At 55.0% G+C, this 114,701-nt stretch carries 112 protein-coding genes, 2 pseudogenes and 1 riboswitch (2 of these 115 only partly in view); of the genes and pseudogenes, 80 read left to right on the top strand and 34 right to left on the bottom strand.

What is annotated here, in order from left to right:
* The 4 genes from O1721_RS17340 to O1721_RS17325 all read left to right on the top strand — a co-directional run.
* A protein-coding gene (locus O1721_RS17340) for a phage holin family protein (RefSeq protein ID WP_122008274.1) crosses the window boundary here: on the top strand, positions 1–189 show its 3' portion. 117 nt of this gene lie to the left of the window's left edge; 189 of the gene's 306 nt are visible here — the last part of the coding sequence; the start codon falls outside the window, past its left edge; it ends in the stop codon at positions 187–189.
* Positions 176–616, top strand: coding sequence for a lysozyme (locus O1721_RS17335; RefSeq protein ID WP_032648647.1), 441 nt, complete (start codon positions 176–178; stop codon positions 614–616). The genes O1721_RS17340 and O1721_RS17335 overlap by 14 nt, the downstream gene beginning before the upstream one ends.
* 41 nt (positions 617–657) lie before the next feature.
* Positions 658–1,095: a lysis protein gene (locus tag O1721_RS17330; RefSeq protein ID WP_072258132.1), complete on the top strand. Its 438-nt coding sequence runs from the start codon at positions 658–660 to the stop codon at positions 1,093–1,095.
* Positions 1,096–1,158: 63 nt separating this feature from the next.
* A complete protein-coding gene (locus O1721_RS17325; protein WP_032648644.1) occupies positions 1,159–1,566 on the top strand; it encodes a hypothetical protein in 408 nt (135 codons plus the stop codon).
* Between the two features lie 103 nt (positions 1,567–1,669).
* On the opposite strand, the gene O1721_RS17320 is transcribed toward O1721_RS17325, so the two are convergent.
* A complete protein-coding gene (locus O1721_RS17320; RefSeq protein WP_123912597.1) occupies positions 1,670–2,191 on the bottom strand; it encodes a hypothetical protein in 522 nt (173 codons plus the stop codon).
* A 21-nt stretch (positions 2,192–2,212) separates the two neighbouring features.
* Between O1721_RS17320 and O1721_RS17315 the strand changes: the two genes are divergently transcribed.
* From O1721_RS17315 to O1721_RS17295, 5 genes are all read left to right on the top strand, one after another.
* The gene (locus O1721_RS17315; protein ID WP_032648641.1) at positions 2,213–2,773 is read left to right on the top strand and encodes a terminase small subunit; all 561 of its coding nucleotides are present in this window, start codon (positions 2,213–2,215) and stop codon (positions 2,771–2,773) included.
* Positions 2,760–4,232: a phage terminase large subunit family protein gene (locus O1721_RS17310; RefSeq protein ID WP_032668795.1), complete on the top strand. Its 1,473-nt coding sequence runs from the start codon at positions 2,760–2,762 to the stop codon at positions 4,230–4,232. Before O1721_RS17315 ends, O1721_RS17310 begins: the two co-directional genes overlap by 14 nt.
* Positions 4,233–4,243: 11 nt before the next feature.
* Complete coding sequence (locus tag O1721_RS17305) at positions 4,244–5,695, top strand: anti-CBASS protein Acb1 family protein (protein ID WP_032668796.1); 1,452 nt, start codon at positions 4,244–4,246, stop codon at positions 5,693–5,695.
* Positions 5,696–5,726: 31 nt separating this feature from the next.
* A complete protein-coding gene (locus tag O1721_RS17300; RefSeq protein WP_032650051.1) occupies positions 5,727–6,620 on the top strand; it encodes a phage minor head protein in 894 nt (297 codons plus the stop codon).
* Positions 6,621–6,687: 67 nt separating this feature from the next.
* Positions 6,688–7,335, top strand: coding sequence for a hypothetical protein (locus O1721_RS17295; protein ID WP_050594995.1), 648 nt, complete (start codon positions 6,688–6,690; stop codon positions 7,333–7,335).
* Positions 7,336–7,522: 187 nt separating this feature from the next.
* On the opposite strand, the gene O1721_RS17290 is transcribed toward O1721_RS17295, so the two are convergent.
* Positions 7,523–7,879 (bottom strand): Rap1a/Tai family immunity protein, encoded by a 357-nt coding sequence (locus O1721_RS17290; RefSeq protein WP_032648637.1) that lies wholly within the window; start codon positions 7,877–7,879, stop codon positions 7,523–7,525.
* Between the two features lie 45 nt (positions 7,880–7,924).
* On the opposite strand from O1721_RS17290, the gene O1721_RS17285 reads away from it, so the two are divergent.
* From O1721_RS17285 to O1721_RS17195, 19 genes are all read left to right on the top strand, one after another.
* The gene (locus tag O1721_RS17285; RefSeq protein ID WP_032648636.1) at positions 7,925–9,313 is read left to right on the top strand and encodes a DUF2213 domain-containing protein; all 1,389 of its coding nucleotides are present in this window, start codon (positions 7,925–7,927) and stop codon (positions 9,311–9,313) included.
* A 3-nt stretch (positions 9,314–9,316) separates the two neighbouring features.
* Entirely contained in the window at positions 9,317–9,751 is a 435-nt protein-coding gene (locus O1721_RS17280; protein WP_032648633.1) for a hypothetical protein, read from the top strand.
* Between the two features lie 9 nt (positions 9,752–9,760).
* On the top strand, positions 9,761–10,858 hold the full coding sequence (locus tag O1721_RS17275) for a major capsid protein (RefSeq protein ID WP_014884000.1): 1,098 nt from the start codon (positions 9,761–9,763) through the stop codon (positions 10,856–10,858).
* Positions 10,859–10,867: 9 nt separating this feature from the next.
* Positions 10,868–11,233 (top strand): hypothetical protein, encoded by a 366-nt coding sequence (locus O1721_RS17270; RefSeq protein WP_032648630.1) that lies wholly within the window; start codon positions 10,868–10,870, stop codon positions 11,231–11,233.
* A gap of 2 nt (positions 11,234–11,235) precedes the next feature.
* Positions 11,236–11,616: a DUF7370 family protein gene (locus O1721_RS17265; protein ID WP_032648628.1), complete on the top strand. Its 381-nt coding sequence runs from the start codon at positions 11,236–11,238 to the stop codon at positions 11,614–11,616.
* Entirely contained in the window at positions 11,616–11,789 is a 174-nt protein-coding gene (locus O1721_RS17260; protein ID WP_023300380.1) for a hypothetical protein, read from the top strand. Before O1721_RS17265 ends, O1721_RS17260 begins: the two co-directional genes overlap by 1 nt.
* Positions 11,789–12,145: a hypothetical protein gene (locus O1721_RS17255; protein WP_032648626.1), complete on the top strand. Its 357-nt coding sequence runs from the start codon at positions 11,789–11,791 to the stop codon at positions 12,143–12,145. The genes O1721_RS17260 and O1721_RS17255 overlap by 1 nt, the downstream gene beginning before the upstream one ends.
* Positions 12,146–12,147: 2 nt before the next feature.
* A complete protein-coding gene (locus tag O1721_RS17250; protein ID WP_032648622.1) occupies positions 12,148–12,612 on the top strand; it encodes a hypothetical protein in 465 nt (154 codons plus the stop codon).
* Entirely contained in the window at positions 12,609–12,992 is a 384-nt protein-coding gene (locus tag O1721_RS17245; protein WP_032648620.1) for a phage tail termination protein, read from the top strand. The genes O1721_RS17250 and O1721_RS17245 overlap by 4 nt, the downstream gene beginning before the upstream one ends.
* A 63-nt stretch (positions 12,993–13,055) precedes the next feature.
* Complete coding sequence (locus tag O1721_RS17240) at positions 13,056–13,799, top strand: phage tail tube protein (RefSeq protein WP_045324988.1); 744 nt, start codon at positions 13,056–13,058, stop codon at positions 13,797–13,799.
* Between the two features lie 57 nt (positions 13,800–13,856).
* Entirely contained in the window at positions 13,857–14,549 is a 693-nt protein-coding gene (locus tag O1721_RS17235) for a DUF6246 family protein (RefSeq protein ID WP_032648617.1), read from the top strand.
* Positions 14,550–14,596: 47 nt separating this feature from the next.
* Positions 14,597–14,977: a hypothetical protein gene (locus O1721_RS17230; RefSeq protein WP_032648615.1), complete on the top strand. Its 381-nt coding sequence runs from the start codon at positions 14,597–14,599 to the stop codon at positions 14,975–14,977.
* Positions 14,977–15,333, top strand: coding sequence for a hypothetical protein (locus O1721_RS17225; RefSeq protein ID WP_048983890.1), 357 nt, complete (start codon positions 14,977–14,979; stop codon positions 15,331–15,333). Before O1721_RS17230 ends, O1721_RS17225 begins: the two co-directional genes overlap by 1 nt.
* 54 nt (positions 15,334–15,387) lie before the next feature.
* Positions 15,388–18,318: a coiled-coil domain-containing protein gene (locus O1721_RS17220; RefSeq protein ID WP_032648612.1), complete on the top strand. Its 2,931-nt coding sequence runs from the start codon at positions 15,388–15,390 to the stop codon at positions 18,316–18,318.
* Positions 18,318–18,815 (top strand): hypothetical protein, encoded by a 498-nt coding sequence (locus tag O1721_RS17215; protein WP_032648610.1) that lies wholly within the window; start codon positions 18,318–18,320, stop codon positions 18,813–18,815. Before O1721_RS17220 ends, O1721_RS17215 begins: the two co-directional genes overlap by 1 nt.
* On the top strand, positions 18,815–19,285 hold the full coding sequence (locus O1721_RS17210) for a hypothetical protein (protein WP_032648609.1): 471 nt from the start codon (positions 18,815–18,817) through the stop codon (positions 19,283–19,285). Before O1721_RS17215 ends, O1721_RS17210 begins: the two co-directional genes overlap by 1 nt.
* 9 nt (positions 19,286–19,294) lie before the next feature.
* Entirely contained in the window at positions 19,295–19,687 is a 393-nt protein-coding gene (locus O1721_RS17205) for an NlpC/P60 family protein (protein WP_032648608.1), read from the top strand.
* Positions 19,674–22,151 carry a host specificity factor TipJ family phage tail protein gene (locus O1721_RS17200; RefSeq protein WP_032668806.1) on the top strand — a complete coding sequence of 826 codons (2,478 nt, stop codon included), beginning with the start codon at positions 19,674–19,676 and terminating at the stop codon, positions 22,149–22,151. The genes O1721_RS17205 and O1721_RS17200 overlap by 14 nt, the downstream gene beginning before the upstream one ends.
* 58 nt (positions 22,152–22,209) lie before the next feature.
* A complete protein-coding gene (locus tag O1721_RS17195; RefSeq protein WP_032668808.1) occupies positions 22,210–24,225 on the top strand; it encodes a tail fiber/spike domain-containing protein in 2,016 nt (671 codons plus the stop codon).
* Positions 24,226–24,254: 29 nt separating this feature from the next.
* Here O1721_RS17195 and O1721_RS17190 read toward each other — a convergent pair whose 3' ends face one another.
* From O1721_RS17190 to O1721_RS17180, 3 genes are read right to left on the bottom strand one after another with little or no spacing between them, the layout of a single operon-like run.
* Positions 24,255–25,736 carry a hypothetical protein gene (locus O1721_RS17190; protein WP_032648605.1) on the bottom strand — a complete coding sequence of 494 codons (1,482 nt, stop codon included), beginning with the start codon at positions 25,734–25,736 and terminating at the stop codon, positions 24,255–24,257.
* Positions 25,733–26,674 (bottom strand): glycosyltransferase family 2 protein, encoded by a 942-nt coding sequence (locus O1721_RS17185; RefSeq protein WP_032648604.1) that lies wholly within the window; start codon positions 26,672–26,674, stop codon positions 25,733–25,735. Before O1721_RS17185 ends, O1721_RS17190 begins: the two co-directional genes overlap by 4 nt.
* On the bottom strand, positions 26,671–27,033 hold the full coding sequence (locus O1721_RS17180) for a GtrA family protein (protein WP_032648602.1): 363 nt from the start codon (positions 27,031–27,033) through the stop codon (positions 26,671–26,673). The genes O1721_RS17185 and O1721_RS17180 overlap by 4 nt, the downstream gene beginning before the upstream one ends.
* Before the next feature lie 112 nt (positions 27,034–27,145).
* On the opposite strand from O1721_RS17180, the gene O1721_RS17175 reads away from it, so the two are divergent.
* Entirely contained in the window at positions 27,146–27,451 is a 306-nt protein-coding gene (locus tag O1721_RS17175) for a hypothetical protein (RefSeq protein ID WP_032648600.1), read from the top strand.
* On the top strand, positions 27,451–28,719 hold the full coding sequence (locus O1721_RS17170) for a Y-family DNA polymerase (RefSeq protein ID WP_032648598.1): 1,269 nt from the start codon (positions 27,451–27,453) through the stop codon (positions 28,717–28,719). The genes O1721_RS17175 and O1721_RS17170 overlap by 1 nt, the downstream gene beginning before the upstream one ends.
* 429 nt (positions 28,720–29,148) lie before the next feature.
* On the opposite strand, the gene O1721_RS17165 is transcribed toward O1721_RS17170, so the two are convergent.
* Positions 29,149–30,129 carry a VirK/YbjX family protein gene (locus tag O1721_RS17165; RefSeq protein ID WP_032648596.1) on the bottom strand — a complete coding sequence of 327 codons (981 nt, stop codon included), beginning with the start codon at positions 30,127–30,129 and terminating at the stop codon, positions 29,149–29,151.
* Positions 30,130–30,296: 167 nt separating this feature from the next.
* On the opposite strand from O1721_RS17165, the gene pphA reads away from it, so the two are divergent.
* Positions 30,297–30,941 carry a protein-serine/threonine phosphatase gene (gene pphA, locus O1721_RS17160; protein ID WP_032648594.1) on the top strand — a complete coding sequence of 215 codons (645 nt, stop codon included), beginning with the start codon at positions 30,297–30,299 and terminating at the stop codon, positions 30,939–30,941.
* Positions 30,942–30,975: 34 nt separating this feature from the next.
* Here the strand turns inward: pphA and O1721_RS17155 are convergent, their stop codons facing one another.
* The 4 genes from O1721_RS17155 to yebS form a co-directional block, all read right to left on the bottom strand.
* On the bottom strand, positions 30,976–31,215 hold the full coding sequence (locus O1721_RS17155) for a YebV family protein (protein ID WP_003859885.1): 240 nt from the start codon (positions 31,213–31,215) through the stop codon (positions 30,976–30,978).
* 106 nt (positions 31,216–31,321) lie between these two features.
* Positions 31,322–32,785 carry a 16S rRNA (cytosine(1407)-C(5))-methyltransferase RsmF gene (gene rsmF, locus O1721_RS17150; RefSeq protein WP_017693253.1) on the bottom strand — a complete coding sequence of 488 codons (1,464 nt, stop codon included), beginning with the start codon at positions 32,783–32,785 and terminating at the stop codon, positions 31,322–31,324.
* A 56-nt stretch (positions 32,786–32,841) separates the two neighbouring features.
* A complete protein-coding gene (locus O1721_RS17145; RefSeq protein ID WP_017693254.1) occupies positions 32,842–35,475 on the bottom strand; it encodes a PqiB family protein in 2,634 nt (877 codons plus the stop codon).
* On the bottom strand, positions 35,444–36,727 hold the full coding sequence (gene yebS, locus O1721_RS17140) for a membrane integrity lipid transport subunit YebS (protein ID WP_020480541.1): 1,284 nt from the start codon (positions 36,725–36,727) through the stop codon (positions 35,444–35,446). Before yebS ends, O1721_RS17145 begins: the two co-directional genes overlap by 32 nt.
* A 132-nt stretch (positions 36,728–36,859) precedes the next feature.
* Here yebS and O1721_RS17135 point away from each other — a divergent pair, with 132 nt between their 5' ends.
* The 4 genes from O1721_RS17135 to htpX all read left to right on the top strand — a co-directional run bounded on the left by O1721_RS17135 (position 36,860) and on the right by htpX (position 41,283).
* Positions 36,860–37,357 (top strand): GAF domain-containing protein, encoded by a 498-nt coding sequence (locus O1721_RS17135; RefSeq protein WP_006811006.1) that lies wholly within the window; start codon positions 36,860–36,862, stop codon positions 37,355–37,357.
* A 96-nt stretch (positions 37,358–37,453) separates the two neighbouring features.
* Positions 37,454–38,140 carry an RNA chaperone ProQ gene (gene proQ / locus O1721_RS17130; protein ID WP_003859895.1) on the top strand — a complete coding sequence of 229 codons (687 nt, stop codon included), beginning with the start codon at positions 37,454–37,456 and terminating at the stop codon, positions 38,138–38,140.
* A gap of 19 nt (positions 38,141–38,159) precedes the next feature.
* On the top strand, positions 38,160–40,208 hold the full coding sequence (gene prc / locus O1721_RS17125) for a carboxy terminal-processing peptidase (protein WP_015570296.1): 2,049 nt from the start codon (positions 38,160–38,162) through the stop codon (positions 40,206–40,208).
* 193 nt (positions 40,209–40,401) lie between these two features.
* Complete coding sequence (gene htpX, locus O1721_RS17120; protein ID WP_003859899.1) at positions 40,402–41,283, top strand: protease HtpX; 882 nt, start codon at positions 40,402–40,404, stop codon at positions 41,281–41,283.
* Positions 41,284–41,334: 51 nt separating this feature from the next.
* Here the strand turns inward: htpX and O1721_RS17115 are convergent, their stop codons facing one another.
* The gene (locus O1721_RS17115) at positions 41,335–42,708 is read right to left on the bottom strand and encodes an MFS transporter (RefSeq protein WP_032648592.1); all 1,374 of its coding nucleotides are present in this window, start codon (positions 42,706–42,708) and stop codon (positions 41,335–41,337) included.
* Positions 42,709–42,886: 178 nt separating this feature from the next.
* On the opposite strand from O1721_RS17115, the gene kdgR reads away from it, so the two are divergent.
* Positions 42,887–43,678, top strand: coding sequence for a DNA-binding transcriptional regulator KdgR (kdgR, locus tag O1721_RS17110; RefSeq protein WP_015570299.1), 792 nt, complete (start codon positions 42,887–42,889; stop codon positions 43,676–43,678).
* Between the two features lie 63 nt (positions 43,679–43,741).
* Here kdgR and O1721_RS17105 read toward each other — a convergent pair whose 3' ends face one another.
* On the bottom strand, positions 43,742–43,981 hold the full coding sequence (locus O1721_RS17105) for a YobH family protein (protein ID WP_017384332.1): 240 nt from the start codon (positions 43,979–43,981) through the stop codon (positions 43,742–43,744).
* A gap of 160 nt (positions 43,982–44,141) precedes the next feature.
* Here O1721_RS17105 and mgrB point away from each other — a divergent pair, with 160 nt between their 5' ends.
* From mgrB to rlmA, 6 genes and pseudogenes are all read left to right on the top strand, one after another.
* Positions 44,142–44,285, top strand: coding sequence for a PhoP/PhoQ regulatory lipoprotein MgrB (gene mgrB, locus O1721_RS17100; protein WP_003859906.1), 144 nt, complete (start codon positions 44,142–44,144; stop codon positions 44,283–44,285).
* A 74-nt stretch (positions 44,286–44,359) separates the two neighbouring features.
* Positions 44,360–44,647: a YebO family protein gene (locus tag O1721_RS17095; protein ID WP_032648590.1), complete on the top strand. Its 288-nt coding sequence runs from the start codon at positions 44,360–44,362 to the stop codon at positions 44,645–44,647.
* Between the two features lie 669 nt (positions 44,648–45,316).
* Positions 45,317–45,461: pseudogene (locus O1721_RS17090) on the top strand (DUF2627 domain-containing protein).
* A 12-nt stretch (positions 45,462–45,473) separates the two neighbouring features.
* Entirely contained in the window at positions 45,474–45,683 is a 210-nt protein-coding gene (gene cspE, locus O1721_RS17085) for a transcription antiterminator/RNA stability regulator CspE (RefSeq protein WP_001062678.1), read from the top strand.
* A gap of 217 nt (positions 45,684–45,900) precedes the next feature.
* Positions 45,901–47,646 (top strand): peptidoglycan glycosyltransferase FtsI, encoded by a 1,746-nt coding sequence (ftsI, locus tag O1721_RS17080; protein ID WP_032648589.1) that lies wholly within the window; start codon positions 45,901–45,903, stop codon positions 47,644–47,646.
* A 38-nt stretch (positions 47,647–47,684) separates the two neighbouring features.
* Positions 47,685–48,500 carry a 23S rRNA (guanine(745)-N(1))-methyltransferase gene (gene rlmA / locus O1721_RS17075; RefSeq protein WP_015570301.1) on the top strand — a complete coding sequence of 272 codons (816 nt, stop codon included), beginning with the start codon at positions 47,685–47,687 and terminating at the stop codon, positions 48,498–48,500.
* Here rlmA and mntP read toward each other — a convergent pair.
* From mntP to manX, 5 genes are all read right to left on the bottom strand, one after another.
* Positions 48,497–49,063 (bottom strand): manganese efflux pump MntP, encoded by a 567-nt coding sequence (gene mntP / locus O1721_RS17070; RefSeq protein WP_023296797.1) that lies wholly within the window; start codon positions 49,061–49,063, stop codon positions 48,497–48,499. The two genes, rlmA and mntP, sit on opposite strands and share 4 nt — an antisense overlap.
* Before the next feature lies 1 nt (position 49,064).
* A riboswitch (yybP-ykoY riboswitch) is annotated at positions 49,065–49,265 on the bottom strand.
* A 198-nt stretch (positions 49,266–49,463) separates the two neighbouring features.
* Positions 49,464–49,922 (bottom strand): DUF986 family protein, encoded by a 459-nt coding sequence (locus O1721_RS17065; protein ID WP_015570303.1) that lies wholly within the window; start codon positions 49,920–49,922, stop codon positions 49,464–49,466.
* Positions 49,923–49,976: 54 nt separating this feature from the next.
* Positions 49,977–50,828 carry a PTS mannose transporter subunit IID gene (locus O1721_RS17060; protein ID WP_006810994.1) on the bottom strand — a complete coding sequence of 284 codons (852 nt, stop codon included), beginning with the start codon at positions 50,826–50,828 and terminating at the stop codon, positions 49,977–49,979.
* Between the two features lie 12 nt (positions 50,829–50,840).
* Entirely contained in the window at positions 50,841–51,641 is an 801-nt protein-coding gene (gene manY / locus O1721_RS17055; RefSeq protein ID WP_003859914.1) for a PTS mannose transporter subunit IIC, read from the bottom strand.
* A gap of 47 nt (positions 51,642–51,688) precedes the next feature.
* A complete protein-coding gene (gene manX, locus O1721_RS17050; RefSeq protein ID WP_032648586.1) occupies positions 51,689–52,651 on the bottom strand; it encodes a PTS mannose transporter subunit IIAB in 963 nt (320 codons plus the stop codon).
* A 462-nt stretch (positions 52,652–53,113) separates the two neighbouring features.
* On the opposite strand from manX, the gene yoaE reads away from it, so the two are divergent.
* The gene (gene yoaE / locus O1721_RS17045) at positions 53,114–54,673 is read left to right on the top strand and encodes a CNNM family cation transport protein YoaE (protein WP_006810992.1); all 1,560 of its coding nucleotides are present in this window, start codon (positions 53,114–53,116) and stop codon (positions 54,671–54,673) included.
* A gap of 6 nt (positions 54,674–54,679) precedes the next feature.
* On the opposite strand, the gene O1721_RS17040 is transcribed toward yoaE, so the two are convergent.
* The 4 genes from O1721_RS17040 to pabB all read right to left on the bottom strand — a co-directional run bounded on the left by O1721_RS17040 (position 54,680) and on the right by pabB (position 59,866).
* A complete protein-coding gene (locus O1721_RS17040; RefSeq protein ID WP_015570305.1) occupies positions 54,680–56,278 on the bottom strand; it encodes an EAL domain-containing protein in 1,599 nt (532 codons plus the stop codon).
* Positions 56,279–56,407: 129 nt separating this feature from the next.
* Positions 56,408–57,772 carry an L-serine ammonia-lyase gene (gene sdaA, locus O1721_RS17035; protein ID WP_003859920.1) on the bottom strand — a complete coding sequence of 455 codons (1,365 nt, stop codon included), beginning with the start codon at positions 57,770–57,772 and terminating at the stop codon, positions 56,408–56,410.
* 184 nt (positions 57,773–57,956) lie between these two features.
* Positions 57,957–58,535 (bottom strand): CoA pyrophosphatase, encoded by a 579-nt coding sequence (locus O1721_RS17030; protein WP_017384324.1) that lies wholly within the window; start codon positions 58,533–58,535, stop codon positions 57,957–57,959.
* Entirely contained in the window at positions 58,532–59,866 is a 1,335-nt protein-coding gene (gene pabB, locus O1721_RS17025) for an aminodeoxychorismate synthase component 1 (RefSeq protein ID WP_032648585.1), read from the bottom strand. The genes O1721_RS17030 and pabB overlap by 4 nt, the downstream gene beginning before the upstream one ends.
* Positions 59,867–59,927: 61 nt before the next feature.
* Between pabB and O1721_RS17020 the strand changes: the two genes are divergently transcribed.
* Entirely contained in the window at positions 59,928–60,110 is a 183-nt protein-coding gene (locus O1721_RS17020) for a YoaH family protein (protein WP_003859925.1), read from the top strand.
* 5 nt (positions 60,111–60,115) lie between these two features.
* Here the strand turns inward: O1721_RS17020 and O1721_RS17015 are convergent, their stop codons facing one another.
* Positions 60,116–60,460: a RidA family protein gene (locus tag O1721_RS17015; protein ID WP_003859927.1), complete on the bottom strand. Its 345-nt coding sequence runs from the start codon at positions 60,458–60,460 to the stop codon at positions 60,116–60,118.
* A gap of 133 nt (positions 60,461–60,593) precedes the next feature.
* Between O1721_RS17015 and yoaA the strand changes: the two genes are divergently transcribed.
* The 5 genes from yoaA to rnd all read left to right on the top strand — a co-directional run bounded on the left by yoaA (position 60,594) and on the right by rnd (position 66,973).
* Entirely contained in the window at positions 60,594–62,504 is a 1,911-nt protein-coding gene (gene yoaA / locus O1721_RS17010; protein ID WP_032648583.1) for a DNA repair helicase YoaA, read from the top strand.
* A 66-nt stretch (positions 62,505–62,570) separates the two neighbouring features.
* Entirely contained in the window at positions 62,571–63,266 is a 696-nt protein-coding gene (gene tsaB / locus O1721_RS17005) for a tRNA (adenosine(37)-N6)-threonylcarbamoyltransferase complex dimerization subunit type 1 TsaB (RefSeq protein ID WP_015570308.1), read from the top strand.
* Positions 63,267–63,303: 37 nt separating this feature from the next.
* The gene (locus O1721_RS17000) at positions 63,304–63,885 is read left to right on the top strand and encodes a Slp family lipoprotein (protein ID WP_023303883.1); all 582 of its coding nucleotides are present in this window, start codon (positions 63,304–63,306) and stop codon (positions 63,883–63,885) included.
* A 203-nt stretch (positions 63,886–64,088) separates the two neighbouring features.
* A complete protein-coding gene (fadD, locus tag O1721_RS16995; RefSeq protein ID WP_017693264.1) occupies positions 64,089–65,774 on the top strand; it encodes a long-chain-fatty-acid--CoA ligase FadD in 1,686 nt (561 codons plus the stop codon).
* A gap of 83 nt (positions 65,775–65,857) precedes the next feature.
* Complete coding sequence (gene rnd / locus O1721_RS16990; protein ID WP_160863030.1) at positions 65,858–66,973, top strand: ribonuclease D; 1,116 nt, start codon at positions 65,858–65,860, stop codon at positions 66,971–66,973.
* Between the two features lie 86 nt (positions 66,974–67,059).
* On the opposite strand, the gene minE is transcribed toward rnd, so the two are convergent.
* Genes minE through minC form a run of 3 tightly spaced genes read right to left on the bottom strand, consistent with a single transcriptional unit; the run spans position 67,060 to position 68,872 of the window.
* Positions 67,060–67,326 (bottom strand): cell division topological specificity factor MinE, encoded by a 267-nt coding sequence (minE, locus tag O1721_RS16985; RefSeq protein ID WP_003859937.1) that lies wholly within the window; start codon positions 67,324–67,326, stop codon positions 67,060–67,062.
* Between the two features lie 3 nt (positions 67,327–67,329).
* On the bottom strand, positions 67,330–68,142 hold the full coding sequence (minD, locus tag O1721_RS16980) for a septum site-determining protein MinD (RefSeq protein ID WP_003859938.1): 813 nt from the start codon (positions 68,140–68,142) through the stop codon (positions 67,330–67,332).
* A gap of 22 nt (positions 68,143–68,164) precedes the next feature.
* Positions 68,165–68,872, bottom strand: a complete 708-nt coding sequence (gene minC, locus O1721_RS16975; protein ID WP_015570311.1) for a septum site-determining protein MinC — start codon at positions 68,870–68,872, stop codon at positions 68,165–68,167.
* Positions 68,873–68,995: 123 nt separating this feature from the next.
* Here minC and O1721_RS16970 point away from each other — a divergent pair, with 123 nt between their 5' ends.
* From O1721_RS16970 to O1721_RS16960, 3 genes are all read left to right on the top strand, one after another.
* On the top strand, positions 68,996–69,271 hold the full coding sequence (locus O1721_RS16970) for a YcgL domain-containing protein (protein WP_032648581.1): 276 nt from the start codon (positions 68,996–68,998) through the stop codon (positions 69,269–69,271).
* A gap of 47 nt (positions 69,272–69,318) precedes the next feature.
* Entirely contained in the window at positions 69,319–69,978 is a 660-nt protein-coding gene (locus tag O1721_RS16965; RefSeq protein WP_032668814.1) for a fumarylacetoacetate hydrolase family protein, read from the top strand.
* A 93-nt stretch (positions 69,979–70,071) separates the two neighbouring features.
* Positions 70,072–70,512, top strand: coding sequence for a YcgN family cysteine cluster protein (locus O1721_RS16960; protein WP_015570314.1), 441 nt, complete (start codon positions 70,072–70,074; stop codon positions 70,510–70,512).
* A 99-nt stretch (positions 70,513–70,611) separates the two neighbouring features.
* Here the strand turns inward: O1721_RS16960 and dsbB are convergent, their stop codons facing one another.
* On the bottom strand, positions 70,612–71,142 hold the full coding sequence (gene dsbB / locus O1721_RS16955; RefSeq protein ID WP_017693268.1) for a disulfide bond formation protein DsbB: 531 nt from the start codon (positions 71,140–71,142) through the stop codon (positions 70,612–70,614).
* Positions 71,143–71,188: 46 nt separating this feature from the next.
* Complete coding sequence (gene nhaB, locus O1721_RS16950; RefSeq protein WP_017693269.1) at positions 71,189–72,727, bottom strand: Na(+)/H(+) antiporter NhaB; 1,539 nt, start codon at positions 72,725–72,727, stop codon at positions 71,189–71,191.
* Between the two features lie 201 nt (positions 72,728–72,928).
* Here nhaB and fadR point away from each other — a divergent pair, with 201 nt between their 5' ends.
* A complete protein-coding gene (gene fadR, locus O1721_RS16945) occupies positions 72,929–73,648 on the top strand; it encodes a fatty acid metabolism transcriptional regulator FadR (RefSeq protein ID WP_015570315.1) in 720 nt (239 codons plus the stop codon).
* A 109-nt stretch (positions 73,649–73,757) separates the two neighbouring features.
* On the opposite strand, the gene O1721_RS16940 is transcribed toward fadR, so the two are convergent.
* On the bottom strand, positions 73,758–75,290 hold the full coding sequence (locus tag O1721_RS16940; protein ID WP_032619532.1) for a SpoVR family protein: 1,533 nt from the start codon (positions 75,288–75,290) through the stop codon (positions 73,758–73,760).
* A 321-nt stretch (positions 75,291–75,611) separates the two neighbouring features.
* Here O1721_RS16940 and O1721_RS16935 point away from each other — a divergent pair, with 321 nt between their 5' ends.
* Positions 75,612–76,910, top strand: coding sequence for a D-amino acid dehydrogenase (locus O1721_RS16935; protein WP_032619534.1), 1,299 nt, complete (start codon positions 75,612–75,614; stop codon positions 76,908–76,910).
* Between the two features lie 9 nt (positions 76,911–76,919).
* Positions 76,920–77,990, top strand: a complete 1,071-nt coding sequence (dadX, locus tag O1721_RS16930; RefSeq protein WP_023296789.1) for a catabolic alanine racemase DadX — start codon at positions 76,920–76,922, stop codon at positions 77,988–77,990.
* A gap of 159 nt (positions 77,991–78,149) precedes the next feature.
* Here dadX and O1721_RS16925 read toward each other — a convergent pair.
* Both O1721_RS16925 and ldcA read right to left on the bottom strand, forming a co-directional pair.
* Positions 78,150–79,817, bottom strand: a pseudogene (locus tag O1721_RS16925) (potassium/proton antiporter); the annotation flags it as partial.
* A 97-nt stretch (positions 79,818–79,914) separates the two neighbouring features.
* Positions 79,915–80,829, bottom strand: a complete 915-nt coding sequence (gene ldcA, locus O1721_RS16920; protein WP_032648575.1) for a muramoyltetrapeptide carboxypeptidase — start codon at positions 80,827–80,829, stop codon at positions 79,915–79,917.
* Positions 80,830–80,936: 107 nt separating this feature from the next.
* On the opposite strand from ldcA, the gene emtA reads away from it, so the two are divergent.
* Positions 80,937–81,548, top strand: a complete 612-nt coding sequence (gene emtA, locus O1721_RS16915; RefSeq protein WP_032648573.1) for a membrane-bound lytic murein transglycosylase EmtA — start codon at positions 80,937–80,939, stop codon at positions 81,546–81,548.
* Between the two features lie 37 nt (positions 81,549–81,585).
* On the opposite strand, the gene ycgR is transcribed toward emtA, so the two are convergent.
* Positions 81,586–82,317, bottom strand: a complete 732-nt coding sequence (gene ycgR / locus O1721_RS16910) for a flagellar brake protein YcgR (protein WP_017384309.1) — start codon at positions 82,315–82,317, stop codon at positions 81,586–81,588.
* Between the two features lie 160 nt (positions 82,318–82,477).
* Here ycgR and O1721_RS16905 point away from each other — a divergent pair, with 160 nt between their 5' ends.
* On the top strand, positions 82,478–84,580 hold the full coding sequence (locus tag O1721_RS16905; protein WP_032648570.1) for a TonB-dependent siderophore receptor: 2,103 nt from the start codon (positions 82,478–82,480) through the stop codon (positions 84,578–84,580).
* A 90-nt stretch (positions 84,581–84,670) separates the two neighbouring features.
* Here O1721_RS16905 and O1721_RS16900 read toward each other — a convergent pair whose 3' ends face one another.
* Positions 84,671–86,353, bottom strand: a complete 1,683-nt coding sequence (locus tag O1721_RS16900) for an alpha,alpha-trehalase (RefSeq protein WP_032648568.1) — start codon at positions 86,351–86,353, stop codon at positions 84,671–84,673.
* A 437-nt stretch (positions 86,354–86,790) separates the two neighbouring features.
* Between O1721_RS16900 and O1721_RS16895 the strand changes: the two genes are divergently transcribed.
* Positions 86,791–88,128, top strand: coding sequence for a carbohydrate porin (locus O1721_RS16895; RefSeq protein ID WP_023303875.1), 1,338 nt, complete (start codon positions 86,791–86,793; stop codon positions 88,126–88,128).
* Positions 88,129–88,215: 87 nt separating this feature from the next.
* On the opposite strand, the gene gap is transcribed toward O1721_RS16895, so the two are convergent.
* Both gap and O1721_RS16885 read right to left on the bottom strand, forming a co-directional pair.
* Positions 88,216–89,226: a type I glyceraldehyde-3-phosphate dehydrogenase gene (gene gap / locus O1721_RS16890; protein ID WP_015570325.1), complete on the bottom strand. Its 1,011-nt coding sequence runs from the start codon at positions 89,224–89,226 to the stop codon at positions 88,216–88,218.
* Between the two features lie 78 nt (positions 89,227–89,304).
* Positions 89,305–90,285, bottom strand: coding sequence for a GlxA family transcriptional regulator (locus tag O1721_RS16885; protein WP_032648564.1), 981 nt, complete (start codon positions 90,283–90,285; stop codon positions 89,305–89,307).
* An 848-nt stretch (positions 90,286–91,133) separates the two neighbouring features.
* Here O1721_RS16885 and O1721_RS16880 point away from each other — a divergent pair.
* From O1721_RS16880 to tssH, 22 genes are all read left to right on the top strand, one after another.
* Positions 91,134–91,628 (top strand): hypothetical protein, encoded by a 495-nt coding sequence (locus O1721_RS16880; RefSeq protein WP_006810964.1) that lies wholly within the window; start codon positions 91,134–91,136, stop codon positions 91,626–91,628.
* Positions 91,629–91,651: 23 nt separating this feature from the next.
* Positions 91,652–92,155: a type VI secretion system lipoprotein TssJ gene (gene tssJ / locus O1721_RS16875; protein ID WP_022648418.1), complete on the top strand. Its 504-nt coding sequence runs from the start codon at positions 91,652–91,654 to the stop codon at positions 92,153–92,155.
* A 28-nt stretch (positions 92,156–92,183) separates the two neighbouring features.
* Entirely contained in the window at positions 92,184–93,527 is a 1,344-nt protein-coding gene (gene tssK, locus O1721_RS16870) for a type VI secretion system baseplate subunit TssK (RefSeq protein WP_015570328.1), read from the top strand.
* 17 nt (positions 93,528–93,544) lie between these two features.
* Entirely contained in the window at positions 93,545–94,783 is a 1,239-nt protein-coding gene (locus O1721_RS16865; RefSeq protein WP_003859963.1) for a DotU family type VI secretion system protein, read from the top strand.
* 2 nt (positions 94,784–94,785) lie between these two features.
* Positions 94,786–98,406, top strand: coding sequence for a type VI secretion system membrane subunit TssM (tssM, locus tag O1721_RS16860; RefSeq protein ID WP_032648562.1), 3,621 nt, complete (start codon positions 94,786–94,788; stop codon positions 98,404–98,406).
* A 16-nt stretch (positions 98,407–98,422) separates the two neighbouring features.
* A complete protein-coding gene (tagF, locus tag O1721_RS16855; protein WP_015570330.1) occupies positions 98,423–99,139 on the top strand; it encodes a type VI secretion system-associated protein TagF in 717 nt (238 codons plus the stop codon).
* Between the two features lie 11 nt (positions 99,140–99,150).
* Positions 99,151–100,167 carry a type VI secretion system protein TssA gene (gene tssA, locus O1721_RS16850; protein WP_015570331.1) on the top strand — a complete coding sequence of 339 codons (1,017 nt, stop codon included), beginning with the start codon at positions 99,151–99,153 and terminating at the stop codon, positions 100,165–100,167.
* 75 nt (positions 100,168–100,242) lie between these two features.
* Positions 100,243–100,767, top strand: a complete 525-nt coding sequence (gene tssB, locus O1721_RS16845; protein ID WP_008502644.1) for a type VI secretion system contractile sheath small subunit — start codon at positions 100,243–100,245, stop codon at positions 100,765–100,767.
* A gap of 3 nt (positions 100,768–100,770) precedes the next feature.
* Positions 100,771–102,270: a type VI secretion system contractile sheath large subunit gene (gene tssC / locus O1721_RS16840; protein WP_006810956.1), complete on the top strand. Its 1,500-nt coding sequence runs from the start codon at positions 100,771–100,773 to the stop codon at positions 102,268–102,270.
* 65 nt (positions 102,271–102,335) lie between these two features.
* The gene (locus O1721_RS16835; RefSeq protein ID WP_017384301.1) at positions 102,336–102,842 is read left to right on the top strand and encodes a type VI secretion system amidase effector protein Tae4; all 507 of its coding nucleotides are present in this window, start codon (positions 102,336–102,338) and stop codon (positions 102,840–102,842) included.
* Complete coding sequence (locus tag O1721_RS16830) at positions 102,839–103,264, top strand: T6SS amidase immunity protein Tai4 family protein (protein WP_017693279.1); 426 nt, start codon at positions 102,839–102,841, stop codon at positions 103,262–103,264. The genes O1721_RS16835 and O1721_RS16830 overlap by 4 nt, the downstream gene beginning before the upstream one ends.
* Before the next feature lie 180 nt (positions 103,265–103,444).
* Positions 103,445–103,927 (top strand): Hcp family type VI secretion system effector, encoded by a 483-nt coding sequence (locus O1721_RS16825; RefSeq protein WP_014884229.1) that lies wholly within the window; start codon positions 103,445–103,447, stop codon positions 103,925–103,927.
* A gap of 75 nt (positions 103,928–104,002) precedes the next feature.
* Positions 104,003–104,992: a hypothetical protein gene (locus O1721_RS16820; protein ID WP_015570333.1), complete on the top strand. Its 990-nt coding sequence runs from the start codon at positions 104,003–104,005 to the stop codon at positions 104,990–104,992.
* Positions 104,986–105,402, top strand: a complete 417-nt coding sequence (locus O1721_RS16815; RefSeq protein ID WP_015570334.1) for a hypothetical protein — start codon at positions 104,986–104,988, stop codon at positions 105,400–105,402. The genes O1721_RS16820 and O1721_RS16815 overlap by 7 nt, the downstream gene beginning before the upstream one ends.
* A 90-nt stretch (positions 105,403–105,492) precedes the next feature.
* Complete coding sequence (gene tagH / locus O1721_RS16810; RefSeq protein ID WP_032648559.1) at positions 105,493–107,268, top strand: type VI secretion system-associated FHA domain protein TagH; 1,776 nt, start codon at positions 105,493–105,495, stop codon at positions 107,266–107,268.
* A complete protein-coding gene (locus O1721_RS16805; protein ID WP_003859969.1) occupies positions 107,265–108,062 on the top strand; it encodes a PP2C family protein-serine/threonine phosphatase in 798 nt (265 codons plus the stop codon). The genes tagH and O1721_RS16805 overlap by 4 nt, the downstream gene beginning before the upstream one ends.
* Before the next feature lie 16 nt (positions 108,063–108,078).
* Positions 108,079–109,065 (top strand): hypothetical protein, encoded by a 987-nt coding sequence (locus tag O1721_RS16800; RefSeq protein WP_032648557.1) that lies wholly within the window; start codon positions 108,079–108,081, stop codon positions 109,063–109,065.
* 9 nt (positions 109,066–109,074) lie between these two features.
* On the top strand, positions 109,075–109,887 hold the full coding sequence (locus tag O1721_RS16795) for a type VI secretion system accessory protein TagJ (RefSeq protein ID WP_032648555.1): 813 nt from the start codon (positions 109,075–109,077) through the stop codon (positions 109,885–109,887).
* Positions 109,880–110,443 (top strand): type VI secretion system baseplate subunit TssE, encoded by a 564-nt coding sequence (tssE, locus tag O1721_RS16790; RefSeq protein ID WP_015570336.1) that lies wholly within the window; start codon positions 109,880–109,882, stop codon positions 110,441–110,443. Before O1721_RS16795 ends, tssE begins: the two co-directional genes overlap by 8 nt.
* A gap of 2 nt (positions 110,444–110,445) precedes the next feature.
* Positions 110,446–112,317, top strand: a complete 1,872-nt coding sequence (tssF, locus tag O1721_RS16785) for a type VI secretion system baseplate subunit TssF (RefSeq protein ID WP_023296775.1) — start codon at positions 110,446–110,448, stop codon at positions 112,315–112,317.
* A complete protein-coding gene (gene tssG, locus O1721_RS16780) occupies positions 112,314–113,357 on the top strand; it encodes a type VI secretion system baseplate subunit TssG (protein ID WP_032648553.1) in 1,044 nt (347 codons plus the stop codon). Before tssF ends, tssG begins: the two co-directional genes overlap by 4 nt.
* A 38-nt stretch (positions 113,358–113,395) precedes the next feature.
* Positions 113,396–114,701: the start of a type VI secretion system ATPase TssH gene (gene tssH, locus O1721_RS16775; protein ID WP_032648551.1), read on the top strand. The gene runs 1,310 nt beyond the window's last position; 1,306 of the gene's 2,616 nt are visible here — the first part of the coding sequence; the start codon lies at positions 113,396–113,398; its stop codon lies beyond the right edge, outside the window.

The raw sequence follows: 114,701 nt of genomic DNA, 5'->3' as shown, positions 1-114,701 counted from the left end.
TGGATCAACGCGCTGGCGCAAATTGCAGTGTCCGGCTTTACCGGTCTTATTGGCGGCCTAATTAGCGTTGAAAGCGGGCTGAGCCTTTACATGATTCTGGTTACGTCAGGTATTAGCGGAGCAATGGGCTCCGTGGCACTGACGTATTTCTGGGAACGCCTGACGGGAATGAAGAATGCAAACCAGTGATAAAGGCATTGCCCTGATCAAAGAGTTCGAAGGCTGCAAGCTTACCGCGTACCAGGACAGCGTTGGCGTCTGGACGATCGGTTATGGCTGGACTCAGCCTGTCGACGGGAAACCAATTCGCGCCGGGATGACGATTAAGCAGGAAACGGCAGAGCGTCTGCTGAAGACCGGGCTGATCAGTTATGAAAGCGATGTGTCTCGCCTGGTTAAAGTCGGCCTGACTCAGGGGCAATTCGACGCCCTGGTGTCGTTCACGTACAACCTCGGCGCCAGGTCGCTGTCGACATCGACTCTTCTGCGAAAACTCAACGCCGGTGATTACGCTGGCGCTGCCGATGAGTTTCTGCGCTGGAATAAAGCAGGCGGTAAAGTCCTGAGCGGCCTGACCCGTCGGCGTGAGGCGGAGCGCGCTCTGTTCCTGTCGTGATTGGCGTGCTGTTAAGGCGTTACTGGTTGCAGTTGCTGGTGATGGCGTTAATCGGTGTGCTGGCGTTCTTGGTGAACCACTACCGCGACACCGCCATCACCTACAAAGACCAGCGCGATAAAGCCACTGAACAGCTCAGCCTGGCGAACGCCACCATTAAAGACATGCAGACCCGCCAGCGCGATGTCGCTGCGCTGGATGCCAAATACACGAAGGAATTGTCCGATGCGAAAAAAACCATTGAGCGTCTGCATAGCGATGTCATTGCTGGCCGTAAGCGGCTGCTGCTCAATGCAAAATGTCCCGCGAACGGACCGACCAGCACCGGCGGCATGGGCGATGCTTCCGGCCCCAGACTTACTGACTCCGCTGAACGGGATTATTTCATCCTCAGAGAGCGAATCGTCGCAGTGACGAAGCAGGTCGGGTATCTGCAGGACTATCTCAAGACGCAATGTATTACATATCCATTAAATTGATATGAACGCCACAAAATATTCTCAAAGTTTGGTACATTATTATTTTTGGATAAGGAGATAATAATGCGAACAGATCTTGAATACTTAAAGGGAATGCTCTCTGTATTCCTCAACTCAGATAGCACATTCATTACCACAATTCAGCTTAGCGAAGCTGGATATGACATTGGATCTGAGAAGGGGATGTTTCACTACATGCAATTGATTGAGCAAGGTTTTATAAGTAATAGGAATATGGAAACTCGTGACCCCAGACGTTTGGGGTACATGTATCACTTAGGTGGTATGGCAACAATTGACGTGGACATCAGACTAACTACAGACGGTCAAGATTTTGCTACAGCGCTTGACAGTAAAGATGTTTTTGCACGATTGAAAGAGATAAGTAACGAACCGCTTGCTGTCATGAAGGATGTAGGTGTAGAGCTTTTAAAATCCTACGCAAAAAAGAAATTCGGTCTTTCAGATTAACCGCCTCAGGGCTGTTTTTTATTGCCATCGCAATGGGCAGCCCCACCGTAGTGTCATAATCATAAGCACAAATGAAGACTAGTGAACTAGAGGGGGCACAAAGTTAACTTACTCGCCTTCCAACCGTTACTGGCAGCGGTAAAACATATTCCCAAAGCGGATCATCCCTAAAGGTGGAACTACTCCAGTACAATCTAAGGATATCCGTATAAACAAGGTTGGTCGTGTTATTAGCTAAGATAGACATGTCGCCGCGGTGGATGTTATCGCTTGCGGTTGAAACTTCGTTAATCACACAATTAGGGAACTCAGGTAATAACTTCTCCCTGAAGGCTTGAGCATCTTCGAGATTGTCCCATGCAAAAACAGATTGATACCTTGACGGTTTGGAGGCGAAAAACGAACGTCTGAAGAGCTCAAGAGAAAGGTCTATAGCTACACTTTTATCAGCCGCTAATGCCGATGGGTTGGTGCAATACACCAAGCCATGTGGAGACAACCCGCCTGGCGCCAGCATATTAAGAACCTGAATGAAATCACTGGGGATATCTTCAGGGGATGTTAAGGTAATGGTATCGCCTTCCGAATACGCATTTATTCGATCTACACGAAAATAAGTGGTCATCTTTCGTCCCAAGGAAAAGCAATGGCACTCACAGACAAACAAGAAATGTTCTGTCGCGAGTACCTCATCGATTTAAACGCCACGCAAGCGGCTATTCGGGCGGGGTACAGCGCAAAGACAGCTAACCGTACTGCATCCGAAAACATGTCAAAACCTGACGTCCAGTCCAGAATCGCCGAACTTAAAGCGAAGCGCAACGAGGATGTATCTATCAATGCCCAGTATGTCCTCAATCGCCTTGTGGAAATAGACCAGATGGACGTGCTGGACATCCTGACCTCGACCGGAGAGTTGAAGCCGGTTTCTCAGTGGCCGAAGGTCTGGAGGACAACGCTATCTGGGCTGGATGTCGTCGAGATGTCAGCCGAGGGGAACACAGCCGCGCTTCTTAAAAAGATTAAGTGGCCTGATAAGGTGAAGAACCTTGAGCTTCTCGGGAAGCATATCGATGTGATGGCTTTCAAAGAGCAGGCCACTCATGAACACACAGGTAAGAACGGCGGGCCTATCGAAATGGCGACGCTGACGAAAGAAGAATATAAGTCTGCCCGGCGGGAGATGTTGGAGGATGACGACTGCTGAGCAAAAGGCTTACGCCCGTAAGGTTGAATGCGAAGAGGACGGGCTTTACTACGCTCGCTACTTCTTCAAGCTGCGCACCGGCGGGAAGATGATTGTCGCGCCGCACCACAAGGTGATTCAGCAGACGCTGGACCGCGTCATTGATGGTGAGATTCAGCGCCTGATCATCAACGTCCCGCCTGGATACACGAAAACGGAACTGGCGACCATCAATATGATGGGCCGAGGGCTGGCGCTGAACTGCCGTGCCCGTTTCATGCACCTGTCCTATTCTCATAACCTGGCGCTGCTGAACTCATCCACTGCGCGCGGCATGATTAAGTCGCAAGCATATCAGTCAATGTGGCCGATGGCGCTGCGCGATGATGCTGACAGCAAGGCGATGTGGTGGACTGAGTACGGCGGCGGCGTTTATGCGTCGTCAGCTGCCGGGCAGGTTACCGGCTTTCGTGCCGGACACATGGAACCGGGCTGGCAGGGCGCGCTGATTATCGATGACCCGGTTAAGCCAGATGACGCTTACTCAGAGATCGTCCGCGACGGGGTAAACAACCGCTTTAACGAGACAATCAAATCACGACTGGCGATCGAGACGACGCCGATGATTGTCATCATGCAGCGCATTCACTACCACGACCTGAGCGGCTATCTGCTGCGTGGCGGGAGTGGTGAGAAATGGCATCACCTGAATCTGCCGGTGATTATCGATAGCAGCCGCAGTTACGAAGAAACTTACCCGGAAAACACCCACGCTATCCCGATTGACCACGGCTTGCCTGATGGCTGGCTGTGGCCTTTTAAGCATAACGAATCGCACCGTGTATCGCTGTTTTCTCACCGGCGCACCGCCGAAGCCCAGTACATGCAGAACCCGAAACGCTTCAACGCGGAGGGGGCGCTGTGGAACGAGGAAATGATCAGCGCCGCACACGCGATGCGGATCACTCAGGAATTGGCCCGTACGGTCGTAGCAATCGACCCGCAGGCGACAAACAGCGAAGAGAGCGATGAATCCGGTATCGCTGTTGCGAGTGTTTACGGCAGCGGTGATGAGCGGCAATACAGCCTTGATGCTGATTACAGCGGCAAATACTCGCCTAATGGTTGGGCTACGAAAGCTATCGATGCCTATATACAGCATGAAGCTGATGCGATCGTCATTGAAACCAACCAGGGCGGCGATATGGCAGAGGACACTCTCCGCAACGCCGGGTTTACCGGTCGCGTTATCCGTATGCATGCCAGTAAAGGCAAGTATGCACGCGCAGAACCGATATCTGCTCTGTATGCCCAGGGGCGTGTAGCTCACCGAGGCAGTCTGTACGAGGTCGAAAACCAGTTCATGGAATACGTGCCATCCACTGCGAAAAAATCACCTGATCGCCTCGACGCTGCGGTTTACGCATTGACCGAACTATCAGAACCACAATCACTCGGCATGTTGGTGCGCTCGCGCTGACGGAGGAAACCGTGAACGAAAGCGAAATGAACAAACAATTTGCCGCAAATGCCAGCCTCGATCGTGATCGTATGCGCTACGTTAACGCTCTGTTCAATGGCACCAGTAATACGAAACGCCAGCGACTTTACCAGGAGTTTGGCTATCCACTGAACCTGACGTTCGACGACTTTTTCCGGGCCTACAGCCGTAATGCAATTGCCAATGCTGCGGTCAACCGGATGGTTGATGGTTGCTGGGAGGACTTTCCGGATGTCTACGAAGGTGACCAGACGAAGGATGCCACTAGGCAAACGGAATGGGATAAGCGCGTAAACAAACTGCTCAAGCGTTGCTGGAAACAAATTAAAGGCGCTGACAAGCGCAACCTCGTGGGGCGCTACTCTGCGCTGCTGATCCAGATTAAGGATAACCGGACCTGGGATAAGCCAGTTGATAAAGTCATTACTGCAAGGCAGAAGGAAAAGGCGTTAGTTAAGTTGATCCCGGTGTGGGAGGCACAGATTGAGCCTGTCACTTACAACGAAGATCAGAGCAGCGAGAACTATGGTGACATCACCATGTACTCGTTTACTGAAATTCCGGTACAACAGCAAGCTGGTGGGCAGCCCGGGCGCATCATCAACGTCCATCCTGACCGCGTAATTATCCTTGCTGAAGGTTCAGATGATGGCCGTCTCTACTCTGGCGAATCAATGCTTGCTGCCGGTTTCCATAAAATTATGGACAGCGAGAAGGTCTCCGGCGGTGCCGCCGAGGGGTTCTTCAAAAACGCCAGCCGCCAGCTCAACTTCAACTTCAGCGCCAAAACAAACTTCTCAGCACTGGCTAAGGCTCTCGGGGTTTCTGAATCTCAACTTTCCGAAGCGCTTGATGGGCAGGTGAGACGCCTTAACGACAGTTCAGATAGCGCGGTGATGATGCAGGAGGGCGACGTCAGTGTACTATCGGTTGCAGCGGCGGACCCAGAACCAACGTGGCGAACCATTCTGAATGAGTTTTGCGCCACCGTGCCGATCCCTGTCAAAGTACTGGTCGGCATGCAGACGGGCGAGCGGGCCAGCACCGAGGATGCGAAGGACTGGGCCAAAACCCGCATGAGTCGTCGAACTGGTTTCCTGACAGACCTGATAACGGACATCGTTACCCGATTCTGGGAGTTTGGCTTTATTCCTCCAGCAGCAGGCGAGGAAATCACCGTCGGATGGTCCGATCTACTGGCACCGAGCCAGGCAGAGAAGATTGCCAACATGGATAAACTCGCCGACGTGGCCGTGAAATCCACAAACGCGTTTGGTCGCTCTGCTATCACAGAAAATGAGATACGCGCGGCGGGCGAACTGCAAGCCCTGCCTGAACTTGATGACGAGGTGCCGCCAGATGGCAACAAGCCAAAGCCTGACCCACTGGCCGACCCAGAATCAGAAGCCGAAAAGTCCGGTGATACCGCGGTCGAAAGTTGACCCAACAATGTCGCGCAAGTCCGTCAGCAAGATGGAGCGCGACATTGAGGATCGGTATTACGCGATAAAGGTGGCGCTGAAAGCCCTGTTAGACCAGCGCCTGACCGGGCGAGAGCGTGAGGTAAATAGCCATAACTGGCACTTCCTGTGCCACGACCACGGCGAGGATATGCGGCTCTACCAGGTCAACGCTGGTAAGTTCATCTACGACATGTTGGCGCAGGAACTGGCTGACCTCCTCGAAGCAGTGCAGTCGATTCTCGACGATTACCTTCTGGAGGGGGGCGAGCAAAACTTGTGGGCGATGGATTACGTCGTCGCAGAAGCGCAGCGCGGCACGCTGGAGGCCTTCAATAACCTATCACAGCAGTCGCAGGTATATGCCAGCCATACGACGCTACAGCAGCTTTTAAGCAGTCCCGGTTATCTGAACCAGATATCTGCGGCCAGGCTGACAGCGTTCAGCGACTGGAAGGTTATCAGCGACACTGCCCGCGGCGACCTGACCAACATAATCACCGATACGGTAGCGCGCGGGGTGAATCCACGCGAGACGGCCAGCGTCATCAGTAAGCGCCTCGATGTGTCTATGTCGAAGGCGAAGACCATCGCTCAGACTGAGCAGGTCGGCGCGCTGCGGCAGGCGCAATGGAACGAAACGGATTGGGCCGCCGACCGGCTGGGGCTGAATACCGGACTGCTGTGGCTGTCAGCGCTCAAGTCGACGACGCGCACCTGGCACGCCAGCCGTCACGGCAAGGTCTACACCACCGAAGAGGTGCGGGACTTCTACGCCGAGAACGGTAACCGGTACAACTGCTATTGCAGCCAGATACCGGTGCTGCTCAATGACGACGGCAGCATCTTCAACGAGGGGCTGGCGGATAAGCTGGCGATAGAAAGAAAGCAGTGGAAAGAAGTTTAAATTCCGTGCATAGAAATTAGGATGTCAGTGTTATAAATTACATCCAAACAACTCGTTTGGGTGAGCTATGCGAAGTAAACGAATAGACAGTTCCGGGTATCTTTATCATTGGGTTAGAGCAAATCCCTATATAAAAGGCGAGAAGGAGATCAATTACGATGTTGCATATAAAACATTTCTAAAAATTCTTCGTGATGGATTTCTCAAGCCGGGAAGTGCGAAGATGACAGCTGACGTTGAATCTATCTGTTTTACTGAATCTCCAGAGTATTTTAGTGAGTGGGATCAATCTAGATATCAGCCGTTTGGTTTCAAATTCGTAAAAAAAAGAATTTATGAGTATGGAGGTCGACCGGTAATCTACGGGTCATATGAAGATAAGAAGGAATTACCGCCAAGTTTAAAATGGCGCTTCGCTCCGCATTTACCCATGGATATTAAACCTGGCTGGCCGTTTGGCTTGGACTACACATGGGAGAGAGAATGGCGTTTGCGCACGGGGGCTCTAGACCTTATAGATGCCATCAATGTTATAGTCCCAGACGAGTCCTTTGCTTCAAAACTTGAAACTGATGTGATTAACATCATAAGTGAAAACTCAGCCTACTACTGGGGCGGTAGTGGTGATGCTCGTGATGACGAAGAGTATCGAGATTACTTTTCATCCATATGGGAGCGAGTTGAATATCCCAGTAAATTCCAAGAAATACTTTAAACAAGGTCGCCACGGCGGCCTTTTTTATTGCCTCAAATCCACCAATGAGGACTCAGCATGTCAGTCTATTGGTGCTGCGGGTGCGGTCGAATCGTGCGCTATCAGTGCGTAACTGCGCTGGACTATTTCCCATGGTGCTGTAGAGCGCCTATGTTACGAAAAATCTAAACGAAGGCGCTTGTCGGAACTATTTCTTACAAGGGAACGCCTCACTAAGAGCGTCAACTGCTAAATCAGAAGCGTTTTCAGCCCGGCGTTTAGGGTTTTGCTTCAAGTATTGATATACGACATCAGAAATCTGGTTCAGATTAAGTTGATTGCTAGCACAAAAAAGTACACCGCTACCTAGATCGTAAACTCCTGATACGTATCCATAATACATATTTGCGTCGCTGATATCAGAACCCATTATTCTGTTTTCTCTGACTCTCATCAAGGATTCGCCCCAGGCAAAAAGCTGATTCCCTGTATAAAAATTTGCCTGCGCTTCCTGCGCACCGAACAAACCAATGGCGCCAATTAGCATGGCCTTTTTAATCATCATCTCACCCCTTTTGTTTGAATAAACATAACTTAACGAGGATCCAGCATGAAACGCAACCGCGTTAATGTGCTGACCGTCGTCAACTCCGCTTCAAACATCACCACTGAAACCATTGACGGCAAGCCACATATCGTGGTTCGCGGCATCACGCCTGTCGTGGACGATATCGTGATGAACCGGAAGTTGTACCCGGCAGCAGAAATCGAAAAGGCCTACAACACGCTCGAGCGTAACCCGATGCCGCTGGGCCACCCGAAAGTGGACGGCAAGCATGTGTCTGCGCGCGATGTCCGGGCGGTGAACGAGTACCACGTCGGTGCATGGCTACAGAACGTCAGCCACAAAGACGGCAAAGTGACGGGTGATATGTACGTTAACCGCCAGTACGCCGAATCCAGCGAGAAAGGTAAGCGTCTGATTAACCGCCTGGATGAGATGCTGGCCGGTATCAACTCCGACCCTATCCACATCTCCACAGGCCTGCTCTATTCCGGCATCGCTGCTAATGGTGAATCGAAAGGCAAGAAGTACAACGAGATCGCCACAAACATGATGTTTGACCATGTGGCGGTGTTGCTTGATGAGCCCGGCGCCGGTACGCCGGAGGAGGGTGTGGGCATCTTCGTTAACTCAGAAGGTGATGAGCAGCAGATCGAAGTTGCCCGCCTGGCTGACGGAATCGACTGCACCCGCGATGGCCTGATCAACAAAACCAAATTCTTCTTTACCAATGCCTCCAACTTTTCCTTCGACGACATCCAGCGCGCAATCAGTGAAAAGCTGCGAGAGGGTCGATCTGATGACAACTGGCTTTGGCCAGAGTCGGTATGGCCTGACACCTTCGTATACCGGGATGATTCCCGTTATTTCAAACAGAAGTACATCATCGACGATGACGGCAAGGCCCAATTCGTCGGCGAACCTGTAGAAGTCGTGCGCAAACAACCTGAGTACGAGATTAAAACCAACGGAGAGAATGATCCGATGAAAGAACTGATTATCAATGCGCTGCAAGCCGCTGGTAAGCCGACCGAAGGCAAGTCCGACGCCGAGCTGATGGACGCATACAACCAGATGAAGGCCGACGAAGCCGCCGCCAAGAAAAATGGCGACGGAGAAATCGACCCGGCAACCGGCAAGCCCAAGAAAAAAGAGCAGGCTACCAATAACGAAGAGATGCCAGCCTGGGCCAAGGTGCTTACCGAGCAGGTCACCGCGCTTAACAGCCAGATCAATGCCAACTCTGACAAAGAGAAGGGCGAAAAGCGCGCGGCTGTGAAGCTGGCGATGAACATGAGCGATGAAGAAGTCGCAGATCTGGACGGTAAGGCACTCGACGCCATGTATGCCAAGTGCCAGACATCTTTTGGCCTGAACGGTGCATTCCGCCATCAGGCTACTAACACCCAATCAGTCAGCGAAATGCCGGAGTAAAAAATGGCTAAAGACGGAAAGCATATCATCCACGCCGGCGGCGTGTTCCCTAATCCGCTGCTTAACCGTGAAGGCGCGGCCGCGGCATCTACTCCGCCGGGTACCATTGGCTTCTTCAGTGCAGCGGACAAGTTCACTGCCTCTGTGGATGGCAATGAGGCTGCAATTCTGTATGTGGCCAACAAAGACTATCTGCGCTGCCTGTCAGTGGACGACGCTATCCCTGCTGGCGAGCTTGTCGTAGGTATTCAGCCTCTGCCGGGCATGTTCCTCAACGTTCGTGCCGCAGCCGGCACCTACACCAAGGGACAGGCGCTCTCTATTGCAAACGGTCGAGTCAAGGTGGCTGCTGGCGATGAGTCAGTGCGCTGCTACGTCGAGGAAGACAAATCATACACAGCGGCGGCAGGCGATCTGCTTCGTGTCGTAATCAAATAAGGAGCGGATATGTTTGTATTCTCCAAGTCTATCGGTGAAAAGACCGGTAACCTCGCGGTAAATCAGGCGCAATGGCGCGCTCTTGAAATTGAGCGAAACGCCAGTGCTCAGGCAGCAGCGGATTTCTTGGCGCGCACTCAGTTCCGTGGCGATGCAGAAAACGCTCCTTATCTCGATGCGGTGAACGCAGTTGACGATATTCGTCGCCTGTATCGCGCTTTCGACACAACTGTTCTTCAGCAGTTCGAGCCGAATACCGAGTTCACTCTGCTGAACGATCTAATGCCGCTTTCTCGCTCCGTTCGAATCGAACAGTCTCGTTACGACTACGCTCGTACCGGTGGCCGCGGCTGGGCTCACACTTCCATGTCCGGACAGGTCGGCGCGGCACTCGATGCTCGTAGCTATTCCTTCGATGGCACCATGGTGCCTATCCACGACTCGGGCTTTAAGTTCGAATGGCGTGATCCAATCTTCAACAGCCCGCAGGCATTGCAGTCGCAGGCTGATGCGCAGCGTGGTTCGGTTGAAGACGTTCAGCGTCGTTACGTTGACTACATCTTCAACGGCTTCCGCGACAAAGCTGGCAACTTCGCAGTGTTTGACGGTCTGACCTGGAAAGGGTTGCGTGACGATGAGCGCGTAGCGCAGATCGACCTTGGCGCTTCAGGCCTGAACATCGATTTTACCTCTGGCACAGCAACGTCTCAGGACATCCGCGCTGGCGCAATCGCACTGCGTGATCAGATGCGCCGCGTGAACAACCAGTATGCAGAGCAGACCTGGTACGTATCCGGTGAAATCATCTCCAACCTGGAACGCTATTTCTCCGACAACTTCCAGTCCGGAACGATCATGGATGAAATCCTGAAACTGACCGGTGTAGCGGCGATTAAAGAAGACAGCCAGCTCACAGGTAACGAAATCGTCATCGTTCCACTGAGTGCAGGCGTCATCGCTCCAATCGTCGGCCAGGCTATCGGTACCGTCGCATCTCCGCGTCCGGAGTACAACAGCGACTACATCTGGCGCACCTGGGGTGCAATGGGGTTGATGGTCAAGCAGGACATCAACAACAAATACTCCGTAATTCACGCATCAAGCTAAGGATAAATCATGGCACTGGTAGAAATCGTGGCAAGTAACCTGCACGCCGGTGCCAACCTCCGCAAACTGGAGGTTGGTTCCGTGGTAGAGGTAGACGATGAAACGGCAAAGCGCTGGATCAGCACTGGCAAGGCGAAGGACACTGACAAGAAGAAAGGCGAAAAGTTGGTGTTTGAGGTGGCAACGCCGTCAGCACCCACAGGTGATTTGTCTGACCTGCAAAAGCAACTCGCCGACGCACTGGAGCAGAACCAAAAGCTAATCGCCGATGGTGAAGCTAAAGACAAGGCTCATGCCGACGCGCTGGCAGCAGAAACAAAACGCGCTGACGAAGCCGAAGCAGCACTGGCGGAAGCAATCAAGAAGGCGAAATAACCATGGCTGACCCAATCACAGCGGCAGACGTGCAGGCGTTCCTCGGTGAATTGGGTTACTCCATCCCGGGCGCGCTGCTGGATCCGATCCTCTGCGTGGTGAACAAGATTATTCCGTGCCTCGATGGTGCTGGGTATGACGAGTGCACCGCGAAGCTGATCCTGATGTATGCCGCAGCGCTTATGGCTACGTCCTCCGGCGCGCGCCGTATCAAATCGCAGGGGGCACCGTCTGGCGCGTCCCGTTCTTTTGAATATGGCGACGACAGCATCACATGGCTGCGCGACTCGCTGGCCCGTCTCGATACCAGTGGATGTACCGGTGAGCTACCAATCAGCGCAGGTAACAGCGTCGGCCTGTTCATGGTGGTAGGAGGCTGCTGATGACGTACAAATCAGTTAAGCACGGGCTGCCGCGCTCGTTCACCCGCGTCTGGGTGATGACCGACACCGGGCGGGAGACTACCGGCTACGTGAAATCGGACGGCGAGTGGCATATCAACTGTGAGCGCATCCGGGCGACCGGCGCGAAGGTGCTGCGCTGGAAGGAGGGCTGATGTCGTCTACTGCTTCATGGTCATACAACAAGCCATGCACGATATGGCGTAAGGGTGCTGGTGGAAATGACGAGTGGGGCGATCCTGTCGACCCATATGAACCGCCTGAAACCATCATGTGCGACTACATCGGCGGCCTGTCTGCAAAGCTCGGCTCCATTGGTAAAGAGGTTGTCGTAAAAAACACCTTCTTTACTGCGTATGCGTTAGCTGATGAGGGCGACTACATCCTGATTGGTGTTAGCGCTGAGCCGGACCCGGTCGTGGCAGGTGCCGATGAGGTTCGTCACGTGACGCGCTGGAACGATACTCTCGACGGCTTGGAAGATGACTGGTCGATAATTACGGGAGTGTAGCCATGGGCATCAAAGTGAAGGGCATCAGCCAGGCGAAGAAGCACCTGAACGATGTCATCAACGACGTTAAGGGGCGCAAGGTAATCCGCGCCCTCCAGTCAGCGATGATTCTCATCGGTGTCCGGGCAGCCTATTACACCCCGATCGACAGCTCAACGCTGATTAACAGCCAATTTCGTGAAATCGACGCTGGCGGCGTGCTCATCACCGGGCGCATCGGTTACTCAGCCAACTATGCCGCGTACGTTCACGAAGCGTCCGGAAAGCTGAAAGGCCAGCCGCGCGCGCACTTCGGGGTGACCAGCAACCGGTCTGAGTTCGGCCCGCAGAAACCGAAAGAATTCGGTGGCGGGACAGGAAAGGGCAACTACTGGGATCCGCATGGTGAGCCGCAATTCCTGACCAAAGGCGCAAATGACGAGCGCGATAACGTTGATGCGGTGATGCGCAAGGAGCTTTCGCTATGACACCCATGATGCACGAGCGGGTGCGCAACATGTTCGGCGACGCCGGGCTAACTGCCGGCTTCACGGTGCAGCAGTTGATGTACGACGACCCGGGCGACCTGTCGAAGGCGATCATGGTGTTCAGGCCAAACGGCGGGTCGAACATCCGCACTGACCTCGGTTCTGAGTATCACGTCCTGGTCGACGTTGTCGGCGCAAAGGACAAGCGCAAAGACGCGCTCAACGCCGTGCAGCGCATCGTCGATTACGTCCAGGCCAACCCCATGGCTGACGAGTGCGTCGGCTACATCCAGAACATGGGCGCAATTCCCGCGCCGGTGCTCACAGAAGAAGGGCGAATAGTCTTCCGACTCCAGTTCGCCTGCACTTACGGCGAATAGCCATTCCCAACCAAATAACCCGCCTCGGCGGGTTTTCTTTTATACGTCAAAGAGGAGTTTCACATGGGTAACTGCCCGAACTCGAACGAGCGCCTTTTCGGCGGTGCGGTCGTGCTGGAAGTCGCCGATGGCTGCCCGGACGTCAAGCCACTCGAAGGGGAGTGGATGGCGCTGGCCGCTGGTACGTCGAAAGGCTTCGACTTCAACCCGAACTCGGTTACCTCTGATGCGGATGACGGCGGCGGCTATGTCGAGACCATCATCACCAACAGTGATTTCACCCTGAGCTTTGAAGGTGAAGTGCGCAAGAAGGACAAGTTGGATCAGTACGGTGTCGGCAAATTCATCAAGTATTTCGCTGATGAACTAAAGGCCAAGCGCCAGCCTGGTATCTGGGTGCGCATGGATTACGGTCCGGTCGAATTCGTCGGCTACATGAACATCACGGCGTTGAGCTCTGACGGCGGCACCAACGACATCGTCACGTTCTCTACCGAGTTCAAAGTCGGCGATGCAACTACCATCGAAGTGAACGAACTGACTGCTGTAGCGGTGACTGGCGTAACGGTAACTCCGGCAACCAGCACCGGCACGGCGGGCGGTACCAGCACCTTCACGGTTAACGTCGCACCAACCGGCGCAACCAACAAAGATTTCACTGTAGCGACTACCGATGCGACTAAAGCAACGGCCACCGCCTCCGGCAACACCGTTACCGTGACGCGTGTCGCCACCGGCAGCGCGCAGATCATCATCAACACCGAAGACGGCAACTTTGTGGCCGTGCATACAGTTACCGTTACCTAACGTACATTCCAAAGGGCGGCGTGCTGCCCTTGATAATGACCGTTTACTGGAAGGCCTATGACCGCTTTAACCGATATTGGCGAACTCTCTATCAGCGACAGCCGCGAAGGCGGGAAAGATTACCTGCTGCGACCTTCATTCGAGGCCATGACCAGGATCGGCACTCCGGAAGAGATTGTGCAGGCGTACGCCACCATCCACGGCAATGATGTCGCTCAGCTGATTGAGGTATGCGCTGGCACGCTGGGACGCTTTCCTGAATGGCTATCTCCATCATTCAATCGCTTTGCTGAGAAGCTTTTATCAACGTGCATGCTGGTACTTCAGGCGTGCTGCGATGACGACCTGACACCAATGATCGGCGAGTGGAAGGGGTGGCGGCACTGCGTCGTCTACCGACCGGGAAGATTGCCAAAGAACGACATCATCGTCCTGGCGCAACACCTCATGCAGCACGGCGTTGTCGGTAAGGCCAAGGTGCGAAAGTTGCAGCGCCACGAATCAGGTGAGCGCACGAATGAGTTTAAGGCCTTCGATTACATCAGTTCGGCACGCAGCCACTTCGGCATGAACCGCGTCGAAGCCTCTCAGTTAACGATGACCGAATTTCAGATGCTGCTGGCGGCGAAATACCCTGACCAGAAAGGCTTCACTCGCGAAGAGTACGACAGCATCGCGGATGCTTACATAGCTAAACAAAAGGCCAGAAGATCCCCTGACATTCTCAAGAGTAGTAAGTCTACTACTTAGGATGGTAATATCATCGTAAATGTCATTTAGCTTATCAGTAGGTTAAAATGTTAGTAAAAGCCAGTGCAAATGGGAAAACTCTATTAGAGTCAGGTTGCTTTCATAACATTATCAATCCATTGGGGGCTTCTGAGCCTCTAAAACTTGTTTATGACGGGTTATCCATTTCAATTGAAACGGAAATTTTGCCCGAAAGTGAGTCTAATAAACAGGGGGTTAATGCATACGTTAGGAATGGAGAAGTCTTTTTCGTTCATAAGGTAATTGTACCTATTATGAATGAAGCTGTAGGTCTTGTTATCCCTGCGGAGATTGGTAAAAAATCTAATGGATTGAAATTATTTTTAGCTTGGCATTCTTTAATCAGAAAAATCGGTGATAATCAAATTTCTGTCATTACTAACTTTTCTCTTTATGAGGGGGCGTGATGTCGGAGCCTTTTGTTGCATCTCAACCGGATATACCCAACAACAATACCGAAACTACAACTCCTTCTGTACATCAAGGTGGACTAGGCGGCGTTAGTGTTGCAGGAACGATTGCCAAAGAGATCGGAACTGGTGAGCACGCAAAAGACTCATTCATTTGGACAACTCTAAAATACTGTTTCTATCTAGGTGGGCTGTTTAGTATTTGTTTATTGCTTGTTTTTTTTCATTTTTCATTCGATCTTGATTCGCCTGAAAAATTTGACATTGTGAGCGCCCTTAAAGATGTCTGGTCAATATTTACTCCAATACTTACTTTGGCCTTGGGATATGCATTCGGTAAAAGAGAGGCTTAAATAATTTAGCTTAACAACCCGCTCCGGCGGGTTTTTTTATGCCCGGAGAAAGTTATGGCAAGTGAAAAAAACGCCGGTAGCATCGTTTATGAAATCAGTGCCGACGTCGAGCCGCTGCTGCAGGGCGGTAAACAGGCCATTGATGTTCTGGATAAGCTGGATGCAGCCGCTCAGCAATCTGGCAAGGGAATGGATAACCTCGACGAGAGCACCTCACAAACCGGGGCCGCGTTTACAGAACTGGCTGGATATGCCAACTCCATGGACAACCAGCTGCGCAAGCTGAACACCAACGTGAGTGGCATTGCCCGTGCAATGGAAGAAGCTCGCAGCGGAACTGGTGGTGCTAACAGCGAATTTAATCGCGCTGAATCAATTATCGAGGCTCTTGGTAACCAACTCGCTGTGCTGGACGAAGCACAGGAGAATGGCGCGCGTAGTGCTGCTGTGCTGGCGGCTCAATTACGCGCCGGGTCGAAAGCGACCGATGAAGAGAAGCAGAAGATCGGTGAGCTTACCAGTCGACTCTACGACATGAAAACAGGTGTCGAGAATGGGGCTAAGGGCACTGGTAAGTGGAAGACCAGCATGCAGCAAGCTGGTTATCAGGTTCAGGACTTCATCGTACAGGTGCAGGGTGGGCAGTCTGCGCTGGTGGCTTTCTCTCAGCAGGGTTCGCAACTTGCCGGGGCATTTGGCCCAGGCGGCGCTGTTGCTGGCGCTATAATCGCGCTTGGCTCGGTCCTGGCTGGCGTGCTGATTACTTCGCTGAATGGCGGCAAGAACGCCATGGATGCGCTGAAAGATGCAGCCGAAGCGATGGACAAGGTTATCAACGTCTCTATCAATGGCGTGGCCGCGCTGTCTGACAAATATGCGTACCTGGCGAAGACCAACGCTGAGGTCGCAACGCTGATGCGTAACCAGGCGCTCCTGGAGTACAACGAGGCGATCAACAAAATACCGAAAGCCATCAGTGACGCATCAAGTTCTCTACTGTCTTTCGGTGATAAAGCATTGTCGGCGTTCTCTGGCGGCTATGCATCGGTAGATGGATTTAATGACCGTCTGGCTACTCTGGAAATTACCACCGATAACTATGCCGAGGCAGTTAAGCAGGCATACGGCGCAGGTCAGGCGTTCCAGGCTACTGCGAACAGCATCGGCAATACTGTTGGAGCCGTAGCGGACAAGTTCGGCATCACCGAGCAGAAAGCATTTGAGCTGAGCAAGCAGCTTTCAGATATTGCCAAAAACCCATCGCCAGAGGCTTTACAGCGTTTGGCTACAGAGTTGCAGAACACGCAGAGCTCTACTGAAAAGGGGCAAACTGCGCTCACAGCGTTCGTTGGTAAGTTGGTAGAACTTTCGCGTGAGGCGGTAATCGCCAAAGGCAACGTCGCGGCGCTCAAGCAAGAGACAGACAATCTAACCAGCGGCCAGAAGAACCTTATCAAGCAGTCAGAACGTAATCTGGCACTTTCTAAGCTCCAGGGGGAGGCCCGCGCGCGGTTGCAGGCTAAATACGCTGCCGAAGATGCCGGATTTGCGAAGGATGATCCGCATGCCAAGCAGATGGAGGATGACGCTGCCGCCACTTACAAAAATACAGAGGCGCAGAAGGCCCTCAAATCCGAACAGAAGAAAGGAGCGTCTCAGGCGGAGTCTATCGCTCAGAAGTTGGCTAATCTCAAGCAGCAATCGGAGCTTGCCGCTGACTCAACAAATAAGCTGAGTCGCGAGCAGGCGATTCTGAATGCGCAGCAGTCTCTCGGAAAAGGAGCCACAAAAGACCAGATCGCGCTGGCGGGGCAGTACGCGGCGGCAAAATGGGATACGGCCAATGCGCTCAAAGCACAGGCCGCAGCCGAGAAGCTCCTACCAGAAGCGCGCGAAAACGCAAGCTATAAGCAGGATGTTCAGGATCTGAATACCGCTCTGGCTGCTAAGAAAATAAGCCAGGAGCAGTTCAATCAGACATCTGAGAGACTCGAGGCCACACACCAGGCAAACCTCGCAAAAATCCGCGCGCAGCAGGCGGTGACACCACAGCAAGATGCTGTAGGTGGCATTGATCCGGTTCAGCAACTGGCGAATGAAAACGCCCGAAAACTCGCGCTTATTCAGGCATACGAGCAGCAGGGGCTGATTACTCACCAGAACGCACTTATGCTGCGTGCTAACGCTGACAAGGAGTACGAGCAGGCACGTGTTGCGGCGCAGTGGGAGATATTCCGTAATCAGAGCGCCGGGAACGCAGCGATCGCTGCATCTGTAGACTCACTGGCTGGGAATGCTTCTAACGCCTTTACTGGACTTATCACCAAAAGTATGGACGCCGAAGAGGCGGCTAAATCATTAGGCAGGACTGTATTAAATAGCCTTGTTAATACGTTTGTGCAGATGGGGTCTGAGTGGGTTAAGTCGGCCATAATGGGTTCCACAACCCAGCAGGCTGCAATTGCAGCGACAACGTCAGCTCAGGTTGCTGGCATTGGCGTGCAATCCGCTGCCAGTACCACAGCCGCCGCTGCTTCGACTGCCGCATGGACTCCGGCGGCCATCATGTCCTCCGTGGCTTCATTCGGTGGCGCTGTTGCTATTGGTCTTGGCGCGATGGCTGGCATCCTGGCACTGTCAGGAAAGCGTAAAAACGGCGGCCCTGTATCGGCTGGAGGGATGTATCAGGTCGGCGAAGGCGGTATGCCTGAGATTTACCAGGCCAGTACCGGTAAGCAGTACATGATACCGGGCGATAATGGCAGGGTGATCAGCAACAAGGAGATGACTGCCAGCGGAGGTGGCGGGGTGGTAATCAACATCCAGAACTACACGTCATCCTCGGTCGATGCGCAGGCCGGTACGGATGCTAATGGCGGAGTGACTGTGGATGTAATAGTCGCGGACCTGAACAACGGTGGCCCAATAAGTAACGCCATAACCAGCAACATGAACGTTAAACGCACGCCGAGAGGGCAGGGCTGATGCCAATTATCGACTATCCCGACTGGCTGCCGCTGGCGCAGAAGGCCAGCAAAAACATGACTCTCGATACCGGGTTCCAGACCGATCAGCCAGCGGTCGGCCCGGCTATCTTCGAGAATCAGACCGACGACCTGAAAGTGACCTGGTCGCTGACGTGGATCTTCACTCTGGCGCAGGAGCGCGCTTTCCAGCAGTGGCTACGCAGCCCGAACTATCTCAACCGAGGCCTGAACTGGTTCCGGATGAATATCAATCTGGGCGGTAGCGGCCTGCAATTGCAGGAGCTTCACTTCACGCAGATGCCGGTGCAAACCAGTATCGACGGCGGAGTGGTGACCTGGACGGGAACCGTTATCGCCAATCATCTGTACAACTCTGACGACGAGTTTGACGACATAATTGTTGAACTGCCGCCGCCGTGGGATTCGTGGCTGGATATCGTTGTCACGGGTTATCCGGACGGTCGCGATCCGGAATCACTACCGAGGGTGCCGTAATGCCGAGCTTCAGGGAGTATAAGCAGCAACGCCCGACGCGCGGACTGTACGACACCATTACGTTCTACCATCCATCATTTGGCTATGTCCGCCTTGTCGACAAGCAGTTCTTCCCGAAGACGCTCGGCGGCCAGACGTACACGCCAGCGCGCTTTGAAATCGAAGAGAGCCAGCAGAGCGGTACGCCGGTGATCGACGCTACGGTGAAGTTAGGGCGTCTGTCGTCTGACATTAAAGCTCTCATGAAGCAGTGGAAAGGGGCGGCTCGGCTAACAGCTATTACGGCAACGCGGCAGATCTTCGACAGCGGCGATGTGTCGGTACCGATAAAGTCGTGGCAGCTTTACGTCAAGACGGTGGATATCGATGCCGACGCCGCATCGGTCACTCTGTCCGTCACCAACCCGCTCAATAATAATATTGGAAAATTATACGATCCCCGCGAATACACTGGACTCCAGTACCTATAAGGAATCCGCATGACTAAAGATGAATTTATCCGGCGGGTTATCGGAGTACCGTGGGCTAACCGGGCCTGCTCGTTCGAGAAAGTCGATTGCTGGGGGCTGGTGGTCCTGTATTACCGTCACGTCCTCGGCATTGAGTTGCATCAGACGCCGGATTACGAAGCCGGGGCCGACTTCTTCACCTGCTATCAGGGCGACGTCGTCTTCTGGCGCCAGGTCGATAAACCGATCGAAGGCGGGATATTCGTCGGGTACCGAGGCGCGCAACCGGCGCATGTTGGCCTGGTGCTGAACCGAAAAGCCATTCATGCGCGCGGGGAAAACGGAAGCGTGAAAGAGGATTCATTGCTGGTAATTCAGCGGGCATTCACCAAAGTGGAGTATTTTTCTTATGGCGCTGGTTGAGATATCGAATTTTCCAGGAACGCCTAAGCTGCGTTGCAGGGTGCCAAACGGCACCCTTTTTTATGACTGGCTGGCGGCCAATGACGCTACCTTTCACCGAGATCTGCTGATCGTCCGCAACGGCGTAAAGCTGGGCGACGATGATGAGCTGGCGTTTGAACTGAGTGAGCTGGACCACATCCAGATATTCGACCAGCCAAAGGGGATTGTCGGCGACATCCTCAGCCCGATCTTTAAAGTGGTGGGCCAGGTGTTTTCGTTCCTGGCGCCGAAGCCAGCTATCGCAAACAACGGCGGTAACACGGTCGACTCGCCCAACAATAGCCTGACCGGGCAGACAAACACCGCGCGCGTTTACAAAGCCAAACCGGACATCTACGGTCAGATTCGCTCTTTCCCGGATCTGATTCAAGAATCAGTATTCGAATACGTGCACCAGACGTCCACAGACGGCGGCCTTAAGTACGTCACTGAATGGATGTGTATCGGGATTGGCAAATACGATTACGAGTCTGTGCGCTACTCAGAATCAAGCCTGGGTTCTCTGGCTGGTGCTGAATTCCAGTTCTTCCAGCCTGGCGAAGTTATCCCGCAGATCGTCGAGGGATACGGGTTCGATGACGTCGACGGGCAGGAGGTGCCGGGGCAGAACGAAGCCAGCGATTTCCCGGTAGAGAGCGCCACTGCTACCTCCGTAGTCAGCGGTACCTACTCCGGCGGCCAGATAGCGATGAAAATCGTGAAGCAGGCCGAGTTCGATTACTTCATGGGCCTGGTTCTGCCGCACGCGGTTACCTTCACCATCAACGTCACGTACAACACAGCTTCCGGCAGCGTCACTACTGACGCGACATTCTCCGGTACGCTGATTTCCGCCGTTGAAACAAACGACGGCGCTGTGGTTAACCCGGTGCGCTGGTACACGTTCACGATGAACCAGCTGGAGGGACCGCAGGACATCCCGGTTAACGCCACGATCAACACAACGAAGTTCATCCTGAACGATAACGAGGCGCTGGTGGTCGGCCCGTTCTTCTCCCCGGTAGAGTCGACGCAGCTGTGGCTGCACACGCAATCCAGTCTGGGCGGGAAGAAAGAGACGAACTGGAAGGTTGTCATCTGGAAAATCGACGACGACTACAACCAAGTTCCTGGCACGCAGCAAACCTTCACGTACCGGCAGACGACACCGCACCAGTCGACGAGTGAGGTTTTCTACCGCACCGACAAAATCACGCCGACCGGCGGCTTCGGGAAATACGCGGTCAGCTTCCAGCGCACGGATAACTCCGGCGACGCTTCCCTGCTGAAGGTCGAAGAGATCCACAGCATCAACATCAGGACAAACGTCGTTCACCCGACCGACACGCTGGTGCGCGTAAAAGTTCGGGCGACTGAGAATGCCCTGGGCAGCCGTGAGCGCAAATATAACGCCCTGGTGACGCGTCATACCATCACGTACGACCTCGACACGCAGGCTGTGGATTATACGCTGCGGCCGTCGCGCTCGTTCGCTGATGCGGTTGCGCATACCTGGTTGATTATGGGCGAACAGCCGGTAAGCAGCATTGACCTGTACGGTCTGTACTCTATTGCTGAAAGCCTGCCTGACGAGCGTCTGGGCTACTTCGATTACACGTTTGACGACGAGAACGACTCACTGGGCGACCGTGTGCAGGCGATCTGCAATGCGGCGTCGGTTGTGGCGTACTGGGATGACGGTGTGCTGACATTTACCCGCGATCAGAAGGTTGACTACCCGGCTGCGGTATTCAACCGGGCGAACATGAAGACGGACGAGTACAAAATGACGTACGAAGCTACTCTTCCTGGCGGTTATGACGGCGTCCAAGTGTCCTATGTTCATCCGACCACGAACAATAAGACGTACATCAACTACCGCGTGCTGAACGGCGCCATCGTCGAGCAGGAAGCGGAGAATCCGAACAAGCTTGAAATAGTCGGTTTCCGTAATGAGTATCAGGCACGAGAACGCGCGCTGCGCGAAACGAAACGCCTGATCTACTCCCGGGTGAAGATGAACGCCAAGGTGTTCGAAGACGGGATAATTCAGGTTGGCAGCGTCATTCAGATGCCTGACATCTACGACAGCAACCAGCAGCAGGGTTACATCACCGGCCGCGCCGGGAATGATTTCGATACCAGCGAGCCGATCACGTTTACCGGATCGATGTATGTGCTGGTTACCGACAGCATGGGTAACCCGACACTGCGCTATCCGGCTACGTCCCGCAGCGATACAAAGTACGGATTCACCGCGGCAATACCAGACATTCAGCTCAACATATGGAACGGAGACACTGTGCAGCTTCCATCGCGCTATCTCATAGCGACAGTAGATGAACTGGACAGTCAGCTATGGACAGTCAACAGCATCAAACCGAACACAGATAACACGGTATCTCTGACTGTCGCGGAATACAGCGACGCTATCTACCAATAGGAACCGTCCCCGACCAACCAGACCCGGCCACCGCGCCGGGTCTTTTTATGGAATCAATATGGCTACGACACCAACAAACCTGCCCGTCCCAAGTGAATCACCGCGCGACCTGAAGTTTAACGCTGGGAAAATCGACGAGTTCGTTACCTCTATGGGATGGACTTATACCGATCGCTTCGGCAATCAACACTACACCGTTGAAGGTATCAATTATCTTTCTCAGCAGGCTATGGCAGCCTTCGGTTACGTTATCCTTGCAGGGAAAACATTCACCACCGGTGCGACTATAAACAACCCGAATGAGGTGCTGCTGAATACCGCCGACGGCGAGTATTACAAGTGGACAGGGTCGTTCGCATCAGGGCCTAAAGTGGTTCCTGAAAACTCGACACCGGCCGGCACTGGGGGCATTGCGCCTGGGGCGTGGCTTGGAGTGGGTGATGCCTCCTTGATATCTGCACTATCTGCTTCAGATGGCGAGAAGTTAATTGGTGAGTGTCCAGACATTGCTACGCTTCGAACTATAGAGCCATCCTATGACAAGCAGCGCATCACCGTACGGGAGCACACCGCAAATACCGGCTATGGTGGAGGAAAGTTTAGGGCGGTGCTTAATGGCATAGGGTATACAGACAACAACGGTACGGTTATCAAAACATCGGGCGGATCGGCCTGGATTAGAATTAACTCAGAAGTCATCAACCCTCTTATGTTTGGCGCAGTTCCAAGGGCGGATGACACTACACCCTCATACCATTCAAATATTAACGCTGCCATCGCTGCGGCATCTGGTAAGTCATTTGACGGCCTTTGCATGGATTTCAACATCTCAGGTGAAATCCTTTACAACAATGCATTGGCAACAAAAGGGCGAAATCTCTACCTGAATGTTATTAAAGCTGCTGCAATAGCAAACATAGTTCGTGTAAATGGAGCCGCGCATAGTATTAATGGATTTAAGATTAAAGGAAATAGTACAGATGCCGCAGCAGGAATAGTTCAAAGTAATACCGCAGCCGGTACAGTGATTGAAAATTGTATCATTGTTGATGTTGGACGAAATGGAATTATCACAGCAGGAAAAGAGTGCATTGTAAGAAACAATAAAACCGATAATTGTGGGTACGCTGGTTCAGGTAACTTTCGATGCTCCATTCAGATGAATGAGGGAGAGCATTGCGTGATGGAGGGTAATACCTGCCTTCACGCAAATTGGGGAATCCTTATGCGTAATGAGATAGGGGTAAGCCAAGGATTCTATAACACAATCAGGAACAATATCGTTGTTGCTTCTTCATCGGCTGCAAGTGATAGTCAGGGCATCTCTGCGGCAGCTCAATTTCATCTTACAACTACTGGTAATATTGTAAGAAACTTTGTTGATAACGGGATAGACCATCAAAACTGCTTTGGACTTCTGATAACAAATAATCAGATCGCAGGCTGCAAAGATGCTGTATTCATCGGTGATAGATCTTGCGGAAGGATTGTTATCTCACACAATAATATAGAGGGTTGCCAACAAGGTGTAAGATATTATAACCCATCATCAAATCCTTTTACTGGGCAAACTTTCTCTGATGTTGTTATATCCAATAACTCAATCCTTGGCTCTCTCAATTACGGAATATGGGTTATTATGGCTGGCACATCAAGCGCCAACTACAATACAAATATTGTCAATAATATTGTAGATGGGAATGGTTCAGGCGGTCTCGGTATTGTCCTTGACAATGTGCAACAGGGAACATGTAGCCAAAACACAGTAAGAAGAGTTAACGGTCACGGAATTTCAGTTACAACATGTGAAAGCATAAAAATAATGGGTAATACCATTACTGATGCTGGATTTGGTACGACCGGGACATATAATGGAATCAACATATCAAGCAGTAATAGGTGTCAGGCGATAGGCAATAGCGCAACAGGCGCAACAATGCTTTACGCAATCGTACTTGGTGCTGGTTCATTCAATATGGCACATATTAATGAAGCGAGATCTACAACAGGAGCTACAGCGGTCAACATATCAGGTGGCACAGGAAACGTGGAGTCACTTAATATCAAGTCATAGTAAATGCGCCCCATTAGGGGCGCAGTAATTCAGATTGGCATGCCATACTTCGCATTCATTTCTCTGTCCGGCTGGATTTTTATCTCAATGTTACGAGGTATTAATCCATTTGATTTAAGAGTTTCTGATATGGCCTTTCCTCTTGTCACCGGGAATGGCCAGTTATCATTATTGTCACCCTTAGGGACATGCAATATCATGGTCCTCTGATTGCTTTCTACAGCTCTCTGAACCTGATCTATCATGTCTTGTCCTACCGCATTTGCCACGGAGAAAGTAACGTTTCCATTGTGAGACTCGCGCAAAGAATGTGATTGATCTGTAGCTTTGTTAACTAGGCATAGTAAAACTATTGGGGTAATGTATTGAGAAGCCTTAAAGCGCTCGATGAAGTAACCAAGTCCTATACTGGCCGCCACTATCAGGTACATAAACGAACCCCACATTGCTACAGGTCGAGTCGCATAGTTAGCGCTAGCCTTTGCGCATACCAGAATAAGGGCTAATGTGGTAATGGCTCCAGAAGTCACTGATACCCAGAAAGCGTATCTTTTCCCTTCAGTTGTCTCATCTGATTTTCCTCTTAGCAAGAACACCACGCCGCAAACCAATCCAACAGCCAGCACAACGAAGAAGGTGCGATCTGTTAATTTAAGCAGTGAGTAAAATGCATTGACTGTACCTGAAATATCAAGATGATCTTTTGCCATTCGGTCCGCTCTTCCTCCGTTCATTTCAAAGAGAGCAGAAATAACCCACATCGCCAGAGTAATGCAGTGGAAAGGGTAAGCCTTAATCGTCTCAACAATTTTAAATCTGTTGCTAATGAGGTTCAGAAGAAGTACCACACCGCATATTACTGCAAGCACAACACTGGCAAAAATGTTCGAAAATACACATAGGTAAATGGCGAATATCAGCACGCCAGAAAAGATCGCTCTTTCGTAAAAGAAGGGTTTTAATGTTGCCGACATTCTTAAAACGTAAAGTGCCAGGGTGCCGTTTATGAGGGCTGGAACAATATAGTGATAATAACAAGTAAGATTTTGCTCCCATAACAGATATGGACTGTTGTTATTATTGAGAGTTCTGAACAGGCCAAACATGCAAAGTAGGTATAAGATAACCATGACTGAGCTAGTGTATGTTGACAACCCTGCGGTTTCTCTCATCAAAACATAGAATTGATAAAGAAACGCCACAACAAGAATCGCAACTAAAACCGCTGTCAAATAGGCGATAGCTTCAAGGAAAGTAAATCCAAGTGGCATTACGACCGATGAGGCAATGTTACCAAAGAGTGGGAAAGCAACCTCAGGCACAACCTTAATTGGATTAAAACCTCCCCACTGTGGATATGCCTGCCTTCCGGAAGAAAGATTGATCCACTCATCACCAGAGATAATTGTCACCGGATGGATAGCAGTAAAAAACACAGCCACTACAGCAAAAACAAAAGTGAATAACACCCACTTTAAATGAGTTTCTTTTTCCAAAGCCTGACTAATCATTTCTCTTCCTTCCGATTATCCTTGAGATCGTTTTTGATGATATAACGAGGTCTTCCCTTGACTTCAACATAAATCCTGCCGATATATTCCCCAAGCACACCGATGCCTATCAATTGAATCCCGCCCAAGAAAAGTATTGAAACCAGCAGTGATGGATAGCCGCGAACCGGATTGCCGAATGCTAACGTGTCGACGATCATCCATGCGCCATAGATGAAGGCCAGGCCAGCTACAAATAAACCGATATACGTCCACATGCGCAGCGGAAAAGTTGAGAAACTGGTAATGCCCTCTAATGCAAGATTCCACAGCTTCCATCCATTGAACTTAGAATCCCCGGCAACACGTTCTGCGCGGGCATATTCAACAACATCAGTGCGGCCGCCAACCCAACTCAAAACGCCTTTCATGAAAAGGTTGCGTTCTGGCATTAGCTTGATGTTTTCAACCACATCTCGAGACATCAGGCGGAAGTCACCCACGTTCTCCTCGATCTGCGGGTTACTGATTTTGTTATGCAGCTTATAGAACCACTCAGCTGTCTTGCGCTTCAGTCGGCCATCTGTTGAGCGATCAGAGCGTTTAGCCAGAACCATATCAGCCCCGGCCTGCCATTTCTCTATCAGATGAGGAATGACTTCGATAGGGTCCTGCAAGTCTACATCGATCGGGATAATCGCTTCACCGGTCGCGTGGTCAAGGCCGGCGAACAGAGCGGGCTCTTTACCGAAGTTTCTTGTGAATGACAGCGGAACCACAAGTGGGTCTGCAACAGCAATCGCATTAATTATCGACTCTGTAGCATCTTTGCTGCCGTCATTGATGAAGACTATCTCTACTTCATGCTGCTGAAGCCCTTCAAATTCCCGAACCGTTTTATAAAAAATAGGTATCGCATCTTCTTCGTTGAAGACGGGAACGACTAGAGAAATTTTCATTTCGCATCCCTAAAGACAATGAACTTTGAATAAATAAAACCGCACACCAGACTGATTGCGGAGAAGAGAATGAGAGTCACAATTGGAGCCATACCGGACTTATCGGCAGCCCAACCAACAGCTGCGCTCAAGGATCCCATAAACCCTACATACAGCATGTAGCGCATCGTGGTTGTCGAAGACTTAAACGTGAACCTGGCGTTTGCAAAGAAGCTGAATGACACCGCTACAACGAACCCGGCGAAGTTGCCAAGTGCCTGGCCTGTGTGAAACGCATAAATGCAAATAGCGAACACAACCCAATGAATGAGCGTGTTGATAACACCTATTGATGTGTACTTGGCGAATAACTTTAACATTATAGAAATCAGTGAATTCGGAAAGGTCTGAAGTTTAGCATCACTGTCCAACTTGATCGACTCTCATATTTGACGATACTGTATATAAACACAGTTGTTTTGGGAGGTGGCCATGGAGGCAAAAGCTCAGCGATACAGGCTTGAACAGTTATGTAGCGTTAACCGCTACTCGTGCCTGGTTGAAACGTCAGGTGGTTATGCGCTTTTTCAGCCTGATCTTGTGCCCGACAACGGAACGCGCGTGCTGGTGCATGCGTTCGGACAACTACAATTCGCGGTCGTTATGGGCGGGGCGCTCATCACCGAAGACGGTGAAAGCATAGAAGGCGATGGTTTAGATGAAGTTGAAGTCATGGGAGTGGTAACCTTCTTTATAAATGGCGTTGCGGCGTTCACAGACGACAATCCGGTGATGTGATGTTTGCCCTGGTCGATGTGAACTCATTTTATGCCAGCTGTGAAACAGTATTCAGACCCGACCTGCGCGGGCGGCCAATTGTCGTTCTGTCGAATAATGACGGCTGCGTAATAGCACGTAGCGCCGAGGCAAAGGCAGCCGGGATAGCGATGGGTGAGCCGTTCTTCAAGCAGAAGGAGTTGTTCCGGCGAGCTGGGGTTGTTTGCTTCAGCAGCAACTACGAGCTCTATGCAGACATGTCCAGCCGGGTAATGACCACGCTGGAAGAAATGAGCCCGCGCGTGGAAATTTACAGCATAGACGAAGCCTTTTGCGATCTGACCGGCGTAAGAAACTGCCGGGACCTGACTGAATTTGGGAAAGAGATCCGCGCGACCGTTTTACAGCGGACGCATCTTACAGTCGGCGTCGGCATAGCGCAGACCAAGACACTCGCGAAGCTGGCCAATCATGCTGCGAAAAAATGGCAGCGGCAGACTGGAGGCGTGGTCGATCTCTCAAACGTCGACCGGCAGCGCAGGTTAATGGCACTGGTGCCGGTAGAGGATGTCTGGGGCGTTGGCCGGCGCATCAGCAAGAAGCTGAACGCTATGGGCATAAAAACCGCACTGGACCTCTCAGAACAAAGCACGTGGATTATCCGTAAACACTTTAACGTTGTGCTGGAGCGAACCGTCCGGGAGCTGCGCGGCGAGCCATGCCTGGATCTGGAGGAGTTCGCCCCGGTAAAGCAGGAAATTGTATGCAGCCGATCGTTTGGCGAACGTATTACTGACTATGAACACATGCGGCAGGCGATTTGCAGTTATGCGGCCCGTGGAGCTGAAAAGCTACGTGGTGAGCACCAGTACTGCCGTTTTATCTCCGCTTTCGTCAAGACATCACCTTTTGCCCTTAATGAGCCGTATTACGGAAACAGCGCATCGGTAAGGCTTCTCACGCCAACTCAGGACAGCAGAGACATCATCAACGCCGCGATAAAGTGTCTGGACAAAATATGGAAGGACGGCCACCGGTACCAGAAAGCGGGTGTGATGCTGGGTGACTTCTTCAGCCAGGGCGTGGCCCAACTCAACCTGTTCGACGACAGCGCTCCGCGTGCCGGAAGTGAAAAGTTGATGGAAGTGCTGGATCACCTGAATGCAAAGGACGGAAAGGGCACGCTCTATTTTGCCGGGCAGGGTATACAGCAGCAGTGGCAGATGAAGCGTGAAATGCTGTCGCCTCGATACACTACGAGATTTGCAGATTTGCTTGTTGTCCGATAAAAGAGGTGCGCACCTGATAAATCTTACAATCGGATCGGTGGTGATTATGCTGATGAAGGCATTGGGCGTAAAGTGGCAAGTTGCGAAACTGGAAGGAGCTACGCAAAGTTGGGGAGATTTCGGATCGAAGCGATCCCGAAGTTCACTCGTCGCCCACTCGAAAAAGATGGCAACGGTTTGATCTTGAATGGATGTATTGGTAAGCATTGAAACCCGTTTTTAACGGGTTTCTGATGTGTAAGTGTTTGAATAAATTCAAAAAGGACTGGTTGAAGCGGAAACAGGAATCGTATTCGGTCTCTTTTTATCTGCTTGAAAATAAACGATAAAATCCGGTTATCGTCTCAGCAGAAGGTTCACTTCCTGTGGGCCTGCCTCAAACATACCACAACCCGGCAGGCGTAAGTCCAGTCCTTTTTGGCTGTTTTGTTAAATTTTTGTTTGTTTTTTGCCTGAGGCGGCTGCGGGATCAATGCGCGCATGTACGGAAGCCGCAATATCATCAAGTAACGCAAAGCGGCGACGGTATTCGGCGCGTTTTTTGCTGGCAATCTCCTCCAGTGCTTTACGCTCCATCTGGAGCGGCAACTGCCAGCAGAAGGGGGAGAGTTTCTTTCCGTTCAGGCCTTCCCAGAACTCGTCGTAGCTGGCGTGAAAATGACGGCCTTTGCTCAGACGGTAGCGCAGCGCGCGGAAAACATGGCCTTCATCGCTGACGGCAAAAATCGCGCTAATGTTCGAGCGTGAGGCAAGCTGGAAGATCACCTCCATCAGCACGCGTTTCGGGAAAAGCCCATGGCAGGCACGGGTAGCCTGCTTAATCACCTCCCGTGAAACATGACGACGTGGACCCTGAAGGCCGCCGATCACCAGCACCGTACGGCCGTTACTGCGTGCGACACAGAACGTCAGGCTGGCAAGCAGCGTATTGTCATTGTCGTGCAGCCAAAGCGTGCTTTCGCCTTCGCGTTCGGCCTTACCTGCGGACGAGGCGTGGACGGTATAGATTTCGCCGTTTTTTGCCTCGAACCGGACAACCGGCACCTCTTGCGGGCTGGTCAGCGCGTGGGCGAGGGCGATGTTTTTCAGACTATCAATCCACTGATAGTGGCTGATGATAGCATCGGCCCGATCGTTTGAGTTCAGGCCGCGCATCAGATACTGGCGGTGAGTTTTGCTCGGCAAGGTAATTTGAGAGGTGAGCAGCCTGTCGAAATCATCGCGCCCGGACAGCGCCTCCAGCATGCGATGGGTGGAGGACCAGAATAAAAGCGAGCGTAGAAGGAACTTTAACCGGTAATCACGTTTGTGCCAGATTGGGCCGGGAACGCGTTTTCCTCTCACCAGTTCAGAAATAATATTTGTGCGATGCGGATAAAAAACATCGTTTTGCAGGTGTATGTTTGACACGTGAAAATCCCTCTTTTTATTCCGCTCTATTTTAAAGGCCAGGGAATAAGGGATTAATAGCGCAGCGATCTTTATTTCCGGCTGGTTTATGGTTTGTTTGGATTCGCAAAATCCAACGCCAGCTCATGACATTTTCTGTGGCAGCTATACTTCTTACAGGAGGCGTTATGTATCAGAAAATAGAGGGAGAACACTGGCGTCATGTCTGGGTTGTCAGCGATATTCATGGTTGCTATCAGTGGCTTATAGATGAGCTGAAACGACGGCATTTTAATCCTGATACGGATCTGCTGATCTCGGTGGGGGATATTATCGATCGCGGGCCTGACAGCGTAAAATGTTTACAGCTGATGCAGGAAAACTGGTTTTATGCGGTACGCGGTAATCACGAGCAAATGGCGTTAGATGCGCTTGAAAATAATGATTTTAGTCTCTGGTCGATAAATGGCGGTAACTGGTTTACCGGGCTTAAGGACGCTCAACAAAAACAGGCGAAGGGTTTACTCGATGCGTGTCGGGACTTACCGCACATTATTGAAATAACCTGCAAAAACGGTCTGAACGTGATTGCTCATGCGGATTATCCCTCCGCCGAATATGGCTGGCATAAGCCGGTGGATGCCCAGCGCGTGCTGTGGGATCGCGACCGGCTAATGGGCTTTATGGTGGGCAAAGGGCAGGGCATTAGCGGTGCGGATCACTTCTGGTTTGGACATACGCCTGTGGACAAACGCTACGATTTTAACAATCTGCACTACATTGATACGGGGGCAGTAATCGGGGGCTTTCTGACGCTGGCGCAGCTTCAGTAATAAATAACCCGCCTTCGGGCGGGTTCTCTTTGGGTCAGGCAAGACGCAAGACCCAGGCATCGGTTTTACTGTCGTAATGCTCACGGTACAGAACGGAATGTTCCCCATCAAGGATCGCCGGGACGCTGGTATCTGCATCCCAGGCGTCCAGCTGCATGCACAAATCCGGATCGGATTTGCAGGGAATACTTAACGTTCGTTCGCCTTGTGATTCGCCGCGCAATTCAGCGTCGTCGATTTCAAAAGCGCCAATGCGTACGCTGGTTTTCGTCATAATGCTCTCCGGTTTGTTGCCCAAAATCTGGTATGACCAGTGCAGTCACCCATTTTTGATCCTAGACAAGGAGAGCGAAATCGCCAGTAAAAAAATGCGCTTTTTTTCAGGCGCTGCGGTTGTTACCGGTAAACAGGCGGCCATCGCGTACCAGTTCGCGCGGATAGCTGTTTTTCAGCCGCGAGCCGACTTTTTTCGCCAGCCCCAGCGGATAGCCCTGATACGTCACGATGACTTCATCCTGTGAAGGGCCGTCTTCCGGGTAAACGTCACGACCGCGATACCACTCTTCCGCTTCCTGATGCGTCAGGGCAAAGGTGTTCTCACTGCCGGCCAGCGCAATGACCGCTTCGTGCTGCCAGCGATAGCCTTTGTTGTGGATCTCCGCCAGGCGAATACCGAGGCGGGAGAAACGCACCTTACCAATCAGCGGTTCGATGTTGACCGGGAACAGCCACAGCTCTTTGTCACGCATCCAGAGGCGCAGGCTCTCATCCCAGTGCAGGCCGACTTTGCTCGCAGCCGCTTGCGCCTGTGCCGCCTCACGGCCTTTGACCGGCGTGAACGGGAAGTTGCCGACCTTAAACTTAGGGGCAGGCAAGGGATCGACGGCGCGGGTTTTACGCAGACGGGCAACAAAGAAGCCTTCGCAATCGTAAATCTGCGGGAAGACATGCAGGAAGCCTTCAGGGGTGGCCGCATGACTGGCCGAGTCGAAGAGGGTGTCCAGCGGCAGAAACTCGACGGCATCCGCATAGCGTTGCTTGAGCCACAGGCAGACGTCCTCGTTTTCATCGCGATTCAGCGTGCAGGTAGAGTAAACCAGCGTCCCGCCTGGGCGCAGGGCATGAAACGCGCTGTCGATCAGTTCGCGCTGCGTGGCGGCGATCTCCAGGTTGCTTTCAACGGACCAGTTTTTTAACGCATCAGGATCTTTACGCACCACGCCTTCGCCGGAGCAGGGCGCGTCGAGCAGGATGGCATCAAAGGCTTCCGGCAGGGCAGCGCCAAACACGCGACCATCGAAGTGCGTTAACGCGACGTTGTGGATCCCGCAGCGGCTGATATTGGCATGCAGGACTTTAACGCGGCTGGCGGAAAATTCGTTGGCGAGGATCGCGCCGCGGTTGTTCATCCGGGCGGCAATCTGCGTGGTTTTAGAGCCCGGCGCCGCCGCGACATCCATAACCCGCTCAGGCTGGTTCCCGTCGGCAAACAGCGCAGCAACCGGCAGCATGGAGCTGGCTTCCTGAATATAAAACAGCCCGCTCAGATGCTCGGCGGTGCTGCCGAGCGGCAGGCTCTCCTCGTCATCCCGTTCGATCCAGAACCCCTCTTCACACCACGGCACCGGCGTTAATTGCCAGCCGTAGGGGGAGACGAGATCCAGAAACGCCCCGACGCTGATTTTCAGCGTATTGACGCGAATACTCCGGCGCAAAGGGCGCTGGCATGCGGCAACGAAATCGTCGAAAGAGAGATGAGCTGGAAGCGCCTCGCGCATCTGTGCGAGGAATTGTTCGGGAAGAAATACGGAGTTTTGAGCCACGGGCACACCACAGGGAAACATTCAGGTGCGCAGTGTAACATAAAGGCTCCGGCGCGTTGACACCGGAGCCTGCGAGATTAACGCGGCAGCGCCGTTCCCCATTCGCGCCACTCTTTCGGTTCACTTTCCAGCAGCAGGAAGTGTTTACCTGCCTGCGCCTTAGGCGCCAGAGGCGTGCCAGGCGGCGTCGCGAAGGCAATGCCGCCGCGAATGAACTGATTAAAGGTCCCCGTTTTGACCACGCCACCGGTCAGGCCGAAGTCCAGCGAGTAGCCTGAAGCGAGCCAGAACACCGAGTTGTTGCGCACCAGATGCTGATAACGCTGGCTGATGCGCAGGCCGACCATCACGCGATCGGACAGATTACCCAGCGTCAGGCTTGTTACTGTCCCTACTTCAATGCCGCGGAACAGGACCGGCGTACCGATGCCCAGCGAACCGGCTTCCGGCACTTCAACCACAATGCTCAAACCGTCCAGATAACGGGAGTCGGTGATGGTGGCCTCCTGCAACTCAAATTCACGACGCGCGTTGCCGCGACCCGGTTCAACGTTAATGTACGGCTGAAGTATGGTGTCGAGATGCTCAACCCCTGCGGCAGAAATTTGCGGCGTAACCACCGAGAAGCGCGAGCCTGCCCGGGCAAACGTCTGCACATATTCCGGATAAAGCACGGCGGTCGCCTGCACTTCGTTGCGTGCGGTGATCAGCGTCAGCTTCTGGACCTGCCCGATATCAATGCCGAGATAGCGGATGGGCATGCCTTCAGCCAGTTTACCGGCATCAAAGGTGTGCAGGGTAATTTGCCCCCCGACCGCGCGCGCCGCGGTTTCGGACGGGAAGAGGATCCGCTTGTCACCTTTACGCATGTTGCCGCCGGCGCCGCTCAGGTTATCGAAGCTGATCGCACCGCGCAGGGCACGGGAGAGAGGCGATGCCTGTACGGTCAGCCCGCTGCCGTTGAGCTGCACTTTCGCGCCACCCTCAGCCCAGAACACGCTGTTTGGCGTGAGCAGCTTGCGGTACTCCGGCTTGATATGCAGTTCGATATCAAACGCGTCCGCACGAGGACGAACGGTGATCACTTCCCCCACCTCAAACTTACGGTAAAGCACGACGGAGCCTGCCTGGACATCCGGCAGCGTTTCAGCGCTTAAGGTCAGCGTGGTGGTTGGCAGGTCGCCGAGGCTATTTTCAATGGCTTTGTCCAGATTGGCGAACAGCGGATAGCTTTCGCGCAGCGCACCTTTGCTGCCCGGCAGAATGCGGATCCCGCCGTTAACCCACTCACTGGCGCTGGCGCCGAGGAACTCAACCCCGTCCAGACCCACCTTCACGTCGACCCGACTGTTAACCACAAATTTACTGTCGCCGTGGACCAGGTTGCCGTACTGCGGATCGATGGCGGCGGAGAAGGAGACCCCTTTTTCCGACAGCTTACGTTCGAGGACCTGGCCCACCTGCACACCGTGCAGGATCAGCGGTTGCCCGGCTTCAATACCGTAGCTTTCCGGCGCATTCAGCGTAACCGTCAACACGCCCGGTTTTTGCAGCAGGGCTTTATCCGCCGGCGCGATAACAAAGTTTTTGTTCGGCGCACCTTCGCCGGGGATCAGCTCAAAGGTGCTTCCCGTCAGCAGAGAACTGATGCTGGCGTCGCTGAGGGAGAGCTTCGGATTACGCAGTTCAATGCGCGTTTTTTCCCGCAGGAGATCCACCACACTCGGATCCACCGTCATTTCGCCGGTAACGGAGCCGCCCGCATTGAGGGTTAATTTTGTCAGTTGCCCGACCTCTAAACCCTGGTACATCAGCGGGGTCGAACCGGCTTTCAGGCCTTTGGCATCCGGCAGGGTCAGCTTGACGATGACACCGCGCTGGCTGTGCGCCAGGTCGGCGTACAGGCCAAAGGTATCTTCTGCGGCGGCAGGGCTGGAGTTAGCAGGTGAGTCGAAGGCGATAGCGCCATTCACCAGCGCCGCCAGGCTCTCAAGCTTCACTTTCGCACCGCTTAAGCTCAGGTCGGCATCGACGCCTGAGACGTTCCAGAAGCGGCTGCCTTTTTTCACCAGGTTGGTAAAACGGCGCTCGATGAGTACATCAATGGTCACGCCATCTTTGTTCGGGTTAATGGCGTAGTCGTAAACGCGGCCTACCGGAATTTTGCGGAAATAGACCAGAGAACCACTGTTCAGCGAGCCCAAATCCGGCGCGCGGAGATGGATCATCAAATCGCCGTTATTCAGCCGATATTTCGGCTGGGTATCCAGCGCAACAAAGTGATCCTGTGGCTCACCTTTGCCGGGCATCATGCCGATATAGTTACCGCCCACAAGCGCATCCAGCCCGGAAACGCCGGCCAGGGAGGCTTTAGGCGTGACCAGCCAGAACTGCGTTTCGGCACGCAGGGCATCCTGCATATCAGACTTAATGCTCGCCCGGACCTGGATTTTGTTCAGCCCTTTGCCAAGGGAAATATCCTGCACGGTACCCACTTCCACCCCCTGGAAGCGAACGGGGGTACGTCCGGCGACAATGCCGTCCGCAGACTGGAAATCAATCGTGATGGTACTTCCGCGATCTTCATAGCTCGTCCAGATAAGCCAGCCTGCGATCATCAGCGCGATAACAGGCAGCAACCAGAATGGCGAAATGCGGCGTTTTGTTTTAATTCTCGCTTCAGTCGGCGAAGCGGGCGTTTCCTGACTCATGTGCGTCCCAAAGTAAGCGGCTGTCCAGCCATTCCACTGCAAGAATAGTCAATATCACCGCAGAGCCGAAATAAAAAGCTGCGGGTCCCATGGTAAAAGCAAGTAACTGATCGCGATTGATGAGCGACATCATCAGCGAAATCACGAACAGATCCAACATCGACCAGCGACCAATCCAGGTCACGAATCGCAGAAGCAGGATGCGGGTGCGTAGTCCTTGTTCGCATTTAAAGTGAATGCTAATAAGCAGCGTAAACATCACCACCACTTTGGTAAAGGGCACCAGAATACTGGCGATGAAAACAATGGCGGCGACCCCCACGTTACTGTGCGCCAGAGAGATAATCCCCGAAAGGATAGTATCTTCCTGACGGGCGCCGTTCACATAAATTACGGAGATCGGCAGCATGTTGGCCGGGAACAAAAATACCAGGGAGGCGATTAGCGCCGCCCAGCACTTTTGCAGGCTGTTGTTGCGTCGCAATCTTAACGGAATGTGGCAGCGTGGGCACCTCCCGCGTTTATCCGGAAAACCGGTGTAATGGCAGCCCAGGCAGACGCGCAGGTTTTCATCAGGCCGGGTCGCGGGGCGCTGCGGGTAAAATCGCTCCCAAAGCTGTTCAACATTGAGATGAATCAGGGTCAAAATACTCAGCAGGACCAGTGAAATAAACGCGAAAAGGCCAATGCCGGGTTGTAAAAACGCATAATCCTGCACCTTGATGGAGGCCACGCCAATGCCTACCAGATAGATGTCCAGCATCACCCACTCCTTGAGCTTTTCCAGCATGAGCAGGACAGGGCGCAGGTTCATCCCCAGAATGTTGCCAAACCACAGGTAGGCAATTGCCGCGACCAGCACCAACGGCGCGCCGACGACGCAGAACAGCACCATGGCGGCCGTAAGCGGATCGCCCTGGCGCGTCATCTGCCAGATCCCCTGCAACACGTTAGCGTCAATACGCACGCCAAGCAGGTAGAGCTTTAACAGCGGCTCGGTCCAGGCGAAGGGCATCAGCAGCAGCATGGTGACCGCCATTGCCGCCAGACGCGTCAATGACCAGTCCCGGCCATCGCGGATTTTGGCATCGCAGCATGGACAAAAAGCACTTTGGTGCGATTTCATCTTCGGCAACATAAAAAGCGTATCGCACTGGGGACAACGCTGATAATGTGCACGGGGCAGAGCCTGGCTTACCGTACGGACAACGATCTTTCGTGTCGGCGTAATTTGGGGTGTTTTTAGGGCCATCAGTCGCACACAGATTAGTATTGTTGAAAGTTATAATAACTCATGAACGGATTCATCTTGAGCATGAGCGCATTTAATGCTTATTTTAATAGGCTATGCGGTAACTATGTAAGATAACTAAGTGATTGAATAATGAACAAAACAGAATTCTACGCGGATCTGAATCGCGATTTTAAGGCATTAATGGCAGGGGAAACCAGTTTCTTAGCCACTCTGGCAAATACCAGTGCGTTACTGTTCGAACGCCTTTCTGACGTGAACTGGGCGGGCTTTTATCTGCTGGAAGGTGACACGCTGGTGCTGGGGCCTTTCCAGGGTAAACTCGCCTGCGTACGCATCCCGGTAGGTCGTGGCGTGTGCGGTACCGCAGTGGCGACCCGTCAGGTTCAGCGTGTCGAAGATGTTCATGCGTTTGACGGCCACATTGCCTGCGATGCCAGCAGCAATTCTGAAATCGTACTGCCGCTGGTGGTTAAAAATCAGATTATTGGCGTTCTGGATATCGACAGCACGGTCTTCAGCCGCTTTACTGCCGAGGATGAGCAGGGGCTGCGCGCGCTGGCCGCAAACCTGGAAAATGTTCTGGCAGAGACCGATTATCATAAATTCTTTGCGAGCGTCGCAGGATAATCAACGGATAACGTAGCATTTACTGATAGCGTCATTATAATGTCGCCTGTTCATGCCTGCGCTTGTTGGCAACGTCCGTTGTAATCAGGAAATTTCATGGAAAATCAACCTAAGTTGAATAGCAGTAAAGAAGTTATCGCATTTCTGGCCGAGCGTTTCCCGCAGTGCTTCAGCGCTGAAGGTGAAGCGCGTCCTCTGAAAGTCGGTATCTTTCAGGATCTGGTCGCGCGCGTTGAGGGGGAGATGAACCTCAGCAAAACGCAGCTTCGTTCTGCCTTGCGCCTTTATACCTCGAGCTGGCGTTACCTGTACGGTATCAAGCCGGGTGCGACCCGTGTCGACCTTGACGGCAACCCGTGCGGTGAGCTGGACGAGCAGCACGTAGAACATGCGCGTAAGCAGCTTGAAGAAGCCAAAGCTCGCGTGCAGGCACAGCGTGCGGAACAGCAGGCGAAAAAACGCGAAGCCGCAGCGGCAAACGGTCAGGAAGACGCCCCTCGTCGCGAGCGTAAACCGCGCCCGGCACCGCGTCGTACTGAAAATAACGATCGCAAACCGCGTGCTGACAAACCCGCAGCTAAAGCCCCACGTGCGCCGCGCGAAGAGCCGCGCCACACCCCAGTTTCTGACATCAATGCGCTGAGCGTAGGTCAGTCTCTGAAGGTGAAAGCGGGTAACAACGCGATGGACGCCACCGTACTGGAAATCACCAAAGATGGCGTTCGTGTACAGCTGACTTCTGGTATGTCAATGATTGTACGCGCAGAACACTTGTTGTTCTGAAACGGAGGCCGAGCCTGGCATGAACACTTTTTTTAAGCTCACCGCGCTGGCTGGCCTGTTTGCTATAACAGGCCATGCTTTCGCTGTGGACGATATTACGCGTGTTGATCAAATTCCGGTTCTCAAGGAAGAGACTCAGCACGCGACGGTGAGTGAGCGCGTGACGTCGCGCTTTACTCGTTCGCACTATCGTCAGTTCGATCTCGATCAGGCCTTTTCGGCCAAAATCTTTGACCGTTATCTGAACTTGCTGGATTACAGCCATAACGTACTGCTGGCCAGCGATGTCGAACAGTTCGCTAAACGCAAATCCGAAGTGGGTGATGAGCTGCGCTCCGGAAAGCTCGATCTGTTCTACGATCTGTACAACTTATCGCAAAAGCGCCGTTTTGAGCGTTATCAATACGCGCTGAAAGTGCTGGAACGTCCGATGGACTTCACCGGCAACGACACCTTTAATCTGGACCGCAGCAAAGCGCCATGGCCGAAAGACGAGGCTGAACTGAATGCGCTGTGGGACGGAAAAGTCAAATATGACGAACTGAGCCTCAAGCTTACAGGCAAAGACGAGAAAGAGATCCGTGAGACGTTAAATCGTCGATACAAATTCGCTATTCGTCGTCTGGCGCAGACCAACAGTGAAGATGTTTTCTCGCTGGCGATGACCGCGTTTGCGCATGAAATTGATCCGCACACTAATTATCTCTCTCCACGTAACACCGAACAGTTCAATACCGAAATGAGCCTGTCTCTGGAAGGTATCGGTGCTGTGCTTCAGATGGACGATGACTACACCGTAATCAACTCCATGGTGGCTGGTGGCCCTGCGTCGAAAAGCAAAGCGATCAGCGTAGGCGACCGTATTGTCGGTGTGGGTCAAACCGGAAAGAGCATGGTGGACGTGATTGGCTGGCGTCTTGATGATGTTGTTGCGCTGATCAAAGGGCCGAAGGGCAGCAAAGTTCGCCTGGAGATCCTGCCAGCCGGTAAGGGGACTAAAACCCGTATCGTTACTCTCACCCGTGAGCGTATCCGTCTGGAAGATCGCGCGGTGAAAATGTCGGTGAAAACCGTGGGTAAAGAGAAGGTTGGCGTTCTGGATATCCCAGGTTTCTACGTCGGCCTGACCGATGATGTGAAAGTGCAGCTCCAGAAGCTTGAAAAGCAGAATGTCAGCAGCGTGATCATTGACCTGCGCAGCAACGGCGGCGGGGCATTGACCGAGGCCGTCTCGCTTTCCGGGCTGTTTATCCCGTCTGGCCCGGTGGTACAGGTGCGCGATAACAACGGTAAAGTGCGTGAAGATGCCGATACCGATGGTGTGGTCTACTATAAGGGGCCGCTGGTGGTGCTGGTCGATCGCTTCAGCGCCTCTGCATCGGAAATCTTCGCTGCTGCCATGCAGGATTACGGCCGGGCATTAATCGTCGGCGAACCGACGTTTGGCAAGGGCACCGTTCAGCAGTACCGCTCTCTGAACCGTATTTACGACCAGATGCTGCGCCCTGAGTGGCCTGCGCTGGGCTCAGTACAGTACACTATTCAGAAGTTTTACCGCGTCAACGGCGGCAGTACGCAGCGCAAAGGCGTGACGCCGGATATCATGATGCCGACAGGTACCGAAGAGACGGAAACGGGCGAGAAGTTTGAAGATAACGCGCTGCCGTGGGATAGCATTGATGCCGCGACATTCGTGAAATCGGGTGATATGAAACAGTTCGGACCGGAACTGCTGAAAAATCACAACGATCGCATCGGGAAGGATCCGGAATTCCAGTACATCATGAAGGACATCGCGCGTTTCAATGCTTTGAAAGCGAAACGGAACATTGTGTCTCTGAACTACGCCCAGCGTGAGAAAGAGAACAATGAAGATGACGCGACACGTCTGGCGCGTATCAACGATCGCTTCAAACGTGAGGGCAAGCCTCTGCTCAAAAAACTGGACGATCTGCCTAAGGATTACCAGGAGCCCGATCCGTATCTGGACGAGACGGTGCATATCGCGCTTGATCTCGCGAAGCTGGAAAAAGAGAAACCCGCCCTGCAACCTGCTCCGACAAAATAATCCCCCAACAGGCACAAGAAATTGTGCCTGTTTCTTTATGTACCTCCTCCTTCCGTCAGGCGGATTTCCAATTGTGTAAAGTTGTGTCTTTCTGGTGACTTACGCCGTCTGGATGCTTGAAAATAGCCGTAATACCCATACGATGTGGGTAATCGCATAGTGCGTTTTGTTAAACTGAGGTTAAAAGAATATTATGATGCGAATCGCGCTCTTCCTGCTCACCAACCTGGCGGTGATGGTGGTATTCGGGCTGGTGCTAAGCCTGACGGGAATTCAGTCGAGCAGCGTTCAGGGTCTGTTGATTATGGCGCTGCTGTTTGGTTTCGGTGGCTCTTTCATTTCACTGCTGATGTCGAAGTGGATGGCACTGAAATCCGTGGGCGGTGAAGTTATTGAGCAACCGCGTAACGATATGGAGCAGTGGCTGATGAGCACGGTTGCTCAGCAGTCAAAGCAGGCGGGCATTGCCATGCCGCAGGTAGCCATCTACCACGCGCCGGATATCAACGCGTTTGCTACCGGTGCGCGTCGTGACGCGTCCCTGGTGGCCGTCAGTACCGGCCTGCTGCAAAACATGAGCCGTGACGAAGCGGAAGCGGTTATTGCTCACGAGATCAGCCATATCGCCAATGGCGATATGGTCACCATGACCCTGATCCAGGGCGTGGTGAACACCTTCGTTATCTTTATTTCTCGTATTCTGGCACAGATTGCTGCCGGGTTTATGGGTGGCAACCGTGATGAGGGTGAAGAGAGCAACGGCAACCCGCTGATCTATTTTGCTGTTTCAATGGTGCTGGAGCTGGTGTTCGGTATCCTGGCAAGCATCATTACCATGTGGTTCTCCCGTCATCGTGAGTTCCACGCGGATGCCGGTTCCGCGAAACTGGTGGGTCGTGAAAAGATGATTGCTGCGCTGCAACGACTGAAAACCAGCTACGAGCCGCAGGAAGCAAACAGCATGATGGCCTTCTGCATCAACGGCAAATCAAAGTCGCTGAGCGAGCTGTTTATGTCTCACCCGCCGCTGGATAAACGTATTGAAGCGCTGCGTAGCGGCGAATACCTGAAGTAACGTAATCGGGTTGAAAAGAACCGGGCTGGAGCCATTCTCCGCCCGGTTTTTTTATGCCTGCGCCTTTGGCTGGGTGACGCGAAGGCCGCTAATGACAGCCGCGAGGGTCGCCAGGGTCCCTGCGGTAATCAGCGCAACCTGTGTCGCATTCTGCCCGGCAAGGTTAAACATCAACGCCACCAGTGCGGCCCCGGTGCTTTGCCCTAACAGTCTTGCCGTGCCCAGCATCCCGCTGGCGCCACCGCTGCGATGACGTGGGGCAGAGGTGATAATCGTGTGGTTATTAGGGGACTGGAACAGACCAAAACCGGCCCCGCACAGGATCATGCGCCAGATAATATCCAGATCCCCCGGCGAGGCGGGCAGGAGCGCCAGCGAAAACAGTCCCACCGCCATGACAACCAGCCCAATCGCCCCCAGAAGCCCGGCATGGACGCGCTCAATAAGGTAACCGGCCAGCGGGGCCATCACCATGGTTGCCAGCGGCCAGGGCGTGAGCAGCAAGCCTGTCTCCACTTCTGAACGGCCAATCACGCTCTGCAAAAAGAACGGCAGCGCAACCAGCGCCAGCATCTGGGCGCAGAACGAGCAAATGGAGGTACAAATGGATAGCGAAAACAGCGGAATACGTAGCAAATCCACCGGAAGTAGCGGCACGGGCAGCGCCAGCTGACGTCGTACAAAGAAAAAGCCGATGATAAGCATGGCAACGATTTCTGCGGCAATGAGCGACAGAGACTGTCCCTGCGCAAATCCGCTCAGCGCGGTAATCAGCAGGCCAAAAGTCAGCGCGTTCATCACGGCGCTGGGCAGATCGAAACGTGGCATGGTACTTTTCGGACCATTTTCCGGAAGATAGCGCAGGGCGAAGAAGATCGCCACAATGCCCAGCGGCACGTTAATGGCAAACAGCCACTGCCACGAGGCAACGGACAGGATGGCGGCGGCAATCGTTGGGCCGGCGGCGGACGACACGGCCACAATAAAGGAGTTAATGCCCATGCCGCGCCCCAGGTGGCGTTGAGGATAAATAAGCCGTATCAGGGCCGTGTTCACGCTCATTAGCGCCGCGCCGCCAAAGCCCTGCGCGATACGCGCCAGCGTAAGGGTGTGCAGTGAATCTGAAAGGGCACAGAAGAGCGAGGTGAGGGTAAACACCACCAGCCCGCACTGGTAAACCCGGCGATAACCAAACATATCGCCCAGGAAAGAGAGTGACAGAAGGGAAATCACAATCGCTATCTGGTACGCGTTCACAATCCAGATGGAGCTTGCCGGCGAAGCATTAAGGTCTTTGGCAATCGTAGGAAGAGCCACGTTGGCAATCGCACCGTCAAGGACAGCCATCGAAATACCGATGACAATAGTGGCAATTGCCCCGTACCGCTGCGGTAAGGGCAGGCCATCAGAAACGTTTTTTTGCATGGGAAAAGAATGGCTCAACGTGAAATTATTTTCAGAGTAACTATTTTAGCATCGTTATTTCGGTTTTATGTCGCAGATTTGTAACGAAGTAAACCCAGATAGATTGCAGCACGCATCACACGAATTTATAATAAAAACCGGTTCTGATTTTTATAAAACACTCTCCATGAGGTGATAAATGGCAATCGCAGATTTGGATAAGCAGCCAGATTCTGTTTCTTCCGTGCTGAAGGTGTTTGGCATCTTGCAGGCGCTCGGAGAAGAGCGTGAAATTGGTATTACAGAGTTGTCGCAGCGTGTGATGATGTCGAAAAGCACCGTTTATCGCTTTTTGCAGACGATGAAATCATTGGGTTATGTCGCGCAGGAAGGAGAATCAGAAAAATATTCTCTGACCCTGAAACTGTTTGAACTGGGCGCCCGTGCCTTGCAGAACGTGGATCTGATCCGCAGCGCTGACATTCAGATGCGTGAACTTTCACGACTGACGAAAGAGACAATTCACCTCGGTGCGCTGGATGAAGACAGCATTGTTTACATCCACAAAATTGACTCCATGTACAACCTGCGCATGTATTCACGCATTGGTCGTCGTAACCCGCTGTACAGCACCGCAATTGGTAAAGTACTGCTGGCCTGGCGCGATCGCGAAGAGGTGAAGCAAATCCTTGACGGGGTGGAGTACAAACGCAGCACCGACCGCACGATTACCAGTACGGAAGAACTGCTGAGCGTGCTGGATAAAGTGCGTGAGCAGGGTTACGGGGAAGATAACGAAGAGCAGGAAGAGGGGCTGCGTTGCATCGGTGTGCCGGTGTTTGACCGCTTCGGCGTTGTCATTGCGGGCCTGAGCATTTCGTTCCCAACGCTGCGTTTCTCTGAAGAGCGTCTTCATGAATATGTGGCGATTCTGCATACCGCAGCGCGCAAAATTTCAGAGCAGATGGGCTATAACGATTATCCGTTCTGATCGACGCCACCAATAAAAACGCCGCACTTTTGCGGCGTTTCTGTAAGCGAAGTTCAGCGCTGATTAACCGTTATCAACCACAACAGATGATTTACGCAGCACAGGACAGTTGGTTAACCCGATGATCCCGCTGTCGGAATGGATGTACTGAGCCGTGCTTATCCCCTGGGCGGTAAGATATTTACACTGGATACCCAGACCCGCGGCATTTTCTTTGCTCCCCATTAATACGCCGTACCCACTTAATAACAGGCCGATCCAGACAATGGCCAGTACAATTACTGTACGAATAAGTAAACGCATCGTTGCCTCTTTTTTCTTTGTTGTCATAGAGTAAGCGTAACGGCTTTACGCAGTGAAACAAGTGCACGATTCCGAAAAGCGTCTGTTGAAGGTACAGTTAGCCCCTGTTTAAGATAACCGTGATAACCTGGCTGTATCAGGTCATAAGACGGAGTGTGGAGTGAAAAAAATACGCTGGGTAATTCTGATTATAGTGTTGATAGCATGCGTGGTGCTGTGGACGCAGACTATCAATGTGATGTGCGATCAGGATGTACAGTTCTTTAGCGGCATTTGTTCAATCAATAAGTTTATCCCCTGGTAGAGACCATTTTTACGCTGAGTGATGTCCTTACGCGGCGGCAGTGGTAAAATGGCGGTTTTTACTGAGGTGGTGAAATGGGTGAGTTACTGAATTCGGGGCTGCTGAGCATTGCATCCCTGGTAATGTCTTTGTTGGTGCTGGTCGTTGGGCTGGTGCTGTGGTTTTTCGTTAACCGCGCCAGCTCCCGCACAAACGAGCAGATTGAGCTGCTGGAAGCATTGCTCGATCAGCAGAAACGGCAGACTGCGCTGCTGCGTCGTTTGTGCGAAGCCAACGAGCCGGAGGAGAAAGCGGTACCGAAGGACGCTGTTGCTCAACAACAAGACGAGGAAGACTTCATTCGCCTGGTAGCTGAACGATAGTCTGCCCGGAGCGGGGAGGTGGCCTGACGTACGGCGTAAATCCCCTCCCTTATCAAATGCATCCCACAACTTCCCGGCATTTAATTAAGCAGCAGTTAACTCATGTTTTAGCACACTGAAAACTGGCGAATATTTATCCTTATTTAACAAATTCAGTTTCGTTGAATAAATAGTGTGCTTTATCTTTCCTGAAGTGTTTTATTTTTATCGAAACGTTTTGCTTGCCTTGTTTTGAGGCAGAGTCATAAAAATTTCATTATTTTGGTGCAGAATAACACTTATTAAATGGTGGTTTTTAATACAGTTAGCAAAATGTAATTAACATCGTATATTCCCTGACACATGTTGGTGCGTTGCAATGTTTTCAGCATAACTTTTCACAAAATGTTCTAACTCAGTCATTCCTTTAAAGAAATTCTGGGATTGGGATGGACGCTTTGAAATGATTGAGCTATGTTTAAAAAGTCTTTGATTACAGGGCGCGTCAACGCACCCTGCGGGCAGTGAGGTCAGGTGGCGCTTCATTTGACAATTCGCATAACTGTGCAGATTGTTATGGAGTAACGTCTGAATTTGTGCGGCGGATCGAGACACGTTTAAAAATGGCTTGCCATATTAAACGTTGTGTGTGATAACACGTTTTGGGTCAAACGAGGTACAGTTCTGTTTATGTGTGGCATTTTCAGTAAAGAAGTCCTGAGTAAACACGTTGTCGTTGAATACCGCTTCTCTGCCGAACCTTATATTAGTGCCTCAAGCAGTAATGTCTCAGTTTTATCTATGTCAAAGCCCGCGGGCTAAGAAAACACTCTAAGGAATTTTGCAAATGGCAAAGATTAAAGGTCAAGTTAAGTGGTTCAACGAGTCTAAAGGTTTTGGTTTCATTACTCCTGCTGACGGCAGCAAAGACGTGTTCGTACACTTCTCTGCAATCCAGGGTAACGGCTTCAAAACTCTGGCTGAAGGCCAGAACGTTGAGTTCGAAATTCAGGATGGCCAGAAAGGCCCAGCTGCGGTTAACGTAACTGCTATCTGATCGAATCACTGCTGACTGAAGCGCTCAGCGCTTCGATCTCAGACATAAGCCTCGCCGATGCGGGGCTTTTTTTATACGCTTATTTTTCAAAATATTACGTAATCCTCCTCTGTTATTATCTTGTTGCAAACCCGCGAGATTATTAGCATTGTTTTCCCGCCTTATTATCCGCTTTTCTCGTTAAATCAGGGCGTTGATTAACAGCCCTGGGGTTAAGGTGAAAAAAAAGACAATAACCACCACCGGAAATTTTACTCCGGCACGTTTTGCACTTCTGTGTCTCGCCATCTTTTGTAGCCTTGCGTTTCTGCTGGGCCGCGTAGCGTGGCTACAAATTATCAAACCGGATAATCTGGTGAAGCAGGAGGATATGCGCTCCCTGCGAGAAGTGGCGATAGACGCCCCGCGTGGGATGATTGTTGACCGTGAAGGGCGACCCCTTGCGGTGAGCGTACCCGTCCAGGCCGTCTGGGCCGATCCTAAAACAGTGCTGGAAAAAGGGGGGATCGGTTTTGACTCGCGCTGGCAGGCCCTGGCAAATGCCTTACACCTTTCTCTGAGCACGCTCGCATCGCGAATTAACAGTAACCCGCACGGGCGATTTATTTACCTTGCCCGTCAGGTTGATCCCGCCCAGGCAAAGTGGATCGATAAGCTGCGTCTCCCCGGCATCAACCTTCGCGATGAGTCCCGCCGCTTTTATCCTGCCGGGCACGTGGCGGCGAACCTGATTGGCTTCACCAATATTGATGGTCAGGGCATTGAGGGCGTCGAGAAAAGCTTTAACACGCAGCTTACCGGGAAGGCAGGCGTGCGGCTGGTCAGGAAAGATCGCTACGGACATGTGGTGGAGAACCTTACGGAGGTGGCTCCCGTACCTGCACATAATATTCAGCTTAGTATCGATGAACGCCTGCAAACTATCACCGAAGACGCGCTGGATAATGCCGTGGCGTGGAACAAAGCCGAGTCAGGCGCGTCGGTGCTGATTAATATCCGAACGGGCGAAATTCTGGCGATGGCGAGCTTCCCCGACTTCAACCCCAACAACCGGGAAGGGGCAACGCTGGATGATTTTCGCAATCGCGCGATCAGCGACACCTTTGAACCTGGCTCGACCGTTAAGCCTCTGGTGCTGATGACGGCGCTACAGCAGGGGCTGGTACAGCCTGACAGCGTGATAGACACGCATCCCTACACCATTGATGGTCATCGTATTCGTGATGTGGGCTACTACCCCGAGCTGACGATGACCGGGATTTTGCAAAAATCCAGCGACACAGGCGTATCCCGTCTTTCGCTGGCGATGCCCGTGCAACGGTTACTGGATACCTATAAAAACTTTGGTTTTGGCGAGAGTACCGGGCTTGGTTTAACGGGAGAAAGCGCAGGTTTACTGCCGCAGCGAAAATTCTGGAGTCAGTTAGATCGGGCAACCTTTGCCTTTGGGTATGGCCTGATGGTAACCCCCCTCCAGCTGGCGCATGTGTATGCCACCATCGGCAGCTACGGCATTGAACGGCCTCTGTCCATCACCCGTATTGACCCGCCGGTGATTGGCAAGCGGGTGATGCCCGAGGAAATTGTTCACGAGGTGGAACATATGATGGAGAGCGTTGCGTTACCCGGCGGTGGCGGGGTCAAAGCGGCGGTGCGTAACTATCGCGTGGCGATAAAAACCGGGACGGCCAAAAAAATCGATGAACATGGTAAGTATGTGGATAAATACGTCGCCTATACCGCAGGCGTTGCGCCTGCCAGCGATCCCCGTTTCGCGCTGGTGGTGGTGATCAACGATCCGCAAAACGGTGCCTACTATGGCGGGGCCGTTTCTGCGCCCGTGTTCAGCGAAATTATGGGTAACGTCCTGCGCCTGGAAAACGTGAAGCCAGACGGGCTGCCGGCAGATTCTGACCATCTGATCGTGATGCGTCACCCAGCCGTTTATAACCCTGGCGAATAGCGGTACACTTCGCCTTTTGGTTTACGCTTGGAGCTGTCATGTCTTTCAGTTGTCCCCTTTGCCACGCGCCGCTGACGCGAGCGGAGAAAACGTTTATCTGTCCACAGGGACATCAGTTTGACCGGGCGAAAGAGGGCTATGTAAATCTTCTGCCGGTACAACACAAGCGCTCCCGGGACCCGGGTGACAGCGCGGAGATGATGCAGGCGCGCCGGGCGTTTCTCGATGCCGGGCACTATCAACCGCTCAGGGATGCCGTTGTCGCCTTACTCCGTCAATATCTGACAGAAGGCGCATCCGCCATGCTGGATATCGGCTGCGGCGAAGGTTACTACACCGCCACGTTTGCTGACGTGGCGGCTGAGAAGGGTGCCGAAACTTTCGGGCTGGACGTGTCGAAAGTGGCTATCCGTGCGGCAGCCAAACGCTATTCAGCGGTAACGTTCTGCGTGGCCTCCAGCCACCGCCTGCCGTTTGAGGAAGCGAGTATGGACGCCGTGGTGCGTATCTATGCGCCGTGCAAGGCAGAGGAGCTGGCGCGCGTCGTTAAGCCCGGCGGCTGGGTTATTACCGTCACGCCAGGGCCGCGTCATCTGCTGGAGCTAAAAGGGCTGATCTATGATGAAGTTCACCTGCATGCGCCGCACTCTGAACAGCTGGCGGGCTTTGCGTTAAAGCAGGCGCAGTCGGTAGCGTATGAAATGACGTTGCAGGGAAGTGAAGCGGTGGCGTTACTGCAAATGACGCCGTTTGCATGGCGGGCAAAACCAGAGGTGTGGGAAACGCTGGCAGCGCAGACAGAATTTCGCTGCCAGACGGATTTCAGCATTCATTGCTGGCAGCGCGAAGGTTAACCCGCGAAGTGTGCCCAAAGGATTTGGGCACCAATCCCGATCAACACGATACCGCCCAGAATTTCGGCTCGTTTGCCTAACAGCGGGCCAATGAACCGACCCACCATCATCCCCAGCGTTGACATGATCAGCGTGGCGCAGCCAATCGCCAGCGCGGTGGCGATAATATTGACCTGCAAAAACGCCAGACCGACACCCACGGCCATTGCATCCAGGCTGGTTGCGATGGCGGTTGTCACCAGAAGCCAGAAGCCGTGGCGTTGCAGCGGCGCATCATCTTCATCGCCGTTACCACGAAAGCCTTCAATCACCATGCGTCCGCCGAGGAACACCAGCAGCACGAAAGCAATCCAGTGATTCCACTCCAGCACGAACTGGCTGGCGAGCATCCCCAGACCCCAGCCGATAAGCGGCGTCAGCGTTTCGATAGCACCAAAGATGAGACCGGTACGCAGGGCGTCGGAAAATTTAGGTTTATGGAGGGTGGCACCTTTACCAATAGAGGCGGCAAATGCGTCCATGGACATGCCAAAAGCCAGAAGGATCGTAGCGGAGATATTCATAAGAGCGTCCAGACCGGGGATATCCATATGACACATCACTGCCCCCAGTAAACAGCAGTTGATGTATCTATGGTCTCGCCTGATCGCTTTTGGCACAGTCAGTGTGCTGAAAACGATCCGTACGCGCCACGTTTTTCAACGAGTATGTTGACACGTACATTTCCCGCAGGCAGGAAATCGGCTACTCCCCAACGACGGGCGCAACCTTAACATATTTTGAGAATATAAAACAACAACGAAGATGGCTTTATATAGCCACTATATTGATAACGATTTTCATTTAGATTTATGCGTGAAAATATCGTTAACAAATATAAGGCAATTAACAGAGGAGATATAGCACCGGCTATATTGCTGGTTTAAGAATAATGCAATATATAGCCGATGCTATAATATTAACTCATTGAGTTTTAACGAGTAATTTGTAGATCTTTTCCAGGTCATCAATATTTTTGACCCGGATGAGCAGGCGGCGTTGTTCTAATTGCATCACCAGAACCCCGTCTTCGGATAAATTCATCTCTTTAATACGGTTATATTCTATCCAGACATTAGCGAAGAAGAATCCGTGTTTTTTAAAAATGAGTTTTGGCGAGCGGATCCAGAACAGGTAAATCGCCATTAATGCCAGCGCACATAATAACCATGTGGTTAATATTGCGCCGTGGCTGGTCACATTATTGTAAATCAGGATGACTACCAGACCGGCGAAGATAAACGCATCAATGCGTCCACGGCGTAAGAGGGGAAGGGTCAGCAGCGTCTCGCCGTGGCGGCGAGGCATAATGAACTCGTCATAGATCGCGTAAGCCAGAAGGGCAACAATAAATAAAACCAGTACGGTGTCCGTGACAGTCATTCATCCTCCAGATAAAAAGACCGGGGGCAAGCCCCCGGTCGGTAACGCATTTTATTACAGACCCAGCAGGCCGACGGCGTAGCCCGCGATACCGATGACGAAGAAGCCAACGATGATCCACAGCGGGTTCACTTTCTTACGCAGCAGCCACATACAGGCGAAGGTTAGCAGCAGCGGTACCAGGCCCGGCATCAGCTGGTCCAGAATCGTCTGCACGGTGGTAACGCGCGTCTGACCATCCTGACCAGTGATCGTCGATACCACCAGCGGGATGTTCACGTGCGTCCACTTGTTAACCAGCGCCCCCATTACAAACAGGCCGAGGATTGACGCCCCCTCAGTCAGTTTTTGCAGGAAGCCGCCGCCCATATCCTTAACGATATCCACCCCTTTACGATAGCCGTACGCCACGCCGTAGTAACGGGTCAGCAGACGCACCGCGTTGAACAGGATGAAGAACAGCAGAGGACCGAGCAGGCTGCCGCTCATGGCGATCCCGGCGCCCAGCGCCGCAAAGACCGGACGCACGGTACCCCAGAAGATCGGGTCGCCCACGCCTGCCAGCGGCCCCATCAGACCAACTTTGATACCGTTGATGGCACCATCGTCGATTTCAGCCCCGTTCGCACGCTGCTCTTCCATTGCCAGCGTCACGCCCAGAACCGGCGCCGCAACATAAGGATGGGTGTTGAAGAATTCCAGGTGACGCTTAATTGCCTGACGGCGTGCTTCGTTGTTTTCCGGATACAGGCGTTTGATGGCCGGCACCATGGAGAAGCAGAAGCCGAGCGCCTGCATACGTTCGAAGTTCCATGAACCCTGAAACAGGTTAGAACGGATGAACACGCCACGAATATCACCCGGAGTGAGTTTTTTCTCAGTGGTAGTTTTTGTCATATCAACCATTTCGCTCACCTGTTAGTCCAGTTCGTTATCGAGATCGTTGTTACCAGCAGCCTGCGCAGGGGCACCCGCGACACGGTTGTATTTCGGGCTGAGCTGGATATAAAGAATCGCCATCACCGCACCAATCACACCCAGCGCAACCAGGTTGAAGTTGGTGAACGCAGCGGTAACGAAGCCGAGGTAGAAGAATGGCATCAGGTAGCCCGCGCGCATCATGTTGATGACCATCGCATAACCGACCACCACGATCATACCCCCGGCGATATTCAGACCGCTGGTAACCACTTCAGGGATCGCATTCAGCATGCCCTGAACTTCGCTGGTACCGACAGAAATCGCCACGATAACCGCAGGGATTGCGATACGCATCGCTTGCAGGAACAGGGAAGAAACGTGGATCCAGGAGAGCGCGGTGAGGTTGCCGTTTTCGGCCGCCTTATCCGCCGCGTGCTGGAAGGCAACGGTAATAGTACGGACGATAATGGTCAGCACCTGACCCGCTGCGGCCAGCGGGATGGCCAGCGCGATACCGGCACCAATACTCTGATGACCAGCGATAACCAGAACGGTTGAAATAATGGACGCCAGCGCGGCATCTGGCGCAACTGCCGCACCGATGTTCATCCAGCCGAGGGCGATCATTTCCAGGGTACCACCGATGATGATACCGGTTTTCATGTCACCGAGAACGGCGCCAATCAACGTACAGGCCACCAGAGGGCGGTGGAACTGAAATTCATCAAGTACAGACTCCATACCCGCAATACATGCGACGATGAACACCAGCACAATCTGAAGAGTAGTAATCTCCATTGCACTTCTCCTATTACATAAGCTCTATATGAAAAACCGGCCCGGGCTTATTTCCCCACTTTGCCGATCAAATCCATCATTTTCAGTTTCTGGTCCGTGGAAACCTTACGGGCTTCCAGTTCAATACCGCGTGCATTCAGTTTGTTGAAGGCCTCGATATCTTTCGCATCCACTGAAATCGCGTTGTTGACCTGCGTTTTGCCCTGACGGAATGCCATACCGCCAATGTTAACGGAGGTGATTTTCACGCCGCCTTCAACAATGCGTTCGACGTCTGTCGGGTTGGTGAAGAGAAGCATCACGCGCTCACCCGCATATTTCGGGTTGTTGTAAACGCGGATCATTTTGGCGACATCCACGACGTGCGCGGTGACGCCCGGCGGTGCAACCTGGGTAAGAAGGGTTTTACGGACAGTGTCGGCGGCCACTTCGTCACTGACCACGATGATGCGTTGTACGTTGGTCTCTTTGGTCCAGCGTGTTGCCACCTGGCCGTGGATCAGACGGTCATCAATACGCGCAAGGCCGATAACCATGTAATCGTTCGGACCCATTGGCTTCGCCGGTGCTGCCGCCCTTGGTGCAGCAGGGGCAGGGGCCGGTTTTTCAACCGGCTGCGCTTTCAGCGCCTTCACGCCTTCGCGACCGGTTTCCACCGCCAGTGCCACCAGTTCATCAAAACTTGGGTTGTCGTCACGCGCCATGAAGGTTTCCACCAACATCGGGATATTCACCCCGGCGACGACTTCATAATGCTCTTTATCGACGACAATGCGGCTGGCAGCGTTGAACGGGCTGCCGCCCCATGTATCCACGAGAAACAGCACGCCTTTGCTGGTATCCAGCTTCTCAAGCTGAGCAGTGTATTTTTCAATCAGCGTCTCGGCATTTTCACCGGGAACGAAATCGATCCAGCCGACGTTTTCCTGCTCGCCCAACAGCATTTCTGCCGTTTTGAGTAACTGCTCCGCAGCCCAACCATGTGTGCCTATGACAATAGCAATGGTCACTTGCTACCTCCTTTTATTATCATGTATACGTCTGCCAGGCAGGCGTACTGAGAATCGTATTGGCGAACCGAATCGATTCAGATAAGGGTTAGAGTTCAAAAAACTAAGACTTCCGCGAATTATTTTAGATAGTGAAAAAATAATTTATGTGATGAAGATCCGTAATTTAGCTACGCCTTACAGATTTTTCTTTAAGTTAATCCGCGTGTGTTACAGAAGTTTGCAAAGGAACGTAAATCTTTGCTAAAAACCAATTGTCTCTGATATGTTTAGCGTCCGTTTAATTATTCAGGAGTATAGGGCTACAGCCCACTATATGGACCGTCACCGACGTCAGTCATCTTCCAGGCCATTCCGCGCCTTATTCATCGGCGATCTTCGCCACGCATCGACTCTCATTCCCTTTGAAATGCCCGACATTAGCGGGGCACCGTTTTGTCATTCCTTTAGCAGGAGCGTGTCATGGAATTCTTAATGGACCCGTCAATCTGGGTAGGCTTGCTTACGCTGGTCGTGCTGGAGATCGTTCTCGGTATTGATAACCTGGTGTTTATCGCCATCCTCGCGGATAAGCTGCCGCCGAAACAGCGTGATAAAGCCCGTCTGATCGGCCTCTCGCTGGCGCTGATCATGCGTCTGGGCTTGCTGTCTGTGATCTCGTGGATGGTTACCCTGACGAAGCCGCTGTTCACCGTCATGGATTTCACCTTCTCCGGCCGCGATTTAATCATGCTGGTGGGGGGACTGTTCCTGCTGTTCAAAGCCACAACAGAGCTGCATGAACGGCTGGAGAACCGGCAGCACGATGATGGCCACGGTAAGGGTTACGCCAGCTTCTGGGTGGTTGTTCTCCAGATTGTGGTGCTTGATGCGGTCTTCTCACTGGATGCGGTGATTACGGCGGTCGGCATGGTGAACCATCTGCCGGTGATGATGGCGGCGGTGGTGATTGCGATGGCGGTAATGCTGCTGGCGTCAAAACCGCTGACGCGTTTCGTCAACCAGCATCCGACGGTCGTTGTGCTGTGTCTGAGCTTCCTGCTGATGATTGGTCTGAGCCTGGTGGCAGAAGGGTTTGGCTTCCATATTCCGAAAGGCTACCTGTACGCCGCGATTGGCTTCTCGATTCTGATCGAGCTGTTTAACCAGATTGCGCGCCGTAACTTTATTAAGCAGCAGTCGAATCAGCCGCTGCGAGCCCGTACCGCAGATGCGATTCTGCGGCTGATGGGCGGACGTCGTCAGGTCAACGTGCAGGCTGATAACGAGAACCGTAACCCGGTTCCGGTGCCGGAAGGCGCGTTTGTGGAAGAAGAACGCTACATGATCAACGGCGTGCTTTCGCTGGCTTCCCGCTCCCTGCGCGGCATTATGACGCCGCGCGGTGAGATCAGCTGGGTGGACGCCAACCTGAGCGTCGACGAAATTCGTCAGCAGCTGCTCTCCTCGCCACACAGCCTGTTCCCGGTCTGCCGGGGTGAGCTGGATGAGATTATCGGTGTGGTACGCGCGAAAGAGATGCTGGTGGCGCTGGAAGAGGGCGTTAACGTCGAGGCCGTAGCGGCCGCGTCGCCCGCCATCGTGGTACCGGAGACGCTGGATCCGATCAACCTGCTGGGCGTATTACGTCGTGCCCGCGGGAGCTTTGTTATCGTCACCAATGAATTTGGTGTGGTACAGGGCCTGGTGACGCCGCTGGACGTGCTGGAAGCCATTGCCGGTGAATTCCCTGATGCGGATGAAACCCCGGAAATCGTTGCCGACGGTGACGGCTGGCTGGTGAAAGGCACCACCGACCTGCACGCGCTCTCGCACACGCTGGGCGTCGAAAACGTGGTCAATGATGATGAAGACATTGCCACCGTCGCGGGGCTGGTGATTGCCGTTAACGGGCAGATCCCGCGTATTGGTGATGTGCTGGAGCTGCCGCCGCTGCAAATTACCATCGTCGAAGCCAACGACTATCGCGTTGATATGGTGCGTATTGTTAAAGAGCACTCTGCACACGACGAAGAAGAGTAACGCTATCTAGCGTAACGGCAGTAAGGGCACGATGTGTCCGTTGTGGCGGGCTGGCGGAGAGTGACTTTCCGCCAGCCATTTCGGAAACTCGCGCAGCGGCATTGGCCGCGCATACAAGTACCCCTGCAAAATATGTACGCTGTGACGGCGCAGGTAGCGTGACTGCTCCTCGGTTTCCACCCCTTCCGCAACCAGTTCAATATTCAGCCGCTGACCCAGCGCAATAATAATATCCGTTACCGTTGAGTTCACGGCGTCGGTGCCGATCGCGGTGGTGAAGGATTTATCAATTTTCAGCACATCCGGATGCAGTTTTTCTAGCCATGAAAGTGAGCTGTTGCCGGTACCAAAGTCATCAATCGCAAGTTTCACCCCTTTGCGGTGCAGCTCCCGCACGATGCGGTAATCCACATCCAGCAACGCATCGCGTTCGGTTAACTCCACGATCAACTGTTGAACAGGGCTGGCGTTAAACCAGATGCGGTTGAGATCCTGGATCAGCGCAGCGCGGCGAAAATGGCTGGCGGCCACGTTAATGCCGATATGGAAATCGCGCGAGGCCGGGAAATAGCCTATCTGCCGCACCGTTTCGCTGATGACGTAGCGGGTAAGCGGAACAATCAGGTTATGTTCTTCGGCCAGAGGGATAAAGACATCGGGCGAAATCCATCCCTGACGCGGGTTGTTCCAGCGCAGGAGGATCTCGACGCCGACGCATTCCCGGGTGCGGGCATTCACCAGCGGCTGGCAGAAGAGCTCAAACTCCCTGGCCGCAATTCCCATATTGATTTCCCAGGTGAAACTGATGCGCCGCGCGGTGGCGAGCCAGGCGATATAGCCCATCAGTAAGCTGAGCATCAACGCCAGCGGCAGCTGGGTGGGCAGATTTTTCAACGCCATTTCGCCAGGCCCGGGGCCGCTCACCGTGACGCTGAAAGGGTAATGCTGTGACGATTGTTCCAGCAGGGAGGCGTTTTCATCGAAGGTCGGCGTAGTCGTCACCTGTTGCCCATCGCGGAGGAAGTTATCTCCTACTCTCAGGACAACGTCGGTGATCTGCGGCCGCTGCGGCTCGAGAATCATTTTAGTGATGAGATCGATATTCACCACCTCCATCACCCCGTCGTTGCCGTCGCTCGCGAGGGGAGACCACTGAATCAGTACCGGGCTGCCTTTTACCAGCCACCGATCGGTCAGCAGCAACAGCCTGGATTCACTGACCGGCAGCTCCGGCACAAACTCACTGACGGGCACATTACGGCTGCCAAAGACGCTTGAGCAATACAGTATTCCGTCTTGAATGAGGGCGATGGAGCGTACGGTCTGGAGGATCGCCGCCTGTTTTCGCAGGATCAGATTTGCTTCGGAACAGGGTATGCCAACCAGTGAAAGTAGCGTTTCCCGCTGGGCCTCTAACGAAAGAAGCACCTTATCAAGCGCACGCACGGTGTGGTGGGTAAAGTCGTGGATCCGATCCTGATTTATGTTGCGCTGTGAAATAAAGCGAATACCCAGCGTCAGGACGAGCGTAACGAGCGCAACCGTGACACAGACGATAACGCGTTTTCGGCGATAGTCTTTAATGATCGTTTGTGCAGTTTGCATGAACGGTCGCCTGTTAAGCACCGGCCGGAAAAGCCAGACGCAACAGTGACAGTGTAGTGGGGAATACGTGAAGCGACGAGACGAGAGGGGAAAATTCGCCCATCCGTTGCAGATGGGCGAAAGGAAGGCTTAGTCGCACTGCACCTTAATGGCCAGACCGCCGCGCGAGGTCTCACGGTACTTCGCGTTCATGTCCTTGCCGGTTTCGTACATAGTTTCAATAACCTTATCCAGCGACACGCGTGGCTCGCTGGTACGGCGCATCGCCATACGTGAGGCGTTGATCGCTTTGACGGAGGCGATGGCGTTACGCTCAATGCACGGCACCTGCACCTGGCCGGCAACCGGGTCACAGGTCAGACCGAGGTTGTGCTCCATGCCGATTTCCGCCGCTACGCACACCTGTTCAGGGCTGGCGCCCAGCAGCTCCGCCAGACCCGCTGCTGCCATAGAGCAGGCCACGCCCACTTCACCCTGACAGCCCACTTCAGCACCGGAGATGGACGCATTCATCTTGTACAGCGCGCCGATAGCACCTGCCGCGAGGAAATAACGGATATAGATGTCCGGCGTCACGGGCTCAATAAAGTGATCGTAATAGGCCAGCACCGCCGGAACGATACCGCACGCGCCGTTTGTCGGCGCCGTCACGACGCGACCACCCGCTGCGTTCTCTTCGTTAACCGCGAGGGCAAACATGTTCACCCAGTCGACCACGTTCATTGGGTCATTGGAGAACTTGTCGGTAGTGACCAGCATGCGGCGCAGAGCAGATGCACGACGCGGTACGCGCAGTGGCCCAGGCAGAACACCCTCGGTGTTCATCCCGCGGTCAATACAGGCGCGCATGGTTTGCCACACGTTAGCAAAATAGTCTTCAATCTCTTTCTTGCTGTGCAGCGCCAGTTCGTTCTGCATCACCATGCCTGACAGGGACAGACCGGTCTCTTTGCAGTAGCCCAGCATCTCGGTGGCCGATTTAAACGGATAGGGCACATTGACGTCGCCCGCGCTCTCTTTACCAAAGTGTTCTTCGTCAACGATAAAGCCGCCGCCGATGGAGTAGTAAGTTTTGCTGTAGATCTCTTTTTCGCCACTCCAGGCGTGGATGGTCATGCCGTTTTCATGCAGCGGCAGGTTGTCGCTACGAAAACGCATCCCGTCATCCTGCGGGAAGTCCACTTCGTGCTGGCCGTTAGCCAGCAGCAAACGACCGCGCGTTTCCACGTCGCGGATAAATGCCGGAATGGCATCAATATCAACTGTGTCCGGCATATTGCCCGCCAGACCCATAATAATGGCGATATCGGTGTGGTGGCCTTTACCCGTTAATGACAGTGAACCGTAAACGTCTACGGCGACACGGGTAACGCTTTCCAGTAATCCTTTTTCGACCAGATCATCGACGAACTGTTTACCGGCCTTCATCGGCCCTACAGTGTGGGAAGAAGATGGACCAATCCCCACTTTGAACATGTCGAATATACTAATCACTTTCACACTCCTGACAGGGTTACTGGGGTTCCAGTAACGATGTTATAACTGCGCATAGTGTAAGAGGGAACACCAACCTCGGCTTAACTATTCACATGAATTAAACTAATGGTTAACGATGGTTTTGCTAATAGCGCGACGCCGATCGCAAACCTGCCAGAAAAGGGTGGAATGTAAAGTATAGTCAAGGCTTCAGGCCGATTTGCAGGGCCAGCTCACGAATGATGCCTGCCGTCATGCCCCAGACAAAATAATGCTGATACCACGACAGCCAGACCCGATGATCGTGTCCGCGGCGGTGAATATCCAGCGGGTGATAGCGACCCAGACGAAGGGCCTCTTCCAGCGGCATTTCGAATACCGCTGAAACTTCATCGACGCTGGCGTGATACTGAAGATCGGGCGGAATAATGCCAACGACCGGCGTGACCTGAAAACCGGTTACGCTGTCCACTGGCGGCAGCACGCCGATCACCTCGACCGCCTCCGGGGGGATCGCCACTTCCTCATGCGCTTCGCGCAGTGCGGCGGCAATCAGGGATGCATCGGTGCTGTCCACCGCGCCGCCCGGGAACGCAACCTGACCGGCGTGTTTTCGCATATGCGGTGAGCGCTGGGTAAGCAACAGACCCGGCTGCTCACGACGCACGACCGGGATCAGCACCGCCGCCTGACGTTGATTCAGCGTGGCGCGGTTAACCTGGGGCCGCAGAAGCTGAAAGCGCGACAGAAAATCATCCAGCGTCAGGTTGTCTTTCTTCACCGTGAGTTCTCCAGTTGTTTCAGGATACGATTCACTTTATCAAAGGTTTCCTGATATTCCGCCTCCGCCTGGCTGTCGGCCACAATGCCACCGCCTGCGGAACAGTACAGGTTACCGTCGCAGGCCGTCAGGGTGCGAATAGTGATGCTGGTATCCATGGTGCCGCACAGACTCACATAGCCGATGCTGCCGCACCAGGCGTTGCGGCGATGCGGTTCCAGTTCGTCGATGATCTCCATCGCCCGGACCTTCGGCGCGCCGGTAATGGAGCCGCCCGGAAACGCGGCGCGGAGCAGATCGCAGGCGGTTCGCGAGGCCGACAGACGTGCGGTGATGGTGCTGACCAGATGATGCACCGCCGGGAATGGCTCCACGACGAACAGCTCCGGCACGCGCACGCTGCCCGGCTCGGCGACGCGGCCAATATCATTGCGCATCAGATCGACAATCATCAGGTTTTCAGCGCGATCTTTCGGCGAGGCCGCCAGCGTCTCCGCCTGCTGACGGTCGGCGTCGGCATCGGCAAGGCGCGGCAGGGTGCCCTTTATCGGGCGGGTCTGAATCATACCGTCAGCCAGGTGAATAAAACGCTCAGGTGAAAGGCTGAGGATGGCGCCGTGTTCAAGGCGTAAAAATGCGCTGAACGGGGCCTTATTGCTGGCATTGAGGCGGGTAAACGCCTGCCATTCGTCTCCCTCGTATGCCGCCTGGAAACGCTGGGCGAGGTTGACCTGATAACAGTCGCCGCTGTGAAGATACGCCTGCACGCGGGAGAATTTTTCCGCGTATTCCTCCGCGCTCATGTTCGAGCGCCAGCCGGAGGTTAGCATAAAGCGTTCCGGGGCGGCGGGCCGTTGCGCCTCAAGCCAGGCCAGACGCGCCTGCACGTCCCGGTGGCTTAGCAGAGAAACCGTCTGCTTACGGTGATCCACGATCAGCGCCCAGTCATACAGCCCCACCGCCATATCCGGCAGGGAAATATCCGCCTGCGCATGCTCGGGCAGCTTTTCGAAACGGCGACCCAGATCGTAACCAAACAGGCCCAGCGCGCCCCCCTGGAAAGGCAGATCCGGATCCGGTGTGGCAGAAAAGCCCAGAGCATGGATCTCGTTCTGGAGCCGCATCAGCGGATCGTCCGTTGGCGACAGCGCATCGGTCGTCAGCGTTTTAACCGGGTCGGCCACCAGAATGTCAAAGCGGCTGTAGGGGTGATCCGCATGCCCGGAGTGCAGGAGCATCGCAAAAGGAAGGTGGCTCAGACGGGCAAACCAGAACTCGGCGGCGTCTGCACGCCAGGGCAAGGTCATAACAGTGGGGAAGCGCATGTTCATGTATGGCATACTACCGGGCAGCGTGAAATAATTAGCGCGAATAATTTAGCAGGAGTTAACGATGTTTGCAGGTTTACCTTCTCTCAGCCATGACCAACAGCAGAAAGCCGTTGAACGTATTCAGGAGCTGATGTCCCAGGGGATGAGCAGCGGACAGGCAATTTCCCAGGTTGCGGAAGAACTGCGCGCCACCCATACCGGCGAGCGGATCGTGGCGCGCTTTGAGGATGAAGATGAAGAATAACCGGCTTACACTGCCGCGATAATCTTGATCTCAACCTTATATTCCGGTTTCATCAGCGTGGCCTGTACGGTGCAGCGTACAGGCGCGTGACCCGCCACCACCCACGCATCCCAGGCTTTATTCATCGCCGCGAAATCGTCTTTATTCGCCAGAAAAATCGTCGCATCCAGAATGCGGGATTTATCGCTGCCCTGTTTTTCCAGTACGGCGTCGATCTGCGCCAGGGTGTTGGCGGTCTGCTCGAAGGCGTCAGCGTCCAGATTGGCAGGGACGCCGGTGTAGTACAGCGTCTGGTTGTGGATCACCACATCAGACCAGCGGGCTTCGGCATCAATGCGCGTAATTGTCATAAACGTATCCTCGTTATCTTTCGTCGTCAGGCGGCAAGACTGCCATAATGTTCCGCCGTCGTCACTATTTGGGGTGGCACCGGAGAGAAGGGGCTGACATAATCCCTGTGCAAAAATACAGTGAGAGAACACCGTGGCAGACGATTTTTCCCCAGAAGGTCAGTTAGCACAGGCTATTCCCGGCTTTAAACCGCGCGAACCCCAACGTCAGATGGCGCATGCCGTCGCGCACGCCATCGACAAGGCGCAGCCGCTGGTCGTGGAGGCCGGCACCGGTACGGGGAAAACGTATGCTTACCTCGCTCCTGCGCTGCGGGCGAAAAAAAAGGTGATCATCTCTACGGGATCAAAAGCGCTCCAGGATCAGCTCTACAGCCGCGATTTACCCACGGTGGCGAAAGCGCTGAAATATAAAGGGCGTCTGGCCTTGCTGAAAGGGCGTTCTAACTACCTGTGTCTGGAGCGTCTTGAACAGCAGGCGCTGGCGGGCGGCGACCTGCCGGTACAAACCCTGAGCGATGTGATCGTCCTGCGCGCCTGGGCCAACCAGACGGAGGAGGGGGACATCAGCACCTGCGCGAGCGTGCCGGAAGACTCCCCGGCCTGGCCGCTGGTGACCAGCACCAATGACAACTGCCTCGGCAGCGACTGCCCGCTGTATAAGGACTGTTTTGTGGTGAAAGCGCGTAAAACCGCGATGGACGCCGACGTGGTGGTGGTGAACCATCACCTGTTTCTTGCGGATATGGTGGTCAAGGACAATGGTTTCGGCGAGCTGATCCCGGAGGCGGAGGTGATGATCTTCGATGAAGCCCATCAGCTACCGGACATCGCCAGCCAGTATTTTGGTCAGTCGCTCTCCAGCCGTCAGCTTCAGGATCTGGCGAAAGATATTACCATTGCCTATCGCACCGAACTCAAAGATACCCAGCAGTTGCAGAAGTGCGCGGACCGCCTGGCGCAATGCGCACAGGATTTCCGCTTACAGCTTGGCGAGCCGGGCTATCGCGGCAACCTGCGCGAACTGCTCGCAGACAAAAATATCCAGCGCGCGCTGCTGCTGCTCGATGATGCCCTTGAACTCTGTTACGACGTGGCGAAGCTGTCCCTCGGACGTTCAGCGCTGCTGGACGCCGCTTTCGAGCGCGCCACGCTCTACCGTGGGCGGCTGAAGCGGCTGAAAGAGATCAACCAGCCGGGCTATAGCTACTGGTACGAATGTACCTCGCGCCACTTCACCCTGGCGCTCACGCCGCTGACCGTTGCTGATAAATTCAAAGAGGTGATGGCGCAAAAGCCCGGCACCTGGGTCTTTACCTCGGCCACGCTGTCGGTCAATGACGATCTGCACCACTTTACCGAGCGCCTCGGCATTGAGCAGGCGGAATCCCTGCTTCTGCCGAGCCCGTTCGACTATGAGAAACAGGCGCTGCTGTGCGTGCCGCGCAATCTGCCGCTGCCTAACCAGCCGGGCGCGGCGCGCCATCTGGCGGCCATGCTGAAGCCGATGATTGAGGCCAACAACGGGCGCTGCTTTATGCTCTGCACCTCACACGCCATGATGCGCGATCTGGCCGAGCAGTTCCGCGCCACCATGACGCTACCGGTGCTGTTGCAGGGGGAAACCAGCAAAGGCCAGCTGCTCCAGCAGTTTGTCAGCGCCGGTAATGCCCTGCTGGTGGCGACCAGCAGCTTCTGGGAAGGGGTGGACGTGCGCGGCGATACGCTCTCGCTGGTGATTATCGATAAGCTGCCGTTCACATCGCCGGACGATCCGCTCCTGAAAGCGCGCATGGAGGATTGCCGTCTGCGCGGGGGCGATCCGTTCGACGACGTCCAGCTGCCGGACGCGGTCATCACGCTTAAACAGGGGGTAGGGCGACTGATCCGCGACGTCACCGACCGCGGGGTGCTGGTGATCTGCGACAACCGCCTGGTGATGCGTCCCTACGGCGCCACCTTCCTCGCCAGCCTGCCGCCCGCGCCGCGCACGCGGGATATTAAACGCGCGGTCCGCTTCCTGGCGAACCCGACGGCGGAGTAATTCTTCCCGGAGTGTGTTAAGATGCGCGCCATTTTGTGACTGACCATTGCGAGAGCGCGACGACTGATGCGAATTCTGGCTATTGATACCGCGACAGAGGCCTGTTCCGTTGCCCTGTGGAACGACGGTACGACTTTTGCTCATTTTGAAGAGTGCCCACGGGAACACACCCAACGTATTCTGCCCCTGGTAAAAACCATTTTAACCGAGGGCAACACCGCCCTGACTGACCTCGACGCGCTGGCCTACGGCCGTGGTCCGGGCAGCTTTACGGGCGTACGTATCGGGATTGGCATTGCGCAGGGGCTGGCGCTGGGCGCTGACCTGCCGATGATCGGCGTCTCAACGCTTGCGACCATGGCTCAGGGCGCCTGGCGCATGACCGGCGCCACCCGCGTGCTGGCTGCGATTGATGCCCGCATGGGGGAAGTCTACTGGGCGGAGTACACCCGTGACGAAAACGGCGTCTGGCACGGCGAAGAGACGGAAGCGGTGCTTAAACCTGAAGCCGTCACCGGGCGCCTGAAGCAGCTCTCCGGTGAGTGGGCGACGGTCGGAACCGGCTGGCCGGCATGGCCTGAGATGGCGAAGGACACCGGCCTTACGCTGGTGGACGGTAACATGCTCCTGCCTGCCGCCGAAGATATGCTGCCGATTGCCTGTCAGCTGCTTGCCGCAGGAAAAACCGTGGCGGTTGAACATGCTGAACCGGTTTATTTACGAAACACCGTCGCGTGGAAGAAACTTCCTGGCCGCGAGTGAATCTCAGTAACAGGAACTGAGAAAAAGGAGTCGCATCATGGCGGTTCAGACTAAAGTTGTACGCTTTCTTATGGCAGGCGCGGTTGCCATAGCACTGAGCGGGTGCGTCACCGTTCCTGATGCGATCAAGGGCACCAGCCCGACGCCACAGCAGGATCTGGTACGCGTGATGAATGCCCCGGAGCTGTATGTCGGGCAGGAAGCGCGGTTTGGCGGCAAGGTGGTTGAAGTGATAAACCAGCAGGGTAAAACCCGACTGGAGATTGCCACTGTCCCGCTGGACGACGGCGCGCGGCCTGTTCTGGGTGAAGCCTCGCGCGGGCGGATCTACGCTGACGTCAGCGGCTTCCTCGATCCGGTAGATTTCCGCGGGCAGCTGGTAACCGTCGTCGGGCCGATTACCGGTTCGGTGGCGGGGAAAATCGGCAATACGCCATACAAATTTATGACCATGCAGGTGAACGGCTACAAACGCTGGCGTATCGCCCAGCAGGTGGTGATGCCGCCACAGCCAATCGATCCGTGGATGTGGGGACCGCATCCGTATCGATACGGCTACGGTGGCTGGGGTTGGTACAATCCAGGCCCTGCACAGGTTCAAACAATCGTAACTGAGTAACTTACTGTTATTGTTAGGAAAGAGACAGCGGCTCAGCCGCTGTCTCTGTTTTTTTACGGATAAAACGAAAAAAAAGAGTGACGCGCTTCGCAACCTGCAATCTGAACAATTAATAAACTGGTACGCTGAGTTAATATAATGTTAATAAACTGTTTATTGTCGGGGCTGTGATGACGACGAACACTCATTTCAGAGGTGATGCATTGAAAAAGGTTTGGCTTAACCGTTATCCCGCGGATGTCCCTGCGGAGATCAATCCTGACCGTTATCAATCCCTGATTGAATTATTTGAACACTCGGTACGGCGTTACGCTGACCAGCCTGCATTTGTGAATATGGGCGAAGTGATGACCTTCCGTAAGCTGGAAGAGCGCAGCCGGGCGTTTGCAGCCTATTTACAGGAAGGGTTGGGCTTGCAGAAAGGGGATCGCGTCGCGCTGATGATGCCAAACCTGCTGCAATACCCGGTGGCGCTGTTCGGGATCCTCAGGGCAGGGATGATCGTGGTTAACGTTAACCCGCTCTATACCCCGCGCGAGCTGGAACATCAGTTGAATGACAGCGGCGCGGCGGCGATTGTGATTGTCTCCAACTTTGCCCACACGCTGGAAAAAGTCGTTGAAAGAACCCAGGTTAAACACGTCATCCTGACGCGCATGGGCGACCAGCTCTCTACCGCGAAAGGTACGCTGGTCAACTTTGTCGTTAAATACGTTAAGCGGCTGGTGCCGAAATACCACCTGCCGGATGCCATCTCTTTCCGCCGCGCCCTGCATGCGGGCTACCGGATGCAGTACGTGAAGCCGGAGATCGTGTCCGAGGATCTGGCATTTCTGCAATACACGGGCGGTACCACCGGCGTGGCGAAAGGGGCGATGCTGACCCATCGAAATATGCTGGCGAACCTTGAGCAGGTTAATGCCACCTACGGGCCGCTGCTGCACCCGGGCAAGGAGCTGGTGATCACCGCGCTTCCGCTGTATCACATTTTTGCGCTGACCATGAACTGCCTGCTGTTTATTGAGCTTGGCGGTCAAAACGTATTGATCACCAACCCGCGCGACATTCCGGGGCTGGTCAAAGAGCTGGCGAAATACCCGTTCACCGCCATGACTGGCGTGAACACCCTGTTTAACGCGCTGCTTAACAATAAAGAGTTCCAGCAGCTCGATTTCTCCACGCTGCACCTCTCTGCGGGTGGCGGGATGCCAGTTCAGCAGGCGGTTGCCGAGCGCTGGGTGAAACTCACCGGGCAATATCTGCTGGAAGGCTATGGCCTGACGGAGTGCGCCCCGCTGGTCAGCGTTAACCCGCATGATATCGACTATCACAGCGGCAGTATCGGTCTGCCGGTCCCGTCGACGGAAGCAAAACTGGTGGATGATGAGGATAACGAAGTGCCTCACGGTGAGCCAGGGGAGCTGTGCGTCAGAGGGCCGCAGGTGATGCTGGGCTACTGGCAACGTCCGGATGCCACGGATGAGATCATCAAAGACGGCTGGCTGCACACGGGCGACATCGCGGTGATGGATGACGAAGGCTTCCTGCGCATCGTCGATCGCAAGAAAGATATGATCCTGGTGTCAGGGTTCAACGTCTATCCGAACGAAATCGAAGACGTGGTGATGCAGCACAGCGGCGTGCTGGAAGTGGCGGCGGTGGGCGTTCCTTCCGGCAGCAGCGGTGAAGCGGTGAAGATATTTGTGGTCAAGAAAGATCCTTCTCTTACCGAGGATGCGCTGATAACGTTTTGTCGCCGTCAGCTGACGGGCTATAAAGTGCCGAAGCTGGTGGAATTCCGGGATGAGCTGCCGAAATCCAACGTCGGGAAGATATTACGACGAGAATTACGTGACGAAGCCCGTGCCAAAGTGGACAATAAGGCCTGAGCTTCACGTTAATCGCCCAGACGCCGGTTAAGCCGGCGTTTTTTATGGGCGCAAACAAAAGAGAGTCCGATTTGAATTACCAGATGATCACTACCAACGACGAGCTGGCTTCGCTGTGCGAGGTGACGCGTGAATTTCCCGCTATCGCCCTGGATACGGAATTTGTCCGCACCCGAACGTACTATCCGCAGCTGGGTCTGATTCAGATGTATGACGGCAAACACGTGTCGTTGATTGACCCCCTCGGCATTACCGACTGGGCGCCAATGCGCGAGCTGTTGCTGGATACCGCCGTGACCAAATATCTGCACGCGGGCAGTGAAGATCTGGAAGTCTTTCTCAACACCTTTGGCATCATGCCGCAGCCGCTGATTGATACCCAGATCCTCGCGGCGTTCAGCGGTCGTCCGCTCTCCTGGGGCTTCGCCGCGATGGTGGAAGAGTACACCGGTCTGACGCTGGATAAGAGCGAATCGCGTACCGACTGGCTCGCGCGTCCGCTGACGGCGCGTCAGCTTGAATACGCCGCGGCAGACGTCTTTTACCTGCTACCGATTGCCGGCCAGCTCATGAAAGAGGCTGAGGCGTCCGGTTGGCTGTCTGCCGCACTGGACGAGTGCCGCATGACGCAGCAGCGTCGTCAGGAAGTGGTTGATCCGAAAGAAGCCTGGCGTGACATCACCAACGCCTGGCAGCTGCGCACCCGTCAACTGGCCTGTCTGCAATTGCTGGCTGACTGGCGTCTGCGTAAAGCGCGTGAGCGCGATCTGGCGGTTAACTTCGTGGTGCGTGAAGAACACCTGTGGGCGGTGGCGCGCTATATGCCGGGTAGCCTTGGTGAACTGAACAGCATTGGCCTTTCCGGAAGTGAGATCCGTTTCCACGGTAAAACGCTGCTCGCGCTGGTAGAGAAAGCTCAGCAGCTGCCGGAGGACGCACTGCCAGAACCGCTGCTTAACCTGATGGATATGCCGGGCTACCGCAAGGCGTTCAAAGATATCAAAGCGCTCGTGCAGACGGTGGCGGGGGAAAGCAAACTGAGTGCCGAACTGCTGGCTTCACGTCGTCAGATTAACCAGCTGCTGAACTGGCACTGGAAGTTGAAACCGCAAAATGGTTTACCGGAACTGGTCGCCGGATGGCGGGGGGAACTGATGGCCGAACGCCTGAATACCCTGCTGGAAGGGTATCCGCGCTAAAGAATTGTAGCCCCGGTAAGCGCAGCGCCACCGGGGAAATTGCCGGGCGGCGCGATGCTTACCCGGCCTACAAAACCACAAACGGATTAACGCGACTCTTCCGCTTCCGGAAGCGTCACGTTCAGCTCCAGAATCGAAATATCCCCGTCTTTTTGCTCCAGCTGAACGGTGACCATTTCCGGGTCAATCTGCACGTATTTGCAGATCACTTCCAGAATGTCTTTGCGCAGCTGCGGCAGGTAGTGCGGTTCGGCGTCGCTACGACGACGTTCCGCCACAATGATTTGCAGACGTTCTTTTGCGATGTTGGCGGTGCTTTTTTTCCGCGAGAGAAAAAAGTCCAGTAATGCCATAACTTATCCTCCGAACAGGCGTTTGAGGAAACCTTTCTTCTCTTCTTCAATGAAGCGGAAAGGACGTTCTTCTCCCAGCAGACGGTCAACGGTATCCGCATACGCTTTACCTGCGTCTGCCTGTGTATCCAGGATCACGGGCTCGCCCTGGTTAGAGGCGCGCAACACGGACTGATCTTCCGGGATCACGCCAACCAGTTTGATGCGCAGGATCTCCAGCACGTCTTCCATGCTCAGCATGTCACCTTTGTTCACCCGGCCAGGGTTGTAGCGGGTCAGCAGCAGGTGCTCTTTGATTGGCTCCTGGCCATTTTCCGCGCGACGGGATTTCGAGGCCAGAATGCCGAGAATACGGTCGGAGTCACGTACTGACGAGACTTCCGGGTTGGTGGTGATGATGGCTTCATCCGCGAAGTAGAGCGCCATCAAAGCCCCGGTTTCGATACCGGCCGGGGAGTCGCAGACCACGAAGTCGAACTCCATCTTTTTCAGATCGTCGAGCACCTTTTCCACGCCTTCGCGGGTCAGGGCGTCTTTATCACGGGTCTGGGACGCCGGAAGAATGTAGAGGTTCTCGGTACGCTTATCTTTAATCAGCGCCTGGTTAAGGGTGGCATCGCCCTGAATGACGTTCACGAAGTCATACACCACGCGACGCTCGCAACCCATGATCAGGTCCAGGTTACGCAGACCGATATCGAAGTCGATTACGACGGTTTTCTTTCCCTTCTGGGCCAAACCAGTAGCGATGGCCGCGCTGGAGGTGGTCTTGCCAACGCCTCCTTTACCCGAAGTCACAACAATAATGCGTGCCATAGAAATTCCTTGTTAAAAGGGATCAATTTAACGGTTGAACGGTCAAAGCGTTATCTGCCAGTTGCAGACGGGCCGCTTTGCCATAAAATTCGGCTGGGATTTTATCGCTCAGCCAATATTCACCTGCGATAGACACCAGTTCTGCCGTCAGGTGAGTACAAAAAATTTGTGCTTCTCGATCGCCGCTGGCGCCCGCAAGCGCACGCCCACGCATCATACCGTAAACGTGAATATTGCCATCTGCAATCAGTTCTGCGCCCGCACTGACGTGGCTTGTAACAATCAGATCACAGTTTGGCGCATAAATGCGCTGACCGGAACGAACCGGCAGATCAATCAATCGCGTTTTTGTGACTGGGGCTACATTTTGCGCCGGAGGCGGGGGAGCGGGAACGGTTGCAGGCGTTGCACGCGGGGCTTTTTCTTTGCCCTCGTTTAACAAGGGCAAACCCGCGCGTTCAATTTCGGCTTTTAACTCTGCGTCTTTGCAGCCGCTAATACCCACGATGCGCAACCCCGTGGAGACGACGGCCTGCTGGAGTCGCTTCCAGTTAACCGGCCCCTCAAGGTCGCTTACATTGACGACGACAGGAGCATGCTTAAGAAAAGCGGGAGCCTGCGCGATTTTGTCTTCTAACGCCTGACGAATAACCTCGGGTTTTGCATCATGCAAATGAACCACTGATAAGGTGAAGCTACTGCCTTTAAGCTCGATGGGCGTATTTGACATCCTGGCCTTACTCAATTTGCTATTAACCGCAACACATCGCCGCGATATTCCGAAGAGTATCAGGCATGTTATAGTCAGGAGTATATTGAGGCAAGCAACCACCCATTAATTCAGAGTAAAAACATGTTTTGTGTGATCTACAGAAGTACCAGCCGCGACCAGACCTACCTTTATGTCGAAAAGAAAGAAGATTTTTCCCGCGTGCCTGAAGAATTAATGAAAAGCTTTGGCCGACCGCAGCTGGCGATGCTGCTGCCGCTGGACGGCCGTAAGAAGCTGGTGAACGCCGATCTTGAGAAAGTCAAAAAGGCGTTAATCGAGCAGGGCTATTATTTACAGCTTCCGCCGCCACCGGAGAATTTATTAAAACAGCACCTTGAGCTGAGCGGAAAGAAATAAGCCCGGGTCCTTCCGGGAACAACTCATCAACCGATTAGGGGTCGACCATGTATCAACATCATAACTGGCAAGGTGCATTACTGGATTATCCCGTCAGCAAAGTGGTCTGCGTGGGCAGCAACTATGCAAAACATATTCAGGAGATGGGCAGCGCCGTGCCGGAAGAGCCGGTTCTGTTTATTAAGCCAGAAACCGCACTGTGCGATATTCGCCAGCCGCTGGTTCTGCCGCAGGGACTGGGTTCGGTGCATCATGAAGTGGAACTGGCGGTGCTGATCGGCGCGACGCTGCGCCAGGCAACTGAAGAGCATGTAGAGAAGGCGATTGCGGGTTACGGTGTCGCGCTCGACCTGACGCTGCGTGACGTACAGGGCAAAATGAAGAAAGCGGGGCAGCCGTGGGAAAAAGCCAAGGGTTTTGATAATTCATGCCCGATTTCCGGTTTCGTTCCGGTGAGTGAATTTACCGACGATCCGCAGAACACGCAGCTCAGCCTGAAGGTCAACGGCGAGATCCGCCAGCAGGGAACAACCGCTGACATGATCCATAAGATCGTTCCGCTGATTGCCTACATGAGCCGCTTCTTCACCCTGAAACCTGGCGACGTGATCCTCACCGGCACTCCGGAAGGTGTGGGGCCGCTGCTTGGCGGCGAAGAACTGGACGTCAGTTTTAACGGCCTGTCGCTGAAAACCCGCGTGCTGTAAAAGCACCTTGCCGCCTGAAAAGGGCGGCAAAACTTGCATCAACGTGCCAGACTCGTTATAAGGTGCGCTCTATTTTGACGTGTGGACATCCCGATGAACGACATTCCTTTCTGGCAAAGCAAAACTCTCGACGACATGACCGACGCGGAGTGGGAATCGTTGTGTGACGGCTGCGGGCAGTGCTGCCTGCATAAGCTGATGGATGAAGATTCGGACGAGATCTATTTCACCAACGTAGCCTGCAAGCAGTTAAACATCAAAACCTGCCAGTGCCGCAACTATGAGCGCCGTTTCGAATATGAGCCGGACTGCATCAAGTTAACCCGTGAAAATCTGCCGACCTTTGAGTGGCTGCCGCATACCTGCGCGTATCGCCTGCTGGCGGAAGGAAAGGATCTGCCCACATGGCATCCGCTGTTGACGGGGTCGAAAGCAGCGATGCACGGTGAACGTATTTCCGTGCGCCACATTGCGGTGAAAGAGTCCGAGGTGCGCGACTGGGAAGACCACATTATGAATCACCCTAATCGGTGATAATAAAAAACCCGCCGAGGCGGGTTTTTTATTGTGCGCAATTTTGTCGGGTGGCGCTGCGCTTACCCGACCAACAAAACTGACGTTGCCGTTTTGCTTTTACCTTCCAAAAAGATCGCGTTTCTTTGGTTTGAACGGCTGGGCAATCAGCACCAGCAGCGCCACCACAAAGTAGGCGACAAAAATGCCCACCAGCCACTGCGGCATCTCCAGCGTCAGGAACTCCCACTGGCGTACAGAGCAGTCACCGGAGGCCACAAACACCTGCGGCAGCCATTTATCCAGCGGCAGCCAGCTCGGGAAGCGGGCGGCAAAATCACAGGTCATAAACGGCGACGGGTGAAGCTGCATCTGGGTGTGCTCCCAGGCAAGCGCAATCCCTTTCCCGGCGCTGTACAGCCAGATGGCAATTGCCGCATAGCGTAACGGTGATTTGGGTGCAATCGCACCTACCAGACCCGCGCCCATAATGCCGAACAGCGCACAACGCTCATAAATACACAGTACGCAAGGTTTCAGCCCCATGACATGCTGAAACCACAGCGCGACCATTTCCAGCGCAAAGGCGGTCAGGGCCATCAACAACCACGCTCCGCGACCGCGTGAGCACTGGTTCAAAAATCGCAACATAATCATTTCCCTGGAACATGCTTAGACAGCGCAGTGTAAACGAATTTTAATGCGCCGCAAGTATACCTGCTTGCAATAACCATTGCGTACAGGGAACGAGAGTAATTTTGATGCACAGCAAACCAACCAGGGTAAGCACCAGCGTATACGGCAGCGCCATCCAGACCATTCTTCCATAAGAAAGTCGTATGAGTGGTGCCAGCGCCGAGGTCAGCAGGAAGAGGAATGCCGCCTGACCGTTCGGGGTTGCCACGGAGGGGAGGTTGGTTCCGGTGTTGATCGCCACCGCCAGCAGCTCGAACTGTTCACTGCTGACAATCCCTTGCTCCATCGCGGCTTTGGCCTCATTGATGTATACCGTCCCGACAAAGACGTTATCGGATATAGAGGACAACAGACCGTTAAACAAATAGAACAGCGTTAGCTGCGAATCTGGCGTAGCCTGAAGCACAAACGCGATGATCGGCGCGAACAGATGTTGGTCAATAATCACCGCCACGACCGCGAAAAACACCGCCAGCAGGGCGGTAAACGGCAGCGCTTCGGTAAAGGCTTTTCCGATAGCATGTTCGTCCGTAACGCCGCCCAGGCTGGTTGCAAGGATAATTACCGACAGGCCAATCAGCCCCACCTCGGCAAGGTGGAAGGCCAGCGCAGCGATAAGCCACACGCCGATGAAACCCTGTGCAATCAGGCGCAGCGTCTCCTGGCGCGTGCGTTGTTTGCGGCTCTGCTCGTCAAACTTATGCAGCTCCTGGCGGACCTGATCGGGCAACTTAGCGCCATACCCAAAGAGGTTGAATTTTTCGACCAGCACACAGGTGGCTAACCCGCAGACCAGCACGGGCACGCTGACGGGCGCCATGCGCAGGAAAAATTCGCCAAAATGCCACTCAGCCGCTTTGGCGATAATCAGGTTTTGCGGCTCCCCGACCATTGTCATCACGCCGCCCAGCGCCGTCCCCACGCCCGCATGCATCATCAGGCTGCGCAGAAACGCGCGGAACTGTTCCAGCACATCGCGGTTGTGCGCCTCAACGTGGCTGTCGTCCTGCAAGTTATCGCCAGGACGCGACGAGGCCACCCGGTGGTAAATCCCGTAAAAGCCGACGGCGACGCTGATCACCACCGCCACGACCGTCAGCGCATCCAGGAAGGCAGAGAGGAAGGCCGCGGCGAGGCAAAACGCCAGCGAGAGCAGCGTTTTCGACGGAATGCTCAGCAGCAAACGGGTGAAGATAAACAGCAGAAGCTGCTTCATAAAGTAGATCCCCGCCACCATGAAGATCAGCAGCAGCAGGACTTCAAGATTCGACGCAATCTCGTTTTTAACATGCTCCGCGCTGGTCATGCCGATGACCACGGCTTCCAGCGCCAGCAGCCCGCCGGGCAACAGCGGATAGCACTTCAGCGCCATCGCCAGGGTAAAGATAAACTCGGCGACCAACATCCACCCGGCAACGAAGGGATCCAGCAAAAAGATAACGGGATTAACGACCAGGAATACCAGTAAAGTAAGTTTGTACCAGTCAGGTGACTGACCTAAAAAGTTGCGCCACAGCGCGCGCCCAAATGAAATTTCCACGACAGACGTCCTTTACCCGTCAAATAAGACAAGACATCAGTATACGCAAAAATGGCGGCAGAGCGGGGGATTAAGCCATTTGTAAATTTCATAAAAATGAAACGGCGATCCCTCTTTTCTGTCTCTGCTGCGCTATCTGCCTCTGCGCGCCTCTGGTATGATGAGTGCAATTTGCTAAAGCTGTGTAATGGAAATCTCACTATGGTCATTAAGGCGCAGAGCCCGGCGGGTTTCGCGGAAGAGTACATCATTGAAAGCATCTGGAATAATCGTTTCCCTGCGGGATCAATTCTACCTGCTGAACGCGAACTCTCTGAACTGATTGGCGTCACCCGTACCACGCTGCGAGAAGTGCTCCAGCGTCTGGCGCGCGATGGCTGGTTGACGATACAGCATGGCAAACCCACTAAGGTGAACAACTTCTGGGAAACGTCCGGGCTGAACATTCTGGAAACGCTGGCGCGTCTCGACCACGAAAGCGTACCACAGCTGATTGATAATCTGCTTTCCGTGCGCACCAACATCGCCACCATTTTCATCCGCACCGCGTTTCGTCAGCATCCTGAAGATGCGCTGAAAGTGCTTGCCACCGCTAATGAGGTGGAAGACCACGCGGATGCCTTTGCGACCCTGGATTACAACGTGTTCCGCGGTCTGGCGTTTGCTTCCGGCAATCCGGTTTACGGTCTGATCCTGAATGGAATGAAAGGGTTATATACGCGCATTGGTCGTCACTACTTTGCTAACCCTGAAGCCCGCAGCCTGGCGCTCGGCTTCTACCATAAACTGAGCAAACTCTGCACCGAAGGGCTGCACGATCAGGTCTATGAAACGGTGCGTCGTTACGGCCACGACTCCGGTGAAATCTGGCACCGGATGCAGAAAACGCTGCCGGGTGATTTAGCGATTCAGAGTCGCTAAAATAAAAATCCTCTCGATTGAGAGGTTTTTTTTCGCCCGGTGGCGCTTTGCTTACCGGGCCTACAAAACCCGTAGGCCGGGTAAGGCGTAGCCGCCACCCGGCAACAAACTACAGCGTATTCAACCGCGCCGGACACCGCTCCAGCAGCTCCACGCTGCCATCTTCGTTCTGCTGCTCCAGCAACACGTCAAATCCCCACAGGCGATGCACATGCTTCAGCACTTCCTTACGCCCCTTATCCAGCGGCGCGCGGTTGTGCGGAATATAGCGCAACGTCAGGGAGCGGTCGCCGCGCAGATCCACGTTCCAGACCTGAATGTTCGGTTCAAGATTACTCAGGTTGTACTGGGATGACAGGCGCGAGCGGATCTCGCGATAACCCTCTTCGTTGTGGATCGCGGAGATCTCCAGGTAGTTGTTGCGGTCATCATCCAGTACGGTGAAGAAGCGGAAATCACGCATGATCTTCGGCGACATGAACTGGCTGATAAAGCTCTCATCCTTAAAATCACGCATCGCGAAGTGCAGCGTTTCCAGCCAGTCGGAACCGGCAATATCCGGGAACCAGTATTTGTCCTCTTCGGTGGGCGACTGACAAATACGCTTGATATCCTGGAACATGGCAAAGCCGAGCGCGTACGGGTTAATGCCGCTGTACCACGGGCTGTTATATGCCGGCTGGAATACCACGTTGGTGTGGCTGTGCAGAAACTCCATCATAAACCGCTCGGTGACTTTTCCTTCGTCGTACAGGTGGTTAAGAATGGTGTAGTGCCAGAAGGTCGCCCAGCCTTCGTTCATCACCTGGGTCTGCTTCTGCGGATAGAAATACTGGCTCACCTTGCGCACGATGCGCAGGATCTCACGCTGCCACGGCTCCAGCAGTGGGGCGTTTTTCTCCATAAAGTAGAGCAGGTTTTCCTGCGGCTCGGAAGGGTAGCGACGCGCCTCGGCGACGGTTTTCTCCTCTTCACGTTTCGGCAGGGTGCGCCACAGCATATTCACCTGGCTTTGCAGATACTCCTCGCGGCTCTTCTGCCGGGCTTTCTCTTCCTGCAATGAGATCTTCTGCGGGCGCTTATAGCGGTCAACGCCGTAGTTCATCAGCGCGTGGCAGGAGTCCAGCAGCTTCTCCACCTCGTCCACGCCGTAGCGCTCTTCGCAGTCGGTAATGTATTTGCGGGCGAAGATCAGGTAATCGACGATGGAGCTGGCGTCCGTCCAGCTGCGGAACAGATAGTTATTTTTGAAGAACGAGTTATGTCCATAGCAGGCGTGCGCCATCACCAGCGCCTGCATGGTAATGGTGTTCTCCTCCATCAGATAGGCAATACACGGGTTAGAGTTAATGACGATTTCATACGCCAGTCCCTGCTGCCCGTGCTTATACAGCCGCTCTGTTTCAATGAATTTTTTGCCAAACGACCAGTGCGGATAGTTAATTGGCATCCCGACGCTGGAGTAAGCGTCCATCATCTGTTCCGAGGTGATGACTTCAATCTGATGGGGATAGGTATCCAGACGATAGAGTTTGGCCACCCGGTCGATCTCCGCCAGGTAGACATCCAGCAACTCGAAGGTCCAGTCGGGTCCATCGCTCAGACGGGTGCTGTCCCTGGACATGGAATCTAGTGTAGCCATTAGCGCGCCCTCGTTGTTGGTCGCTCTCTCTGACTGGAGAGCCTCCTTTCAAGCATAGATCACCCCATTCAAATACGCGGGGCGCAGAAATTTTTTCTTTGCGATTTCGCGTTTTCGATACGGCAAATAAAGCGGTGCTCACAGAATTTTCTACTGGTTAAAAATAACGCGCAGCAGGAGATCCCAAATAAGCGCCATCCCCTGATACAGCGGGATATGTGAGTTGAGTCACCATAAAAAAGTCATATGTTGAATAATATTTTCAACTAGGTTATCAATCTGTAATTAGATGATTGTTCTTTTGCTCATAATGGAGTGGCTATGCGTGTTGTCATACTGGGAAGTGGTGTCGTTGGCGTAACCAGCGCCTGGTATTTAAGTCAGGCGGGACATGAGGTTACCGTTATCGATCGCGAATCCGGTCCGGCGCTGGAAACCAGTGCGGCGAATGCGGGGCAAATCTCTCCGGGCTACGCTGCGCCGTGGGCGGCCCCGGGCGTTCCGCTGAAGGCGATCAAATGGATGTTTCAGCGACATGCGCCCCTGGCGATCAGCCTTGACGGCACGCAGTTCCAGCTTAAGTGGATGTGGCAGATGCTGCGCAACTGCGACACCCGCCACTATATGGAAAACAAGGGGCGTATGGTGCGGCTGGCGGAATACAGCCGCGACTGCCTGAAGGCGCTGCGTGCCTCAACGGGCATTGAATATGAAGGGCGTCAGGGCGGCACGCTTCAGCTGTTCCGTACCCCGCAACAGTACGAAAACGCGACCCGCGATATCGCCGTGCTTGAAGATGCGGGCGTACCGTATCAGCTGCTGGAAGCCAGCCAGCTGGCGCAGGTGGAGCCAGCGCTTGCCGAGGTCGCGCACAAGCTGACGGGCGGTCTGCGTTTACCGAACGATGAAACCGGCGACTGCCAGCTATTCACCCAGCGTCTGGCGCGCATGTGTGAGCAGGCCGGGGTGAAATTCCGCTTCAATACTTCTGTCGACAAACTGCTGTCGGAAGGTGAGAAGATTTACGGCGTGAAGTGTGGGGAAGAGGTAATTAAAGCCGATGCCTACGTGATGGCGTTTGGCTCCTACTCAACCGCGATGCTGAAAGGGATCCTGGATATCCCGGTCTATCCGCTGAAAGGCTACTCCCTGACCATTCCTGTGAAAGAGGACAGCGGCGCGCCGGTCTCGACCATTCTTGATGAAACCTACAAAATCGCCATCACCCGCTTCGATAACCGGATCCGCGTCGGCGGCATGGCGGAAATCGTGGGCTTCAATACCGAGCTGCTCAAACCGCGTCGTGAAACGCTGGAGATGGTCGTGGGCGATCTCTTCCCGCGCGGCGGCTTCATTGAGCAGGCGACGTTCTGGACCGGCCTGCGCCCAATGACCCCGGACGGCACGCCGATTGTGGGCCGTACACCATACAAAAATCTGTGGACTAACACCGGCCACGGCACGCTTGGCTGGACCATGGCCTGCGGTTCGGGCCAGCTGCTGAGCGACCTGATCTCCGGACGGACGCCGGCAATTCCGTTTGACGATTTGAGCGCCGCACGCTATCAATCAGGGTTTACCCCATCGCGTCCACAACACCTGCACGGCGCGCATAATTAAGGAGTCGTCATGTCCCGTCCCATTCTGGCCCAGCTGGATTTGCAGGCGCTGAAGGATAACCTGCAAATTGTTCGCCGTGCTGCGCCGGGTTCTCGTGTCTGGTCGGTGGTGAAAGCCAACGCCTACGGTCATGGTATCGACCGTATCTGGAGTGCGCTCGGCGGCACCGATGGTTTTGCCTTGCTGAATCTGGAAGAGGCCATCCTGCTGCGCGAGCGCGGCTGGAAAGGACCGATCCTGCTGCTGGAAGGATTCTTTCATGCGCAGGATCTGCCTCTGCTGGATAAGTACCGCCTGACGACCAGCGTTCACAGTAACTGGCAGATCAAGGCCATCCAGGACGCGAAGCTGCATGCCCCGCTGGATATCTATCTCAAAGTGAACAGCGGGATGAACCGTCTGGGCTTCCAGCCTGAACGGGTGCATACGGTCTGGCAGCAGCTTCGTGCGCTGAAAAACGTCGGTGAGATGACGCTGATGGCGCACTTCGCCGATGCGGAAAAGCCGGACGGCATTGCCGATGCCATGGTCCGCATTGAGCAGGCGGCAGAAGGTCTGGACTGTCCGCGCTCGCTGTCGAACTCAGCGGCAACGCTCTGGCATCCCGAGGCGCACTACAACTGGGTACGTCCGGGGATCGTACTGTACGGCGCGTCACCCTCAGGTCAGTGGCAGGATATTGCCAACAGCGGCCTGAAGCCGGTGATGACGTTACGAAGCGAGATTATCGGCGTGCAAACCCTGAAAGCGGGCGATACGGTGGGCTATGGCAGCCGCTATCGGGCAGCAGGTGAACAGCGCATCGGTATCGTGGCGGGGGGCTATGCAGATGGTTATCCGCGCATCGCCCCGAGCGGCACGCCGGTGTGGGTCGATGGCGTGCGCACCGGCACGGTAGGTACCGTCTCCATGGACATGCTGGCCATCGATTTGACGCCGTGTCCCCAGGCGGGGATCGGCTCACCGGTTGAGCTGTGGGGCAACGAGGTTAAAATTGATGATGTGGCCGCTGCGGCGGGCACCGTCGGGTATGAGCTGATGTGCGCGCTGGCGTCAAGAGTGCCTGTTGTGACGGTGTAACTTGTGTGTGCCGGGTGGCGCTAACGCTTACCCGGCCTACGTTCGGGGTTTTGTAGGCCGGGTAAGCGTTAGCGCCACCCGGCAAAAAAGCAGCTACTCCGCCTCCTCCTCCATCGGCCTTACGCCGACTTTGCGCACCGCGTTATCTTCTTTCTCCGCTACCGTCCAGATCATCCCGGCAAACTCCACCTGGTCACCGACGACCGGCGCAGCCCCTAATAATTGCTGAATAATCTCACCCAGGGTTTGCTGGTTATCGCGATTCTCCAGTCCACCTTCCAAGCCATAAATCAGCGCCACATCCGCAAAGCGGGCGCTGGCTTCGAGGATAAAATCGCCGAAGAAACGCTGATCCAGCGCCACCGGGGGCGACTGGCTGAAGAGCTTGCCTAGGGCAGGTAGGTCGCGCTCGCGGCCAATCACGCAGAGGATATCGTTCTCACGCAGCCGCGTGCTGCCGGTCGGGTGAAGCAGGGCGTTATCCCGGAACAGGGCGGCAATGCGCGTTTCAGCGGGCATATGCAGATCGCGCAGGGATGCGCCCACGCACCACTTATCGGCGCTTAGCTGGTAGACAAACTGTTCCCAGGGATTCTCAGGGTGAATATCCAGCCCCACGCGGGAGACCGGCCAGCCAATGGGCGGTACCACCACTTTGGCTTTTTTCGCCGCCCAGCCCAGCGACGTCCCCTGGAATAGCAGCGACACCAGCACTACGAAGAAGGCGACGTTGAAGAACAGACGGGCGTTGTCCAGCCCGGCCATCATAGGGAACACTGCCAGAATAATCGGCACCGCGCCGCGCAGCCCCACCCAACTGATAAATATCCGCTCACGCAGGTTAAACCCGCGGAACGGCAGCAGCCCGGCAAACACCGACAGCGGACGGGCGAAGAAGATCATCCAGGCCGACAAAAGCAGCGCCGGCACGGCGATAGGCAGCAGGTCCGACGGCGTCACCAGCAGGCCCAGCACCAGGAACATGGCGATCTGCGCCAGCCAGGCCAGACCGTCGAAGTTCTGCAAGATGGCGTGACGGTTGCGAATCGGTCGGTTGCCCAACAGGAAACCGCAAAGGTAAACCGCCAGAATACCGCTGCCGTCCAGCGCGGTGGTGACGGCAAAGATCAGGATCCCGCCGCTCAGGGCCAGCAGCGGATAAAGGCCGGAAGGCAGCGTAATACGGTTAATCGTATGCTGTAACAGGTAACCGCCGCCGAGACCAATGATAATCCCGAGGCCAAACTGCTGGAGGATGTGCCAGGCGAACATCCAGCTCAGGCCGGTTTCGTGCTGCTGGATCATCTCAATCAGGGTAATGGTCAGGAACACCGCCATCGGATCGTTACTGCCGGATTCAATCTCAAGCGTGGAGCCAACGCGTTCGTTCAGCCCCTTGCCGCCGAGCAGTGAGAAAACCGCCGCCGCATCGGTAGAGCCGACAATCGCGCCAATCAGCAGGCCTTCCATTATATCGAGGTTAAACAGCCAGGCCGCCATCATGCCGGTCAGGCCGGAGGTGATCAGCACGCCGACGGTCGCCAGAGACAGCGCCGGGCCTAAGGCAACGCGAAACGAACTTGCCTGGGTGCGCATTCCGCCGTCCAGCAGAATCACCGCCAGCGCGAGGTTACTCACCATATAGGCGAAAGGGTAATTATCGAAGGGGATACCGCCGATACCGTCGATCCCGGCAAGCATGCCGATAGCCAGGAAAATGACAAGAATAGGTATGCCAAGACGCGATGAAAATGAACTTAATAAAATGCTAAAGGTTACCAGGATGGAACCCAGAATGAAAAGACTGATTATCGCTGTGGCACCCAATGTCGTCTTACTCCCACCTCAATGTGAACGCTGTTATTAAAACCCTAACATAATAACAACGTTAACTGCGTTTTATTGAGGGGGAATAACGGCTTTTTTATGCCTTTAAGACCGGATGACCGCTGATTGTTAACCGACTGCCTGAATTATCGTGTACAAGGTGCGCCTGGGCACCCAGCGGCAGCGTAACGGTTTGCTGCTCATGGCCGAAATCCAGACCGGCGATCACCGGGATATCCAGCCGGGAACGAATGAAATCAATCATCGTCTCCAGGGAATAGCCCGCATCGTAATCGTTGGGGGCTGAACCACTAAAACTGCCCAGCACAATGGCCGACTGCCGATCCAGGATCCCGGCGTGATACAGCTGCAACAGCATACGTTCGACGCGGAACGGGTGTTCGTTGATATCTTCCAGCACCAGTATGCCGTCCGTGATCTGCGGCAGCCACGGCGTTCCAATCAGCGACACCAGCATCGCGAGGTTGCCGCCCCACAGCTGTCCTTCACATTCCCAGTGCGGTCCATTGCCTTGCCACTCGACGGTGAACGTCGGGTTTTGCAGGGCGCGCCAGAAATGGTCCTGCGTAAATGCATCCAGCTCCGGCGCACCAAAGTTGCCGGCCAGCATCGGGCCGCTAAAGGTAATGACGTTATGCAACGCAAGCAGGCCGAGCTGGATCGCCGTGAAATCGCTGTGTCCGCAGATTAACAGCGGATCCTGCTGCTGGCGCGCGGCCAGCCCGGCCCAGTCGATGCTCTCCAGCAGCCGGCTTGCGCCATAGCCGCCGCGCACGGCCAGCACAATAGTGTTTTCACCTTCCAGCGTCGCCAGGCTGTTGATATCGCTCAGTCTCTGCGCCTCCGTACCGGCAAAACGCTGCATACGGCGGGGGATAATAGTCTGATTTTCTACCTGATGGCCCATTTCCAGCAGGCGCTGAACGCCCCGCTGTGCCGCCTCCTGGTTGATGCAGTAGCCTGACGGTGCGATGAGATGAAACTGAGGCATGGCAATTCCTTGCTGAATGAGAATCTAATTGTCTATATCATGCCGCTTATACGCCGCCTGCTTCAAGGGGCGACGTACCGCGATGACCGGCTATAAGGATAGATGACGTGAAATTGAGATGGTTTGCTTTTTTGATTGTGCTGCTCGCTGGCTGTAGTTCAAAACATGATTATCAAAATCCCCCCTGGAACCCTGAAGTGCCGGTAAAGCGGGCCATGCAGTGGATGCCGATCAGCGAACAAGCCGGGAAGGCCTGGGGCGTGAGCCCGCGTCTGATCACGGCGATCATTGCCGTGGAGTCCGGCGGCAACCCGACGCTGGTGAGTAAATCGAATGCGGTGGGGCTGATGCAGTTAAAAGCCTCGACGGCGGGAAGAGAGGTCTATCGCTACATGGGCTGGAAGGGACAGCCATCCACCAGCGAGCTGAAAAACCCGGAACGTAATATCTCTATGGGAACCGCTTACCTGAGCATTCTCGAGCATGGCATTCTGAAGGGGATTGACGATCCGGAAGTGATGCAATATGCGCTGGTGGTGTCGTACGTTAACGGAGCCGGCGCGCTGCTCCGAACCTTCTCATCCGATCGCAAAGAGGCGATAGAAGAGATTAACGATATGGATAAAGATGAATTCTTCGAGCACGTGGTGAAGAATCATCCGTCAGTACAGGCTCCACGTTATATCTGGAAAGTACAGAAAGCGATGGACGCCATGTAACGCCTTTGTCGGGCGGCTGCATGCTGCCCGACGCCTTTCAGCGCACTTTGTTCGCGCGTTCCCGCGCTTCACGCTCCAGTGAGAAGATGATGCGCTGTAGTTCGCGTTCGGCGCCTGGCCCGACATTCAGAAAGCGAAAGCTCAGTCGCGGCGTGGTAATGGTTTCGTTTTTGCTGTCCACCACCTTACGCTCGCTGATGGCAATCAGCTGGGCGTCAAACCAGAAGCGTCCCCATCCGCCCATATCCAGCTCAATCTGACTAAAACGCATGCCTTCCACCAGTCCTTCCGGCTTCGGCGTATCCATTAACGCGCCCATCCCGCCCAGTGACAGGTCGAAGAGACGAAAGCGGATCTCTTTTTTGTCCGGCATTTTTGCCTTACAGAAATAGGCCGGGTGAAGCGGGGCGCTGATGCGAAAAAACTCGCGGCGTTGCACGAACCAGAGGTTAGCGGGCAGGGGAGCGATAAACGCAGGCAAACCCTGGTACGCGATCGTGGTCAGGCGGGGCAGTATAAACTCGACTTTAGCCCCCTGCGTTTCGGCCATCACCGAGAGGTTTTCTGCCTGGAGCGCGGCACGGTTTTCTTCGCTCTGGCTACCCAGATCCACGATCAGGTGTTCTGCCGTCACGTCCAGGATCTTGCTGATAAACTGGCTGGTTGACCAGTTGATGCGCAGCGGCACCTCGCCCTTTTTCAGGTCGCGTAACACCCCTAATACAGCCAGCGGATTTTGTTTCAGGAACTGCTCACTGTAGCTACTCACGCCAGATGGCTCCTCGATAGATGACAGACTGTCTCTGGGTTATCGGCACGCTGGCATGAAACTTAATACAAACGATCTGTTTTTCTCCGCCGATATTGATTTGCTAATGGAAATGATAATAATTGGCGTTCCCAATACCATCTAATAACAAGACGACACTATGAGCACCTCACGTTTTGCGTTATGCGCGTTGGCAGGCGCCGTCACGCTGGCATTGCAAACACAGGCTTTTGCAGAAGAACCCACCATCGTGGTGACCGGTACAGAGCAGGGCAGCGCGCTCCCTGCCTGGACCAACAGCGCCACGAAATCAGCCGTCGCGGAAAGTAAAACGCCGCAGGTGATCAACACCATTGCCGCTAAAGAGATTGAGCAGCGGCACGCCAGTTCGGTAAACGAGATCCTGCGCTATGCGCCGGGCGTTTCCACGGAGGTGCGCGGGAGCACCTCTTACATGAGCGAGTACAAAATCCGCGGGTTCAACGTCGAGCAGGAGTTCTACAACGGCCTGCAACTTCCCTATAACGTCACCGGGAACACTAAAGCGCGAATCGATCCGCTGCTGATTGAGAGCGTCGATATCCTGAAGGGGCCGTCATCCGTGCTGTATGGCGGTGGCTCCCCGGGCGGGCTGGTCAATATTCAGAGTAAAAAGCCGCAGAAAGAGGCGAAAACAGAACTGGGCTTTAACACCGGAAACCGCAATCTTAAAGAGGGGTACCTGGATTCCACGGGGCAGATTGCGACCAGCGACTGGAACTATCGCCTGCTGGGTAAAGCGACAGAGAGTGACGAACAGGCGCACACTACGCGCTATGAAAACTATCTGGTGGCCCCCTCCGTGACCTGGCAGCCGGATGACAAAACGCGCCTGACCATTGACGCGCTGGCGCAAAATACGCCGAGCCTGACGCCGTCTGATCCGATGCCGCTAAGCTATCTACGGTCTAAATACGCCGATCGTCGTGACTATGCCGGGGATGAGTGGAGCGGCTTTAAGCAGCGTCAGTGGATGCTGGGCTACAGCTTTGAACATGAGTTTGACAGTGGCTGGGGCTTTAGCCAGAAAGCGCGCTACTTTGACGTGGACACCCACCAGCGCAGCGCCTATTCAACCGGGACGGGCAGCGAGGTCTACCAGCTTAACCGCTTCGCCTATACCACGGATGAAGATTTACAGAGCTTCAACATTGATAACCAGGTCACCCGAACCGTCGCGCTGGGGGACTGGAAACATCATCTGCTGGCGGGCTTTGACTACCAGAAGCTGAACTCTCACTTCCATTATCGTTACGCCTCGTCCACACCGGGTATCGATATGCGTAATCCGGATCACTCGCAGATCGATAACGATGCGCTGGGGCTTGAAACCGCGCAGAAAAACCGTCTCAGCTATCAGCAGAATGGCTATTACCTCCAGGATCAGATTGCGTTTGGCGGGCTGAACGTGTTGGCCAGCCTGCGCTATGACGACTACCGTTCCGTCACCACCAACTATCTGCAAAACGGTGACAAAGCATGGGTATCGCAGGATCGCCTCACTAAGCGACTGGGCGCGCTTTATGCCTTTGACAATGGTCTCTCGCCGTTTATCAGCTATTCGGAAGGGTTCGCCCCGGTATCGCCGCAGGGCACTCTGACCGCGAAAGACGTTAAGCCCACCACCAGCAAGCAGGTGGAGGGTGGGGTGAAATACCTGCTGGCGGAATACGCAACCACCTTCACCGCCTCGGTGTTTAACATTCGTCAGAAAAATGTGGTGACCAGCGATCCGGGCTTCCTCAACTATCGCCAGACCGGGGAAGTGGAATCGAAAGGCGCGGAGCTTTCCGCTATGAGTCGTCCAACGGATAACCTGACGCTGATTGCCAACTATGCCTACACCCACGCCATCAATACCGAAGATGACAAGTACCAGGGCAAACGACCGACGCAGGTCCCTGAGAACGCCTTTAATCTGTGGGGGGATTACACCTTTGACAGCACGCCGCTGAGAGGGTTAACGCTGGGGGCAGGGGCACGCTACACCGGGCCGATGGAGATCTCGCCAGCCAACGACGCAGGCAAGCTGGGCGGTACGACGCAATACGATCTGGCGGCATCTTACCGCATGGGCGAGCTGGCGCCATCGCTGGAGGGACTGACGCTGAAAGCGAGCGCGCAGAACATCACCAACAAAGAGACGCTCACCTGTTATGACGCGACCAACTGCTGGATAGGCCGTGACCGCACGTTCCAGGTCGGGGCGAGTTACAGCTTCTGAAAAAAGCCCGGTGGCGCTTCGCTACCGGGCCAATCTATTGCACGGAACCATCCCCTCGCCCCACCGGGGAGAGGGGCAGGGTGAGGGGCGCTACTGCGCCGCCTGTTTCGCAGGTGCAACATCATCGTTTGCCGCAGGCTGATTCTCCGGTACGCTGTCGCACGGCTTCTCTTTCGGGCAGACCATGTCCAGCATCCTGAGCGTCACGCCGTTACTCCAGCCGAAACCGTCCTGCAACGGATACTCACCGCCGCCACCGCCGGTACCGGTCGAAGAGACATCGTACTTCTCAACCAGTTTCTTCTCGCGATCGTAGGTATGCTGAACGTTTTTCAGGAAACGCCAGGTTACGTCCATCGCCACTTTCTGCTGACCATAGTTCTGCAACCCTTCCACCGCTACCCACTGCAACGGCGCCCAGCCGTTCGGCGCATCCCACTGCTGCCCGCTGTTGATGGTGGTGGTAGAAATACCGCCCGGTTTCAGCAGGCGTGACGACGCGGCTGCGGCCACTTTATCGGCGCGATCCTGTGATGCGGCCTTCACATACAGCGGGAAGAGGGCTGCGGCCGTCAGCTGATTACGCACCTTCCCGGTTTTCAGATCGTAATCCGCATACCAGCCCTCTTTATCGTTCCACAGGTGGCTTTCCATGGCTTTCTGACGTGCGGAGGCCAGCGCGTCATATTTACTTGCACTGGCGTTATCGCCGTCTTCCTGACTGGCGCGGGCCAGCAGTTTTTCCATCTTAAACATCAGCGCATTCAGATCCACCGGCACGATGCTGGTGGTGCGGATGGTACCCAGCTTCTGTGGATCGTCCATCCAGCGGGAGCTGAAATCCCAGCCCGAGGCCGCGGCAGAGCGCAGATCGCGGTAAATCTCGGTGGCCGGACGGTTAGGGTTATTTTTGGCGGTGGTCACGTCATCCAGCCACGACTCAGGGCGCGGCGTGTCCCGATCGTCCCAGTAGCGGTTGAGGATCGAGCCGTCATCCAGTTTCACCACGCGTTTGTTCGCCTGACCAGCCTGGAGCCCATCAGCCCCCTCCATCCAGTAAGCGTACTCTTTCTCCATATGCGGACGGTATTTCTTCAACGCGTCGCTGTCATGCGTGGCCAGCAATTCCACCATCAGCGAGAAGAACGGCGGCTGAGAGCGGCTCAGGTAGTAGCTGCGGTTACCGTTAGGGATATGGCCCCAGGTATCAAGCTCGTAAGCGAAGTTGTCCACCATGTCGCCGATCTTATCCCAGTGGCCGCTCTCGGCCAGGCCCAGCATGGTGAAATAGCTGTCCCAGTAATAGACTTCGCGGAAGCGTCCTCCCGGCACGACATAGGGCTTTGGCAGGGGCAGGAGGGAGTCCCATTTGTTCGCTTTGTCAGTGGTGCGGGTCAGTACAGGCCACAGATCGTCTATGTGTTCGCGCAGGCTCTGGCCCTCAGGGGGAACGTATTTCTCACCTTCCTTCGGCAGGATAAAGTTCATCTCCACGAAGTGGCGCAGGTCAAAACCGGACTGGGTATGCTGCATCCGGTAATCCGCCAGGATGGTTAGCGGGTCGCTTTTGGGAACGGCATCCGCGAAGGTTTTCTGATCCGGGAACAGTTTGGCACTCTGTACTTCATTAAAGAGGGGGCCAAGGAGAATATCAGGTGAGCTTTGCTGGCTCGTTGGCTGGTCTTCAGCATAACCAAATGCGGTAACACCGAGTAGGGCGCCTGCCAACGTAAGGTGTAACAAGCCAGGGCGTAGCATTCGAGTTTTTATCATCGGTTCATCTCCATTCGTCGCTGGGCAGCGTCACCGCTGTCGTCAATCACCTGAAAACCTTAGACGAATATTGCCCGCTTCGCGTGTTAGATATCCCATTTTGCGCATTACCAGACAATTTACCGCCGCGCCCGGACGTGAGAAGCGCGCCGAAAACTATTTACTCGGGGAATGTTTTTTGGGGAATGATTTTAATTAAATATCCTGTCAGGGCACGCCATGAATATTGACCAGGCTTATGGGTTGCAACCTTTTTTAATTCTGTGAGCGGGATTGTGTTTCTTTATTACATTCCGCGAATAACTTTCCGTGAAGGTCACACAAAGTAAAAAACATAACCGACATAACAAAAAACATAATAGCCTGCCGAAAAGCATTTAGACGAAATAGAGTGGCCCATCACTTTGGGTATTCACTTTTATTTCAGGATGGATTCTATGCAATTTAAAAAAATGGTTGTCCTCGTGGGGGCACTCTGTTCTGGCTCTCTTTTTGCGGCACAAAGCGCGACGAGCGTAGATGAAAAACTGGCGCAACTGGAGGCGCAAATCGAGGCGTTGAAACAACAGCAGGCGGCCAGTCAGCAGGCTGCTCCCGTGGTCGTCCAGTCAGAAGAGCCCGTCAATAAAGACGCACCACCGAAGCTGACGCTTTCGGGCTTTGGAGATATAAAATTTTATGGCGATGTGGAATTTAATATGGATGCTGCCAGCAAAACCGGCAGTCTGACTTCTGTTAAGCAAAGTGCTAATAGCGACTGGGCACCGGGAGATAAAGAACGGTGGGATATTAATGGTCGTATTTTGCTGGGGTTTGATGGTTATCGAAAAATGGATAACGGCCATTTTTCCGGATTTTCTGTACAACCACTGGGCGATTTGGCAGGGCAAATGTACCTTGATGATGCGGTATTTTTCTTTGGCGCAGAAAACGACTGGGAAATTAAAGTTGGACGTTTTGAAGCCTACGATATGTTCCCGCTCAACCAGGATACCTTTGTTGAATACTCGGGCAATACAGCGGACGATCTTTATAGCGACGGCTATGGTTACATTTATATGCTGAAAGAGGGGCGTGGCCGTACCGACAGCGGCGGTAACTTCCTGATGAGTAAAACGCTGGATAACTGGTATTTCGAGCTGAATACGCTGTTCAAAGACGGCAGCGATCTGTACGTCGACCAGCGCTACCATGGCGCGGAACTGGAAAATGATAAGAACGTCGCCTATGTCCGGCCAGTTATTTCGTGGCAGGACGGCCCGTTCTCAACGGCCGTCGCCATGGAAACCAATCTGGTCAACAATGCTTATGGCTATCGGGATGACGCGGGTCGTTGGGTCGATCAGTCTGACCGCACCGGTTACGGATTCACCATGACCTGGGATGGTCTGAAAGCCGATCCTGAGGATGGCATAGTCGTGAATCTCAACACAGCGTATCTTGACGCCGCAGACGAAACGGACTTCACCTCCGGCGTCAATGCCCTGTGGCGTAACGCTGAGCTGGGCTATATTTATGCGCATAACGAAATCGACGAATTTAACACTTCAACCTTTGACGCAGAGTGTGAGAATGATTGCTGGATCACCGATCCGGGTGAGTATGATATTCACACTGTCCATGCGTCGTACCTTATTCCCAACGTAATGAAGATGAAGAACTTTAACATTTACCTGGGCGCCTACGCTTCGTGGGTGAACGCGTCGCCGAAAAAGGGAAGCGATAAGAACGACGATCGTTATGGCGGTCGTGTGCGGTTTAAATATTATTTCTGAAGAGTGTCATGATGCCCCTCTGTTAGCAGGCAGAGGGGCCATTTTGCAGGCCGGGTATGCGCAAGCGTCACCCGGCAATACGATCGGCTACAACCCTTTCTTATCCATCAGCACCGCCAGATCCACCAGACGGTTCGAGAAGCCCCACTCGTTGTCATACCACGACAGGATCTTCACCATATTCCCGCCAATCACCAGCGTTGAAAGCCCGTCGATGATGGATGAGCGCGGGTCGCCCTGATAATCACGGGAGACCAGCGGTTCATCGCTGTAGCCCAGGATGCCTTTCAGCGGCCCGCTGGCGGCAGCCTGACGGAACGCGTCATTCACCTCTTCGGCGGTCACGTTGCGGCTCAGCGTCACCGTCAGATCGACAATCGACACCACCGGAACCGGCACGCGCAGGGAATACCCGGTGAGTTTACCGTCAAGCTCTGGGATCACTTTCCCGAGCGCTTTTGCCGCGCCGCTGGAGTAAGGCACAATGGATAATGCTGCCGCGCGCGCGCCGCGCAGATCTTTTTCCGGCTGGTCATGCAGCGCCTGGCTGTTGGTGTAGGCATGCGTGGTGTTCATCAGCCCGTGCTCAATGCCAAACTGCTGGTGCAGCACCTGCGCCGCTGGCGCCAGACCATTAGTGGTGCAACTCCCGTTGCTGACCACAAAATGCTGGGCCGGATCGTACAGCGTGTGGTTGACGCCCATCACCACCGTCAGATCATCATTTTTAGCCGGGGCGGAAATAATGACGCGTTTTGCGCCGCCGCTCGTGATATGCACCGCCGCTTTTTCACGTTCGGTGAAGAAGCCGGTAGCTTCGATTACCACCTCAACGCCTGCGTCTTTCCACGCAATGTTTGCCGGGTCGCGTTCACTGAATACGGTGATGCGTTGCCCGTCAACCTGTAGCGCGCCGTCTGCCGCTTCAACGGGCACTGGCAGCGTGCCGAGCAGAGAGTCATATTTCAGCAGATGGGCGAGGGTTTTACTGTCCGTCAGATCGTTAATGGCCACAATCTGGAGATCCGGGTTGCCCAGCGCCGCGCGCAGGACATTACGTCCGATACGGCCGAAACCGTTAATACCGACCTTAACCATGATGCACTCCTTATCTGTGTTGTCTGGAGTTACTGTAGGCGTCAGGTCGGATGGCGTAAATGACAAAAAAGGATCAGATTACGCCATTCTGCGGCAGTGGAAGCGCTGGCGATATTCGCCCGGCGTGAGATGAAGCTGCTTTTCAAAAACGCGGCGCAGGTTGATGCTGGTACCAAACCCGCTTTTTTCGGCAATGACCTCAAGCGGATCCTGGGTCTGCTCCAGAAGCTGTCGGGCGGCGGCCAGGCGCGCTTCGGTGACATAACGGGCCGGAGGCACGCCCACGTCACGCGTAAACACGCGGGTAAAATTGCGCGGGCTCATGGCGACCCGTTCGGCCAGCCTTTCGACGCACAAATCTGCGGTGAGGTTTTGCAGGATCCAGCTTTGCAGTTCGCTGACCGGTCCGCTCGCGCCGGACTGCTCCAGATTATAGCGGCTGAACTGTAGCTGGCCGCCAGGCCGACGCAGGTACATCACCATATCCTGCGCCACGTTGCGGGCGAGGGTGAAGCCGTAATCATCCTCCACCAGCGCCAGCGTCAGGTCAAACCCGGAGCTGACGCCGCCGGACGTCCAGACGGGGCCATCCTGAACATAGAGCGGGCCGCCCTCAACGTTGACCGCAGGATAGCGGGTTTTCAGGGTTTCCAGCAGCCGCCAGTGGGTCGTTGCCCGGCGCCCGTCGAGCAGTCCGGCCTGTGCCAGCAGCAGGGCCCCGCCGCAGACAGAGGCGACGCGGCGCGCATGCGGCGCGGCCAGGTGCAGCCAGTCCACCACGGCGGTGCTCTCCTGCTCATTCATGCCGCGACCGGTAATGATGATCGTGTCCAGCGGCTCGCGCGGATCCAGCTCCGGCAGGCGATAGTCCGCCAGCAGGTTTAAGCCGGACTGGCCGTGGATCACCAGGTGAGGCTGGGTGGTGGCGATAATGATGCGGTAGCGGGGCTGCTCAAGGCCGTCCGGGTGCAGCCGGTTGGCCTGCATCAGAATGTCGGCGATACCGGCGGCCTCAAACAACATGCCACCATCGGGAACGATAATCAGGATCTTCTTCATGTCCTGAAAAGTACCTTTATCACAAAATAAGTCAAGCGGCAGGCGAACATTGTAGAAGAGACAAATGAGGCGTGCCGGGTGAAAGAGTAGAACGGCAGATGTTGGGAAGAAGTAAAATAAATATGTAGTAACGGTAAAACTTCTTGCGTGAGGTTCACTGTCAGCGCCGCTGAACCCCCCCAGTTTATGGGCTGCAAGGGAGCGCGCTGAACGATGAGAGAGCAAAAAGATGTAGCCGGGCTTAATTGTTTAGGTGCAAAAAATAACCCCAAAGGGGAATTTTGCTCAGGTTATTTCGGATCGCGAAATTAAATTTCTGCCATTTTCTTAGCCGCCATTTGTTTATGCGGGACGCTCGTGCACAATAAAAGTTATCTTCTGAATGCAACAATGAAAATATCCCAGATATATCCCGCAGCGCACAGAAAAAATGAAATTCTACTAATTATGGTAGTGGAGATAATAAGGGGTTACGTTAATGATAGTGGTTCTCTTTTTCCTGTTTAGCCATTAATTTTCATAGAGTTATGCTCGAAATCTGTCTAAGAAAAAGACGATTTTACCTAAGTGCGCATTTTTTATGAGATTAATCCTATAATGCATTGGGCGTATCATTAAACGCCATTAAGCAGGTGGGAAATATTGAATTGATGACAAGCTCATGTAAACTTGTCTACCGTTTGTCAAAATATGTCAGGAGCATGCTGGGCCCATTTCTGTCGGGTTCGTGCGGTAGCTATGCCTTAAAATAGTTACCTGCTGAAAATATTCCGACTATTTTAACAATAGCACCTAAGTCAAATTTTATCCCCTCTCTTCATCCTCTAAATATCGCTACGGAAAAGCATATGAAACTGCGCGTATTGTTATCACTTCTGTTTGTTATGGCGGTGGCGGGCTGTAAGGCGCCGCAGAAACCAGCGATCACCGATGATACGATTGTGACCAGCCAGGTGAATGGCATCACGCTGACGCACCGTCACGCTGTTACCCCTCCGGCGGAGTTCACTCAGGTGAATGAACCGTACCGTGCCATGTACCCGGCATCCCTGATGAGCCGTCCTGACTACGGCGGAAAAGTGATCCGTACGCTTGAGACCGGCAAAACTTACGTTGTGCTGGGGCAGGTTGAACATTTCTGGATGGCGCTGGCCGATGAAGGGAGTGAACAGCTGATTGGTTACGTGCCGATGCGTGCAGTGATCAAGGCTGACCAGTACGAAGCCACCGTGCGTAAACAGGCACTGCGCCCGAAAGCGCGTAAGAAAACCACCTGTGTTGATGTCGATGGCAACAGCAAAGCCTGCAAAGACAGCGCGAACGGTACCTGGATCCTGAACTAAACGGGTTTCACGAGCATATTTTTATGAATAATAAAAATTTTCATCGGATGTGGTTCCCTTTTTTTGCGTTGATTCTCGCGCTGATCGGTGGTTGTACGTCGTCTTCACACAGCGACCCCTCCCGCTACAATCTTCAGTTTCAGGCTCATCCTCAAATCAATGATTCTGCACCGCTTAAGGTCAGAGTGTTGCTGCTGAAATCCGATGCGGATTTCATGTCCAGTGACTTCTACTCCTTACAGAACAACGCGTCAGCCACGCTTGGCGCGAATCTGCTGAACAGCGATGTGTTCTTCCTGATGCCGGGCCAGCTTTCGAAAACCCTGAGCGGACAAAGCTCACCGGAAGCGCGCTATATCGGCGTGATGGCGGAATACCAGGCGCTGGACGGCAAAAAATGGCGCGTCTCACTTCCTTTGCCTGTTCCCGGCGAAAACGCGATTTACCAGTTCTGGAAATGGTCCGCAGATGAACTCCAGGCCAGCGTCTTTCTTGACGTAAATGGTATCCGGGTCATCAGCCAGTAACGCCCTTCATAACAGGAAAGAGATCATCATGACGAAAGCAGAAAAGGTCGTCTGGACCGAGGGCATGTTCCTGCGTCCCCACCATTTTCAGCGGACAGAAAGTTACCTCCTCAACCACGTTCGTGAGTGGGGGGCCTTGCAGCGATCGTATCTCTGGGGCTTTCTCGACCTTGAGCTGGATGAAGCGATGCTACGCCAGGGCTGTATTGCCCTGAGCTACTGTAGCGGTTTGCTGCCTGACGGCACCTTTTTCCAGGTTCGCAGCGACCGCAACGGTCCGGCTCCGCTAAAAATCCCCGATAATCTCACCAATGAAAAGGTGGTGCTTGCGCTGCCGGTTCGTCGCGGTGGCCGTGAAGAGGTGATTTTCAGCGAGGAGCAGTCTTCTCTGGCGCGTTTTATTACCTTTGAACAAGAGGTGGAAGACGACAACGCCATGTCGGTTGGGGAGGCGACGGTCCAGTTTGGCCGCCTGCGTCTGACCCTGATGCTGGAGAAAGATCTGACGGCAGAATGGACCGCCATCGGCGTGGCGTACGTCACCGAAAAGCGCAACGACAACCACGTGCGGCTGGATAACAGCTACATTCCGCCAATGCTGAACGCCAATAACAGCCCGCAGCTGTACGGTATGATCAATGACCTGCACGGCTTGCTGGTGCAGCGTAGCCAGCAGATCGGCGGTCGACTGCGCCAGCCGGGGCGTTTCAATACGTCCGAGATGGTTGAGTTCACGCTTCTCTCGCTGATCAACCGCCACCTTGGCGACGTCTCACATTTAAAAACGCTGCCGTTGCTTCACCCTGAAGCGCTCTGGCGCAGCTGGCTGCCGTTTGCCACGGAGCTCGCCACCTGGACGCCGCAGCGTACCGCAGAGAGCATACTGCCGGTATACGACCATGACGATCTCGCCGTTTGCTTCAGCAAACTGATGCTGATGCTGCGTCAGGGGCTGTCGCTGGTCATGGAAGATCATGCCATCCAGCTGCCGTTGCACGAACGCTCCCACGGGCTGAACATCGCCACCGTGCCGGAGACCAGCATGGTCCGCGAATTTGGCTTCGTGCTGGCGGTAAAAGCCAATGTCCCCGGCGAACACCTGCAAACCCATTTCCCTGCCCAGATGAAGGTTGCGCCAGTGTCGAAAATTCGCGATCTGGTCCAGCTCCAGCTGCCGGGCATCATGCTTCGGGCAATGCCCGTCGCGCCGCCGCAGATCCCGTGGCATGCAGGCTACAGCTATTTCGAGCTCGAGAGGGGCAGCGAACTGTGGCACGAGATGGACAAGTCCGGGGCATTCGCGCTGCATCTCGCAGGGGAATTCCCGGGTCTCGATATGGAGTTCTGGGCCATCCGTAGCCCGACAGAATAATAAAGCGAGCGCTTAATATGCAGGAACGACAGGATACCGGCAGTGATGCCGTGTTTACCGGAGCCAGTGGGAACAATCAGCTGGTGGCGGCCGCCAATCCGCTGCTCAATGCGATTCCGCAAATCCGTCATTCGGTTTCCCACGACGATCAGGTCGGGCTGCGCCAGCGCCTGATTGACGAAATTCGCCGTTTCGAAGTGCGATGCCAGCAGGCGGGCTTACCGTATGAAGTGATTGTCGGCGCGCGCTACTGCCTCTGCACGGCGCTGGACGAAGCCGCCGCGCTGACCCCGTGGGGAAGCAGCGGCGTCTGGTCAAGCAATGGTCTGTTGGTGACGTTTCATAACGAAACCTGGGGCGGTGAGAAGTTTTTCCAGCTGCTGGCGCGTCTGTCGCAGAATCCGCGCGAACACATTCTGCTGCTGGAGATGATCAACTACTGTCTGCTGCTCGGCTTTGAAGGCCGCTACCGCGTGCTGGACAATGGCCGGACCCAGCTTGAAACCATTAAACAGCGCCTGTGGCAGATGATCCGTGGCGTGCGCGGCAGCTACCCGCCGCCGCTCTCGCCGCACCCGGAAGATCGCCCCGTTCTGCGCAAGCTCTGGCGGCCGATGATCCCTCTTTGGGCGTGCGTGGCGCTGGTCGGCTTTATCGCCTGCCTGTTCTATATCGTGCTGAACTGGCGTCTGGGTGATAACACCAGCCCGGTGCTGGCGAAAATTTACCAGTCCCAACTGCCGGAAACCACGATCCAGCAGCCTGCGCGTCAGCTGCCGGCGGTGCTGAACCTGCGCGGCTTCCTGAAACCAGAAATTGATGCCGGTCTGGTGGCCGTTAAGGATGAGGCGGATCGCAGCGTGGTGATCCTGAAAGGGGACGGACTCTTTGCCTCGGCCTCAACGGTGGTGCGCGATCGCTATGAGCCGGTCATCGACCGCATCGCCCAGGCGATGAATAACGTCAGCGGCAAAATTCTGGTGGTGGGGTACAGCGACAATGTGCCGATCCGCAGCGCACGCTTCGCTTCTAACTATGAACTCTCGCTTGAGCGCGCCCGTTCGGTGCAAAAACAGCTCCAGGGTAGCCTCTCACAGCCTGAGCGCGTCAAAGCCGAAGGGCGGGGTGAGATCAACCCGGTAGCGCCTAACACCACGCCTGAAAATCGCGCCCGTAACCGCCGCGTAGAGATTACGCTGCTGGTATCGCCTGACAATACCCAGGCCGAGCTGAACGGATTGCCGCAAGGAAACTAAGGATGCTGACAACTCTACTTTCTATACTGACCAATCGCATTCTGTGGAGCTTCCTGGGCGTAACGGCGCTCGCGGCGGTCATCTGGATGATTGGCCCGCTGTTGTCCATCGTGGATACCCGGCCCCTTGAATCAGAGCAGAACCGCGTCATCAGCATTGCGGTGGTCTACCTGATTTGGGCCCAGAGCCACATTCTGCCGCGGCTGTATAACGCCTGGCTGAACCGTAAGCTGATGGACAAGCTCAACGAAAATACCACCAGCCCGGAGGCGGCCGATCCGCAGAAACGTCTGAACAGCGAGGAGCAGATCCTTGCCGGGCGTTTCGATGAAGCCGCCCAGATGCTGAAAAAAGCCCACTTCAGCAAAGCGGGACATGGCGCGCAGTGGACGCAGCGCTTCAGCACACAGTACCTCTATCAGCTGCCGTGGTACGTCATTATTGGCGCGCCGGGTTCAGGTAAAACCACCGCGCTGGCCAACTCCGGGCTGCAATTCCCGCTGGCGGATCGCTTCGGTAAAACCGCGCTGCGCGGCATTGGCGGCACGCGCAACTGTGACTGGTGGTTTACCAACGAGGCGGTTCTGCTGGATACCGCGGGGCGCTACACCACTCAGGAAAGCGAGCAGGTTCAGGACGCCGGGGAGTGGCTGGAATTTATCAACCTGCTGCGTAAATACCGCCGTCGCCAGCCCATTAACGGCGTGATTATCACCATCAGCATTTCCGACCTGCTTTCGCAGTCCGCTGAGGCCTCGCGCCAGCAGGCGGTCAACCTGCGCCAGCGTCTCTCCGAGCTGCATGAACAGCTGGGTATTCGCTTCCCGGTGTATGTGATGGTGACCAAAGCGGACCTGCTTAAAGGCTTCCGCGCCTGGTTTGCGGATTACGACAAAGCCCAGCGCGACCAGATCTGGGGCTTTACGCTGCCGTGGGAGCAGACCAAACACGCTGATTACGACCTGATGGGCAACTTCCAGCAGGAATTTTCCCTGCTGCAACAGCGTCTGGATGCTGGCCTTCCGGAAACCATGCTCAAAGAGCATGACGCCAAAACCCGTGCGGAAGCCTATCTCTTCCCGCAGGAGTTCGCCGCGCTGCGTCCGCTGCTGGCAGACTACCTGAGCACGGTCTTTGCCCGTTCAAACTTCGAAACCGAATTTTCGCCGCGCGGCATCTACTTTGCCAGTGGCACTCAGGAAGGGATGCCGTTTGACCGCGTGATGGGCGAGCTGAACCGCGCGCTCTCCTTACCTGAAGGGGGGGAAAGCACGCGCTGGGATTCGGTGAGCAAAGAGGCGCCGATCCCGGGCGCGAAGGGCCAAAGCTTCTTCATTAAAAACCTGCTGCAAAACGTCATTTTCCAGGAAGCGGGCATCGCCGGGGAAAACCGCTGGTGGGAGCTACGCAACCGCGCGGTGATGTGGTCCGGCTACGCGGCGCTGCTCGCTCTGCTGGTGATCCTGGGTGGCCTGTGGCTGACCAGCTACGCCAAGAATAAAGCCTATCTGGAAGAGGTGGATGCAAAAGTGCCGATGCTGGAGCAGCAGAGCAAGGCGCTGCAAAACCAGCCCCAGCGCGATCTGTTTGTGCTTCTGCCGCTGCTTAACAGCCTGGTGGATCTGCCGAAAAGCAATGCCTTCGACGTTAACGACCCGCCGGTTTCCCGCCGTATGGGGCTTTATCGCGGGGATGACGTCAGCGATGCCTCGCAGTCTTTGTATCAGAAGGCGCTGGATCAGATGCTGCTGCCCGCCGTGGCAATGCACATTACCACCTGGCTGCGCAACGACAACGGCAGCGACGTGGAGTACAGCTATGAGGCGCTGAAAGCCTATCAGATGCTCTACCAGCCGAAGCACTATGACGGCAAATTCCTGCACTCGTGGGTGATGCTCAACCTGCAACGCAACCTGCCGCAGAACGTGACGCAGGCGCAGCTTCAGGAGCTGGAATGGCACCTGACCCAGCTGCTGGAGCCAAAAATTCAGGCTTCACCGTATGCGCAGGATGAGGATCTGGTGGCACGTGAAAGGGCGCTTATCAACCAGCAGCCGCTCTCAACACGCGTATATGGCCGCCTGAAACGTCTGCTGGAGCATGATGAGAACCTGAAGCCGGTTTCGCTTTCAGATCTCGGCGGCCCGCAGAGCGAGCTGGTGTTTTCCCGTAAAAGCGGCAAGCCGGTGAGTGAGGGCGTACCGGGCCTCTATACGCCGGACGGCTACTGGAAGAGCTTCAACGACCAGATCGACAGCGTGACCACCGCCCTGCACGAGGACGACGCCTGGGTACTGGGAGCAACCACCGCCCAGGAAGATAAACAGCAGATCGATAACGCCGTGCGCCAGCTCTACATGCGCGACTTTATCGTCAACTGGGATCGCTTTCTCGCTGACATTCAGCTCAACAACAGCGCCGATCTTTCCCAGCGCATTAACACCGCGCGCCTGCTTTCAGGCACCAACTCGCCGCTGCGCCGTCTGGTGCTTAACCTGAGCAAGGTGCTGACCCTGTCGCGCACTGCGCCAGCGCCGGAAGATGCGCAGAAAGCGGAAGACCAAAGCAACCGCGCCACCCGCACGCTGGAAGCGCTGTTCAGCAACGGTGACAACGCCCCGACGCAGGGCGCGGTTGTGACGCAGGCGCCTGAACAACTGGTGACTGACCACTATGCGCCGATGATTGAGCTGGCGCAGCCGCTGGAGAAGGGTGGCAAGACCATCGTCTTTGACGATTTTCTTAAGCAGGTTGACGAGCTTTATCGCTACCTGACCGCCGTTCAGGATGCGGCAAACAGCGGTATGCCCGCGCCGGGCGGCGATGCAATCAGCCGCCTGCAAGCCAGCGCGGGACGTCTGCCGGGCGGGCTGCAAACCATGTTCAGCAATATGGCCGTCGGCGCCAGCAGCGACACCCAGCGTCGCGATCTGGAGAACGTGCGTAAGCGCATTAACGTGGAAGTGGGTGGGTTCTGCCGTCAGGCGATTGCCGGGCGTTATCCACTGGTGCGCAGCGCCAGCACCGAGGTGACGCCGGACGATCTCGCCCGCATGTTCGCGCCGGGCACCGGACTGATGGACACCTTTTTCCGCGACAACCTGACCAACAAGGTGGACACCACCCAGGCGAACTGGCGCTTTATGCCGGGCATCGACGGTAAAACGCTGCCGGGCAGCGAAGGGCTGTTGCGTCCGTTCCAGCAGGCGCAGTCTGTCCGCGATGCCTTCTTCGCCAACGGCGCGACCACGCCATCCTTCAGGGTGACGGTGCGCACCGTGCGGATGGACAACACCATTCTGAACCTGACGCTGGACGTGGACGGCCAGCTGCTGCGCTACAGCCACGGTCCGCAGGCGGTGCAGATCATGACCTGGCCGGGGCCGGGCGGGACGAACCAGGTGCGTATGCAGCTCGGTCTGGCCAATGGCAGCACCGCAACGCTGGTAACTAACGGTTCCTGGGCGCTCAACCGCTTTTTCGACAAGGCGCGCACCAGCCCTGGCGCGGGTAGCCTGAGCCGTCAGGCGACCTTCAACGTCGACGGACATCAGGTCACGCTGGAGTTTGCCCCGAACAGCATCCGCAACCCGTTCCAGCTTCCCCGTTTCACATGCCCATAACCGCAAGGACAGCCGTATGACGAATACCCCTGCGATGAACCGTTATAGCTGGTATGGCAAATTACCCAGCGCCGGAGATTTTTTGCAGCGTCGCTTTCCGGATACCCTGCAACGCCAGTGGTCGCACTGGTTCCAGGTCGGCCTGCTGGCCTGGCAACAGGAAGAGCAGCGCAGCGGCGAGCGCCCGTTTTCAAAAGCCCCGGTGTGGAACTTTGTCGTCCCGCCGATGCTCGGTAGCCAGATGATTCAGATGGGCTGCCTGCTGCCGGGCCGTGACAGCGTAGGCCGCCACTATCCGGTATGCCTGCAACTGAGCTTCACCCCCGCCGAGTGGTCATCCCGCCTGCTCGGGCAGGCTGAAAGCTGGTACCAGCAGCTTGGCCGTCTGGGGCTGCACGCGGTGCGTAACAGCTATTCTGCCTCCCAGCTGGATGAAATGCTGATGACCATCCCGGCGCCCCAGCCGGTTGAGCCGCAAAAGCGTTCCGACATTCTCGACGTGATTGGCTATGACGACGATGGTCAGAGCACGCTGGGCTGGCCGCAGGCGGCGGAGTGTTTTGATCCGCTGCGCCAGACCAGCTACTGGTGGACAAACCGCTGCGACGGCTATCCGCTGTACACACACGTCCACAGTGGAAACTTCACCGGGCAGCTCTTTACGCTGCTGTTCGATCCGGCAGGCGGCGCCCGTCCGGGCCGCCACGGTCTTTACCCGCCTATGTTTGAATAAGCAGGGATCTTATGAATATCGATGAATTTCTCGCGCCGATAAGCCCCGATAACCCCTGCGGTGAAAACCTGGAGTACGACGCTGATTTCCAGGCCATGGGTCAGGCCAGTCAGGGTAAAGCCGAGCAGCAGTTTGGCGACACCATCATTCCGGCAGAGCCTGCCGACTGGAACACGGTGGAAAAACTCGCCACCAGCCTGCTGGGTCGCACCAAAGATCTTCGCGTCATGCTGGCGTTAACCCATGCCTGGACGCGTCGTCGCGGGCTGGCAGGTTACGCCGACGGGCTACTGCTGGTGCAGGAAGCCCTGTCCCGTTACTGGGAGCAACTTTACCCGCTGCTGGAAGAGTATGGCGAAACCGATCCGTTCTACCGCATCAACGCCCTCGCCGGGCTGAGTGATAAATCTGACCTGACGGTCGCGGTGCGTAACGCCTCACTGCTCCGCTCAAACGGCGATGAGATTTCGCTCCGTGACGCCCAGGCGCTGCTTGACGGCAGTAAAACCGAGTGTCCGGATTATCCGGGCGGTCGTCCACGACTGATCGATGAGCTGGCCCGGGGCGATCAGCCCGGCACCGAAGCGGTAATCGTGATCAACGAACGCCTGCTGGCCATCCGCGAACTGCTTACCGGCTATCTCGGGGAAAGTGGCGTCCCGGAGATGGAACAGCTGTTGAAAACCGTCGGACTGGTTTCCAGCGCCTGTCAGGTGACCGATATCAGCAAGCTGCTGCCGAACCGTGACGCGCAGGCTGAACAGCACGCCGAGCCGCAGCCGGTGGCCGCGTCGCCCGTTCAGCAGGTGACGGACTGGCGCAGCGTGCAGGTGACCAGCCGCGCCGACGCCCAGCTGATGCTGGAAAAAGCGAAACAGTATTTTGCGCAGTACGAACCCAGCCATCCCGCACCGCTGATGATTGAACGGGTGCAGCGGCTGTCTGAACTCAACTTTATGGACATTATTCGCGACCTGGCGCCAGACGGCGTTAACCAACTGGAAAACATCTTTGGACGCCGCGAATGACGCGTCCTGGCATTATGACGACAGGCATGGAGTCTGCCGTTTCACCTTCACCGCGCATCTTTGATGGAGAACATCATGGCAATGAGTAACAGTGGACAGAAATTCATCGCACGCAACCGTGCTCCCCGCGTGCAGATCGAGTACGACGTAGAGATCTACGGCGCAGAACGCAAAATTCAGCTGCCGTTTGTGATGGGCGTTATGGCCGATCTGGTTGGCAAGCCGGTGGAAAATCTGCCAGCCGTCGACGAGCGTAAGTTCCTGGAAATCGACATCGACAACTTCGACGAACGCATGAAGGCGCTGAAGCCGCGCGTGGCGTTCCAGGTGGATAACACCCTGACCGGCGAAGGTAAGCTCAATGTCGATCTGACCTTCGACAGCATGGACGACTTCCTGCCGGACGCGGTGGCCCGCAAAGTAGAGCCGCTGAACAAGCTGCTGGAAGCCCGTACCCAGCTCTCCAACCTGCTGACCTACATGGACGGTAAAAACGGTGCGGAAGAGCTGATCGCGAAAATTCTCCAGGATCCGACGCTGCTCAAATCCCTGAGCCAGTTGCCAAAAAATGACGAAAGTGCGAAAGGTAGCGAGGAATAATCGATGAGCAACCAGACTCAACAACACGATCAGCAGGCGGGCCAGGCGTTCAGCCAGGACGAGTTCAGCGCGCTGCTGAATAAAGAGTTCCGCCCGAAAACCGATCAGGCGCGCTCTGCCGTAGAAAGCGCGGTTAAAACCCTGGCGCAGCAGGCGCTGGAAAACACCGTGACCTTCTCAAACGATACCTACCGCACCATTCAGAACCTGATTGCCGGTATTGACGAGCAGCTTTCACAGCAGGTGAACCAGATTATTCACCACGAGGAGTTCCAGAAGCTGGAGAGCGCCTGGCGCGGGCTGAGCTACCTGGTGAACAATACCGAAACCGACGAGATGCTGAAGATCCGTTTTATGAGCATCTCCAAGCAGGAGCTGGGCCGCACCCTGAAGCGCTACAAGGGCGTGGGCTGGGACCAGAGCCCGATCTTCAAGAAAATCTACGAGCAGGAGTACGGCCAGTTCGGTGGCGAGCCGTTTGGCTGCATCGTGGGCGACTACTACTTCGACCACAGCCCGCAGGACGTTGAGCTGCTGGGCGAGATGGCACGCATCGGCTCTGCGGCCCACTGTCCGTTCATCACCGGCACCGCGCCGGGCGTGATGCAGATGGAGTCCTGGCAGGAGCTGGCTAACCCGCGCGACCTGACCAAAATCTTCCAGAACACCGAATACGCTGCCTGGCGTTCACTGCGTGAATCAGAAGATGCCCGTTATCTGGGCCTGGTGATGCCGCGCTTCCTGTCGCGTCTGCCGTACGGCATTCGCACCAACCCGGTCGACAGCTTTGATTTTGAAGAGCAGACCGACGGCGCGAACCACAACAGCTACTCGTGGGCAAACGCTGCCTATGCGATGGCGGCCAACATCAACCGCTCCTTTAAAGAGTACGGCTGGTGCACCTCGATTCGCGGCGTGGAATCCGGCGGGGCGGTGGAAAACCTGCCGTGCCACACCTTCCCGAGCGATGACGGCGGCGTGGACATGAAGTGCCCGACCGAGATCGCCATCAGCGACCGTCGTGAAGCGGAACTGGCGAAAAACGGCTTTATGCCGCTGGTTCACCGCAAAAACTCCGACTTCGCCGCCTTCATCGGCGCGCAGTCCCTGCAAAAACCGGCCGAGTACCACGACCCGGATGCCACCGCTAACGCGCGCCTGGCCTCCCGTCTGCCGTACCTGTTCGCCTGCTGCCGTTTTGCTCACTACCTGAAGTGCATCGTGCGCGACAAAATCGGCTCCTTCCGCGAGCGCGAAGAGATGGAACGCTGGCTGAACGACTGGGTGATGAACTACGTGGACGGCGACCCGGCGAACTCCTCCCAGGAAACCAAGTCCCGCAAACCGCTGGCGGCTGCGGAAGTGCAGGTGCAGGAAATCGAAGACAACCCGGGCTACTACGCCGCGAAGTTCTTCCTGCGTCCACACTACCAGCTGGAAGGTCTGACCGTTTCCCTGCGTCTGGTATCTAAACTGCCGTCGCTGAAGACGAAGGACGCGTAATGATAATTGCCGCCGGGGGGCCATGCCCGGCGTTAGCTTTATAGTATGGAAATTTGAGAGGAAATATGACCGCGAGACCTTCGTTTGTTGCTGCCTGGGCGGCGGCAACACGTATTTACGATGCAAATGATTCTATCGGCAAAGTTAAGCAAGTTATCGGCGGCAAAGTTAAGCACAATTTCGAAATAGCGCCAGATGAGGGCGGGTGGTCAAATAGTTGTGCCGTACGGATGAGTTATGTTCTTAACTATACCGGGCATCCCGTTCCGCGTATTGCAAATCTCACGGTATCCGGTGCTGATAATAAATGGTACTTCTACCGCGTAAAGGATGTCATTGCCTGGTTGACGCGTCAGTGGGGTAAACCTGACATGATCGTGAGTTATCCTTCCTTACCCGTTGAGCAATTAGCCAACAAAAAGGGCGTCATTCTGTTTGAGGTACAGGGCTGGAGTGACGCCGCAGGTCATGCAACATTCTGGAATGGTTTAACCTGTTCGGATCACTGTTATTTCAATGCGCCGGAGACGAATTACACGACGACCAAAGCTAATTTTTGGGAGTTGCCATGAAAAAAATGATTGCTAGTCTACTGTTGCTCACCAGTTCCGCCTCTGTGTATGCAACTGACGATCCGGTGTCGTTTGTCAAAAAAATGCCTTATAAGCAAGTTGTTAAAGACGTTGTTTTTTCTCGCTGCCTGGCACAAGTTGCAGATGATAAAAGCCAGTTTTCTCTGGATGCAGCCCGTAGCAGTAGCGCATTACTGGAATGGGTGCCTTTCGATATTGAAAATGGCAATGACAAAATTAATGCCCTTATTAATAAATATAAAGGCGCAACCAATGCCTTTCATTCTGAGAGAAAACCCGATGTAAAAGGCGTAACCTTAAACTGCCTGCGTCTTTATCATAGTGACGAACTTAATCAACTTGCTCCTCAATTAATCATCGGAAATCCTGACCGCACCTGGATTCAGGATAATCCACAATAGTATAAGACTTCACATTCTTTCCTTTCGTTCAGGGGGAATGTAAGACTGTCAAATGACACGGGTCGTTTGATATGAGGCAGAGGTAAAATATGGACGGTTTTATTCAGCCCCATGCTTTCCTGTTTGCCATATAAGGGCTTTTTCGAAAGCAATATTGTTCATCCACGAAGAGTAGATATTATGGCTATTGATATGTTTCTGAAGGTCGAGGGTGTTACGGGCGAATCTAAAGATTCTAACCACACCGGCTGGACTGATATTACCTCCTTCTCCTGGGGCGCGTCCCAGCCAGGTAATATGAGCGTTGGCGGTGGCGGCGGTGCCGGTAAAGTGAACTTTAACGATCTGCACGTTAACGCTCTGATCGACAAATCCACTACAGCAATCCTGAAACACTGCGCAAGCGGTAAACACCTGACCAAAGTTGAACTGTCCGTCTGCAAAGCGGGTGGTCAGCAGGTTGAATACACCCGCATCACCCTGGAAGACGTTCTCGTGACTTCCGTTCAGTACACGGGTGCAGACAACGGCGATACCGTTGGCGTGACCTATGCATTCCAGGCTGCGAAAGTGAAACAGCAGTACTGGGAGCAGACCACTGCCGGTGGTAAAGGTGCTGAAAGCAGCGCTGGCTGGAACATCAAAGAAAACAAAGAAGCGTAATTGCGCGCGTGACCGGGGAGTTTTCCCCGGTCATTATTTACAGAGACTTAATTTCGTTTGCAAAGGGATGTCAATATGAGCGTAAAATCAACGGTTGCTCCTGGTTATTGTGTTGTTCAGCAGGCTGGTACGTTAGATTTCCAGGCAAGACTACTGTTCAATAAACCAGACAGTGAAGCGGCACGTTATTTTATGCAAGTGAACAGGGACACACGGTGGTTAAAACCCGGGCAAATATTGATCCTTAATGCTCCGGGTGCTGAAAATGCGGTTCAGCTAAAACAATTACAAAATGCAAAGCAAAAGGTTAATGGAGCATTGGCAGAACTGAATACAGATGAAGCTAATTTCTTTAACAAGCATTTTAGTACCATCGCAGCATTAACTAATTTTATGGATAAATCTCTCGGGGTGGTTGCTGATGCAGGTGAAAGGTACTTTAGCGAAATAGAAAAGAAATTAAAAGCTATCGAACTGGCTTATCAAAATCAATACAGAACGCAAGGCACATTGATCGGGCAGCAGTTTTTTGTTGAAAGGCAAAAACTTTTTTCTGAGCTGGACGTTTTATTAAATAAGCTGTCCAGACTAACGCTGAAACTGAAACCTTATGAAGAAATCAAGCACGCTTTAGGTTTATCAAGCAGGTCAATTGTCCACGAATGGAGTACTGCGGGTGTTGCCTCGATACGAGGGTATTCAACATATGTAGACAATGCTTCAAAAGCTGCCCGTTTTCTGAAAATGGGAGGATGGCTTGCTATCGGCTTCGCTGGTGCAAACACAACCAATGAAGTTTACGATGCCTGTACAGTAGGTAGAGAGCAGAGTTGTTCCAAAGTCGCCGTTAAGAAGTACAGTCAATTTGGCGCCAGTCTTGCGGGCGGGATTTATGGCGGAAAATATGGCGCCATGGCTGGGGCTGGCGTATGTGTTGCATTGGGCGTGGCAACAGGTGGTGTAGGGTTGCTCGCGTGTTCTGTGGTAGGCGCCGCTGCGGGTGGATACATTGGTGGCGAAGTTGCCGGTGGAGCAACTGAATATGTCATGGATAAGCTATGGTGAATTTAGAAAATATTCTTTTATTTCTGATTGTTGTTTTATTTTTACTTGTCGTAATTATGGACTTCATCAGTTCCCGTTATTTTAAAAAACACGAGGCCGAATATAATCAGCTTCTTTCAGAATATAGGCAAAAAGGCTACGATCTCGATCTGGTGACAAATTACGCATCATTTTTTGGTTCGCTGGCGAACTATCAAAAAATAATCTGGTTTGTTCGTCTTCGCAAAGGCGTGAAGATGAAATTTACCAAAGACAGAAATGTTCAGGACGATGCCTATAAATTCGTTCAGGCTTTACCGGAAGAGAGAATCGGCTGGATATTAAAACTGCATCGACGCTATAAAGCTCAGGCCTTACTTTTTACGCTATGGCTGCTTATCGGCATTATTTTCCTGAATGTAGTCAAATAGCTTTAATCAGCCCTTAACCCCCAAACCCCGCCGTTCTCACCCCCGAGAGCGGCAGCGTTTGAGCGCTAATCATACCAGCAGGAATACGCCATGCGATTCACGATTATTTCTACGAAACCCGGTCATCAGCCGCCGCAAAGCAGCTGTGATTTTTATGCCCCGGGCGGCACCATTGGGCGCGGTACGGATAACAATCTGGTGCTGCCGGACAATGACCGCACCATCTCGCGTTTGCAGGCCATCGTTCACGTCGACGCCAGTGGCGAATGCCGCGTCACGAACCGCGGCAGCGTTACCCGCGTGGTACTGAATGATATCCCGCTGGAGCGTGGGCGTCAGGTTGAGCTTCAGGATGGGGATATTCTCGGTATTGATGATTATCGCATTGAAGTCAGCGAACTCATTCATGACACCCAGCCCGTAAGCCGCATGGCGGCCAGCATGCAGCAGGCGCGCCCAGTGGCGACACCTGCACCAGCGCCGCAACCGAAACCGGCCAGCGCCGCGCCTCGTGGAAAAGCTGAACCTACGGCCGTGCCGTCGGAAATCTGGGACAGCCTGATGCAGGAGTTTTCCATCTCCGACAGCATCTCCAGCAACCGGGCAAAACCACAGCCCGCGGCCTCCCACGACCCGTTCTCCCAGCCTGCGGCCCCGGAGCGGAATGCCGAAGATCCGCTGGCAATGTTTAACGACGCCGAACCGTCGCTTGAACGTAAAAACGTTGACCCGGACACGCTGTTCAGTGATGAAGCGTTGTTTAAAAAAGAGAGCATCTTTGACGATGTCACCCCTTCAACGCTGGTACAGCCGGACGAAAGCAAACCTGCCCAGCCAAAGGAAGAGGCGTCTGACGAACTCGATCCGTTAGCCCTGTTTGGCGGGTCGGCGAGCGCACCTGCCGCGCGTCACGATGACCCTCTCGGCCTGATGGGCGGCGCGCCGTTAACCCATCCGGATGAAATCGTGGCCGATAAGCCGGAGCCAAAGCCTGAAGCGCAAGCCGCACAGGAAGAGGATGCGCTGGCCAGCTCACCGCTGTTCGATCCGGAACCGACTGAACCACAGGATGCGCCGCGCGCGGAAGAAGAGCCCGCGCGTCCCGATTACGCTGGCTTCACCATGCCAACGCCGCAGGCCGTCGCACGCAGTAGCGCACAGACGCCGAAGGGACGTCTGCGTATCGACCCGGTTAAAAACGCTGCATCGCCTGCTGCCTCCGCGCAGACCGGCGAGCGGGGCGAGGTGCTTCAGGGCGAACTGCTGGAGGCGCTGCTGGAGGGCATGGGCCTGAGCGAAATGCAGCCGGTGCCGCAGTTTGACCGGGAAAATATGCGTCAGCTGGGGCAGATCCTGGGCATGTTCTCGCAGGGGACCGTGGCGCTGCTCTCCTCGCGCTCCATCCTCAAGCGTGGGGTGAAAGCCGATATGACCATGGTGCTCGACGATGCGAACAACCCGTTCAAACTGTTGCCGACCGGGAAAACGGTGCTGATCCAGATGTTCGGCACGCCGATGCCGGGCTTTATGCCGCCGACCAAATCGGTGCGTGATGCGCTGATCGATCTCCAGGCACACCAGCTAGGGATGATCTCCGGTATCCGCGCCATTATCGCCGCTATGCTGCAATCCTTTAACCCGGAACAGCTGGAAGAGCAGGCGAAGCAGAACGGGATGACGTCACGCCTGGCGCTGCCGGGCAGCCGTAAAGCCGCGCTGTGGGATTATTTCGTGCGTAGCTATGGCGAGACGGCGGGCGAGATCGAGGACGACTTCCATACCCTGTTTGGCGAAGCCTTCCTCCATGCCTATGACATGGAGGTCAATCAGTACAAAGACTCACAAAGCGGATCGGAAGAAAAATGAATATCGCAACGGCTTCTCTCTCCCGCCAGGGGACGCGCGCCAGCAACCAGGATCAGACGGGAGAAACCATCGGGGAACGTTCAGCCTGCTTTGTCGTCTGTGACGGCATCGCGGGCCTGCCGGGCGGCGAGGTGGCCGCTGAGCTGGCCCGCAACAGCATTATTTCCCGCTTTGATGGCGACAAGCACCTGAATGCGCAGCATATTCGTGACTACGTCCAAACGGCGAACCGCACCATTCTCAGCGAACAACAGGCCGTGCAGGACTATCGCCGGATGGGCACCACGCTGGTCAGCCTGTTTATCGACAGGGATTACCGTCTGGCTTACTGGGCGCACGCCGGAGACAGCCGCCTGTACCTGTTTCGCCGCGGCTGGCTGTGGCATGTCACCACCGATCACAGCCTCGTCCAGCAGATGAAAGATGCCGGGCATCAGACCGACGATCTCAACAGCAACCTGCTGTATCTGGCGCTGGGTATTGAGAATGGCGGACCGGAAGCGAGCTACAGCGATGTCGTGCAGGTTGAGGACGGTGATGCCTTCCTGCTCTGCACCGACGGTTTCTGGCACGGCGTCAGCGAAGAGCAGATGAAGCAGTCGCTGCACATGGTCAATACGCCACAGGAGTGGCTGACCCTAATGAACCAAATCATTCAAAAGAATGCCGAACAGGAGGGCAATGCTCAGGATAACTATACCGCCGTGGCGGTGTGGATGGGCAACCCTCAGGACACCACTTTGCTGCATACGCTCTCTGACGCAGCACAATTTCTTCCCTGCGGAACTGATTAGACACACAAGGATTGATATGAAACTTTGGCTATCGGGTTTGGCTCTTCTGACGGTGGCGACCACCGCACAGGCTGAAAACTTCCGCATCGTGCAGTCTCCTGCGCAGAAGCTGGATATCTGGATCGACAACATTAAAGACAATACGCCGCAAAGCTGGTGTAAGGCGGACGTGGCGCTGCGTATCGTGGCGAACGGCAAGAAAGAGGTTTCGGTGCTGGAAAACTTCGTGCCGCGCCTTGGCTCGCTGCTGGAGCACCAGTGCAGCAAGCTGAATACCCTGAACTGGACGCTTAACGATCCGGAAGGCACGACGCTTGCCCGGGGCACAGCGGCTAAAGCGCAGGACTGGGCGCTGGTGGTGAAGCAGCAGGAAACGGCGGCGGCAACGACCCCCACCTCAGGCGCGCTGCTGCCACCTGACCAGAATCCGGAGACGCACACCGTGGCGGCAGATCGTACGCCATGGCAGGAGTTCACCCTTCAGGACGGTTGCCACCTGCGCACCTTCTGGGAGGGCGGTTCCTCCGCGCCAGCGCTGTTTATTCCGGATTCCGACACCACCCGCTGCGGCAACGGCAGCTGGCTCAGCGGCCACACCGTGGTGACGCAGAACCGTAACGGGACGCAGAAAGCGATTCCGGTCACCTACATTCACGGCTTCCCGGTGATGGGGCTGAACAACACGGTCGATCCTGAAAAGGCGCTGATCACCTCCGTCAACAAAGAGCGCATGGTCTTCAGCACCCAGAACAGCGACCAGAGCTGGATGATCCTGCCGTACGACAGCACCCTGAACGGCTGGAAGAGCAACGGCACGGTGGCGGTGGAAATCACCCGTGAGATCGCCAGCGACGACGCCAGACTCCAGGCGCGTATCGCAGAGGTGAAGAAGATCTGGAGCGCATGGGTTGCACCGGGCGCGGAGCTGAACGTTGTTCTGATTGACACGCTGCGTCCGCAGCTGCGCGATCCGGCAGTGGGCGCCTGGCGCGCGGCGAATTAAGGAGGGGCTATGAATACGCTTTATCAACGTCTGGCGGGGGAGTCGATTAGCGACGCGCTGCTTCGCCTGGAAGCCGATATCAAAGCCCGTCCGGCGGATGCCGATCTGCGCGCCGCGTTTGTGCAGTTTCTGATCCTCAGCGGCAACTGGGCGCGCGCCCTGACGCAACTGAAGAGCTGGCTGGCGCTGAAGCCGCAGGCAAAACCGACCGTAACGCTGCTGGAGCAGGCCATTCAGGGTGAACAGCAGCGTGCGCGCGCGTTCGCGGGAGAGGTACGACCGGCAATGCCCGAGGCGCAGTGGCCGTGGCTGACGACGTTAGCCCAGGCGCTGACCGAAAGCGCAGGGCAAGCGCAAACGCTGCGCCTGGCGGCACTCGAACAGGCCCCGGCAAGCCGCGGGCAGGTCACGCTGGAGAATGAAGAGAGCCACACCTTTGAATGGCTGATGGACGGCGATGCCCGTCTGGGGCCGGTGTGTGAAACCCTGGTCAATGGCCGTTATTTCTGGGTGCCGTTTTGCGCCATCGACGCGATCCGTTTTCAGGCTCCGGCCAGCGTGACCGATCTGGTGTGGCGTCATGCGCTGGTCCGCCTCACGGACGGCACCGAGCAGGTGTGTCAGATCCCGGCGCGTTATCCGTTTGCTGACGGGGCGCCAGACAGCGTTAAGCTGGGGCGCACCACCGAATGGCTCCCGCTGGACGATGACGGCGCCCTGTATGAAGGCATGGGACAGAAAGCCTGGCTGAGCGAGCAAAGCGAAAGCCCGCTGCTTACCCTGAGCCTGGTGACATTTACCTCGGATGGTGCGGATGAGTAATCCCGCTGGCGAAGGCGATCTGCTGCGCAGCGGCTGGCAGGCCCGCAGCAGGCAGGAGAAAGTGGGGGCGCGCGACAAAATGCAGCCCTCACTGCTGGATCGCCTGACGGATAACGATCCGGAAAAAAAACGCGAGTCCGCCAACAGCAATCTGATTACCCACGCCGCGCTGCGTCGTAACGTCCTGCGGGATTTACAGTGGTTGTTTAACACCATTAACCACGATGCCTCCAGCGATCTGAGCGGGCTGACGCAGGTGAGCCGTTCCGTCGTGAATTTTGGCGTGGCGCCGCTGGCGGGGAAAAGAATGTCCGATATTGAATGGCACGACATTCAGCGCAAGCTCACCGAAGCGATTATTAACTTTGAACCGCGGATCCTGCCGCAGGGGCTTCAGGTTCGCTGCGTGTCCGATACCTCCTCGTTAGATCTGCACAACGTTCTGTCTATCGAAATCAAAGGTCGCCTGTGGTGCGTGCCGTATCCGCTGGAGTTTCTCTTTCGCACCGACGTCGATCTTGAGAACGGCCATTTTGAACTGAAGGATGCGGGGTAATTATGGAAAGCAAACTGCTCGAATATTACAACCGTGAACTGGCCTATCTGCGCGAGATGGGCGCAGAGTTCGCCGAGCGCTACCCGAAAGTGGCGGGGCGGCTCGGCATGCGCGGCATCGAAGTGGCGGACCCGTACATTGAGCGCCTGATGGAAGGTTTCGCCTTCCTGACCTCCCGCGTGCAGATGAAAATGGACGCCGAATTTCCGCGCTTTTCACAGCGTATGCTGGAGATGATTGCGCCAAATTATCTGGCGCCTACGCCGTCGATGGCGATCGCTGAAATTCAGCCCGACAGCAGCCGCGGCGACCTGAGCAAAGGCTTTATTGTGCCGCGCGGCACCATGATGGACAGCCTGGCGCTGAAAAAAACCGGCGTTACGTGCAGCTATACCACGGCGCACGAGGTGAACCTGCTGCCGTTAAAAATTGAGCGGATCGAGCTGGGCGGCGTTCCCGCCGATCTGCCGCTGGCCCAGCTCGGCCTGAGCCAGCGGGGGATCAGCAGCGCCTTACGGATCCGCATTGCCTGCGATGGCCCGCAGCATCTCGGGCACCTGGACTTTGACCGCCTGGAGTTCTTCTTAAGCGGCCCGGACATCGAGGCGCTGAAGCTGCTGGAGCTGGTGATGGAGCACCACGCGGGTATTGTCTGCCAGACGGTCAGCAAGCAGCCCCAGCGCCAGCTGCTGTCGTCTGACGCCCTGCGTCAGGAAGGCTTTAATGCGGACCAGGCGCTGCTCCCGGACGATCTGCGCAACTTCGACGGCTATCGCCTGTTGCAGGAGTACTTTGCGTTCCCGGCGCGTTTTCGTTTCATCAGCCTGAGCGGGCTGGGCAAGCTGATCCAGCGCTGCGAAGACGAAAAAGCGTTTGATATCTTCATTCTGCTCGACAAGAGCGACGATCAGCTGGAGCGCGTGGTGGATGCCAGCCACCTGGCGCTGCACTGCACGCCGGTGATCAACCTGTTCCCGAAAGTGGCGGCCCGGCAGAAGCTGAGCGAAAGCCAGCATGAATACCACCTGGTGGTGGATAACATCCGCCCGCTGGATTATGAAATTTATGCCGTGAAAAAAATTTATGCCAGCGCGGATGGTCAGCGGGACGACCAGACGTTTCGTCCGTTCTGGAGTACCTGGAGCGGAGACGCGGGCAACTACGGCGCCTATTTTTCCCTGCGCCGTGAGCAGCGCGTTCTCTCCGAACACGCGCTGCGCTATGGCACCCGCACGGGCTATATCGGCTCGGAGGTCTTCGTCTCGCTGGTGGATGCGCAGCACGCGCCGTGGCAGGAGAATTTGCGCTACATTTCCGCCGAGGTGCTGTGCACCAGCCGTGACCTGCCGCTGATGCTCCAGCAGGAGCTTGGGCAGTTTATTATGGCCGACTCCATGCCGGTGAAGGCGTTAACCCTGCGTAAAGGCCCGACGCCGCCGCGTCCGGCGCTGGCGGAAGGGTTCAGCACCTGGCGGCTCATCAGCCAGCTGCAAATGAACTACCTCAGCCTGATGGACAGCGAAAACGAAGAGGGCGCTGCCGCGCTGCGTCAGCTGTTAGGGCTGTACGCCAACCTGGCCGAGACGCCGGTTGCCCGTCAGGTGGATGGCGTTCGTCACTGCGTGCTGGAGCCGGTGCACCGCCGCGTGCCTGAACCCGGGCCGGTGGTGTTCGCCCGCGGGATCGGCATCACCCTGACGGTGGACGAACGCGCCTTTTCCGGCGCCAGCCCGTGGCTTTTCGGCAGCGTGCTGGAACGCCTTTTTGCCCGCCTGGTCTCCATCAACAGTTTTACGGAGTTCACGCTCAAGAGCCAGCAGCGTGGTGAAATCGGCTACTGGGCGCCGCGCATGGGTAAAAGGGCGCTGGTATGAGTGAAGTTGCCCCTGCAACGCTGCGCGTGCATCGCCTGACGCCGCTGCCCGATGCGTTCTGGCGCGGGGTGCGCGAGACGCCGTGGCGCTATGATCTGTTCCAGCTGTTAAGACGCATTGATGCCCAGGGCGGTGAACGTTACCCGCTGGGGCGCGCGCCGCTGCCTAAATTTGAGCCGCTGCGTATTGGTCAGCAGCCTTCAATGGGCTTTGCGCCGTCAACGGTTGCTGAGGTACGGCAGCGGGAAGAGAACGGACTGCATGACGTTTCCATACTGAGCTTCGGCCTGTTTGGTCCTAACGGCCCGCTGCCGGTGCACATGACTGAGTATGCCCGCGAGCGTATTCATCATCATCAGGATCACAGCCTCAGCGCGTTTGCCGACCTCTTTCACCACCGCCTGACGCTGCTGTTCTACCGCGCATGGGCGGACGCGCAGCCTGCCGTTTCACAGGATCGCGACGACAACAGGCGCTTCGAAGGGTATCTGGCATCGCTGATTGGCATGGGGCAGCCTGCCCAGATGTCGAAAGGCAGCCTGAGCGCGCACGCCCGCTTTACTCACGCCGGGCACCTGACCCGACACGGGCGGGACCCGGAAGGGCTGGAGAAAATCCTGCGCAACTATTTCAACGTGCCGGTCAGGCTGGTGGCCAACGTCCCGCAGTGGATGCCGCTCTCAACGCGGGAGCAGGCACAGCTGGGCGAGGGGCGGCGTATGCCGCGCATGGGAGAGTCCGCTTTTCTCGGCATTGCGGTACGCGACGTGCAGCATAAATTTCGGCTTGAGATTGGCCCGTTGAGCGCAGACGACTACAACCGTTTTCTGCCGGGCGAAGGGTGGGTGACCGAGCTGCGCGACTGGGTGCGACAGTACGCCGGGGTGGAATTTGAATGGGAAACACGGGTGATCCTGCGCGCCGATGCGGTGCAGGGCGCCACGCTCGGTAGCGCCGGGCGATTAGGGTACAACACCTGGCTCGGCCTTCAGCCTCAGCCTGTTCCGCGTGGCGATCTGGTGTATCGCGCAGAGCGATAATCCTTCCGTATACCGAATCATTGTTAATGGAAACTAACATGTCAGAAATTAGCCGTGCCGTGCTTTTCGGCAAACTGGATACGCTGTTATTTACCTCTCTGGAAAGCGCGACTGCCTTCTGTAAGCTGCGCGGCAACCCGTACGTTGAGCTGGTGCACTGGCTGCATCAGCTGATGCAGCAGCAGGATGGCGATCTGCAACAGGTCATTCGTCACTTCGCCCTTGATGAACAGCAGCTGACGCGCGATATCGTGGCGGCGCTGGATGCCCTGCCGCGTGGCGCGAGTTCCGTGTCTGATCTTTCCGAGCATATCGACAGCGCCGTCGAGCGCGCCTGGGTCTACGGCTCGCTGAAGTTTGGCGTCAGCCGCATCCGCGGCGGCCATTTGCTGATCGGCATACTGAAAACGTGGAATCTGGCTAACGTGCTGAAAAGCATTTCGGCGCAGTTCACCCGTCTTAACGTCGAGGTGCTGATCGAGCAGTTCGACGCCATTTGCGCCAGCAGCAAAGAGAGCCAGCAGGCCGCCGCCGCTGCGGACGCGCCTGCCGGGGCCGTACCGGCTGCGCAGGGCACGCTGGCGCAGTATGGTCAGGATCTGACGGCGCGCGCCCGGGAAGGGAAAATCGACCCGGTGGTGGGGCGCGATGAAGAGATCCGCCAGATGGTCGATATTCTGATGCGTCGTCGCCAGAACAACCCCCTGCTGACCGGGGAAGCCGGCGTCGGGAAAACGGCGGTGGTGGAAGGGCTGGCGCTGCGTATCGCTGACGGCGACGTGCCGGAGCCGCTGCAAAACGTTCAGCTGTGGCTGCTGGATATCGGCATGCTTCAGGCCGGCGCGGGCATGAAAGGGGAATTTGAGGCGCGCCTCCAGGCGCTGATTAACGAGGTGCAGTCCAGCGCCACGCCAATTATTCTGTTTATCGATGAGATCCACACCCTGATTGGCGCTGGCGGTCAGCAGGGCACCGGCGATGCCGCTAACCTGCTCAAACCTGCCCTGGCGCGCGGGCAACTGCGCACCATCGGCGCGACCACCTGGGCGGAATACAAAAAATACATTGAGAAAGATCCGGCGCTGACCCGCCGTTTCCAGACCGTACAGGTTCACGAGCCGGACGAAGCCAAAGCCGTGCTGATGCTGCGCAGCACCGTGTCGCCGCTGGAAACTCATCATCAGGTTTTACTCCTCGACGAAGCGGTCAGCGCGGCGGTGAAACTGTCGCATCGCTATATTCCTGCGCGTCAGCTGCCGGATAAAGCGGTGGCGCTGCTGGACACCGCCTGCGCGCGCGTGGCCGTCAGCCAGAGCGCGCCGCCTGCCCAGCTGGAAGACTGTC

The sequence above is a fragment of the Enterobacter cloacae complex sp. HYC033_NIDB genome (genome assembly GCF_056673335.1).
Note: the sequence above shows the minus strand (reverse complement) of the source record. Positions and strands in the feature narration are given on the sequence as shown.

Bases quoted from the DNA above. Each gene is read 5' to 3' on its own strand.
- mntP (WP_023296797.1), bottom strand. From the start codon at position 49,063: ATGAATATCTCCGCTACGATCCTTCTGGCTTTTGGCATGTCCATGGAC.
- tssB (WP_008502644.1), top strand. From the start codon at position 100,243: ATGGCAATGAGTAACAGTGGACAGAAATTCATCGCACGCAACCGTGCT.
- O1721_RS16800 (WP_032648557.1), top strand. From the start codon at position 108,079: ATGAAACTTTGGCTATCGGGTTTGGCTCTTCTGACGGTGGCGACCACC.
- tssG (WP_032648553.1), top strand. From the start codon at position 112,314: ATGAGTGAAGTTGCCCCTGCAACGCTGCGCGTGCATCGCCTGACGCCG.
- prc (WP_015570296.1), top strand. From the start codon at position 38,160: ATGAACACTTTTTTTAAGCTCACCGCGCTGGCTGGCCTGTTTGCTATA.
- htpX (WP_003859899.1), top strand. From the start codon at position 40,402: ATGATGCGAATCGCGCTCTTCCTGCTCACCAACCTGGCGGTGATGGTG.
- O1721_RS16940 (WP_032619532.1), bottom strand. From the start codon at position 75,290: ATGGCTACACTAGATTCCATGTCCAGGGACAGCACCCGTCTGAGCGAT.
- O1721_RS16900 (WP_032648568.1), bottom strand. From the start codon at position 86,353: ATGATAAAAACTCGAATGCTACGCCCTGGCTTGTTACACCTTACGTTG.
- O1721_RS17240 (WP_045324988.1), top strand. From the start codon at position 13,056: ATGGGTAACTGCCCGAACTCGAACGAGCGCCTTTTCGGCGGTGCGGTC.
- O1721_RS16865 (WP_003859963.1), top strand. From the start codon at position 93,545: ATGCAGGAACGACAGGATACCGGCAGTGATGCCGTGTTTACCGGAGCC.
- O1721_RS16805 (WP_003859969.1), top strand. From the start codon at position 107,265: ATGAATATCGCAACGGCTTCTCTCTCCCGCCAGGGGACGCGCGCCAGC.
- O1721_RS17210 (WP_032648609.1), top strand. From the start codon at position 18,815: ATGCCGAGCTTCAGGGAGTATAAGCAGCAACGCCCGACGCGCGGACTG.
- pabB (WP_032648585.1), bottom strand. From the start codon at position 59,866: ATGAACATGCGCTTCCCCACTGTTATGACCTTGCCCTGGCGTGCAGAC.
- O1721_RS17220 (WP_032648612.1), top strand. From the start codon at position 15,388: ATGGCAAGTGAAAAAAACGCCGGTAGCATCGTTTATGAAATCAGTGCC.
- O1721_RS17135 (WP_006811006.1), top strand. From the start codon at position 36,860: ATGAACAAAACAGAATTCTACGCGGATCTGAATCGCGATTTTAAGGCA.
- O1721_RS16820 (WP_015570333.1), top strand. From the start codon at position 104,003: ATGAGCGTAAAATCAACGGTTGCTCCTGGTTATTGTGTTGTTCAGCAG.
- tssE (WP_015570336.1), top strand. From the start codon at position 109,880: ATGAGTAATCCCGCTGGCGAAGGCGATCTGCTGCGCAGCGGCTGGCAG.
- O1721_RS17215 (WP_032648610.1), top strand. From the start codon at position 18,318: ATGCCAATTATCGACTATCCCGACTGGCTGCCGCTGGCGCAGAAGGCC.
- tssC (WP_006810956.1), top strand. From the start codon at position 100,771: ATGAGCAACCAGACTCAACAACACGATCAGCAGGCGGGCCAGGCGTTC.
- O1721_RS17225 (WP_048983890.1), top strand. From the start codon at position 14,977: ATGTCGGAGCCTTTTGTTGCATCTCAACCGGATATACCCAACAACAAT.
- O1721_RS17335 (WP_032648647.1), top strand. From the start codon at position 176: ATGCAAACCAGTGATAAAGGCATTGCCCTGATCAAAGAGTTCGAAGGC.
- O1721_RS17180 (WP_032648602.1), bottom strand. From the start codon at position 27,033: ATGTTAAAGTTATTCGCCAAGTACACATCAATAGGTGTTATCAACACG.
- O1721_RS16880 (WP_006810964.1), top strand. From the start codon at position 91,134: ATGAAACTGCGCGTATTGTTATCACTTCTGTTTGTTATGGCGGTGGCG.
- manY (WP_003859914.1), bottom strand. From the start codon at position 51,641: ATGGAGATTACTACTCTTCAGATTGTGCTGGTGTTCATCGTCGCATGT.
- yebS (WP_020480541.1), bottom strand. From the start codon at position 36,727: ATGGCCCTAAAAACACCCCAAATTACGCCGACACGAAAGATCGTTGTC.
- rlmA (WP_015570301.1), top strand. From the start codon at position 47,685: ATGTCTTTCAGTTGTCCCCTTTGCCACGCGCCGCTGACGCGAGCGGAG.
- ldcA (WP_032648575.1), bottom strand. From the start codon at position 80,829: ATGCCTCAGTTTCATCTCATCGCACCGTCAGGCTACTGCATCAACCAG.
- O1721_RS17290 (WP_032648637.1), bottom strand. From the start codon at position 7,879: ATGATGATTAAAAAGGCCATGCTAATTGGCGCCATTGGTTTGTTCGGT.
- O1721_RS17315 (WP_032648641.1), top strand. From the start codon at position 2,213: ATGGCACTCACAGACAAACAAGAAATGTTCTGTCGCGAGTACCTCATC.
- O1721_RS17095 (WP_032648590.1), top strand. From the start codon at position 44,360: ATGGGTGAGTTACTGAATTCGGGGCTGCTGAGCATTGCATCCCTGGTA.
- O1721_RS16935 (WP_032619534.1), top strand. From the start codon at position 75,612: ATGCGTGTTGTCATACTGGGAAGTGGTGTCGTTGGCGTAACCAGCGCC.
- O1721_RS17275 (WP_014884000.1), top strand. From the start codon at position 9,761: ATGTTTGTATTCTCCAAGTCTATCGGTGAAAAGACCGGTAACCTCGCG.
- O1721_RS17200 (WP_032668806.1), top strand. From the start codon at position 19,674: ATGGCGCTGGTTGAGATATCGAATTTTCCAGGAACGCCTAAGCTGCGT.
- tssA (WP_015570331.1), top strand. From the start codon at position 99,151: ATGAATATCGATGAATTTCTCGCGCCGATAAGCCCCGATAACCCCTGC.
- O1721_RS16895 (WP_023303875.1), top strand. From the start codon at position 86,791: ATGCAATTTAAAAAAATGGTTGTCCTCGTGGGGGCACTCTGTTCTGGC.
- O1721_RS17115 (WP_032648592.1), bottom strand. From the start codon at position 42,708: ATGCAAAAAAACGTTTCTGATGGCCTGCCCTTACCGCAGCGGTACGGG.
- gap (WP_015570325.1), bottom strand. From the start codon at position 89,226: ATGGTTAAGGTCGGTATTAACGGTTTCGGCCGTATCGGACGTAATGTC.
- yoaE (WP_006810992.1), top strand. From the start codon at position 53,114: ATGGAATTCTTAATGGACCCGTCAATCTGGGTAGGCTTGCTTACGCTG.
- O1721_RS17195 (WP_032668808.1), top strand. From the start codon at position 22,210: ATGGCTACGACACCAACAAACCTGCCCGTCCCAAGTGAATCACCGCGC.
- O1721_RS16965 (WP_032668814.1), top strand. From the start codon at position 69,319: ATGTATCAACATCATAACTGGCAAGGTGCATTACTGGATTATCCCGTC.
- O1721_RS16835 (WP_017384301.1), top strand. From the start codon at position 102,336: ATGACCGCGAGACCTTCGTTTGTTGCTGCCTGGGCGGCGGCAACACGT.
- tssJ (WP_022648418.1), top strand. From the start codon at position 91,652: ATGAATAATAAAAATTTTCATCGGATGTGGTTCCCTTTTTTTGCGTTG.
- cspE (WP_001062678.1), top strand. From the start codon at position 45,474: ATGGCAAAGATTAAAGGTCAAGTTAAGTGGTTCAACGAGTCTAAAGGT.
- O1721_RS17170 (WP_032648598.1), top strand. From the start codon at position 27,451: ATGTTTGCCCTGGTCGATGTGAACTCATTTTATGCCAGCTGTGAAACA.
- O1721_RS17000 (WP_023303883.1), top strand. From the start codon at position 63,304: ATGGCGGTTCAGACTAAAGTTGTACGCTTTCTTATGGCAGGCGCGGTT.
- O1721_RS16970 (WP_032648581.1), top strand. From the start codon at position 68,996: ATGTTTTGTGTGATCTACAGAAGTACCAGCCGCGACCAGACCTACCTT.
- tsaB (WP_015570308.1), top strand. From the start codon at position 62,571: ATGCGAATTCTGGCTATTGATACCGCGACAGAGGCCTGTTCCGTTGCC.
- O1721_RS17205 (WP_032648608.1), top strand. From the start codon at position 19,295: ATGACTAAAGATGAATTTATCCGGCGGGTTATCGGAGTACCGTGGGCT.
- minC (WP_015570311.1), bottom strand. From the start codon at position 68,872: ATGTCAAATACGCCCATCGAGCTTAAAGGCAGTAGCTTCACCTTATCA.
- O1721_RS17065 (WP_015570303.1), bottom strand. From the start codon at position 49,922: ATGACTGTCACGGACACCGTACTGGTTTTATTTATTGTTGCCCTTCTG.
- dadX (WP_023296789.1), top strand. From the start codon at position 76,920: ATGTCCCGTCCCATTCTGGCCCAGCTGGATTTGCAGGCGCTGAAGGAT.
- O1721_RS17245 (WP_032648620.1), top strand. From the start codon at position 12,609: ATGACACCCATGATGCACGAGCGGGTGCGCAACATGTTCGGCGACGCC.
- pphA (WP_032648594.1), top strand. From the start codon at position 30,297: ATGTATCAGAAAATAGAGGGAGAACACTGGCGTCATGTCTGGGTTGTC.
- O1721_RS16825 (WP_014884229.1), top strand. From the start codon at position 103,445: ATGGCTATTGATATGTTTCTGAAGGTCGAGGGTGTTACGGGCGAATCT.
- tssM (WP_032648562.1), top strand. From the start codon at position 94,786: ATGCTGACAACTCTACTTTCTATACTGACCAATCGCATTCTGTGGAGC.
- minE (WP_003859937.1), bottom strand. From the start codon at position 67,326: ATGGCATTACTGGACTTTTTTCTCTCGCGGAAAAAAAGCACCGCCAAC.
- O1721_RS17295 (WP_050594995.1), top strand. From the start codon at position 6,688: ATGCGAAGTAAACGAATAGACAGTTCCGGGTATCTTTATCATTGGGTT.
- rsmF (WP_017693253.1), bottom strand. From the start codon at position 32,785: ATGTTTCCCTGTGGTGTGCCCGTGGCTCAAAACTCCGTATTTCTTCCC.
- O1721_RS17325 (WP_032648644.1), top strand. From the start codon at position 1,159: ATGCGAACAGATCTTGAATACTTAAAGGGAATGCTCTCTGTATTCCTC.
- O1721_RS17185 (WP_032648604.1), bottom strand. From the start codon at position 26,674: ATGAAAATTTCTCTAGTCGTTCCCGTCTTCAACGAAGAAGATGCGATA.
- O1721_RS17105 (WP_017384332.1), bottom strand. From the start codon at position 43,981: ATGCGTTTACTTATTCGTACAGTAATTGTACTGGCCATTGTCTGGATC.
- tagH (WP_032648559.1), top strand. From the start codon at position 105,493: ATGCGATTCACGATTATTTCTACGAAACCCGGTCATCAGCCGCCGCAA.
- O1721_RS17235 (WP_032648617.1), top strand. From the start codon at position 13,857: ATGACCGCTTTAACCGATATTGGCGAACTCTCTATCAGCGACAGCCGC.
- tssK (WP_015570328.1), top strand. From the start codon at position 92,184: ATGACGAAAGCAGAAAAGGTCGTCTGGACCGAGGGCATGTTCCTGCGT.
- O1721_RS17175 (WP_032648600.1), top strand. From the start codon at position 27,146: ATGGAGGCAAAAGCTCAGCGATACAGGCTTGAACAGTTATGTAGCGTT.
- proQ (WP_003859895.1), top strand. From the start codon at position 37,454: ATGGAAAATCAACCTAAGTTGAATAGCAGTAAAGAAGTTATCGCATTT.
- O1721_RS17280 (WP_032648633.1), top strand. From the start codon at position 9,317: ATGGCTAAAGACGGAAAGCATATCATCCACGCCGGCGGCGTGTTCCCT.
- tagF (WP_015570330.1), top strand. From the start codon at position 98,423: ATGACGAATACCCCTGCGATGAACCGTTATAGCTGGTATGGCAAATTA.
- O1721_RS16905 (WP_032648570.1), top strand. From the start codon at position 82,478: ATGAGCACCTCACGTTTTGCGTTATGCGCGTTGGCAGGCGCCGTCACG.
- O1721_RS17040 (WP_015570305.1), bottom strand. From the start codon at position 56,278: ATGCAAACTGCACAAACGATCATTAAAGACTATCGCCGAAAACGCGTT.
- kdgR (WP_015570299.1), top strand. From the start codon at position 42,887: ATGGCAATCGCAGATTTGGATAAGCAGCCAGATTCTGTTTCTTCCGTG.
- O1721_RS16815 (WP_015570334.1), top strand. From the start codon at position 104,986: ATGGTGAATTTAGAAAATATTCTTTTATTTCTGATTGTTGTTTTATTT.
- O1721_RS17020 (WP_003859925.1), top strand. From the start codon at position 59,928: ATGTTTGCAGGTTTACCTTCTCTCAGCCATGACCAACAGCAGAAAGCC.
- O1721_RS17310 (WP_032668795.1), top strand. From the start codon at position 2,760: ATGACGACTGCTGAGCAAAAGGCTTACGCCCGTAAGGTTGAATGCGAA.
- O1721_RS16830 (WP_017693279.1), top strand. From the start codon at position 102,839: ATGAAAAAAATGATTGCTAGTCTACTGTTGCTCACCAGTTCCGCCTCT.
- O1721_RS17255 (WP_032648626.1), top strand. From the start codon at position 11,789: ATGTCGTCTACTGCTTCATGGTCATACAACAAGCCATGCACGATATGG.
- O1721_RS17190 (WP_032648605.1), bottom strand. From the start codon at position 25,736: ATGATTAGTCAGGCTTTGGAAAAAGAAACTCATTTAAAGTGGGTGTTA.
- O1721_RS16885 (WP_032648564.1), bottom strand. From the start codon at position 90,285: ATGAAGAAGATCCTGATTATCGTTCCCGATGGTGGCATGTTGTTTGAG.
- O1721_RS16795 (WP_032648555.1), top strand. From the start codon at position 109,075: ATGAATACGCTTTATCAACGTCTGGCGGGGGAGTCGATTAGCGACGCG.
- O1721_RS17060 (WP_006810994.1), bottom strand. From the start codon at position 50,828: ATGGTTGATATGACAAAAACTACCACTGAGAAAAAACTCACTCCGGGT.
- O1721_RS17145 (WP_017693254.1), bottom strand. From the start codon at position 35,475: ATGAGTCAGGAAACGCCCGCTTCGCCGACTGAAGCGAGAATTAAAACA.
- O1721_RS16960 (WP_015570314.1), top strand. From the start codon at position 70,072: ATGAACGACATTCCTTTCTGGCAAAGCAAAACTCTCGACGACATGACC.
- O1721_RS17250 (WP_032648622.1), top strand. From the start codon at position 12,148: ATGGGCATCAAAGTGAAGGGCATCAGCCAGGCGAAGAAGCACCTGAAC.
- O1721_RS17015 (WP_003859927.1), bottom strand. From the start codon at position 60,460: ATGACAATTACGCGCATTGATGCCGAAGCCCGCTGGTCTGATGTGGTG.
- rnd (WP_160863030.1), top strand. From the start codon at position 65,858: ATGATCACTACCAACGACGAGCTGGCTTCGCTGTGCGAGGTGACGCGT.
- O1721_RS17320 (WP_123912597.1), bottom strand. From the start codon at position 2,191: ATGACCACTTATTTTCGTGTAGATCGAATAAATGCGTATTCGGAAGGC.
- minD (WP_003859938.1), bottom strand. From the start codon at position 68,142: ATGGCACGCATTATTGTTGTGACTTCGGGTAAAGGAGGCGTTGGCAAG.
- fadR (WP_015570315.1), top strand. From the start codon at position 72,929: ATGGTCATTAAGGCGCAGAGCCCGGCGGGTTTCGCGGAAGAGTACATC.
- O1721_RS17260 (WP_023300380.1), top strand. From the start codon at position 11,616: ATGACGTACAAATCAGTTAAGCACGGGCTGCCGCGCTCGTTCACCCGC.
- O1721_RS17285 (WP_032648636.1), top strand. From the start codon at position 7,925: ATGAAACGCAACCGCGTTAATGTGCTGACCGTCGTCAACTCCGCTTCA.
- tssF (WP_023296775.1), top strand. From the start codon at position 110,446: ATGGAAAGCAAACTGCTCGAATATTACAACCGTGAACTGGCCTATCTG.
- dsbB (WP_017693268.1), bottom strand. From the start codon at position 71,142: ATGTTGCGATTTTTGAACCAGTGCTCACGCGGTCGCGGAGCGTGGTTG.
- O1721_RS17300 (WP_032650051.1), top strand. From the start codon at position 5,727: ATGGAGCGCGACATTGAGGATCGGTATTACGCGATAAAGGTGGCGCTG.
- O1721_RS17330 (WP_072258132.1), top strand. From the start codon at position 658: ATGGCGTTAATCGGTGTGCTGGCGTTCTTGGTGAACCACTACCGCGAC.
- O1721_RS17265 (WP_032648628.1), top strand. From the start codon at position 11,236: ATGGCTGACCCAATCACAGCGGCAGACGTGCAGGCGTTCCTCGGTGAA.
- O1721_RS17155 (WP_003859885.1), bottom strand. From the start codon at position 31,215: ATGACGAAAACCAGCGTACGCATTGGCGCTTTTGAAATCGACGACGCT.
- O1721_RS17270 (WP_032648630.1), top strand. From the start codon at position 10,868: ATGGCACTGGTAGAAATCGTGGCAAGTAACCTGCACGCCGGTGCCAAC.
- O1721_RS17230 (WP_032648615.1), top strand. From the start codon at position 14,597: ATGTTAGTAAAAGCCAGTGCAAATGGGAAAACTCTATTAGAGTCAGGT.